Origin of the sequence: Sapientia aquatica (assembly GCF_004358105.1) — a bacterium.
In the GTDB taxonomy this organism is placed as follows: Bacteria; Pseudomonadota; Gammaproteobacteria; order Burkholderiales; family Burkholderiaceae_D; genus Solimicrobium; species Solimicrobium aquaticum.
The window spans coordinates 1-115,343 of record NZ_SMYL01000009.1; the positions used below are offsets into that span (position 1 = coordinate 1).

Here is a 115,343-nt window from a genome sequence, read left to right on the forward strand (position 1 = left end):
TCACTGCCAAGAAAAAAGTCGTCATCAACGGTGGCGGCAGCTTTACCGAATGGAGCAAAGATGGCATCACCCACGGCACCAACGGGTATTGGTTGGAACACGCGGCAGCGCATTTGATGGCGGGGCCGAAAAAACAATCGCAGGTATTTAATGAAAGTCCCGCAACCCGTTACGACGATAAATTCGAATTAACCAATACCGACAAATCAGCACAAGGCAAGGTCCAGTACCAACTTCGCCGCGACGACGATCATACCGAGACTGGTCGCACTGGAACCAATCAACCGATCAACCAACAAAAAAGCGAAGCGCCCGATTCCGTTAAACATTTCATTAAGCCAGTACGCAAGTCAGGAGAACAGCCATGAGCAGTAAATTCGATGAGACCAATGTCGGCGAACGCCTCAGCTTCCCGATGGGCATCACCAAAGACGGTTGGTATTTTTACAGTAACCACTTAACCGAATCCAAATACACCGACCCCGTCAAACTCGTGATGCAGTCGGTCAAAAACATTCCGGTGATTTTTGTGCCGGGGATTATGGGAAGTAATTTGAAAGTTAAAGACGATGAAAAAACCGCTTGGCGGCTGGATGCCACCATAGCGGGGAAACCCGTAACGCTGGCCACTTCTATGATGGGTTTAAATCCAGGGGAGCGTCAAAAGCTACTCGACCCAACAAAGGTGGACGTTGACTACCGTGGCAACGTCCCAGAAAAAATCGTTGGTACCGTCTATCACCAAGACATCTATCGCGAGCGTGGTTGGGGCAGTGTGAGTGAAAGCAGCTATATGTCGTTTTTACTTGATCTTGAAATCGCGCTCAATCCCGAGAATTTTAGAGCCGCGAATAAAACATTTTTAAAAGAATTTAGAACCACAACACCCGCCGACGACCGCGACGACATACTCAGTCGCTATGGTCTGCATAAAGCATTTAAACCGCTTGCAGAAGATCAAATCAAACGCTTTACCAATGCCCGTTATCCAGTGCATGCCTTTGGCTATAACTGGTTAGACGACAACGCAAAAGCCGCCGCCAAACTCAAAGACTATATCGCCCGCACCATCCAATCCTACAACAATGACTTAAGCCGCTGCGAGCAGGTAATTATTATCACCCATTCCATGGGTGGATTGGTCGCACGTTATTGCTCGGAAGTGTTGGGAGCCAAAGAGCAAATTCTGGGCATGATCCACGGCGTCATGCCCGCAAATGGGGCGGCAGTGGCTTACCGCCGTTGCAAAGTCGGTATGCGCGACGAAGACTATTTGGCGGGTCTTGCGATAGGTAATAACGGACCAGAGGTGACTGCCGTATTTGCCCAATCGCCGGGGGCCTTGCAACTACTGCCCAACGCCAATTACGGTCATAGCTGGCTACGATTTAAACCGGACGATAAGCAGACAATCCCATCCCGTCCGCTAGCGCCAGGCCAAGGTAGCGTAGGAGATCCGTATCAAGAAATTTATCTCGAACGTAATCGCTGGTGGGGACTGATACACGAGGAGTGGCTGGCGCCTGTGGATGGCAATAAGTTAGATTGGGAAGATTTTGAAAGAAACCTGAGGGACGCAAAAGACTTCCATATAAATTTAGGCAAGCACTACCACGCCCAAACCTATTCCTTCCATGGTTGTGATGTACCCAGCTTTGATAGTTTGACGTGGGAAATGCGGCAAGGCACCCAACTTGGTAAAACCTACGGCACACCACCCGCCTCAACCGACGTTATGGAAATGAGTTCGGCCACTATCGGCTTTAAGGGCACTAACCCTGAGCTAGTGCGCGGCAACGTCAAGCCCGGTGCTCCTGAGTCTCTGGTTTACTGGCAGCTGCGCGCTGCTCAACAACACGATTTAGGTGATGGCACCGTGCCCGCCCAATCCGCCGCTGCTCCGCGGTTTTATGCGCAGCAAACGTTTGCGTTCCGAGAAATGGCGCACGAACCAGCCTACCAGCATTACTACGCCAAGAAGGCAGTCAATTATGCAGTGGTGCAACTGGCCAACATTGCCAAGATCACCGCATGATGGCTTGGCTGCGGCAGCATAAAACCCTTGTTCTCACTATCGTCATTGCGTCAATCGCACTCTGGTATGCCACGCGCTATCCCACTTACGCCAAATTGGAACCCAAAATGAAATTAAGTCGACAAACCAAACAAACTTGTCTAGGCCGATTGATTTTTACTTTACCAGTCGAATTCAATCAACTCCTCTATCCGGTAAGCAAAGACCGAATTACTAATGCTGGCATCCCTCGTATTGCCTCACTGGATACCACCTTCAAATTCGGCCTGACCAAGGATTGGAAGAAAGCCGAGGTCGGTATCGTGTCACTCAATGCGAATCTCTCCACTTTTACCCAGACAGTACAAGCACAAGTCGCGGCCTTAAAAATGGTAATTAACAATAAAGATCAGACACCTATGCTCATAGAAGTCATCAAAGTTAGCCCTATTAATTACGTCATCAAACGCTATTCGGGAACAGGAAATACTGATTGGTATGCTACGGATCTGCATTTATTGCGAGGTAAAACTCACCTCATCGTAACGGGCGATTCAATGCGTAGCCAAGATCAAAAAGACAGCATTCTATCTAACATCATGGGCAACACCACCACCATCGATTTCACTCGCCCGATCGGCCCTGGCTTTTGTTTAGGGGATGCCTTAATCAACTCCAACCACGATTACGAAATCAGTGATGATGATTATGCGGTTGTGGGGCTTGGAGGTTTAAACCTAACAGTTAGACAAACCAACACCCAAGACCAAGCCACAGGGACATTGTTACAACGGGTCGATAACCAACGTCGTGAATTTGCGCCAGCATTTGAGGGCATTCAATTTAAGGGGCTTCGGCGGGGTACGACTAACATGGCTGGCCTGCCGGCTGAAGAGTTGTTGCAGTATTTGAGCACGGAAAAACAACGCACCATGTTCTATCGGGTAGAAACCACCCCAGGAGAAACGCCGACTCTGCAACGACCAGTATTGATAGTCCATATGTCCGATACCGTCGAATTGCTCGACAGTGCACGCAGGCCAATCAAAGAGCTCGCCCCCAGCCTATCGGAAGAAGATGCACTCTGGGCGTTTGACACCATCAAAAACAGTATGCGTTTGCGTTGAGGTGGCTTATGACTAGATTAATCAATCTCAATAACGCCCAAACCTATTCCTTCCAAGGCTGTGACGTGCCCAGCTTTGATAGCTTGACGTGGAAAATGCGGCAAGGGACCCAACTTGGCAAAAACTACGGCACACCGCCGGCCTCAACCGAGGTTATGGAAATGAGTTCAGCCACCATCGGTTTCAAGGGGAATAATCCTGAGCTAGTGCGCGCCAACGTCAAACCAGACGCTCCGGATGCTCGCGTTTATTGGCAGCTAATCGCTACTCAGCAAAACGGCTGGGGCGCCGGTATCATGCCCATCAAACCCGGCGCTCCGGCTACTCTCGTTTATTGGCAGCTGATCGCTACCAAACAAGACGACTGGGGCGACGGTACCGTGCCCGTCCAATCCGCCGCTGCGCCGCGTTTTTATGCGCAGCAAACGTTTGCGTTCCGAGAAATGTCGCACGAACCGGCCTACCAACATTACTACGCCAAAAAGGCGGTCAATTATGCGGTGGTGCAACTGGCCAACATTGCCCAGATCACCGCATGATGACGTGGCTGCGGCAGCATAAAACCCTTGTTCTCACTATCGTCCTCGCGTCAATCGCACTCTGGTATGCCACGCGCTATCGCACTTACGCCAAATTGGAACCCAAAATGAAATTAAGTCGACAAACCAAACAAACTTGTCTAGGCCGAGTGATTTTTACCTTACCGGTCGAATTTAACTACCGGACACTGCCCCAAGACAAAGGCTATACAACCAATGCAGATATTCCCCAACTCTCTCTACTACCAACGACCTTTAAATTCGGCCTGACCAAGGATTGGAAAAGAGCCGAGGTCGGTATCGTGTCTCTCAATGCCAACCTCGCCAGTTTTACTCAGACAGTGCAAGAACAAATCGCGGCCTTAAAAACGGTGATTAACGGCGAAGATAAGGTACCCATGCTTAAGGAAATCATCAAAGTGACTCCATCCAACTATGTGATCAAGCGCTACTCCAGAACTAGCATCAATGACTATTTCGCTATCGATATACATTTACTCCGCGGTAAAACTCATCTAATTGTGACCACTGGTCCAGATGAAAATATCACCAACTATGACTCGATCACCCAAAACATCATGGGCAACACCACCACCATCGATTTCACTCGCCCGATCGGTCCTGGCTTTTGTTTAGGGGATGCCTTAATCAATTCCAACCACGATTACGAAATCAGTGATGATGATTATGCGGTTGTGGGGCTTGAAGGTTTAAACCTAACAGTTAGACAAACCAACACCCAAGACCAAGCCACAGGAACGTTATTACAACGGGTCGATAGCCAACGTCGGGAATTTGCGCCAGCATTTGAGGGTATTCAATTTAAGGGGCTTCGGCGGGGTGTGACTAACATGGCCGGCCTGCCGGCCGAAGAGTTGTTGCAGTATTTGAGCACGGAAAAAGAACGCACCATGTTCTATCGGGTAGAAACCACCCCAGGAGAAACGCCGACTCTCCAACGACCAGTATTGATAGTCCATATGTCCGATACCGTCGAATTGCTCGACAGTGCCCGCAGGCCAATCAAAGAGCTCGCCCCCAGCCTATCGGAAGAAGATGCACTCTGGGCGTTTGACACCATCAAAAATAGTATGCGTTTGCGTTGAGGTGGCTTATGACTAGATTAATCAATCTCAATAACGCCCAAACCTATTCCTTCCTAGGCTGTGACGTGCCCAGCTTTGATAGCTTGACGTGGGAAATGCGGCAAGGCACTCAACTTGGTAAAAGCTACGGGACACCGCCCGCCTCAACCGACGTTATGGAAATGAGTTCGGCCACCATCGGCTTTAAGGGTACTAACCCTGAGCTAGTGCGTGGCAACGTCAAGCCCGGTGCTCCTGAGTCTCTGGTTTACTGGCAGCTGCGCGCTGCTCAACAACACGATTTAGGTGATGGCACCGTGCCCACCCAATCCGCCGCTGCTCCGCGTTTTTATGCGCAGCAAACGTTTGCGTTCCGAGAAATGTCGCACGAACCGGCCTACCAACATTACTACGCCAAAAAGGCGGTCAATTATGCGGTGGTGCAACTGGCCAACATTGCCCAGATCACCGCATGATGGCTTGGCTGCGGCAGCATAAAACCCTTGTTCTCACTATCGTCATTGCGTCAATCGCACTCTGGTATGCCACGCGCTATCGCACTTACGCCAAATTGGAACCTAAAATGAAATTAAGTCGACAAACCAAACAAACTTGTCTAGGCCGAGTGATTTTTACCTTACCGGTCGAATTTAACTACCGAACACTGTCCCAAAACAAAGGCTATACAACCAATGCAGATATTCCCCAACTCTCTCTACTACCAACGACCTTTAAATTCGGCCTGACCAAGGATTGGAAAAAAGCCGAGGTCGGCATCGTGTCACTCAACGCGAACCTCACCAGTTTTACGCAGACAGTACAAGCACAAGTCGCGGCCTTAAAAATGGTAATTAACAATAAAGATCAGACACCTATGCTCATAGAAGTCATCAAAGTTAGCCCTATTAATTACGTCATCAAACGCTATTCGGGAACAGGAAATACTGATTGGTATGCTACGGATCTGCATTTATTGCGAGGTAAAACTCACCTCATCGTAACGGGCGATTCAATGCGTAGCCAAGATCAAAAAGACAGCATTCTATCTAACATCATGGGCAACACCACCACCATCGATTTCACTCGCCCGATCGGCCCTGGCTTTTGTTTAGGGGATGCCTTAATCAACTCCAACCACGATTACGAAATCAGTGATGATGAGTATGCGGTGATTGGCCTTGGACGTTTAAACCTGAAAGTTAGACAGACCAACACCCAAGATCAAGCCACAGGGACATTGTTACAACGGGTCGATAACCAACGTCGTGAATTTGCGCCAGCATTTGAGGGCATTCAATTTAAGGGGCTTCGGCGGGGTACGACTAACATGGCTGGCTTGCCGGCTGAAGAGTTGTTGCTGTATTTGAGCACGGAAAAAGAACGCACCATGTTCTATCGGGTAGAAACCACCCCAGGAGAAACGCCGACTCTCCAACGACCAGTATTGATAGTCCATATGTCCGATACCGTCGAATTGCTCGACAGTGCCCGCAGGCCAATCAAAGAGCTCGCCCCCAGCCTATCGGAAGAAGATGCGCTATGGGCTTTCGACACCATCAAAAATAGTATGCGTTTGCGTTGAGGTGGCTTATGACTAGATTAATCAATCTCAATAACGCCCAAACCTATTCCTTCCATGGTTGTGATGTTCCCAGCTTTGATAGCTTGACGTGGGAAATGCGGCAAGGCACTCAACTTGGCAAAAGCTACGGCACACCGCCCGCCTCAACCGACGTTATGGAAATGAGTTCGGCCACTATCGGCTTTAAGGGCACTAACCCAGAGCTAGTGCGCGGCAACGTCAAGCCCGGCGCTCCTGACTCTCTGGTTTACTGGCAGCTGCGCGCTGCTCAACAACACGATTTAGGTGATGGCACCGTGCCCACCCAATCCGCCGCTGCTCCGCGTTTTTATGCACAGCAAACCTTTGCTTTCAACGACATGGCGCACGAACCAGCCTACCAGCATTACTACGCCAAGAAGGCGGTCAATTATGCGGTGGTGCAACTGGCCAACATTGCCAAGATCACCGCATGATGGCTTGGCTGCGGCAGCATAAAACCCTTGTTCTCACTATCGTCCTCGCGTCAATCGCACTCTGGTATGCAACGCGCTATCCCACGTACGCCAAATTGGAACCTAAAATGAAATTAAGTCGACAAACCAAACAAACTTGTCTAGGCCGATTGATTTTTACTTTACCAGTCGAATTCAATCAACTCCTCTATCCGGTAAGCAAAGACCGAATTACTAATGCTGGCATCCCTCGGATTGCCTCACTGGATACCACCTTCAAATTCGGCCTGACCAAGGATTGGAAAAAAGCCGAGGTCGGCATCGTGTCACTCAACGCGAACCTCACCAGTTTTACGCAGACAGTACAAGCACAAGTCGCGGCATTAAAAATGGTAATTAACGATGAAGATAAGGTACCTATGCTCATAGAATTCATCAAAGTTACTCCATCCAACTATGTGATCAAACGCTACTCTGGAACCCGAAGCACTGGTTGGTATGCAACTGACCTGCATTTACTGCGAGGTAAGACTCACCTCATCGTAACAAGCGATTCATTGAAGGCGGTGGATGAAAATTTCGATATTCTGCAAAACATCATGGGCAACACCACCACCATCGATTTCAATCGCCCGATCGGCCCTGGCTTTTGTTTAGGGGATGCCTTAATCAACTCCAACCACGATTACGAAATCAGTGATGATGATTATGCGGTTGTGGGCCTTGAAGGTTTAAACCTAACCGTTAGCCAAACCAATACAGAAAGCCAAGCTGAGGGAACTTTATTGGAACGACTCGATAGTCGGCGCCATGAATTTGCTCCACTCTACAAAGGTGTACAAGAGAAAGTCTTGCGACGCGGAAGTACAACAATGGCGGGGATGCAAGCTGAGGAAATATTGGATTACGCAAGTACCGAGAAAGAACGTTACATGTCGTTTACGGTAGAAACATCCCCCGGTAAATCGCCCACTTTCCAGCGCCCAATAATGAGTGTTTCCATCGATCACAGCGTCTATACGCTCGATAGCTCTGGTCGTCGCATTAGCGAAATTGCCCCCAGCCTATCGGAAGAAGATGCACTCTGGGCGTTTGACACCATCAAAAATAGTATGCGTTTGCGTTGAGGTGGCTTATGAATTTATTTGGCAATCGCAGCCATAGCTGGTCTACCGCGGTTGGTGTCGATTAATATTAAATTACTTGGTATTCAAAATCATCCTTCAAAAAAAATCCTCCATTACCAACTGGAGGATTTTTTATTACGCGAAGCTGCGTGGAAAATTCAAGCAGCTTACCAATCACCACCGCCGCTGTCGCCACCGCCACTAGAACCGCTGTCCCATGAGGAGCTATCGTTTAGGCCGAAATCGTTACCTCCCATGTCGTTTGGTGGCACATAATCGTCGCGCGCTACTTGCGGTTGGGGTTCACTGCGACGATCACCGTCGGTGAAGTGGTGCATCAGTTCTTCACCGGCTACCAAACCAGCACCTAGGGCTGCGCCAGTGGCTAGGCTGCCCATTAAACCAGAACCGACACCGCCGCCACCCATAATTGGTGCGCCTGGATAGCCTTGTGGTTGCATCGGCATGCCAGCGCCGTAGCCGCCGCTAACACCGTTTTGCACATAGACGGGTTGCTGATTGCGGTTGCTCATAAACTTGACCGCCAGAACGATAAATCCAACCAACGCCGCTAATACAAAGAACAAGCCCCAAGGAGTTCCGCCCGACGCGGCAGGTGCGTAATTACCTGCCGCTTGGGACTTTACCAAGCTGGGATTTTGTTTGGCTTTGGCGAGTAAGTTGCGTAGGTTTTCAACTGCTTGAGGTTTAGCAAACGGCAAACCGGGTTGCAAGCGATCTGCATTGGCTAATTCGGCTTCAGCGCTGGCGAAGCGGCCTTGCTTGGCTAGCAACTCGGCTTCCACAAAATGCGCTTTTGCGCTGTTTGGATGGTCTTCTAAGACCTTTTGCATCATGTTTTGCGCTTCGTCTAATTTGCCTGCTTTGGCTGTTTCGTAGACTTGGTCGATCGTTGGGTCTTGGGCTGCGTAGGTTGTGACGGAACACAACAAGGCCAAGGACAAGAATGTGGATTGCAACACGGATTTAATTAACATTCCGCTACTCCTTCAAGGATAAAAAACAAACAAGGGACTACAAACAAGGGGCAAAATACATCAAAAGTTGCGCTGACAAAATATTTCTGTGCGTAAACTGGGGACTTTCCGCTTAAATTCAAGGTTTGATGTTTGAATTAAACGCTATGGCTCCCAACCCAAGCCACCCAATCAATTTAAAACGAATGCTGCATTGAAACACAATTAACCGACCAATGCTGCTTCCTAGCGCACCCAATTCAAGCCTAGCTGCCGCGATGTGCTTTCACCAAAGGGCAGTCTTATCATTTTTTTGTGACCGCTGTATTTAATCGCTCTTTCGCTAAACGTTCTTCCAAGCGCTCGCTCGCATTCTCGGCGTAGGCGCGGCAGGCGTTGGGATCAATGAAAGGATTGAGCTTGGCGGTTTTTGTTGCCTGCTTCTCAAATGTATCGACCATGCCAGGATGCGGAGCGAGCAAAATATCGCAAGGTAATCCAGCGACCTTGGCAATACTTTCTTTAAACAGTGGCGCAACATCGGTGTGCTGCGCATCGCCTAAAAAATTAAAGCCGTCCGACGAAATTGGATTCAAGCTGTCGGCGTACACCACATTCAAGCAACGCTCTTTTTCACATGATTTCCATGTCCATGCAGTGCTGCCCGGCGTGTGTCCGGGAGTTGTGTGCGCAGTGATGACCAGATCGCCAACGTGGAGCGATTCGCCGTCTTGCACGATTTGAACTTTATCGACCTTTGGTACATGAAACGGGTTCTTGGGATCGAACTGCGGATCATCCGCGTCAACCGTGCCAGCGATAAGCACTGCCGCACCCGAAGCGCTGGCCGCAACGGTCGCACCGCTGGCCTTCTGCAAGGCGGCGATCCCGCCAGCGTGGTCAAAGTGCGCGTGCGAGTTGACGATCAACTTAATATCTTCAACCCGAAAACCGAGAGCGCGAATGTGCGCTTGAATTAACTTCGCTGACTGGGGCAACGCACCGTCCAACAAGATGTGACCTTGCGGGCTGGTGATGAGAATCGATGACAGTCCTTTGGGGCCGACATACCACGTGTTGCCATACACATTAAACGGCTTTTGTTGCTGATTCCATGACGCGCAGGCACCGCAATTGATGGCCTCGGAATCCGCCAATGCATTAACTGTTATGCCACTGAGTAGGAGAAATAGTCCGAATAGTTTTTTCATGCTTGCTCGCTAAAACGCTTTAGGCGGATTTTAATTTCTTTTGCCAAAAAATCGCTTTACCCATTTCTGGATCAAGTTCGTATCCCGCAAATCCGTTGGCTTTGTAAGCCACCAAAGCGGTATGATTTCCTTCCAATATTTCCATCGTCAGTTTGCAGCAACCAAGGCGCTCGGCGATGGATTCCAGCACTTGCAGCATTTTTCTAAACAAACCTTGGCCGCGATAATTGCTATGTACCACGACGTCGTGCAAATTAAGCAAAGGCTGACAGGCAAAGGTGGAGAAGCCTTCAAAGCTAATAATTAATCCAGCCGGAATCTCGCCATCAAAAGCCAGCACGACGTGTGCAGTTGGTCGCTTGATTAATTCAGCGATCAAATTCGTTTTAACATGTTCCGACAACGGACTAGCGCCACCCATCGGGTCGTTGGCGTAATGATCTAATAAGGTGATTAACGCGTCCGCATGTTTTTGCGCCGACAGATCGGCTTCAATAATAGTCAACATTTATTTTTCTATTCCTAAGTTGTAGGTGTAAAACACGTCGTCGCGTTCATAACCTAAAGATTCATACAAAGCCTGTGCCGTGTAATTGTTTTTAGCCGTGCTTAAATCCAATCGCGCTTTGCCGCTTGATTTAGCATAGTCCTGCGCCGCTAACATCAGCCTTCTGGCAACGCCACGTCCGCGTGCCGAAGGAGCGACGAACAAATCATATAAGACCGCAATTGGCTTGGCTTCAACCGAGCAAAATGTGGGATAGAGTTGGCAAAAACCATCTAATTTATGACCCGGATGGGCTTCTGGATTGTCCGCCACCAAAATGACCGATTCCGCATGTTGCATGCGCTCACGCAAAAAATTTTCCGCCACCGCGCGGTCCGATGGCTGCTCATAAAAAATGCGGTAGGCGTTAAATAAGCTGGCTAATTCAGCCAGGTCATGCTCTTGGGCGAAACGGATAGTAGTATTTGTTGGCATCTTTGCCTCCCCCTTAAATTCATTATTATTGTGCGGGCTGGGCCGCTGGAATTTGCCAACAAGCGGCCATCCATGATAATTGCTTTCTTAAGCTCTGCGCCAATGGTTGATAACGCGCATCTAGCGTGCTCGCTAACCAAAACAACTGGTCGCTCGATTTAGGTTCCCACTGTCCGGTAAAGCCGGGCACACCAGCATCGCGTCGTTGCAAATCAAATTTGACGGTGGTGTTGACGTATTCTTGATGCGTTTTTTCTCCGCTTGCATACGGCACTAACCAGTCAATCGCCACCGTCAAAGTCACGCCATTATCAGCGCGCAAAGTGAGCCAATCTTGCCCCATTGTGTTGGCGGCCATCGCAGCGCGAACTAGCGGTTCTAAGTTATACACCACGTAATGCAGGGCATCGCGCTCTTCAAAATCAATGCTGGTTCCGTCGGGGTGCAGATTTTGATTTAACTGTTTTATAAATTGCCAACGTGCCGCATCCAATAAGCGCTGGTCACCTAACGCTGCTGCCGACATCGTTGCGATTTTGATGCGGTGGCTTTGCCAATTATTGATCCAGGTGTTTTTCCCGGGCTTGGAATAATGCTGCATTTGATCTAAATAGCCGGTGGCAAAACGGTGCAACAAAGCAGCGACTTTGTCGCGCGTGGCTTGCGGTAAATCAGCTTGGATCAACGCGAAAGCGTCAATGATGGTGTCAAAATCGGTTTCATCAATTGGGTTAAAACTCGGTTGATAAATCGTCGCCCAAGCATCCAATATTGGAGCTAATTGGTTCAAGACACGTTGATCTTTGTTAGCGCGCCAAAGCAAGGCCAAATTACGAATTAACGGAAAGTCTTTTTTAGCCTCAATACTTTGGTCCCAAATTCCTTGGTGCGGCAAGGTGCCCTCGGTGTGAAGGCGAGCGATCGCGCGTGGTTGCGATGTTTCTGCCAAACGCTTATCGACGTCGCGCTGCAACGCTTGAATCGCCGCAGTTGGCGCTGGGTCCGCATTACACCACGATGCCGCCTGCGCGCTGTAAATCACACCAATCATAAGCAGAATAAACAAGCTACTTTTGCGTAGAGCAAAACTACCTTGCAGAGAAAAATAGGCTTGCATAATTAGCGCAGCTCCAATTATTCACCCAAATATGCCGCTTGGACTTTGGGGTCAGTTAGCATCGATTGGGCGTCGCCGCTGATAGTGATCAAACCCGATTCCATCACATAACCGCGATTTGCTGCTTGCAATGCTAATTTGGCGTTTTGCTCAACCAATAAAATCGGTACGCCTTGCTTAGACACATCACGAATCACCTCAAAAATCTTTTCCACCATAATCGGTGACAAGCCCATCGAAGGTTCATCCAACAACAATAACTTGGGATGACTCATCAACGCGCGCGCCATGGCCAGCATCTGCTGCTCGCCGCCGGATAAGGTACCTGCCAATTGCGCAGCGCGTTCTTTTAGGCGCGGGAAAACGCTAAACCATTTTTCAATATCGGCCTCTATGTCGGCTTTATCGTTGCGGATAAACGCGCCCATCATTAAGTTTTCATGGATGCTCATGCGGGTAAATACGCCCCGCCCTTCGGGCACCATCGCCAAGCCTTGGTGAATTAATTGATGCGCTGGCACGCCAGCGAGCGTTTTATCGAAGTACTCAATACGACCTTCCATTTTTCCCGAAGGCAGCGTTCCGGTGATCGCTTTTAAAGTCGTGGTTTTACCCGCGCCATTGGCGCCAATCAAGGTGATCAATTCGCCTTGATTAACTTCCAGATCAATTCCTTTGACGGCTTTGATTCCGCCATACGCCACTTTAAGGCCGCTAATTTTTAATACTGACTGACTCATTAATGAGCACCTCCTAAATAGGCCTCAATGACGGCGGGATTTTTTTGTATTTCAGCAGGCAGACCTTCGGCAATTGGTTTGCCGTAATCGAGCACCGTTAAGCGGTCGCACAAACCCATCATTAATTTGACGTCATGTTCGATCAGTAAAATGGTTTTACCTTCGGCTTGGATTTTGACTAGTAATTCACGCAGGGCTAATTTCTCGGTGGCGTTCATTCCGGCAGCCGGTTCATCCAACGCCAATAATTGCGGATCGGTTGCTAAAGCGCGGGCAATTTCCAAGCGCCGCTGATCGCCGTAGGATAAAAATTTAGACGTGCGTCCAGCAAATTGGCCGATGCCGACAAAATCCAATAACTCTTGCGCACGCTGACGAATTTCTTGCTCTTCACGACGCGCAGCCGGATGTCGGAAAATCGCGCCGAATACACCTTGGCGCGTGCGCACATGGCGACCGACCATGACGTTTTCTAGTGCCGTCATTTCGCCAAACAAGCGAATGTTTTGAAAAGTACGCGCAATCCCGACTTTAGCCACTTCATGCGGAGCGGAAGGCGAATAGGCTTTGCCCGCCAATTCAAACTTACCAGAATCAGGTTGATACAAGCCGGTAATGACATTAAACAAGGTGGTCTTGCCCGCACCGTTCGGCCCGATTAAGCCGTAAATATCGCCTTGTTTAATTTGAATACTGACGTTTGATAAGGCTTGCAAACCGCCAAAACTTTTGTTGACGTCTTCGATGTTCAACATAATTTGTGCACTCATGTTGTTGGGCTCCTTAGGCTGTTGCGCTGGTTTGGTCAGACTTAAGCGCTGGCGCTTCCTCAGCATCCATTCGGTCTTCGTGCTTGGGCGCAGGCCACAAACCAGAAGGACGATTGAGCATAATCAACACCATCGCTAAACCGTATAACAACTGACGCAATACCTCGGCTTCGACCAGCACTTTGCCAAATAAAGTCATTTGAATTGGCTCCACCACATGACGCAATACTTCTGGCAGCGCAGCTAAGAGCGCGCCACCTAAAATGACGCCGGGAATATGACCGATCCCGCCTAAAACCACCATCGCCAAGACCGCGATCGATTCTTCTAAAGAAAACGATTCAGGTGACACAAAACCTTGAAACGCGGCGAACATGGCGCCAGCAACTCCGGCAAACGACGCGCCCATGGAGAAAGCCAATAATTTCACATTGCGCGTGTTAATCCCCATCGCCTTGGCCGCCACTTCATCTTCACGAATCGCCACCCAAGCGCGACCCAAGCGCGAATGCTGCAAGCGCGCCGTGACAAAAACAATCACCACGCACAACATCAGGAACAGGAAATAGTAAGCGTTGACCGAAGGCATAGAAAAATTACCGATAAACACCGTCGCTCGGGAGCCTTCTTCACCAGCTAAAGACAAGCCAAAAACGCGGATCGGATCGATCATATTAATGCCTTGTGGACCATTGGTGATATTGACTGGTGCATTCAAATTATTCATAAAAATTCGAATAATTTCACCGAAACCTAAGGTCACAATAGCCAGATAATCGCCGCGCAATTTCAAGGTTGGCGCACCCAATAACGCACCGAACAAACCAGCCAATGCGGCACCGAGCGGCACGATTACCCAAACCGACAAATGAATCCCGTTTTGGACAATTTCTGGCCCGCAAACACGAACCAAAAATTCGCCTACGTCAGGGTAGGTATTGATAAACGATTCCAACACAGCAGCAAATTGAGGCGACGCCAGCAAGGCGGTCATGTATGCACCAACTGCATAGAACGCGATGTAGCCCAAATCCAGCAAGCCGGCAAAACCGACCACAATGTTTAAGCCCAAAGCCAGCATGATGTAGAGCAGCGCCATATCGACAATCCGCACCCACGAATTGCCAAAATTAGCCGCGACAAATGGGAAGACCAACAACGCAACGGCGAACAGCACATAACTGGACAAGGCGCGGGTTGGATTTTTTTTCATATCAAATAGCGACATGCAAGCCTCCTTAAGCGCGGTCCGCAACACGTTCACCCATGATGCCGGAGGGACGCACTGTCAGAACAATAATCAATACCACGAAGGCGAAAATATCTTGGTAATTACTACCCAACATGCCGCCCGTCAGGTCGCCGATATAGCCCGCGCCGAAGCTCTCGATCAATCCCAAGATAATCCCACCGGCCATCGCACCGTAAATGTTACCGATACCGCCTAACACCGCAGCACAAAAGGCTTTTAAGCCAGGCATAAATCCCATCGAGAATTGCGCGGAGGAGTAATTCGCGCCCCACATTACGCCAGCTATTGCCGCCAGCAATGCGCCGATGGCAAACGTCGCGACGATGACTTTATTGGTGTCCACGCCCATCAAGCCAGCAACGCGCGGATTCTCAGCAGTGGCACGCATGGCGCGACCGAGTTTGGTTTTTTCGACCAATAAAACCAAACCAAACATGGCGGCGGTAGCCATGACTAATAGCATTGCTTGGGTAGGAGAAATCACCGCACCACCAATCTCGATTGGGTCAGACGAGAGCACTTGCGGGAATGAAATCGGGCTGCGACCCCAGATCATCATGGCGAACGTTTTTAATAAAATGGACACGCCAATCGCGGTAATCAACGGTGCCAAGCGCGGTGCATTCCGCAGGCGGCGATACGCGACGCGCTCAATAATCACATTGACCAATATACAAACCGGAATCGCACCAACAATGGCAATGAGCAGTTTGACGATACCGGGTAAATCGGGCGCGAAGGTGTTGAGCAAATTAATGATCGTCAGCCCGACCATCGCACCGATCATCAACACATCACCGTGCGCGAAGTTAATCAAATTCAGCACGCCATAAACCATCGTGTAACCGAGCGCGATCAGTGCATAGACGCTGCCCAAGACCAAGCTATTGATGATTTGCTGGATAAAAGTATCCATATTGTCTCTTCTCTCTTCTGGTTAACTAATCAGGTAAAGCCCATATTAAAACGGCACTCATTTTTCAATGGAGTGCCGATTCAGTGGCAATACGTTGTCGTGCTTAATGGAATCTTCAATGGCAAGTTAGTTCGTTATGGTGAGTGATTATACGGTGAATCCGTGCAGCAACAAATGGAATCACGCACCAATTTCGCTCGGCAAAATGCGCTTTGCCTGCGACGTTAGCGAGGTAAGCAAAAATTATTCCCATTGAGCAGAGCTAACACCATCGGACGCGGTTTGAACTTGCTTGCGGTGACTGAATTGAGCTTAGTTGATTGAGCTTAGTTGATTGAATTCGAGCAGAAAGGACGAAGCGAAGCGCGAAGTGATGCGAAGGCCAGAACTACATCCGACCAGAGAGCGGTTTATGCTAAAGAAGCGGCCTGTCAATGGCAGGAATTCGGTTCAAGCGTGGCACGGTGGCCGTTCTGCGTCGAACCACCAAGGCGCCCACGAAGGACGCCCCCAGCGGTAATCAGGCAAACTGGGTTGAGAAAAACTGTTTACAGCCCTTTAGGCAATGGAAAAGCGACGTGTTCTTCCACGCCATCCAACACGCGCACGCTTTTCGCGCCCAAGGTTTTGAGCGCATCAATAACTTCTTGCACCAAGACTTCCGGCGCTGATGCGCCAGCGGTGACACCGATGCGCTGGCAATCTTTAAGCCAATTAGGATCAATTTGTTTGGCGTTATCGACCATGTAGGCCGCCGTACCTTTTTTCTCGGCTACTTCGCGCAAGCGGTTGGAATTGGAACTGTTCGGGCTTCCCACAACAATTACGGCATCGACTTGCGGGGCCATGAATTTGACCGCTTCTTGACGATTGGTGGTGGCGTAGCAAATATCGGTTTTTTTCGGTTCCGCAATCGATGGAAACTTGCGCTTTAACGCGGCGATGATATCGGCGGTATCGTCCACCGACAACGTTGTTTGCGATACGTAGGCCAACATCTCGGGCGATTTAACTGCTAACTTTTCTACGTCTTCCGCGGTTTCGACCAGATACATGCCTTCGTCGGCTTGCCCCATCGTACCTTCGACTTCGGGATGACCTTCGTGCCCAATCATGATAATTTCACGCCCTTCGCGGCGCATTTTGGTGACTTCTACATGGACTTTGGTCACTAACGGGCAGGTCGCATCGAAAATGGTTAAACCACGCTCGGCTGCCTCTTTGCGTACTTCCAAGGACACGCCATGCGCTGAAAAAATCACGGTATTTCCAGCCGGAACGTCGGCCAATTCTTCAATAAACACCGCGCCCTTATTGCGTAAATCACTGACCACATACGCGTTATGCACGATTTCATGGCGCACATAAATTGGCGCACCAAATTGCTTTAAAGCGCGTTCAACGATTTCAATTGCGCGGTCAACGCCGGCGCAAAAACCGCGCGGCTGGGCTAATAAAATTTCTTTATCCATGTTCATTATTGAAGAGTAAAAACGTAAGGAATAACGCAGGGTTACAGTATGCCGATGATGCGCACTTCAAAAATCACGTCTTGTCCGGCCAACGGATGATTGAAATCAAATAAGCCCGATTCGGCATCAATACTGCGCAATACGCCTGCAAATTTACCGCCCGATGGAGCATAAAACTCGACCAAATCACCGACCACATATTCTTCGCCCATGGCGGAATTTTCTTGCAATGTCGCGCGCGAAACGTGTTGGATTAAATCAGGATTGCGTGGGCCATAAGCTTGTTCTGGTGGCAGCTCAAAAGTTTGATGCGCGCCTTCGGCCAAGCCAATTAATTTATCTTCCATCGCCGGAGCCAATTGCCCCATCCCGAGCTGCAACGTGGCGGGATTCTCTTTAAAGGTGCTAATAATTTCCGTGCCATCTTTGGCGGCCAGTCGGTAATGCAAAGTCAAATAAGAATTTGGTTTAACGACGGGAACTGAATTCTGGGTTGATTGTGTTGTCATAAATTATACAAATCGGCGAGCAAATGAAAGTAAGCCGACATTGTACATTGCAGCGCGGATTCGTATTTCCCCAATCTGCGCCTCAAACTCACTTTTTTGATCTAGGATGATTTATGTCCATCACTGACTGGCCCGAAGACCAGCGCCCGCGCGAACGTCTCATCAAACTTGGGGCGGCGGCGCTGTCGGACGCCGAATTGCTAGCCGTTTTTTTGCGCGTTGGGGTAAAAGGCAAAAGCGCCGTTGAATTAGGCCACGAAATGCTCAGCCATTTTGGCTCGCTGCAAGGCTTGTTCTCGGCTCCAATGGGAAGTTTTTCCTTAATTCACGGACTCGGACCAGCCAAATATGCCCAGTTGCAAGCCGTATTAGAACTCGCCAACCGCGCTCTAGCCGAACAGCTTAAAGAAAACTGCACACTCAATTCTCCCCAAGCGGTAAAACACTATTTGCAGCTTTTAATCGGCAATAAGTCGTTTGAAACTTTTGTAGTGTTGTTTTTAGACGTTAAAAATCGCTTAATCCAGAGCGAGGAACTATTTCGCGGCAGCCTAACTCGCGCCAGCGTTTATCCGCGTGAAATTGTAAAACGCGCCCTGCACCACAACTGCGCCGCGGTAATCCTGGCGCACAACCATCCTTCGGGCCACACCGAGCCCAGCAGCTCCGATATTGAACTCACCAACGAGCTTAAGAAGGCGCTGAGCTTGGTCGAGATCAAGGTCTTAGATCACATTGTGGTCGCGGGCAACCGGGCACATTCCTTTGCCGAACATGGCTTGATCTAAGTTATGTTTCTGCAACGACTTATAATTGTTAAATTTACCGAACATAAAAGACACAATTAATTTCAGCAAGTCGTTGATATTTCATCAGATTTTAGATATACTTTCGTTTTTTCCAATTTCGGAAAACTTTTAAGGAGTGTGCCATGGCTCGTGTATGCCAAGTCACTGGGAAAGGGCCGATGGTCGGCAATAACGTTTCTCATGCAAATAACAAAACAAAACGCCGCTTTTTGCCTAACTTGCAAAATCGTCGTTTCTTCGTGGAATCTGAAAATCGTTGGGTTTCTTTACGTTTATCAAACGCTGGCTTACGCATCATCGACAAAATCGGTATCGATGCTGTATTAAGTGATTTACGCGCCCGTGGCGAAAAAGTCTAAGCGAACTATTTTAGGAAAATATCATGGCTAAATCAGGGCGTGACAAAATCAAATTAGAATCGACTGCAGGTACAGGTCATTTCTACACAACATCAAAAAACAAGCGCAGCATGCCTGAAAAAATGGAGATCATGAAGTTTGATCCCAAGGCACGTAAGCATGTTATCTACAAAGAAACCAAAATTAAATAATTGGCTATTTGCTAGTGATGCACAAGAAACCGCTTTTAAGCGGTTTTTTTGTGTCCGCGTAGTTTGCAGCCACCACCAAGCAATACTCAAATCACCCCACCGCGCAACAACATCAGGCGCTAATCACATCTTCCGTCCAATTTTCCAATTCGCAGTCCATTTAAAATACAAAGCTTTCGAGCTAAATTAACATTTTTGCGCACGATTTTTTAACCTAATGTTTACAGAGGGATTCCTGTTGAAATAAGTTAACTACAGAAGGCTAACATCATGAATATGTTACGAAGCTTGCGCCTGTCTCATCGATTAGCCGTTTTAATCGCCCTTTTTTCAGCAGGTTTCATTGTGTACGGAGTCTGGTCTTTCAAAATCCTCAACGACCTCAAAGTCACCGGTCCGGTGTATCAAAAAATCATTGCAGGAAAAGATTTAATTGGCGATGTGCTGCCGCCGCCCGAATACATATTGGAATCCTATTTAGTGAGCTTCCAACTCCTATCGACCGACGATAAGGCCGAACAAGACAAGCTGATTGAACATTTTAAAGCGCTCAAAACCGAGTTTGACACGCGCCACGATTATTGGGCCAAAGCGGGTTTAGATCCCGATATTGCCGAAGCGCTGTTAAAAGCTTCGAGCGAACCAGCAGTGGCTTTTTACAATACGGCGTTGACAGAATTCATTCCCGCTGTCCAACGACAGGACAACGAGGGCAAGTCGGCCGCCATGCTCAAAATGAAAAAAAGTTATGAAACCCATTTAGCGGCGATTAATCGACTGGTCGACATTACCAACAAGCGATCAGAAGAAGTCGAGTCCCAATCCGCAAACCAAGTCATTTCATCCAGTTTTCATTTAGCCATTATTCTCACGATCTCACTTGGTTTAGGAGTCGCCGGCGCCATCATCATCACCAAAAGCATAGTTACACCATTAAACGAGGCAATCCACATTGCCCATGTGGTGGCTTCTGGCGATCTAACCGGCAACATCGTGAGCGAATTCACGGATGAGCCAGGCCAATTGTTGGGCGCCATGCAAAAAATGAGTGACAGCTTGTCCGAAGCAATCGGGCAAGTACAAGTCAGCACGGAGACGATCTCCTTAGCCTCTAAAGAAATCGCGGCTGGCAACATGAATTTATCGGCGCGCACGGAAGCGCAAGCGAGCTCGTTAGAAGAAACGGCCGCATCGATGGAGCAACTCACCTCCACCGTCAAACATAATTCCGATAACGCCATCCAAGCCAACAAACTCGCTCAAGCCGCGTCCGAAGTAGCTGTCCGTGGCGGGGCCGTGGTATCCGAAGTGGTCAGCACCATGGGAACGATTAACGAATCGGCCAGAAAAATTGTCGACATTATCAGCGTCATCGACGGCATCGCCTTTCAGACTAATATTTTGGCCTTAAATGCGGCGGTCGAAGCAGCGCGGGCTGGGGAGCAAGGGCGCGGTTTTGCAGTCGTGGCGGCTGAAGTGCGTAATCTTGCACAACGTTCTGCCGCTGCCGCAAAAGAAATTAAGGAATTAATCGGCAACTCTGTTTCCAACGTGGACGCCGGAAGTAAGCTAGTCAATGAAGCCGGCTCAACCATGACCGAAGTGGTTGAGAGCATACGCCGCGTAACCGAAATCATGGCTGAGATTACGTCAGCCAGCCAAGAGCAATTTCAGGGCATCAGCCAAGTGAATCAAGCGGTGGTCGAAATGGACAACGTCACTCAACAAAATTCCGCCTTGGTAGAAGAAGCGGCAGCCGCTGCCAGCGCACTTGAAGAGCAAACTGTGCAATTACGCGAGGTTGCCAAGACATTTAAATTGCGCATGGCTTAGGCCGAGCCCTACGCCCAAAATTGGGGCATTGTTGTGCTTACTGGGCTTGCCAAATGTAGTGGCTTCAACGCTGCTCCACGAGGTCTAAAAGTCGCCTGATAAGCAATCGGTATTTTTGCTCTGACGTATCGGCCAAGGCTAGTTCACGCGAAGACCGCGTATCGTCATAGGGGATAGGCTGCGCAAATTGGCTAACGGTTAAATCCCATTTCCGACCATCAATCGCATTATAAAAATGCGTTCCGCCAATGGTCTTTGTGGACAAAATTTCCCCGCCAAAATAATCCTGCACCACCAACGACGTGACGCTACAGTGGTTTTGCGCTGGGTTACTGGCCGACCAGCCATTCGATGGGCTGGCCGTATCCGCAGCCCACACTTGGGCGATCAGGCGATACAAGTCAACCGGGGTCGATACATTTGCTAAGGCGCGAGTTGGCGTGATTTGTTGCGACATCTAAATTTACCCTTTCAACATTAATTCTCTAGCCTGTGTAGCGAGCGTGCATAAAAAAAGCACCTAACAAGGTGCTTTTTTTCATTTAGGCTAATTCATCGCTTAAGCGTAACGACGCAATCTAAACGCGAATTCTTCCAAGGCTTGAATTCCCGATGCTTCCGCACGTGAACACCAATCTTGCAGCTTCTGAACTAACTGTTCACGCGTATCGCTGGAACGTTCCCAAATCACATTCAATTCGACGCGCATTTCGTGCATGGTTTTCAATGCTTTGCTGTGTGCGAACAATTCTTTTAACTGCTGCAAATCAACGGCTTGCAATTTAGCTGGGTCGCTGCGCATGAGCTTTTTGCTCGATGCTAAAAAGTCGGCTTCTAATTTGGCTTTATCGCGTAAATGCGCAAGTTCAGCACGCCACATTTTTTTGATCGATTTACTGTACTTCGCCATCACTTCGTAACGGTTAGCGATCACGGATTGCAAAGTAACTTGATCGACTTCCGCTTTAACCGCCACCAATTTTGGCTCTGGAGCGACTTTCTTCACCTTTGCTAAGCCAACCGATTGCATGATTTGGATATAAACCCAACCAATGTCGAATTCGTACCATTTGGTCGAAAACTTGGCTGATGTACCAAATGTATGGTGGTTGTTGTGCAATTCTTCGCCGCCGATCAAGATTCCGATAGGCAAAATGTTGGTCGAAGCATCAGCACAATCGTAATTGCGGTAACCCCAGTAGTGACCAATACCATTGATAATCCCAGCCGCATTGACCGGAATCCACAACATTTGTACTGCCCAAACGGTGATACCGATCGCGCCAAACAATGCGAAGTCGATGATCAACATCAACGCAACACCTTGCCAGCTAAAGCGCGTGTACAAATTGCGTTCGATCCAGTCATCTGGGGTGCCATGACCGTACTTGATCATGGTTTCTTTGTTTTTGGATTCAGCGCGATATAACTCAGCGCCTTGCCAGAATACTTTTTTGATGCCGCGCGTCACTGGGCTATGCGGATCTTCTTCCGTTTCGCATTTAGCGTGATGCTTGCGGTGGATAGAAGCCCATTCTTTGGTGACTTGACCAGTTGTCAGCCACAACCAAAAGCGGAAGAAGTGACTTGGGATTGCATGCAAATCCAATGCGCGATGCGCTTGGCAACGGTGCAAGAAAATCGTCACGCTCACGATCGTGATGTGGGTAACAATCATCGTAAAGATGAATACTTCCCAGCCCGATGCGCGGGTTAAACCGTTGGCTAAAAAATCCAATGTTGCGGCAATAAAATTACTCAAAATATATCAACTCCTGTTAATAAGATGTCTTTGTGGCTTATCGCTGCACAATTAAATGATTTGAAGAAAATTACCTCAGGCCTCATTTAATGCAAATTAATTACTACTCTGCCACTATTTTATTTTTAGCTGGTCGGTATTGTACTCGAAATCACCCCTCTAAAACGGGTTTGGGGCTTGGTTCAGATCAAACATTGGTTAAACAATTCGCGCCGAACTACTTCACAGTTTAGTTCTATGCAGCAATAAATACCACTTAAATTGCTGGGTCAGCGTTCGATTTACTTGCACTAACAGAAACTAATTCAGCGGCATTCAAAATACGTACTTCGGATTGCGGATAAGGAACTTCAATCTTTTGTTCTTGCAACACTTTCCAGATCGCCCGATTTACTTGAGAGAGCACGCCCATTTTGCCGTTTTCGGGATCGTTAATCCAAAAGCCGATGCGCAAATCCAAGCCGCTCGCACCAAAACTAATCAAATTGGCAGATGGCTCAGATTTTGTTGACACCCGCTCAACAGTTTTGGTTGCTGATACCAATTGCGGCAATAACGCTTCAATGTCGGTGTTGTATGCCACCGACACATCGGTGCTCATCCACACCGAACGATCGGTCAGGGACAGATTTTGCACTGGTGACGAGACAAGCATTTCGTTAGGAATTACTGACTCAACGCCATCCAAGCCTTTTAACACGGTGTAGCGCGTGTTGATTTGGCTGACTTTGCCGCTGTATTTATCGACTGTAATCAAATCGTCAATCGACAAACTACGATCCAACAAAATAATGAATCCCGAGACGTAGTTGCTGGCAATTTTTTGCAGCCCAAGCCCCAAACCCACACCTAATGCGCCACTAAATACGGATAAAACCGTTAAATCGATTCCGACTAAAGACAAGCTGATCAATACCGCAAACAAGATTAACAAGCTGCGTCCAAGTCGACTCAACACTGTGCGCAATGAACTGTGAATGGAGCCCATTTTCATTAAACGCTTATCCAACGCCGCGCTCGCCCAAAGGGCCAATAAAACGGTAATCACCACCGATATTAGGCCCTGCAAAATTTCTAAGATAGATAGTTTGCTGCGCCCGATAGCCAGCGTATTGGTGTCTAAGAAGTCAATCACATCCGTTAAAACGTCGGTGTAATACATTATGGCGATAATCCACACGCCGCTGGAAAAGGTCTTTTCCATCCATAAATGCGCGCCAGTGACATCAACGCTTTTGGCAAAAATGCGACGCGACAAATAAATCCCGAACCGTATTAATGCCAGCGAGCCAAAAATCGGAATCAATAACGACAACAAATAAACATGCTGCCACTTCAATAAAATCTGCTTCCCGATAAATAACAGAAACCAAAATATCGCCGGGAACAAAATCCGCGAAAAAGAACGCGCCGCATACACGTCTTCGGGCGAGTTGGATTCATCAATCGGGAAACGACGTTGCAGTATTTTTTTAACAAAATGGGTCAGCAACACGCACAGCACGACAACAGCGATCTGCCACCACACGCGGGTTTCGTGCAGGTCTGACCAAAAATCGGTTAAGAGATTAATTAACATCGCTACTTCCAACAAAATGAAAACGGGAGTTCGGGCTGACGCTGCATCAGCCGTTTGATCATCAACTAGACTTTTTACGCTGGAACGCCGCTGCGAAGAAACCGTCGGTTTGGTGCAGTTCAGGTGACAATTTCAGATATTGATCCATCGCCAGGTCGACCTTTTGTTCCGCCAATACTTCGCTCATTGGCAGTAATTCAAAATCGGCATGGGTGGCTAAAAATTGCTCTGCGATGGCTTCGTTTTCTTCGCGCAAAATACTGCACGTCGCATACACCAAGCGACCGCCCGCTTTCACCAAACGCGCTGCGCTATCTAAAATTGCCGCTTGTTTTTCATTGAGTTCGGCAATTGCGCTTGGCTGAGTGCGCCATTTCACGTCAGGATTGCGACGCAAAGTACCTAAGCCGCTGCAAGGCGCATCGACTAAAACCCGATCCAATTTGCCTGCCAAACGTTTAATCTTAGCGTCACGTTCATGCGCGATTAACACTGGATGCACATTCGATAATCCGCTGCGGGCCAAACGCGGTTTGAGTTTGGCTAAACGCTTTTCAGAAATATCGAATGCGTACAAGCGCCCGGTGTTACGCATTGCGGCACCTAGTGCTAAGGTTTTGCCGCCCGCACCAGCACAGAAATCGACCACCATTTCACCGCGCTTAGCACCGACGATTTGAGCTAACAATTGACTGCCTTCGTCCTGGACTTCGATTGCGCCGCTTTTAAATAAGGGTAAATTTTGCAGTGAAGGCTTTTTCAAAATCCGCAAACCGTCTGGCGCAAACGGTGTTGGTTCGGCTTGAATTGGCGCCAGCGCTAATTCAGCTTGTACCGCGGCGCGGTCGGTTTTCATACTATTGACGCGCAAGTCTAACGGCGCAGGCAAATTGGTCGCTTTTGAGAAAGCTAACATGCCTTCTTCGCCTAATTGCTCCGTGAGTTTTTTCAGCAACCATTCTGGCAAATTGACGCGCAGCTCGAGCGGCAAATGGGTGCGATCAATTTCCATCACACGGGTTAGCCATTCAGTTTCTTGTTCGCTTAAACCGCCTAAGGAATCAACCCCAACTCCGTCGGCCAGCGCCAATAACGCCATACGACGAATCAACGCACCGCTGCCCGATTCCGAAAAACTGGTGTACACCGCTTTGTTACGCAGCAAGCCGTAAATGCTCTCGGCAATCACGCCCCGTTCACGTGCGCCCAACCGAGTGTGGTCACGAAAATAACGTGACAAAGTGTTGTCGGCGGGAGCAGTAAAACGCAAAACTTCGCGTAAAACTTCTTCCGTGTGACCAATGATGGCGGGAGGTAAGCGCATGACATTCTTTCTTTAATGGGTACAAATTGCTACTTGATTGGTAATCGAGTTATATGGGTTTTGCTCAAGGAATGGAGTCATTCGCTCAAAAAACTAAAACCCACACAGGTCGTGAAAATTAAAACTACTGAGATTGAAAAATCGGGATATTGCTGGACATTTAAAGCGCGCTTGAACAGCTTGCCGACAACATTGAGAATAGTAGGCGACGATAGGTTTAATTCAATCGCCAATTAACTATTTTGCGCTCGCCATTTGCCGCAAACCCTACACAGGCGCAACCAACTCAGTGTTGATCGCGCAGATTTATTGTGCCGTCAATAATTTGCTTGATCACGCTTGGGTACAGCACATGTTCTTGCTCTAATACCCGTGCCGCCAAGCTTTCTTCGTTGTCGCCAGCAATAACGGGAATCCTTGCCTGACCCAAAATCGGGCCGTGATCTAACTCAGGTGTGACCACATGCACCGTCGCGCCGTGTTCACTCACGGCGGCCTGTAATGCTTGGCGATGCGTGTGTAATCCGGTGAAATTCGGCAGCAAAGACGGATGAATGTTAATCATTCGGCCAGCATAATGCTGTACAAATTCCGGCGTCAGAATTCGCATGAAGCCAGCAAGCACGACCAAATCAGGCGCGAATTGATCAATCTGTGCCTGCAATGCGGCATCAAATTCGGACCGAGTCGAATACTGTTTATTGGATACAACAGCGGTTGGAATTCCCTGCTGTTCGGCAAAGGCTAAACCTTCTGCTTCTTGCCGGTTACTGATGACGGCGGTGATGCGTGCGTCCCAGTGTTGCGATGTTGCTGCGGCGACTATCGCCTGCATGTTGCTACCACGACCTGAAATCAAAATAACGATATTTTTCATCGCAGTATTGTACAGCATCTGGACTTCGCCAAAATAGCTAAAAGCCAAGAATTAGCCCGAAAGCGGCAAAGTTTACCTAGAAAATTAACGGCATGACATGCATTTATTGCACCAAAAATGCGTTAAAAGCGATTATGAAGCGGCGATCGAAATAACATCCGCTCTGCGTAATGTTTAGGCAAATGAATAAAACACCCGGAACGGAACGTGTTTCTTTTCCCAAAAATCGGCGGCATCCCGAAACACATCCAACAAGGTTTCGCGCGCTTCTTTATCGAACTCCTGCGACATGGCAATCTGCTCCAACACCACCACAAAGCCGGGCTGAGTGCCCGATTTGTGCAGCGAACCAGTTAAGCAATCATAGAGCGCGTCAAAATTTTCACCGAAATAATCCGGAAAATAAAATCCTTTCGCAATGGCGGCTAACACTGCCGCTTTGGTGCCAGCGTGCGCGCAATTCGCAACTAAAAAATGCTGCCCCAAGCGCACTGCTTCAGCCTGCAAATCAGCGCTGCGAAATGCTCGAATCGATTGAACACTGTTAGCGCGCACGGTACTGAATAAACTCACATTGACTCCCATTAGATAAGGCTGCGGTTATTAACATTGATTAACGCTCAATACGTTTAAAGCTGCGGTAATGGTCGCTGGTGTAATACATTTCGTCCGAATATTGCGGCGCGCCACCAACAATGATGCGTTGCGCTCCGCGATTACGTGCCCCTGCAGTTGGCACGGTGTACTCGTGGTAATAACCACGCTTTTGTTTGGGCAAAATTCGCTCGTAATTGCCGAACACGACACCATCTTTTTCATACGGAAAGGGGCCGTTCTGTTTAATCAACCGTACCGTTTCTTGCGCCGACGACGGTAACTCGTTCCAGCGAATTGTCCCGACCGAGTTATCAAATTGAGCCAAACTAATTGGGCTAAACGAAAGCAAACCTAACAAGAGCGACAGCAAAATAGCTTGGGGAATTTTTTTCATTATTGGACCTAATTATTGATTTACAACGGACTTGGCTTGATTAGAAAGCGCAGCAATGTCTTCTTTAAAAAAGGCTAATACTTCGTCTTTTTTTGCCAGCGTATCAGTCATCCCGAGCGTCATTAATTCATTGGTAAAACTGGCTTCAAATAATAGATACGAGGCCAAGGCCGAACCACGCGCCTCAGTCGCGCCGATGCCGCCTAACATCACGCGGATCGGGGCAGGCAAACTTTGAATATGGCGCGAGGCGATTTCATCCACGCGCTCGGAAGGCGCAATGACCAACGTTTCAATCGGACGCAGGCCGCTCTGATTGCGGTATTGCTCGGGCAACAGCGATAAAGTTTTATTGATTCGATCTAGCCGCTCAATGTCCACCGCCAAACTATCTAAAAAAATACTCGACATGGCGTGACCGGCAATTTGCGCGATGCTTGGATAAGCAATCTGCTGCGGTAAAGCGCGTTTCGCTTCCGACATGCGCCCTGCGCCGACAATCAGAATTTTCTTCGCGCCTAAATGAATTGCCGGAGAAATAGGAGCGAGTTGACGCATCGAGCCATCGCCGCAATATTCCAAACCACCCGCCCAATTCAATGGGATCGACGGAAAGATAAATGGAATGGCGGATGACGCTAACAAATGCTGAACCGTAATAAAATCGCGTTGCGCTAGGCGCTGCGAGCGCACCCAAGGTTCAATGTCGGCGAGCGTTTGATAAAACGTTAAATGCATCCCGGTGGTGTATGACGACGCGGTGATAGCCAAAGCGTCGAGCGACCCCGAAGCCAAGCCGGCATCCAAGCCAGAAAAATCCAACATCCGATTCAATAATTCCGCCAAGGGCGAATTATCGAACAAAGAATCAGGCGGCTTCCTAATCCAGCGCCGAAGCATCCAACCAACGGACAAGAGCGTTATCCACTTCGCTCCTGAACGCGCCATCGCCAAGGAATCCGCGCGGTAGATATGATGCGCTTCCATCGACGACCAAACACGTTCCAAGCGGCGCAAACCCAAGCCGAAATTGTCTGCACTACAAGCTAATCCGGTTGCATTAATGGCGCCTGCCGAAGTGCCGCAAATGATGGGGAAAGGATTTTTATCGGCTGGCCAGCCTTGTGATTTAAGAAGATTTGCCACCGCACGCAACACGCCAACTTGATACGCAGCACGCGCGCCGCCGCCGGTTAGGATTAATCCTGTTTTAGTGTTATCCGTCATATCTTCATGTTAGGTGTAGAAGTGAAATGCACAAAAAATAACGCAGCCCATCTTTAGGATAGTCTGCGTTAGTTTAATATCCAACCTAACAATTGTCATGTTGCACAAACTGGCTTGGTTTGGCGCTTAGTCGACGCGATAAGAAATGCACCGAGAATCGCATTGCTACACGACACATCTTGTGCGCCGCACCATCACCAAGCGCGTCCTGCCACCGGCCTGTACACCGATTGATCCGATCGAAGTATTACTTCGGCTGCATACGGATCGCGCCATCCAAACGAATCGATTCACCGTTCAACATCATGTTTTCGATAATCGATTTCGCCAATTGGGCATATTCATCCGGCTTGCCCAAGCGCGACGGGAAAGGAACGCTTTTACCCAATGCGTCTTGCACTTCTTGCGGCATACCCAACAACATAGGCGTTTCAAAAATACCGGGCGCAATCGTCATGACGCGAATAGCATTGCGTGCCAGATCGCGCGCCATTGGCAAGGTCAAACCAACGACCGCCGCTTTGGAAGACGCATACGCTGCCTGGCCCATTTGACCGTCGAATGCCGCGACCGAAGCGGTATTAATCATCACGCCGCGTTCGCCTTGGCTAGTTGCTTCCGTTTTTGCCATCGCGTCAGCAGCCAAGCGACACATATTAAATGTGCCGATTAAATTGATGTTGACCGTGCGTTGAAACGCTTCCAACGAATGCGGGCCTTCTTTACCCACCGTTTTCATGGCTGGCGCAACACCGGCGCAATTAATCAAACCACGCAACGTGCCCAATCCGGTAGCCGCCGCAACGACCGCTTGTCCATCTGCTTCGGAGGTCACATCACAACGCACAAATTGTCCGCCTAATTCAGTTGCTAACTTTTCACCGGCGTCAACTTGCAAATCGGCGATGACTACTTTTCCGCCGTTCGCCGCGATCATTCGAGCGCTGGCTGCGCCCAAGCCAGAAGCGCCGCCGGTCACAATAAATACGTTATCTTGGATTTGCATACAGTTTTCCTTGAAAAGATGAGTTGACTGAATTGACGTTAACGCCAACGTAAAGCGCTATAATATCGCACCCCAACAATGCTGAAAAGAATTAATTGTTACCATCCAGCCAAGCACAAAGTAGCAACAGTTGTGACCAATGCTTCTGTACTACATGGCTTGCTTCCTAGTATTAATAATTACATCCTATACGAGAAAACAGCTATAAAAATTACATAGGTTCGGCTATCATAAAAAAAATTAGAATTTTGCATTTTAGAAACTTCAGCTTTACAGTCGTTTGGATTGGCGCATTAAAAATTTTTAACATTGGTTAGCGACAGCACCGTGTAATATTGAACTGCCCTTGGCACACTAAGCAGCAATCCGAATCACCCGCTATTTTTTAATCAACGACATGACATTTATCTCGATCCAAAACGCCTTCAATCAACTTTTTTCATCCGGCTCGAATGATGACGATCTCGTCAATTTCTTAGATGACGATGAAAGCATTGCCGACTTGGTTAGCATCAAACCTTGGAAAATTTTGGTGACAGATGACGATCAAACTGTGCATGATTCCACTGTTCTGGCGTTGAACGGAGTAAAAATCCACGGTCGTCCAATCCAATTTTTGCACGCATTTTCCGCCAGTGAAGGCCGCGAAATGTTGGTAGAAAACCCAGAGATCGCGTTGATTTTGCTCGACGTCGTAATGGAAACGGTGGATGCTGGATTTCGCTTAGTAGACGTTATTCGGGAAGAATTAAAACTCAAAGACCTGCGCATCGTGATTCGTACCGGCCAACCCGGCGGCGTGCACACCGCGCACGAAGCATATCGCGCCAGCGTCGATGCCTTTACCATCAAATCAAAAATCACACGTTCGGCTTTGATTGAAGTATTGGAAGAAATGTTAAAACCACCAGCGACTTTGCAATAAGACCTTGCTTGGCTTGCCAATAGCAGGCCGTCCAAAAATGAAAAGAGCGTTACCGATGTGCAAACCGGTAACGCTCTTTTTTTGTCCGAATTGCTTATTGCAAGACTATGCGGGCTAAATGTTTCAAAGCTTAATTTGAACTCAGCAAAATCTGCTGAACCCGCTGGCGCTGTTGTTCGTTGAACTGCACCGGCAAGGCACATAGCGCGGTTAAATGATCGTCAAAAGAATCGGCATTTTCGCGATTCTTTAACGCAGATTGCAAACCCTTAACCTGCATCTGCAAACGCTGCTGAGTCAACTCTGTTGGGCTAGGCAAGCCGGCAAGAATTTCTAACTTCAACAACAATTCATCCAACTGCACACCAACTGAAGCACGATCAACTTTAGTCGAATCGCGTCCATTTTTCAGCGCAGCCAACGCATTGCTAAAACGCTTTTGCACAGCTTTATTCAACTGCGCGCTGGAACCAATTAATTTACCGCCAGCTTGGTTTTTTTCTTCCCAATCCGCTTCCCACGCTGCTATTTGCGACTCACTCACTTCAAGTAAATCAATGGCTGATTCGACCTGCTGGCAAATCGCTATTTTGGCGTGCAACAATTCCAATTGGGCTTGCTTGGCGACCTTGTCCAACTCGGATAATTGCTGTTCCAGAGCGCTAACAGCGGCGTCAAAGCGCGTTTCCATACCGCGATTTTGAGCGGATAATTCTCGCCACTCTTGCTTGGCGGTTCGAAGGACAGCATTGATTTGTGCGCTAGAAGCAGATGGATTTTCGATTAACAACTGCTCTAACTTTTCACAACAAGCTTGTTTCTCATTGGCCTGTTGCTGGCGGCGCTGTTTTTGGCTATCCATGTTCGCTTTACGCTGCTCAAAAATAGCATCGCAAGCCGCACGGAATTGCTTCCATAAACGCTGTTCATCTTTACGCTCTAAAGGCAACGCCAACGCTTCTTGCTGCCATCGTTGCTGCGCTTGTTGGACTTTATCTGCGGCGTCTCTGTCACTGGCGACCAAATCAGCGACGCTGGCGATCAATTGTTCACGCACTTGCAGCGCTGCCTGACGCGCTTCGATTAATGGGCGTTCTAGAACTGCGAGTTTTTCGGTGAATTCGGATTCCAAACGGGATTTGTGTTTGCGATCCACCGCGCCAATTTTGCGCCACTCGATCTTGGCTTGCGCGACCAAACTTTGTAACGCTTTCCAATCGGGTGTGGCATTGCTTGTTTGCTCGTTGGCAGCAACGATTGCACCGTCCAAGGCAATTAATTGCGCTTGTGCGATGGCTAAATTCGCTTGCCGAATTTGCGCTTGCTCTTTAAAAAAAGCGTCGGCCACTTCGTATGCGCAGTTGCACGCTTGATCAAAGCGTTCCCAAATCGCGCGCGGTGCCGAGCCGCTGGTGCGGTCCAATTCCTTCCAACGTGCGCGCAGACCGCCGACTTGCTTAGCTAATTCTGGTGCGGCTAATTCTGAGTTAACTAATCCCTCGGCAACCTTGATCAATTCTTCACGCGACACATTGCCGCCCCATTTAGCCCAATCCAGCAACCGCATTAGCTCAGCGCGCAAGCCAACTAAACGGTTAGCCAGTTCGCCTTTGATTGGATTGCTGGCGGCGCGCAAACTTTTATCCAAATCCAGCGCTTGCTGCAAGCTGCCCTCTTCCAAGGCTTGCTCTAATGCAGCGATAGTCGCTTGATGATCAATCGCTGTTTTGAGAATAGTCTCATCGGTATTTTGCTTATCGGCTGGCACAGATTCGGACTTTTTGGCGTGCGACATTTTGGCGTTCGCAATAACATTGGTGGTCGCTAGTTTTGCCACCAAGGTCGCGTAATCGGCTTCCTGTTGTTCAACCAATTGAAGTTGATCTGGACTTAAGTTGGCGGCTGCGATGGTCCATGTTTTCCACTTAGCGCAAACTAGCTCCAAGGCTAATTCAGCGTCAGTTTCCCAAGCCAGCAAGGCTTCATTGCGTTCGTGCAGAACCCGCGCCACGGTGGCTTTGTTTTGTAGATGTGATTTGGCTTGAGTTAAATTTTGCTCCAACTGGACCGAATAATTTTTAGGCAAACTCACCAGCAGCGGATTGGTTTGAATCTGCTGCCATTGCTGCTCCAAATCAATCAACTGAGCTTGTTCAAGTTCAATCGGCTGCACCGACGAATTCGTATCTACCAGCGAACGCAAAGCCGAACTGATTTGCAAAGCCTGACGTTGCAATTCGAGCTGGGCATCCAATCGCGCGTCCAGCTCGGTTTTAATGTTCAACAAAGTCGCGCCGTATTCTCCCAGAGCGAGTCGCTCCTTATCCCATTCGGTTAATTGGTTCACCAGCACGATGGGATGGGCTAGCAATTCCGCGCCGCGTTGAGCGCAGGCGGCTGCTAGTTCAGTCATTTTTTGTGCTTTTTGTATGAGCGCGAGCTTTTCTTGGGCAAATTTACTCACGCGGCGGTCCGAATTACGCATCGCTTGGCTAACTTGCTCTAATGCTGCTTGGCTATGAATATGTTGCACCGCTTGAAACCGCGCATCGGCAAAGTCGGATTGCAAAATAAAAGCGAGCGCGGCGTCTTCTTGACCAGAGAACTGTTTAGCTTGATGTAACTGGGCTTCTTTTTCGGACTGTTTGTGGGCAAATTTAGCCGCGGCAATTGCGGTTTCGGCTTGTTCTTTTTGTTCTAAATGCAGTTGAGTTAATTCAGCAGCTTTGGCGGCGGTGCGTTTTTTAAAGAAGAAATCAAACATGGCGGCATGGTTAAAATAAATAAGAGCCAGCATCATAGCAAGCCTTGGCCCGCATTGGCTTCTGGCTTGGTGAATTAGACGAGTTTATTTAGCAAATTTAAAAGCCTTGTAGAAATCCCAACTCGGTTTTATCGGCAAGTCATATTTCGTAAGTCGATTAATTCACTATTTCAAGCATATTTCGGAGAAATAACTGGACACGGGATATACAGCTCGCATAGAATACCGTCTTTCGCGGCTGTAGCTCAGCTGGATAGAGTACTTGGCTACGAACCAAGGGGTCGTGGGTTCGATTCCTGCCAGCCGCACCAGTAATGTCGAAGGGTTACAAGTTTAGGCTTGTAACCCTTTTTGATTTTTGGCGATCATAGACCTTACCTTACCTCGCCAAGCCATCATTGCCATCCATTTCTAGTTTTATTCTCACGCTAGTCGTACCTCGCTATCTCATCATTGAGTTGGGTTATAAAGCGCCTCGATAGCGCAAGCACAACCAATTCGTGCTCAAACAAAGCGGCCATCAAACAAATCATTCGGTTACTTCGGAATCGACTATCTGAGCGGGATACATTCGATCAATTAAGGTATAGTTTCAAAAAAATGCCAAATTGCAACTTATAGGCCATGCACAGTTGTAATTGAATTAGTTTGATTCGACCAAAAGCCAGCATGCAACACTTCCCCGATTTCTGTATTGGACAGGATAAAAATGAGCTTACGATCAACCATTGATTTCATGTTGTACGACTGGCTGGACAGTGTCAGCCTTACCAACCGAAATCGCTTCATTGAACATAGCCGCGAAACGTTTGATGCCACGCTCGATATGTGCGAGCGCATTGCGCGGGAAAAATACGCGCCGTTTAATCGCTTGGTTGATATCCAAGAACCGCGCATCGAAGGTGATCGGGTTGTGTTACCCGAAGCTACTTATGAGGCGCATAAAGCGTATGCCGAATCCGGCATGCTGAGCGCGGCGCAAGATGCTGATATCGGCGGAATGCAACTTCCGCACAGTATCGAGGCCGCGGCAAATGCATTTTTTGCGTGCGCCTCAATCGGCATTAACAGCAGCATGCTAACCAGCAGCAACGCTAATCTGCTGATGGCGCACGGCTCACCCAAACAACAAGAAGTATTTGCGCGCCAAGAATATGCAGGGCGTTGGAGCGGCACGATGTGTTTGTCTGAACCACAAGCTGGTTCCAGCCTGTCAGACATTGTGACCCGCGCTGTGCCAGATGACGAAGCAAATGGCGTCGCTTGGGAACACGATCCGCTCGGTCCACGTTATCGCTTGCGTGGCAACAAGATGTGGATTTCTGCCGGTGATCATGAACTCACCGAAAACATCGTGCATTTGGTCTTAGCGAAAATACCGGATGCCGAAGGTAAGCTGATTCCCGGCACGCGCGGTATTTCATTATTCATCGTGCCAAAACGTTTGGTGACTGAAAACGGCGAACTCACTGGCGATCGCAACGACGTAGCGTTGGCGGGACTAAATCACAAATTAGGCTGGCGCGGCACGACCAATACACTGCTCAATTTTGGCGAAGGTAAATACAAAGTCGATGGCAAAGCTGGCGCTATTGGCTACCTGGTTGGCGAACCGGGTAAAGGACTGGCCTGCATGTTCCACATGATGAATCAGGCGCGCATTGCAGTTGGAATTGGCGCCACAGCATTGGGTCTAGCTGGCTATTACGCCTCGCTCGATTACGCCCGCAACCGACCACAAGGTCGTCCTATTTTGGGCTCTGGTAAAGATAGCGCCCAAGCACAAATCAGCATCATCCAACATGCCGATGTAAAGCGTATGTTGTTGGCGCAGAAATCCTATGGCGAAGGTGCGTTAGCATTAGCTCTGTATTGCGCGCGTCTAGTTGATGAGCAGCAGACTGGAGACGCAGCCAGCGCCGACGATGCTCGCTTGTTGTTGGACTTACTCACTCCGATTGCCAAAAGTTGGCCTAGCGAATGGTGTTTGGAAGGGAATTCGTTAGCAATTCAAATTCACGGCGGTTATGGCTACACGCGTGATTTTGCGGTCGAACAATATTGGCGCGACAATCGCTTAAATATGATTCACGAAGGCACGCACGGCATTCAAGCGCTTGATTTACTAGGGCGCAAAGTACTCATGGAAAACGGGCGCGGGATGCAGTTATTGGCCGCTCGCGTGCAAGCCACGATTATCAAAGCCAGCGCTCAACCGCGCTTAACAGAATTTGCACAGTCGTTGGGCGCAGCGGTGCAAAAGTTAGGGCTGGCCACGCAATCCGCTTGGTCCACTGGCAACCCGCAAGAAGCCTTAGCTAACGCGGTGCCCTACATGCAAGCGATGGGACACACAGTTTTGGCTTGGATTTGGTTAGATCAAGCGTGCTGCGTTTTGGCCAATGATCCTGACTTGCTAGTACCAAGCAATCAGGGTCGCATCGGCTGCACCCACTATTTTTACCGCTTTGAACTTCCTAAAATTAGCGCTTGGTTAAACGTTGTGTCCGCACGCGATATGACTTGCGCCGATTTTCCTGAAGATGCTTTTTAAGGTTTTTTAAATCATTGCAACACTGCTCCAACGTCCTAACTCAACCTATAACTCAAGACAAAAAATGAACAGCAAAAAACTAAGACAACTATCGTGTTTATCCGCACTCAGCGCTGCGTTGTTTTGCAGTGCTAATCTCAACGCGCAAACTACTGCCGACGTTAAACCTTCAACTGTTGCAATCACGCCAGAAGCGCAAGCGGTGTTAGATCGGATATCGGATGTGTCGATGCGCAGTAATTTGACTTTTCTTGCCTCGGATTTGCTGGAAGGCCGCGGTACGCCTTCGCGCGGCTTGGATATTGCGGCGGAATATATTGCCGCGCAATTCAGTTCCGTCGGATTAGAACCGGCAGGCGATCAAGGATATTTCCAGACCGCCGATTGGGACGAGCTGGCCCAAAAACTTCCCGTGCGCCCTGGCCGCCCCGCTCCGGTACCCAAGCCAGCAGGAGTTCCGCACGACATGGTTAGAAACGTGGTTGGCGTTTTGCGTGGTTCAGATCCCGCGCTCAAGGATACGTATATTCTGGTGACCGCCCATTACGACCACCTTGGCATCAATACGTCCGGCGTTGGCGATCGCTTTTTTAATGGTGCCAACGACGATGGCAGCGGAACTGTTTCCGTGATTGAACTCGCCAAAGCATTCTCCGCGTTAAAAGCGCATCCGAAACGTAGCATCGTTTTTATGACGTTTTTTGGTGAAGAAAAAGGATTGGTCGGCTCACGCTATTACGGCGCGCATCCGATTTTCCCCATTGCCAAAACGGTTGCTGGCATCAACATTGAGCAAGTCGGCCGCACCGATGATTCGGAAGGCCCGCAAGTGGCATCAGTAGGAATTACCGGATTTGATTTTTCTGAGGTCGGCGCGATTATCAAACAATCGGGCGATGCAACGGGCATCCGCGTCTGGAAGCATCCCATCAATAGCGACCGCTACTTTGCCTACAGCGACAATCAAGCTTTGGCCGACCAAGGGATTCCTGCCCATACAATTAGCGTGGCGTATGAATTTCCCGATTATCACAAAGTGAGCGACAAGAGCGATAAAGTTGACTACGCCAATATGGCCAAAGTAGATCGCTCGGTGGCGTTGGCCGTTTATACCATTGCCAACAGTGCGAGCGAGCCCAAATGGAATGCGGACAACGCGAAAGCAGCCAAGTATTTAAAAGCATGGGCCGATCAGCACGCTAATCCGTAAATCAAATCAGCCAGAATTATCGGTGCGCCTAGCCTGCACCGATAATTTTTTCTCGCTATCTGGCAGCACTTTTTATTTCAACAGCACACGCAATTCTTCCTGCATATAGTTCAAAAATGCTGTCACTCTGGGCGCAATAAACGGACTATTCTGATAGACCAAATTAAGCGCTTGCTCGCCCGAAGCCCAATTCGGTAACACAATCCCGAGCTCTTTCCGCGCAATCTCTTCTTTACAAAAAACGGTGGGCAACAGCGCAATCCCTGCTCCTGACGCCGCCATGCTTTTAATCGCGTTGATGCTATTGGCCATGTAACGCCCTTGGACTTTTACCTTAGCCGATTGAGAACCCGATCTCAGCAGCCAAACAGATGGATTGGGCAGCGAAGTAAAGACTAAACAATTGTGCTTAGACAAATCACTTGGTTTGTTAAGCTCAGGAGCTGCTTTTAGATAACTCGGACTGGCAAGCAACTGAAAGCGCGTTGCGCCCACCCGCCGGGCTTTTAAGTTTGAGTCTTTCAATTGCCCAGCGCGAACCGCCACATCGATGTTATCGCGAACAAAATCCAAGGCCTGATTGGTCAAAATAAGGTCCACCGATATGTTGGGATAAGCCGTTAAAAATCCCTGCATGATCTCGCTCAATACCTTGCGCGCAAACTCGGCCGTGGCAGTTACTCGGATATTTCCGGCCGGTTCGCTGCTGGCAGCTTGGGTGAAGGCTTCGGCATCTTTGATGTCTTCAAACGCCTTGGCGCAAGTGTCATAATAACGCTTGCCCGCATCGGTCAATTGAAGGCTTCGAGTCGTGCGCAATAGCAAAGTCGATTGCAAGCTGGATTCCAAATCAGCGATTTTTTTACTGACGGTTGATTTCGGAATCCCCAGCTCCTTAGCCGCCCGCGTAAAGCTCCCCGTTTGCGCCACTTTTAAAAACATCCAAATCGCATTCAAATCCATAAGCCACCTTTATTATCCATAATAGGAAACAATCTTTCCATATTATCCTATCTAGTAGATAGTTAAAAATCCAGATATTCTTCCGCTTCGCGACACCAAAGACTGTTGTTGGAGTGTTAGTTAGACCGACTAACGGTCCGCGCACAACAGCACCAAGTTAATCGTCTAACAGACAAAAATTTGAAAAATAGATAGGGAAGATATGTCAAACTCAACACAACATTCAGCAACACCCAGCCGCACAAAAGTAATCGGATTTTGGGCAATAAAAATTATGGTTAGCGTCATTTTTATTATCGCCGGCAGCGCAAAACTAGCAGGCGTGCCGCAAATGATCCAAGTATTCGATTCGATCGCCCTTGGTCAATGGTTTCGCTACGTAACGGGCGCAATTGAAGTAGGCGGCGGATTGCTAGTACTAGCGCCCAAAACGACTAGCTATGGCGCCGGCTTGTTAAGCTGCACCATGATCGGGGCAGTTCTCACGCACCTATTTATCATCGGCGGCAGTCCCGCTCTGGCAGTGATTCTCCTATTTGCGTCTTTGTTTATTCTGTATGCAACACGAGGACAAATTTTAAAATTGTTCGACAAATAGAAATTGAGTTGAGGCGATAGATTGCGGGCGGTTAGTTCAAATGCAGGTGTCACCTAGCTGGATTCGGGGCACAGAAATTTGCTAGGGAATACTCGATTTTGACTTGCTATAAAGTTGCTATTTCTCAAGTTTTAAATTACTGTTCTCGATCATGACTGTCTGCTGTGTGCGATTGTTCGCCGCTTTTAGTTTTGTGGGGATGTCGGTTTTCGGCACATAGCGGCCTTTTGAACCTAACCTCAACAAAGCTAAATCAGCATCTATAACTTGATTAAGACTGGGCACGAAAAATGAATTTCATATGAAATGTTATCGCGCATTTTCTTCTTTATTTCTATATGGCTTTCTTTTGTTCACATTAAACGGCTGTGATAATTTATTCGTCAAGAAAGGTTCATGTGGATTTAGTTTTGATATGCGGTTCGACAATCAACATGCGACCGTGCTCGATTATAAATTGCAAGGGGCAAATAATTTAATTGCTTTTATATCGAAAGAAAATTTATCAAAAGGCGACAAATTTTACGGTGCGGGAATTGGCCTTCAATATGATAGGCCTACGTCTTTATATGTGAAATGGCAGGATGATGTATCCGGTTCAATTTATGAAAAGACCATAGATTTGAAAAATGTGATGCCGCGCGACTTGGATGGAACGATGTTGTATTTCATCCTACATGAATCGCAAATTTACGTTTATTTGGCATATTTGAATAAGGATAACCGTAATCAACCAAAAATTGGCTCGACAATTTATTCGGGCTACTTAAATATTCAACTTTATCCAAACATTGCAGCCCCCCCCTGAAGTCAAATGAATGTCCGGTACGGGGAACCTCGATTGTCAACTTAGGGCACAGTCCAGCCAATCGCAACAAAATCACTAGCCGCAAAATGCTTCCACCGCCCAAGCCCCTTCCCCACGCACGCAAACCATTTTCCACTAACAGATCACTCATTTAAGCTGAATAACCATATCCCATTTAACGCCAATTTCCACCAACCCCAATCACTCCACCGCAACTCGCCTAAAAAATAAAATTCACCTTCCTCACCAGCATATTTTTTTAAAATTGCACTTTAGATTTTCGTAATTTACATCCCGTTGTTGAGTTGCTCGAAATGGCTAGCATGTCTTCCAATATGGCTTGAATTTGCTTCGTCCTTGGCTACATTGAACTTAGCCCGCTCTTTAAAAACGTTCTCTTCGTGGTGAATTGACCGCAGATATTCTGCTGGATTATTTCGCCTATTCTCGATAAACGTCGCCGCATTAAACAACTGGGTGGCGCGTTTTCATTCTTCCGACATTGCCGATCATTTAGAAGCAAAGCCGCTTTGTTCGGACTGGCTGGCATCAAATAGTCACTGCTTGATCACTCTTGCGTCGCTTCAGCGGCGTTTCTGCGCTGTTTTCCCCAATTCAGTGAACACAACAGTCAAATTGTGAAAATTTGCAAAATAAATTTGCCTTTCCTGAAACAAATATTGCTTAAATGCACATAGAATAGCGTGGCGAATTAACTTAGTGAACGATTCGCTCGAACACAAATGACACCACAACAATTAACGCTGATTGGAAATGTGAAAATGAAATTTGTTTGGTTCTTACTTCTTTCTGTGCTGCGCACCTTGTATGTTTTTTATTCGGCTTGGTGCCTACTCTTTATCCCTGCCGTTATCGCGTTTTTTTATGCCGAACACCACAATCGCCTGCCGCAGTTTTGGCAAGCGTATCAGCTCAATCAAATCGGTTTATTCGTCACCGCTATTTTGCTTATTGCGATTCCGTTAATCGTATTTGCTCGGCGCTCAAAAGACGATCCTGATCCGTTTCAAAGCGGGTTTATGTCGTGGTTTGGCACGCTGCGTTGGTATTGGAATACCAGCGCCAGTCCAAAAGTGCAGCTCGGTTTGCCGTCCGGTTATTTGGTCGAAAATCCGATGGGCTGCCGTCTCAATGGCGACGAGATTCGCAAGATTTTAGATAGCTTGCAGCCGGGCGATATTTTGCTGCGTGCTTACGATGGTTACATGGACGGAGAATTCATTAAACATTCGTCGTTGGTTTCGCCCAAAGGTTATCAAGCGGGATGGTTCACGCATGCGGCGATGTTCGCCGGTGCGCTGACCGATGAGGACAAAGCGCAAGTTCCCGCCAACTTTAGGGATGACCCTAACTATTTCAAAGAAGGTAGCCAAATGGTGTTGCATTCGATGGCGAAAGGCGTGCATTGCGAAGATATTTTGACGTGGTGCCGCTGTGATTATTTAGCGATCTTGCGGGTGAAATCGGACTTGAAATTTGTTCGCAAAGTACAAACGCGCGATAAGAAATTACGCCGCTCCTACCGTTCCGATGCGCCTAGCGAAAAAATTGAACAGCAAGTTACCAAGGGCGAGACGATCGATCGGGCTGAAGTGATCCGCACCGCCAAATTATCGGCCTTAGAAAAGATTGGCGAACCGTATGATTTTGAATGTATTGAGACAAATAAATTTACTAGTTTTAGTTGTGCGGAATTAGTCTATTTTTGCTTCCGCAGCGTGCACGATGCGCTCGGGTTGCAGGCCGAGGCGCACGCCTTATTCCCATTTGGGAAGTTACTGCCGCATGTGAGCATCATGCAGCGTAAAACGATCACGCCAGATGATTATTACAATCTGGCCAAAGCGGGTCATTTAGAGCTTGTTTTTGTCGATGAGGTCACCAAGCTGAAAACATAAACCGAGGTGTAGGATGCAAGTTACTGGCCAGATTCAACGCATCATTCCAGTGTTAGTCGATTTCTTTGGATACGGCAGTGATGAAGAGATCGAGGTTGAAAAGCGGATTTGGCTAGTAACTGTTTTTGCGTTAATCGGTATCGTTTTTGGTCTCATCAATGCGCTGTTCAATTTGAGCATTGGCTCAATGGCATTGCTCGGTGAAATTGAACTTGCTATTGTCGTCTTGGGAGTCATTCCCACCCTCATAATTGGGCGCATGCCGACGTTGATCGGTGTCGCGGAAGCCATGTTGATGATCTCAATGATGATCGCCGCAGCGGTATTAATCGGTTTTGGTGGGCCCGACGGCACAGGTCTATATTGGATTTACTCGGCACCGTTCCTGGGCTTTTTCTTAAAAGGACAGCGCATTGGTTGGTGGTATAGCTTAGGTCTTTTATTAGTTGCATCCATTTATTTTTTGGGCGCAATTACTTTTGTCCCGCATGCGCGCCACTATTCAAACGCGGTGATTTCCCAATTCATGTTGGCACTGTGCTGCTACACCATCGTTGCCGCATCGTTCAATACATCACGCACAAAGTTTGCCGAGCAATTACAACGACAAGTGACATTAAAAACGGCGGACGCTACCCAATTGCTCAAGCAATTACAGTTCGTCGCCACGCACGATATGGTGACTAAATTACCCAATAAAGTGTTACTGCTGGATATTATTGGTCAAAAAATCAGTGCAACTAATACAGAACATCAACTGCTCGTGGTGTGTAACTTGCGCCTAGAACGCCTGTTTGAAATGAGTAACATTTTGGGTGTCGGTGGAGCGGATGATTTGACGTTGAAAATCGCGCGCTACTTGAAAAGCCTAATCAAAGAAAATGATCTCTTGGCGCACACTCGACGCGACGAATTTATCATTAGTTACCACACCAACCGCGCCACGTTCAGCAGCGACGGATTGCGACAATTTATCGCTGAAAGGCAAAATTCGTTTGAGGTGCAAGGTTATTTTTTGTACTGCGAATTCACGCTGGGTTTTGCCATATACCCCGACCATGCCAGCGACCCAACGACCTTGCTTAACAAAGCCGAACAAGCCATGTTGCAAGCACAAAAGAGCGGCTCGCAGTGGTCAATATTCGATCAGCACCAAGAACATGCTTTTGTGCGCCATCATCTGCTATCGGGCAAGCTGCGTGAGGCGCTAATGCAGCAACATTTTCAGGTCTTCTATCAACCTAAAATTGATTTGAGCAGCGGCAATCTGATCGGCGCAGAGGCGCTGCTGCGTTGGCGTGATCCGGTTGAAGGTTTTATTTCGCCGCTCGAATTCATTCCCGTTGCAGAAGAATCTGGCCTCATTCGCCCACTCACGACCTGGTTGGTTGGTCAGTGCATGCATGAATGCGACCATTGGCATCAAGTTGGCATTCCGATTAGCGTATCGATTAATATTTCGGCGATGAATTTGATTGATCCTGATTTGCTGCATGTCTTAATTGAGACGCTGTGCCAATGCAATTTGGCCGCCAGTTCGGTCAACTTGGAAATCACCGAGAGCTGCTTTATGGCCTCGCCAGAACGTGCTTTGGACGTCATTCAGCGCTTGCATATGTCGGGCTTTCGGCTCTCTATTGATGACTTTGGAACTGGCTATTCGTCCCTATCCTATCTCAAAAACCTGCCTATTAACGAGCTCAAGATTGATCAAAGTTTTGTACGAAATTTGCTGCAAAATTGCGGAGATCAAGCTATCGTTTCATCCACCATTGATTTAGCCCATAACTTTGGCTTGGAAGTTGTCGCGGAAGGCATTGAGGACGAACCAACGAGCCAGTGGTTACAAGCCCGCGGATGCGATATCGGACAAGGTTATTTTTTCGCCCGACCAATGGCCGCTGATTTGTTTTTAGACTTTGCATTAATCAATAAAAAATAACGCTAAGGACTTTATGAAAATCATTCATTTAAGCGACACCCATGTCGGTAGAAATAACAATGGAAGTAGTAATGCCGAGTTAGTTGATTTAATCATCGAGGATATTTTAAGTTTAGAAAATCCCAGCGATTATCTCGTGGTGCACACTGGCGACTTGATCGATAAAGGCAATCAACAATATCGCGATTTGGGTAGCAGTTTATTAGCCAAATTGAGTGACCAAGGCGTGCGAGTTTTGCTTTGTCCGGGTAACCACGATTGCGGCGATGCTATGCATGTCGATCCCAATCTCGCCGCGCAATTTAAGGCGCAATTCGCGCCCTATATTTTTGGATCGCAAGCCACGCAATTCCCCGTCCTAAACATCATCGACGATTGCGCCTTCATCGGGCTTGATTCCAATCAAGCTGAAATGAGTTGGCTAGATCGTTGGCTGGCAAAAGGTAACTTGGGCGATGCGCAAATTACGGCGCTTTCGAAGCTGTTAGATTTACCCGAAGTGCGCGACAAAGTTGTGGTGCTATACCTGCATCACCATCCGTTTTTTGACGCATTTGTGGTGTCTGCCGATGTCGGTGACGGTCATTTGTTATCGCATTTATTTAGTTGGAATACGCGCCGTTTCCGCCGACTTAAGGACGCGTACACCCTGATGCAATGCATACGTGATCGGGTGGATATTGTTTTATTTGGCCACCAACATTTTGGCTTGGATTACAGCGCCGAAGCCCAACGCTACGGCATCCCCACCGCGCTCGACGCCAGCTCCAGCACCTGTACTGAAATGGATACCGACCGCATGCGTTATCGCATTATTGATACCGACAGCGGATTCATTACGACGCGGTTTGTGGCGTTTCCGCCCGGGCACGTGCAGGCTTGACAACGCTGGAGAGTAATAATCTGGTTGTTATTTTGATTGGTCGCAAAGGTCGATAAATAGACAGTTTGGCAAAGTTTTGCGGCAGCGAAAAAAGGACATTTTATGAAAATGTCCTTTTTTTATTGTTAAACAATATGTTTGAAAAAAGTTGTCCAAAAGCACGTGCCAGCGCCTAATTTTTGTGCTTAAATCTGTTTCCTCACAAAAACTATTCGTCCTAAATAACCAATTGAAGGGTTTCGAATTATGGTGAAAATGGTTGCCGTACCGGCAAATAGTCAAATTAGTCAGCATTTACCCAATGCCCATTTTTTTGACGCATTTCAATTCACGCTAGCGCCTTGCAAACGCTCAGCGATAGAAATTTATTTAGACGTCATTGCCAAAACACCGAGCTGGATTAGTTTTTTAATGGCGTTACGCAATCGTGCTGCGCCGATGTTTGGATTAAAGAATTTAGGCGCACTCAATAGCGTCAATCCATGCGTAAAATCAGAACAATATCGCGTCGGTGATCGAGTGGGAATTTTTACCATTCACTCGATTAGCGAAAACGAAGTGATCTTGACCGATTCGGACAAACACTTGGATGCCAAAATTTCGGTCTGCAAAACGGCGCAAGGCGTCGGCAATGCGGTAACCGTCTCAACCGTGGTGCATGTACATAATTTGTTAGGGCATGTGTATTTATTTTTTGTCGTGCCATTTCACAAGCAAATCGTTCTTTCTTTATTGCAGCGGTCGGAATTGCAATTCAATAAATTGGCTTAAGCGTCGCTGACTTAGCGGATTTAAGCGGCACTATAAACAAAAAGCCGGATTCACTTTTTACAGAGAATCCGGCTTTTTGCTGATCTACTTCAACGCCCACTTCATCGCGGTAGCCATGCATTACATGGCCAGCCATTCACGCTATTGAATCAACGCTGCGCGACAGCATCGACCACGCACAAGGCCGTCATATTAACGATACGACGCACCGTTGCCGATGGTGTCAAGATGTGCACCGGCTTGGCGCATCCGAGCAAAATCGGGCCGATGGCAATACCGTTACCGGCAGCGACTTTGAGCAAGTTGTACGCGATGTTGGCCGCGTCAATATTGGGCAATACCAATAAATTAGCATCGCTTTTTAAGGTGGAACTTGGCATGCTCTTCTTGCGATAGGCGCTATCCAACGCTGAGTCGCCATGCATTTCACCGTCGATTTCTAGGTCAGGCGCTTTCTTTTGAATAATCGCTAAAGCGGCACGCATTTTTTGAGCCGATTCGCTATTGCTGCTGCCAAAATTGGAATGCGATAACAGGGCAACGTGCGGAGTAATGCCGAAGCGGCGCATTTCTTCCGCCGCCAAAATGGTGATCTCAGCGATCTGTTCGGCGTTGGGATTTTCATTGACGTGCGTATCAACCATGATGACTTGACGATCGGGCAAAATCAGCGCATTCATCGCCGCGTTGACATTAACACCTTCGCGCTTACCCAACACTAAATTGATGTAATGCAGATGCAATGAGGTCGTACCAAACGTGCCGCAAATCATCCCGTCGGCGTGACCTTTTTTAATCATCAACGAACCAATCAAACTGTGGCGACGACGCATTTCTAATTTAGCGTATTGCTGCGTCACACCTTGGCGCGAGGTCATCTCGTAATAGGTTTCCCAGTAATCGCGATAGCGCGGATCGAATTCAGGATTGATGATTTCAAAATCCACATCCGGTTTAATCCGCAAGCCGAATTTTTCAATCCGCTGTGCCAACACGGTTGGACGACCCACCAAAATTGGGCGCGCCAAATGCTCGTCAACGATAATTTGCACAGCGCGCAAAACACGTTCGTCTTCGCCTTCCGCAAAGACGATACGTTTCTTGCTATCCGGTGCATTTTTAGCGATTTGGAACGCGGGCTTCATGAACGTGCCGCTGTGGTAGACAAACTGCTGCAGCTTCTCTTCATACGCTTCCAGATCAGCAATCGGGCGTGTAGCAACGCCGGATTCAAATGCAGCTTTCGCCACCGCTGGCGCGATCTTCATCATCAAGCGCGGATCGAACGGTTTTGGAATCAAATATTCGGGGCCAAAGCTTAAATTGGTAAAGCCATACACGGTCGCAACGACATCGGATTGTTCGGCTTGCGCCAATTCTGCGATTGCATGCACCACCGCGATTTCCATTTCACGCGTAATCGTCGTTGCACCGCAATCGAGCGCGCCACGGAAAATATACGGGAAGCACAAGACGTTATTAACTTGGTTCGGGTAATCAGAACGGCCAGTGGCGATAATGGCGTCGCTGCGAACTTCTTTGACTTCTTCTGGCAAGATTTCTGGTGTTGGGTTGGCTAGCGCCATGACCAAAGGACGATCGGCCATTTGCGCGACCATCTCTTTTTTGAGCACGCCGGCAGCGGATAAACCCAGGAACACGTCGGCACCCGGAATGATTTCAGCCAAAGTACGCGCGCTGGTGTCTTGGGCAAAGCGTTCTTTATCGGGGTCCATCAATTCAGTGCGGCCTTTGTAGACCACGCCAGCCAAATCGGTGACGAAAATATTTTCAATCGGGAAGCCCAGATCAACGATCAAATCCAAACAGGCCAATGCCGCGGCACCCGCACCGGAGACGACCAATTTACATTGTTTGAGGTCTTTTTTAACGACTTTGAGTCCATTCAAAATCGCTGCGCCAACAATAATGGCGGTGCCGTGTTGATCGTCGTGGAAGACCGGAATCTTCATCCGATCACGCAATTTACGCTCGATGTAGAAGCATTCTGGTGCTTTGATATCCTCTAAGTTAATCCCACCAAAAGTAGGCTCTAACGACGCGATGATGTCGCACAACTTGTCTGGGTCAGATTCATTAATTTCAATATCAAAGACATCGATCCCAGCGAATTTTTTAAATAAAACGCCCTTACCTTCCATCACGGGCTTGGAGGCCAGCGGGCCGATATTGCCCAAGCCGAGCACAGCGGTGCCGTTGGTGATCACGCCGACTAAATTGCCGCGTGCAGTATATTTAAAGGCGTTGGCAGGGTCTTTGACGATTTCTTCGCAAGGAGCAGCAACGCCGGGAGAATACGCCAAGGCTAAGTCGCGCTGATTGGTGAGTTGTTTGGTGGCGGTGACGCTGATTTTGCCGGGAGTTGGTAATTCATGATATTCCAGAGCCGCGACGCGGAGTTGCTGGCGAGTCTGTTCTGTTTTGTCTGATTTTGAATCCATGGATTTCAACCTTTCTAGTTTTCGATAATTTAAATCTGTGCGGTGCGGCGCGCGAACGGAACTGGTTTTACCTTACTTGTTTTTGCTTTTAGCCCCGTCTTATTTTTTCGCTAATATAGTAGAGTGACCCATGATTCTATCAGACGCACCGCAGCGCTTCTTAGGAATCACGAAAATTATTCAGCCCAGTGCCAGCAATCTTATCCAGATACCAATACCAATTAAGCGTGTTGTATTTATTGTTGGCATATTGAATGATTTTGGCGAAACCGCTATCTTTGACACACCGCGTTTTTTGTTTTGATCCATTTATTCATGAGGTATTTATGTTTCCCACTTTTAAGCATAAACCCAAAGAAGAATATAAATCGTTCATCTGCACGATCTGCGGATACGTCTACGATGAAGCGCAAGGCTGCAAGGAAAGCAAAATTGCGGCTGGTACACGCTGGGACGATGTGCCTTGGGATTGGGAATGTCCGCATTGCGACGGCGGCAAAGAGGACTTCAATCTGATCGACAAAAAGTCCAGGGAATAAACGCGGCGCTATTTTAATTCCGCTATGTCAATCCCGCTTTTTCAGTTCACAATTCAATCCACCACTCAAGCCTTGGGAATCTGCACCTTAAACACGGTTCCCAATCCACCTTCACCATTATTTAACACAATCGTCGCGTTATGGTCCGTGGCGATATCCCGCACGATGGCCAAACCCAAGCCGCTTCCGGTTACTTTGTCATTCAAGCGATAAAACCGATTAAAAATTAATTCACGCTCGGACGCCGCAATGCCCGGCCCTGAATCTTCTACCGACAATACACCAAACCCATCGCGCTGCACGCAGCTCACGGTCACACGACCGAATTCGGGCGAATAACGAATCGCGTTATCAATTAAATTATCGATCAAATCTCGCATCAAAAAACGATCGCCCATGACCACTGTGTGCGATAAATCAAAGCCCAAATCGATCTGTTTTTTGTCGGACTCTTGGATGAAATGTTGAATCGATTCTTCGACCAATTTATCCAAGCTCAACGGCTCTAAGCGCGTTTTAATAAAATTGCTCGGCTCAGCCCGTGCCAAGGCTAATAATTGATTGGTCTGACGTATCATGCGATTGGTCGATGACAGCATTAAATCGGTGGAATAAGTGGTATCGGCATCGGCTTGATGACGCTGCGCTAGCCATTCAATTTGCAGCTTTAAACCGGCCAAAGGCGTGCGTAATTGATGCGCTACATTGGCTAAAAAATTTTGCTGATTGATCGCCCCTACTTCGGCCTTGTGCAACAAGTTATTCATCGCGCTCACCAGCGGATGCAGTTCTAGCGCGACCTGTTCAATCGGCATCGGTGATAAATCATCGCGTTTGCGCAGACTTAAATCGGTCTGCATTTTTTTCAGCGGGAACAAGCCGCGCGTAATCGCAAACCAAACAATTCCTACCGTTACCGCGGTCAACAAGCCTTCTAGCAGCAGCAAACTCAGCACGATCACCGAGCGAATATTATTGCGCTTGCGCAGGGTCTCAGCCACGCCAATAAAGACATTCTTATTACCAATCGCGTGCGTCAAACCAATAATCCGAATCGGCTCGCCGCGCATGGAAGCGTCATAGGTTTCAGGCGTATCGACTTTAGCGGGAAACGGCAACACCGGAAAATCCGGATCGCCTGCCAAGATTTCTCCGGCTGAATTACGCACCACAAAATAGACAATATTAAAATGATCAATCCGCAGAATTTGTTCTTCTTTTTGCGGCAAATTGATTTTAATCTCGCCATTGACTTCGGATAAACGCGGCACAATCGCCCAACCGGTGTCGGCCAAGCTTTGATCGAATGCAGTTTGCGCTGGCGTCCAAGCTAGCCAATAAGTGAGCGCCGCGCCCAACAGGTTAATGATGAGCAGCGGCGCAATCAGCCATTTAAGTAAATTAACGCGCAGGCTAGTCATTGGCGGCGTGCTCTGCTTTTTTTTGCTCTAACATATAGCCAAAACCGCGTATGGTGCGGATGACGATATTGGCGTCGGCAATTTTTAATCGAATCCGTGAAACGTAAACTTCCACCGCATTTAAGGTCAACTCCTCACCCCACGGCAAAATCGCATCGATAATTTGCTGTTTGGACACCACGCGCGAGGCTTGCTGCATGAGGTATTCCAACACTGTCCATTCGCGCACCGATAATTCAATCGCTTGGTTATTAATCATCGCGCGTTTGGTGTAGGTATCTAACGCTAACCCACCGATCGATAATTCAATCGGATTTGGATTACTGCGCCGAACCAGGGCTTTAATGCGCGCAATCAATTCGGGCGTGGCGAACGGCTTAACCAAATAATCGTCCGCACCCAGTTCTAATCCATGCACCCGATCTTGCAGCGCATCGCGGGCCGTTAGCAACAACACCGGAATAGGATTGCCGCGCGCACGCAAACGGCGCACTACTTCAAATCCATCAATGCCGGGTAAGCCAATGTCCAACACCATTAAGCTAATAGCGCTGTTTTGCAGGCTCCGTTCAACATCGAGTCCGTTATTGAGCACGTCCACGACCATGCCTTCCGAGCGCAGCGCGCGTGAAATTCCGTCCGATAAAATAATGTCGTCTTCGACTAACAGTACGTGCATGGCAAGGCTAATTAATAAAAAAGAAGGCGTATTTTAACGCGCTGGTTACGGCTTAAACCGCAACGCTGCACCAGATAAGCAAATTAGCCCCATACTCGCTGCAAATTCGAAGCCACGCTAAATTCAAATTCAAATCCACTTTGTTGGTTTTTACGGCATTTTTTTGATGTTTTTTTTAAAACTAATACGTTAAATTTGTAACGAAATAGTGTAATTCCGGGTAAATATCTACCCAGCAACAGGGGTTTTGGTTGATAATTTTGACCTGTTTCGATGTGCTAGAAAAATAGCATTTACATCATTTTCTATCACGCCGCTTTAACCTTTGCCACCAATGTTAATCAACCAATTCGAACCAACAACATGCTGGCTTCAATTATTTATCAGCCAACTGTTGGCAGGAGTATTTAGTGTTACCACGCTTTAGTCTCGTAAAACAGCGAACTGAATTAATCGACTCCGTTTTATTGAATTTAAGCTGGGGCACAATCGAGTTCGGTTTTACGATCTCTCGCAAACCGCTTGAAGTTGATTTCGAAGATTCCTTATATCCGCATCAACGCAGCCGCAACCTGTTCGCCATCATTTTTATGGTGTTGGTGCACATCGTTGTGTTGTACTTTTTATTATTTAAAAAAGTCGATGCGCCGTTAAAGCAAGGTGACGAAGCCGGACAAATGGTGTTTTTCGATCTGGCGGCTAAAAAGCAAGGCGAGCAAGCCAAACCAGCCAAGACCCAACCGGAACAAAAACAACAAAAGGCGCAGCCGATTCACTCCACCGCCGTTGCCACTCCCAAACAACAGCAAGTCGTCAGTCCGCCGACAACCTCACCTGTCGCCGCCCCCGTTTATCAAGACACGATGAGCATGTTGGCCGCCAAACGCGCTCAACGCCAAGCTGCCGAAGCATCAGCAGCGCAAGAGAACTTAGAGGCGCAAGCAGCCAGCAGAGGCCCGTCTGAAAACGATATTGCCATGGCGCGTATCAAGGCCAATATTGCCGCTGCCAATTACAGCCGCAAAGGCACCAACGGCGTATTTCAGATCCTTAGCAAAGGCGTGCAAAACGGGCGCTTCTCGTTCCGCGGCTGGACTAACGATCCGCATGAGAGCACGCATCAAACGTTTGAAGTCGATGCCGGCATTGGCGGCGACGTAGAACTGGCGATGATACGAAAAATGATTGAATTAATCCGGCAACACTACACGGGCGACTTCAATTGGGAATCGCAACGTTTGGGGCGCGTGGTGGTGCTCTCGGCGCGACCTGCTGATTCCGCGGGTTTAGAAGCGTTTCTGCGTAAAGAAATGTTTGAGACCAAATAAGACCATCGCTACTAACCACCGCGCCTCTTAAGCATCCTGAGCACCTCGAACACCTTGAGCCGCTTTAAATTAAGCACAGCAGCCCTCAGACCAAGGTTGATTACACGGTAGGTGCAGACAACGGAATGTCTACGATAAACGTACTTCCCTGTCCCAGTTCCGACTCGACTTCAATCCTGCCACCCAAAATGCGGTGCGTAATATTGTCCACCACATTAAGTCCCAATCCATTCCCGCCACGGCCAAATTTGGTGGTGAAAAACGGATCAAAAATGCGTTTTAAATTTTCACTTGCGATGCCATTTCCATCGTCAGAAAAGCTGATCTTGACGCGCTTGGTCTCAACCAAGGCAGCATGGATTTTCATCCTGCCCTGCGCTCTTCCCTCAAATCCATGAATTAAGGAATTATTGATTAAATTGGTAAAAATTTGCGCCAGCGCGCCCGGATAACTATCCAGCACAACGTCAGCAGGAATATCGGTTTCAAGCTCAAAATTGGTGTGTTTAAAGGTGTGCTGCAGCGTTAAAACGGTCTCTTGAATTGTGGTGGCAAGATTAAATTGGCGGCGCCGCTCGGACGACTGATCCACCGCGACTTGTTTAAAACTTTGAATTAATTCGGACGCACGTTGTAACGAAATTTCAATAATGTGACTGCCTTCAACGCATTGCTGGATAAAGTTAGCCAGCGCGCTTTTGGTGATTTTGCCTTTGCTGGCTTTATCGTCGATATCTTTAACGATTTCATTGACCGTGCTAGCGGCAACCAAGGCGTTGCCAATTGGCGTATTAATTTCGTGCGCAATTCCCGCCACGATGGCGCCCAAGCTGGCGAGTTTTTCGGACTTCACTAGACTCTCACGCGTTTGCTGCAATACGTGAATATTGTTTTCCAACTCCAAATTAGCCACATGTAAATCCGAGGTGCGATGCTGCACGCGCAATTCTAGCTCTTGGTTGAGAGCCGATATTTCGCGTATTTTTGCTTCAATTGCTTCCGACATTTGGTTGAAATTGTGCGCCACGTCGCTTAATTCATCGCCCCCGCCTTCGGGAATACGCAATTCAAAATGCCCGGCCGCGATTTCTTGGGTCGCTTGTTTCAGCATCGATAATTTGCGGGTAATGGTAAAACCCAGCATGGTTAATCCGACAAAGCACACCAGAATGACGCTCGACGTTAGTAGCAGCGAATCAAGCTCGCTTTGCTCCATCGCATGCATTAAGTCGCCGGTTGCCACGCCATATTGCAAGAAACCGATTTCGTTATCCGCCAACAGCACCTTATCGCGCACGTGAATTAAGCCGCGCTTGGCCGCCTGTGAATAGTTCTCTAGGTTGTCCGGAATGGGCAGCACTTTTTGCGCGGCACCGGCTTGCATCAAAATGCTGCCATCAGCCCGCCCAACCACGATGTAGATAATGCCGCTGTTGCCGTTCGGGTTGAGCATGACATTAAAATAAGTCTGCAAGGTAGCCAGATCATTGCCGTGGGCATTGTTGGCGGAAGCAACGGTGGTATTAATCAGTTGAGAACTCTGACTAATATTGGTGGCGACGTTATTCAGTACGTTTGATTCCAGCGCTCGGTAACTAATAAGGTAGTCACCAATAGTGAGAATGATGAAGGCGACCAGCGCTGCCGCGGTCAGTTTACTGGTCAAAGAAAGCGTGACACGCCGATTGGAATTTCTTAATGACCCAGGATTAGTTAAGTCTTGGCGCATACACAATAGCGGTATCAGATCGCCTAGCTCGCAATGTGTAACACCAACTCAACGCATTGAACATGGCGATTCCAGCTCGGCACGGTTAGGTTTAATCCACGCTACAGCAACTGACGCACCGGGCTTTCAATCTGCTACAAACAAGCAACTAGTGTGCGCCGACTCAATTACGACAACATGACCGGATTTAATTGCCACATTGCAAAATTCAATCTAGCTGCAAAAGTAACCCAAATCAAGTAAGGAATCAGCAGCGCCGCCGCCAATCGTTGGACACGCCAAAACTGGATTAACGTTGCCAAAATCAAGCTCCACAGCAAGATCACCTCGACAAATGCGATACTTCCCAAATGAAAACGAAAAAACAACCAACTCCACAGGGTATTGACCGCAAGCTGAACCACAAACAAGATCAGCCCCCTGCGTGCCGCTAGTCCAGCAACACACCACACACGCCAAGCGGCGATGGCCATCATTGCGTATAGCAGACTCCAAACCGGCCCAAACAGCCAAGCCGGTGGCGCCCAAGAGGGCTGGGTTAATTGTGCATAAAACGTGCCGGCGTGAACCGATGCGATTGCGCCCAAAGCCGCCGCGCCGAAACAAAGGGCCAACCACGCGATTAAACCGAGAAGTTGGGCAAGTTTTGATTTTTGGCTGGCAGGTGAAGTGGGCATTGGTATGTTTAACATGGCGATGGATTCCAGTGGCGGTGAATTGGACTAATAGCTATTAGGCGCTCGATTTTAAGCCCTAAGCGCTGGTTTGGTTGTGATTTGGTTTCCATTGGCGGCAGCAATCCAACAGCGCCGTCAAGCGCGCTGAGATTATTTTTTGTTTAGCGGTCAATAAGTAGAAATGGCGCATCAGTTTAGGTAACGTAGTCGTCAGCTCCACTAGCAACCCGCCATCCAACATATCTTGCACGACGAGTCGCGATAAACACGCAACGCCTAAACCAGCCAACGCCGCTTGTTTAATGGCTTCGGAATTACCCAATTCCAAACTTACATTTAGATGATGTAATTGCGGCAGCAACACCTGCTCCACCGCCTCGCGCGTGCCAGAACCTTTTTCCCGCATGAGCCATCCCGCTGCACGCAACTCACTAAGCCCGACTTTGGACTTCGCCTTGGCAGGCACTATCGGATGGGTCGGCGCGCACACAATGATTAGCTCGTCTTGCATCCAAGGTTCTACCGACACATCGGCTTGCTCGCACGACCCTTCAATAAATCCCACATCGACGTCGTAGTTAGCTACCGCCTCGGCAATATCAAAGGTGTTGGCGATGGTAATTTGCGTGGTGCTCGCGCTAGCTGGAATGCCAAACTGCGCCAGTATTTTGGGCAGCAAATAAATCCCAATGGTGGTGCTAGCGCCGAGCTTTAAGCCGGCCAAATCAAGGCGCGAATTCGGCCGAAATTGCTGCTCAATCGCCGCCGCAGCATCCAACATTGAGCGCGCCTGCGGAACCAACTGGCGTCCATTATCGTTGAGCACCAACCGTTTTCCGACTCGATCAAACAAATGGCAATCGAGCAAGGATTCCAGCTCACGCAGCGCCGCACTGCTGGCGGATTGGGTCAAACTCACCAACTCTGCGGCGGCGGTTGTGCTACCCGATTGCGCCACCGCCATAAAAATTTGTAACTGTCTCAAAGTGAGATGCATGGTTTTCTCCAACACCAAAACGTTTAAACCCCTAGCGCTACGCCGAGTGAAATCATTAACTACGCAACGTTAACATTCGCAATTAAGTTAAATAATAACTAGATTATACAAAAATAAGTCATTTTATTTATTAATTGCCGCACTTTACACTAGCACCATTCTTTCAATAAAACTGAACACACCATGCTAGCCCACCGATTTTTAAGCCACAGCAAAGCGCTCATTCCCGGCTTATTGTTAAGCGCTTTAATCGCCTTGATTGCTTCTTACTTAGGCGACTTTCACGCGCTGCAAAGCCACGGTTTAAGCGCTCTCACGATTGCCATTATTTTGGGGATGGTGATCGGTAATACGTGGTATCAGCCACGCGAAGCGATCTTTAACGCCGGTGTGACTTTGAGCAAACATAACTTGTTGCGACTAGGGATTATTTTGTATGGCTTTCGCCTGACGTTGCAGGATATTCAAGGCGTGGGCGTGGCGGGGATTACGTCCGACCTATTGGTGCTTTGTACCACGTTTGCGCTCGCCTTATTCATCGGGATCAAGTTGCTCAAACTCAGTCGTGACAGCGTTGTGCTGATCGGCGCGGGTAGCTCGATCTGTGGCGCGGCGGCGATTATGGCGTCCGATGGCGTGGTCGATGCCAAAGCGGAAGATGTTAGCGTGGCTGTTTCTACCGTGGTGGTCTTCGGCAGCATTGCAATCTTTTTGTATCCCTATCTTTATCAATTAAACGATGCGTGGAATCTGCTCGCCAATCACGGCAATTCATTTGGAATTTACGCTGGCTCCACCATTCACGAAGTAGCGCAAGTGGTGGCCGCTGGACGCAGCATCAGCCCGCAAGTGGCCGATACCGCGGTGATTACTAAAATGGTGCGCGTCATGATGTTGGCACCGTTCTTGTTACTGTTGCCGATCTTGCTGGAGCGCTTAACTCCGTCAAAAGCCGCGCTCAATAACGGCGTGACTAAAAAATCAAAAGTAACGATTCCCTGGTTTGCCTTTTTATTCATCGCCACCGCCTTAGTAAATTCGATGCACATCTTGCCCGCCGCTTTAGTTCATGTACTGGTTCAAATCGATACGATCTTGTTAGCAATGGCCATGGCAGCTCTAGGATTAACCACCCATTTATCGGCGGTGCGCAAAGCCGGTACCAAACCCCTGTTGTTAGCCTTGATCTTGTTTGGCTGGTTGATAATTGGCGGGGCTTTGATTAATCAACTGGTATTTTGGCTGTAAAATGCGCGGATGTCCGAATTTGAACTCATCCAACGCTACTTCACCCAACGCCAGTCGCCGCCTTCCTACGTCACACTAGGAATCGGCGACGATTGCGCTTTAATGGCACCTTCGGCTGGCATGCAGCTAGCGATTTCTTCTGATATGTTGGTCGCTGGTCGGCATTTTTTCCCCGATGCCGATGCGCGGATGTTGGGCCACAAAGCGCTGGCGGTAAATTTATCGGATTTAGCCGCGATGGGCGCAACGCCACGCGCTTTTACTTTGGCGCTGGCTTTGCCGCAGGTGGATGAAAGCTGGCTGCGCGAATTCTCGCAAGGCTTGTTTGCTTTAGCTGACCGACATCATTGCCATCTGATCGGCGGAGACACTACCAAAGGGCCGCTCAACATATGCATCACCGTTTTGGGCGACGTGCCACCTCATCAAGCCTTACGCCGCGATAGCGCCAAAGTGGGCGATGATATTTGGGTATCGGGCACGCTGGGTGACGCGCGACTGGCTTTAGCGAGTTATTTGCGGCAGCAAACCATATCGGACGAAGCTCACCGGCAATCCGCGGCGCGCCTACATCAACCGATTCCACGAATTGAATTGGGCTTGGCATTACGCGGGATAGCGCACGCAGGTATTGATATCTCGGATGGTTTAATCGGGGATCTGGGCCATATTTTGCAGCGCTCCGCCGTTGGCGCAACGCTGGATTGCGATGCCCTGCCCTTTGGCTCAATTCTGGCGCAGCAAGCAATTCAAACCCGCTACGAATACGCTTTGGCTGGCGGCGATGATTACGAATTATGTTTTACCGCAGCGCCTAGCGATCACGCTGCAGTGCTAGCCGCCGCGCAACGCGCCCAAACACCGGTGACTTGTATCGGTAAAATCGAAGCCCAATCTGGTTTGCGCTTAGTCGATAAAAACAAGCAAGCGCTGCATCTTTCACTGAATTCTTTCGATCATTTCTCATCATGAACTCTGGCAAAAAAATCAAACCTAGCGCCGCTTTTATGTTGTCCGACCCGAGCCATTTTATTGCCCAAGGCTTTGGCAGCGGCTTGTCACCCATCATGCCCGGCACGGTAGGAACATTGTTCGGCTGGTTTTCATTTATCGTATTGAGCCAACGCTGGCCCGCTTTTTTTACCGAATCGCATTGGGCATTGGTTATCGCCCTCGGCTTCGCCTTAGGCGTCGTGGTTTGCGAAAGAACCGGACGCGCTTTAGGTGCGCCCGATCATGGCAGTATGGTGTGGGATGAAATTATCGCGATGTGGCTGGTTTTGCTGTTCATCATGCCCGCCAGCTTCAGCACCCAATGTTGGGCTTTCTTTTGGTTTCGCGTCTTCGACATGGTCAAACCACCGCCTATCGCCTACTTTGATCAGCACATCAAAGGCGGCTTCGGCGTCATGTGGGATGACATCATTGCAGCGTTTTATACCTTGTTGCTGTTTACGATTTGGCGCTTGATCTAAGCGCCACTAACTATTGCGGACAAGTCCGGACCTGCGTTTTTTGGCCGTTTTGAATTTCATCAATCCCATCGGTTCTACCTACAGCGGGCGAATAGACACAGTACGAACCATCTGGGCCGGTTACTTTAGTTACGCGCTGTGGTGAGCCTGGTGTGCTAATTTCTACTGTCGTGGGAATTACATCGTGCTTCTCAGCTTTTTTAAAAAGCTCGTCCACTTTATTCGGCGCAACTGACAATACTTCGGTTGGCTTATCTATCGGCATTTCTTTACTCATCTCAGCGGCAACGGCGCTTGAATCGAGATTCAAGGGCTTGGCTGGCACAGGAGTGGTCGCCTTATCGTTGGCCGCGGCAGGCGTGGTTTGCGCGAAGGCAGCAGGTGCCGCGACGAAATTCGCTGCGCATAAGGTAATTACTGCCAATAATGATGTCGATACTGAGTTCATAGTGGTGCCTTTTAGGTTTAGTTAGGTGGGCATGGATGGATGGAAGCGCTTGCCGAGCTTTGCGCATTGGTTGACGCTGCAGTTGACGCTGCAGTTGACGCTGCAGTTGACGCTGCAGTTGATATTGGACTGCACTCAGAACGGCCCACTCGTGTTGCAGTGGGACGAATCGATTCTCGACCAACTCCCACACCGACTTCGATCATGCCAGAGAAATGTGGGCCTTGTTCAGCATGATTAAAAACAGTGGCAAATGGACTAGCTTCGAGCGTCAATGTTTGCCGCTTATTCTTGACGGCTTGTTCGGCGCTAATTTCCTTTGAAACGTTAGTGGTATCTAAATTGAGCGGCACGCCTTTTTCAACCTCAGTTTGCTGAGCCGCGCAAAATACAGCATTCGATAACAGCGCAACAGACAATAGCAACTTCACGATTTTTATCATCACACCATCTCTATTTTTGCTTCGTCAAAATTCAGCATAAAACCAATATACCGATTTAAAATTCGCGCAGCCGATTTAATCGCACAACGCCAAAACAACTCCAGCGATTTAATTCAGAGAAGAAGTCACTTTCAAGACTTCATCGCAGCTGGTTAAGCCTTCAATGATTTTGTACGCACCGGCGATACGCAGTGGCTTAGTGCCATCTTTAATGCTTTGTTCGCGCAAGGCGGTTAAATCGGATTCAGGGCGTATCAATTTATTAAACGCTTGGCTGATCGTGATTAATTCGTATAAACCGGTGCGGCCACGATAGCCAGTCTGACGGCATTCTGGGCAACCGACCGGCCGATAAATCGCCTTCGGTTTTGGTATGTCCCATTGCTCCGTTAAGTTCGCCCAAATCAAATCAGGCAGTTCGCCATCGGGCGATTTGCAGGCCGGGCATAAGGTACGCACCAAACGTTGGGCCAAAATTCCCACCAAGGTCGCTTCCAATAAATAATATGGCACGCCCAATTCCAACAAGCGCATCACAGCCGACGGCGCGTCGTTGGTGTGCAAAGTAGAGAACACTAAATGCCCCGTGAGCGCTGCTTGAATAGCCATTTCTGCGGTCGCTAAATCACGAATCTCACCGACCATAATAATGTCCGGATCCTGCCGCATTAAGGCACGCACGCCATCAGCAAACGACAGATCAATGCCATGCTGGACCTGCATTTGATTAAACGACGGCTCGACCATTTCAATCGGATCTTCGACCGAGCAAACGTTGACTTCGGAAGTCGCTAACGCTTTTAACGTGGTGTACAAGGTCGTCGTTTTACCCGAACCAGTTGGACCAGTTACCAAAATAATGCCGTGCGGCTTTTCGGTTAAATGTTTCCAGTTCAGCGCGTCGTCAGGCGGGAAACCAAGCTCGGGCAAGGTCTTGACCACCACATCGGGATCAAAAATACGCATCACCATTTTTTCGCCAAACGCAGTCGGTAAGGTCGATAAACGCAACTCGATTTCTTGACCGGTGTTGGTGCGCGTTTTAATCCGACCATCTTGCGGGCGACGCTTTTCAATCACGTCAATCCGACCGAGTAATTTAATGCGCGCCACCATCGCGATCATGACCGTGACTGGAACTTGATAGACCTGATGCAAAATGCCGTCGATCCGGAACCGAATCGTCGCCATATCGCGTTTAGGCTCTAAATGAATATCCGAGGCACGTTGTTCAAACGCATATTGCCACAGCCAATCGACGATATTAACGATGTGCTGATCGTTGGAATCGAGCTGTTTATTGGAGTTACCAAGTTCGACCAATTGCTCAAAATTATTACGCAGCGCAATGTCTTGACCCTTGCTTTTGCTGGCGCTTTTGATCGACTTGGCCAGGGCAAAAAACTGCGAAATATATTGCGAAATTTCGAGCGGATTGGCTAAGACCAATTTCAATTCACGGCGCGTGACTTTGGCAATTTCATCGTGCCATTCAATGTTAGCCGGATCGCAAGTCGCAATCGTGACATTGGTGGGCGAAATTTCTACCGGCAAAATATTAAAACGCGCTGCGTAGGTGGCAGACATCACGTCCGCAACTTTAGTGAAATCTACCTTGAGCGGATCAATCCGATAAAAAGGTAGTTTCATGCGCTTGGCCATCCATTCGGTCAGCCAATCTAAATTTAAGTGCGTGCCGGGCGAAGTGATCGCAGTCAATTTACATTGCGCCAATGCGGTCAGCGGATGCATGCTCATGGGCGCATTTTTTAGGATCGCCTGCGCTAAGGGATACTGGGCTTTGGCAGTTTCTTTGGTCAGAATCCCATCGTGAATTAACCAACTTAAAATGATTTGCAGGTCGATATGTTTAGGCATGTTTTGGCTCATTATTTAGTTGCCGATTGCATCGCGACTTGAATTCCGTTGACCCAAGTTTTGGCCGGCAATTTGGTGGCGGCATAGATTTGTGCGGCCCGTTCATAGAGCGCGCTGAAGTCGAGTTTTACCCGAGTATTGAAGGCAATTGCGATCACATTACCGTCGTGGATTTCGGGCAGACAAATCACCTGATCAAACACAAATTTCATGGCCTTAATATTTTTAACAAAGCTGGGATGGTCACCAAATAAATTGACCGTCATGATGCCATCAGGTCGCAAGCAATCGGAACACGCTTGATAAAACTCCACGCTATCCAATACCGGACCACGCGCGGTGGCGTCGTACACATCGACTTGCAACACATCCAACGTGCCGTAATTGCTGTGTTCGTTGACGAATTCTTCTCCATCCATTTCGATCACGTTTAAGCGATGATCGTTGGGCGGCAGTTTGAACATCGATTCGCAGATCGCAATGACCGCTGGATTTAACTCAATGGCGGTCACTTGCGCTTCGGGAAATTGGCGGTAGCAAAATTTGGTCAGCGATCCGGTGCCTAAACCGAGTTGAACAATCCTTTGCGGTTTTTCGATAAACAGCATCCACGCCATCATTTGCTGGGCGTAATCGAGTTCGAGCCAATCGGGCTTACGCAGACGCATGGCACCTTGCACCCACTCCGTACCAAAGTGTAAATAGCGGCAACCATCCATTTCAGACAACGTGACGGGGGCGTATTTAATTTTGCGTTTCGGCGAGTTATTGACTCCTGCCTTTGAGTTGGCTTGCGCTTCGATTGATTTTCGTTTTATCAGCATAGTGTTTGCATTGTAGGTTTAGTTACTTGCCAGTTGCTGCAAATAGTTGCAGCAGAACAAAATTAAGTGCAAACTCACCGGCAGAAAAAAACTTATAACTAGAGTTCATAAAATTTAGGAGGATATTATGGAGGAAGTCACCAAAAAGCCAGTAGAAGTTTTACTGGAGCACTATGCCGAAAGCCATCGCCACCCGATTAACGAAGTTATCCACTGCATTTGCGTTCCAGCAATTATGTGGACGATTTTAGGACTTTTTTGGTCTATCCATCCGCTGGTGGCGGTATCGGTATGCGTAGTTTCCCTAATTTACTACTTTCAGCTTTCCCCTAAGCTGTTCGTCGGAATGTTGATTATGAGCACTATTATGCTCGCTTTGCTGTTTATTTTGCCAAGCAGCACTATTTTGCCGTTGTCGGTCAGCATTTTTGTGGTGGCGTGGATAGGTCAATTTATTGGTCATTATCTTGAGGGGAAAAAGCCGTCATTTTTTGAAGATTTACGCTATTTGCTCATTGGCCCGTTATTTGTATTGGGTTTTTTATATCGAAAATACCAAGTCAGCATTTAATTTTGGGATAATTACGGGCTGACGGTGGAAATTCATCCATTTCATCCCTATTTAACTTAGGTTTTAGCAAACAACATTGTTTTGTCGATTTTTTACGGAGATTCAAATGAAAAAAGTTTTAGCAATAGCAGGATTAGCCACCATCATCGCTTTAACAGGTTGCGCTGTAACGCCTAACTCAGCCAACGTCTATCAAGCGCGTCAAACCCAAGGCGAGCAAAGTGTGCGCATGGGCGTGGTGGAATCGGTACGCAATGTATTGATCGATAAAGGCCAATCTGGTGTCGGCACCTTGGGTGGCGCAGCGCTCGGCGGCTTAGCTGGTAGCACAGTCGGCAAAGGCAATGGATCTGTAGCGGCAGCAATTGGCGGCGCAATCGCGGGTGGATTAATTGGTCAACATGTTGAACAAAACATGAACAACAAACCAGGCTTGGAAATCACCGTTAAGCTCGATAACGGCAACTTAGCTGCAATTACCCAAGATGCCGATGAAGCATTCAATGTAGGTGATCGCGTGCGCTTATTGTCTGACGGCCGCACTACCCGCGTTACACACTAATCGTTATTTTTAGCGATAAAAAAACCGCGCATTATTTTAAATGCGCGGTTTTTTATTGGGCTTAAAAAACTTAGCCGGCCATACTCAACAACATTTCATTCATGCGTTTTACATAGGCGCTTGGATCCGTCAAATTCCCACCTTCAGCCAACATCGCTTGGTCAAATAAAATATTCGACCAATCATCAAACTTAGCTGTCTCGTATTTCAAGCGTTGCACCAATGGATGATCTGGATTGATTTCCAAAATCGGTTTAGAGTCCGGCGCTGTTTGTCCCGCCGCTTTCAACATACGGGCTAAGTTGCCGGATAATTCGTGCTCATCGGCGACCAAACATGCTGGTGAATCGGTCAAACGGAACGTAACGCGCACGTCTTTGGCTTTGCCTTCTAAGGCGGTTTTCATCTTTCCGACCAATTCCACGTAGTCAGTTTGCGTTTGTTCATGCTGCTTTTTCTCGGCTTCGTCTTCCAGCGAACCTAAGTCCAAATTACCTTTGGCCACTGAGGTTAATTCTTTGCCTTCAAACTCGGTCAAGAACGACAACATCCACTCATCCACGCGGTCGGTGAGCAACAAGACTTCCACGCCTTTTTTGCGGAAGATTTCTAAATGTGGGCTGTTTTTTGCCGCAACAAAACTCTCAGCGGTCACATAGTAAATCTTGTCTTGGCCTTCTTTGGCGCGCGACAGATAGTCTGCGAATGACACCGTTTGGGTCTCGCTGTCGTTATGCGTCGAGGAGAAGCGCAGTAATTTGGCGATGCGGTCTTTGTTGGTCGCATCTTCGCCGATACCTTCTTTTAAAACTTGGCCAAATTCTTTCCAGAAGGTTTGGTATTTGTCTTTCTTGTCTTGCTCGTCCGAGTTCGCTAACTCTTCCAACATGCTCAACACACGCTTGGTGGAGCCGTCGCGCATGACTTTGATGTCACGCGATTCTTGTAGAATTTCACGCGATACGTTTAACGGCAAATCCGCCGAATCAATGACACCTTTAACGAAGCGCAAATACACTGGCATTAACTGTTCTGCGTCGTCCATGATAAAAACACGCTTCACGTACAGCTTGATACCGCCGCGCTTATTGCGATCCCATAAATCAAATGGGGCACGCGCTGGGATGTAGAGCAACTGAGTGTATTCGCTGCGGCCTTCGACGCGGTTGTGCGTGTGTGTTAGCGGCGCTTGGAAATCGTGCGAAACGTGTTTATAGAATTCATCGTATTGCTCAGCGGTGATGTCGGCTTTGTTACGCGCCCACAATGCGCTGGCTTGGTTGACGGTTTCAAACTTATCTTTTAAGACCTGTTCTTTTTTCTCGTCGTCCCACTCTTCTTTTTGCATCAGAATCGGCAAGGAGATGTGGTCGGAATAAGTGCGGATGATGGATTTCAATTTCCAGGTTGACAGGAATTCATCTTCGCCTTCGCGCAAATGCAAGATGATGTCGGTGCCGCGGCCTGCTTTGTCGATGTCTTCGATGCTGAAGTCGCCTGCACCTGCGGACTCCCAGCGCACGGCTTGGGTAGCGCCTGCGCGGCGGGTTTCTACAGTGATCTTATCGGCCACAATAAAGCCGGAATAAAAACCAACGCCGAACTGACCAATCATGGCGGCGTCTTTTTGTTGATCGCCGGATAATTTTCCGAAGAATTCTTTGGTGCCTGATTTAGCGATCGTCCCCAAATGCGCAATCGCGTCTTCGCGCGTCATCCCGATACCGTTGTCAGAAATCGTGATCGTGCGAGCGGCCTTGTCGAACGTGACTTTAATGCGCAGATCGGAATCCGATTCGTACAAATCGGCATTATTCATCGCTTCAAAACGCAGTTTATCGGCCGCATCGGAGGCATTCGAAATCAATTCCCGTAAAAAAATTTCTTTATTAGAATACAAGGAATGAATCATTAATTGCAGCAATTGGGTTACTTCTGCCTGAAACCCTAGGGTTTGTTTTTCATGGCCAGCCATAGAAATCCTCTTATAAGTTGTTGAAATTGTTGGTTATGTTTGCTTTCCACAAGTATTGATTGCAAGAAAGCAGCCCGCCTGACATGAGGTTATTTATGCCGTTTTCAAGAGCGGGTAAATAGCAACAGAATCGATTAATTGGTGCTGCGCTGGTTGATTTCGTCTTTTAAAAACTGCCAAACCAAGGGATCGGTCATGGCCGCGACATTGATTCGCATGCGCGACGACGGTTGCTGATTGGGTGAAAACATGCTGCCCGGGGAGAGCAATATGCCTTGCTCGAGCGCGGTTTCAGCCAGCGCATTGGTGTCGCAGCCCGCATCAACCCATAAAAACATTCCCGCCGGTGTAAAAATATCCACTTTTATGCCGATATTTTCCAGTCGTTTGGCGGTCGATAACCGCACTGGATCGAGCTTGCTGCGCACCCGTTCAATGTATTTTCGGTAATGGCCTTCGGAGAGGATTTTGTACACCACGCGCTCGCCAATTTCGGTGGTGGTTAAGGTGGATAACATCTTGCGATCCGATAAGCGGCGCGCTAATTCGTGCGAGGTGGCGATAAATCCGACTCGTAAATTGGCGGCCAATAGCTTAGAAAAGCCGCCTAAATAAATCACCCGATTGAGTTGATCTAAGCTAGCCACGCGCGTCGCGGGTTGGACGCTATTGCCCGGATGCAGATCGCTATAAATGTCGTCCTCCACCACAATGAAATCATGTTGCTCGGCTGCTTTTAACACTTGGAATGCTTTGGCTGCCGACATCGAGGTCGAGGTCGGATTGTGCAAAACTGAGTTGGTGATGTAGAGCTTGGGCTTATGCAACGCCGCCATTTCACATAAAGCCGCAATGTCCGGCCCGTCTTGCTGACGCGGGATGCCGATGACTTTCACGCCCAACACCGCGAACGAGCCAAACATCAAAAACCAAGCCGGATCATCGACCAAAATTGTGTCGCCCGGATGGGTAAATTCCCGCGCTACCAAATCCAACGCTTGCGTCACGCCAGAAGTGGTTACTAACTGTTCGGGCGTGGCAGCGATTTCCAACTCAGCTAAACGTAGTTGCAATTGTTGGCGCAAAGGATAAAAGCCTTGCGGCGTGCCGTAATGCAGCAAAAGATTTTGATTTAAGCGGCTAACCGCGCGCAAGCCGTTGGCGACCAATTCGCCTTCCAACCAATCGTGCGGCAATACGCCTGAACCTGGCATTTTGTGGGGCGGCATTTGGCGAAACATATTTCGCACCAACCACACCACATCCAATTGTTGCGGGTTGGTCGGCGCTTGCGGCGTGGTGGTCAGCGGCGCACGTTCACGCACAAAGAAACCCGAACCGCGCCGCGATTCTAAATAACCGCGCGCGACTAACCGATCATAAGCTTCCACGACGGTAAAGCGCGAGACTTCTTGCGCATCGGCATAACTGCGAATTGACGGCATCCGCGCTCCGGTACGCAGCAGTTTGTCGTCGATTTTGTTCTCAATCATGCGCACGATTTGATCGACCAAGGTTTCGTTGGAATCACGGATTAGGGAGGGACTGGGATTATTCATTGCAGCTCACCGTTTTTTTGATGGTAGGTAGCGCTGGTTACGGCATAAATCGACCAAGACTGTATCGCTCAATTGACCATAACAGCATAAAAATTAACTGAATAACTGTATCGGTACTGTACTGCCCGTGTCAATTAGCATGGCGACATATTTTGAATTATTAATGAGAGACCGCCATGGCCGTTTTACTTCCAAGCAAAGAACAACTTATTTCCGCTGGCAAAATTGTGTATGACGCAATGCCTGCCACACCGCAATATTCGTGGCCGCTAATTAACCAAGCGTTAGAAACCGAGGTGTGGATTAAGCATGAAAATCACACGCCAACAGGAGCGTTCAAAATGCGCGGCGGCTTGGTGTATTTGCATGCCTTGGCTGAGCGCGCCCCTGAAATCAAGCACGTAGTCTCAGCAACGCGCGGCAACCACGGCTTATCAGTTGGCTTTGCCGCCCAACGCCACGGCATGATCGCGCACATCGTGGTTCCACGGGGCAATAGCTCGGAAAAGAATGCCGCCATGCGCGCACTTGGTGTCGATGTAATCGAATTCGGCGATGAATTTCAGGATTGTCGCGAACATGCTGCCAATCTAGCCAAAGCCAACGATTGGCACATGATTCCATCGATGCACCGCGATTTGCTGGCCGGGGTGGCGAGTTATTGGATGGAATTGTTCACAGCCCAACCGGATTTGGATGTGGTGTTTGTGCCGATTGGACAAGGTTCCGGCATTTGCGCGGCGGCAGCAGCCAAACAAGCGCTTGGCTTAAAAACCAAAATCATCGGCGTCGTCTCAGCCCACGCATTGGCTTACAAATCGTCATTTGAAGCCGGTTGTAAGCTCGAAGCACCAGTTTCCACTAAATTAGCCGATGGCTTAGCCTGCCGCGTTCCAGACGACGTATCGCTAGAAATTATCATGAGTTCGGTCGAAAAAATCATCGCGGTAACCGATACCGAAGTCGCAGCGGCCATGAAGTTGCTGTTTACGGCAACGCACAACGTAGCCGAAGGTGCGGGAGCCGCCGCTTTGGCAGGTGCATTGCAGCTTAAAGAGGGATTGAAAGGCTTAAAAGTTGGATTGCCTTTGTGCGGCGGCAATGTCGATGCCAAGCAATTTTCTATCATCATTGGCGCGTGGAATTTTGCTTCAGATGCAACGCAGCCCAAAACGCAGCAGTTTAGTTTTGCCGGCCAGCGCTTTGTCTAAAGCGGCGTTGATTTCGTCCATCGGCAAACATTGATTATCGAAAAATTAATAAGCGGGATTGATTTTGCTACTGTGGGCGAACCACGCTAAATTTAATATGGCAAATCGGCGCGACGCGCTGATAAATCCGATTTTCCTCAGGTCTTGGCAAGCAAATTAGGGGTATTAATCGGGCAGTGTGCGCCGTACAATAGTGATCTTTTGCAACGCGCAGCGCAGCATTCATCGTCAATCTTTGGACTTATTGGAAACCACCATGTCAATCTACCAAAAACTCGCCGCTTTAAACATTGAATTACCTACCGTCGCCGCTCCAGTTGCGGCCTACGTCATGTTCGCACAAACGGGCAATACCGTATTTGTTTCTGGTCACATCGCCAAAAAAGACGGCAAGCCTTGGGTCGGTCAAATCGGTAAAAACATGACGACTGAAGAAGGTAAATTGGCAGCGCGTGCCATTGCGATTGATTTGATCGCCACGGTACAAGCAGCGTGCGGTGGTGATTTAACTCGCGTCAAACGGATTGTTAAATTGATGAGCTTAGTTAATTCCACACCTGACTACACCGAACAACATCTGGTCACCAATGGCGCGTCGGAATTACTCGCCGAAGTATTTGGCGATGCTGGTAAGCACGCTCGTTCGGCCTTCGGTGTCGCGCAAATTCCGATGGGCGCGTGCGTTGAAATTGAATTGATCGTCGAAGTCGCTTAAGCCCAGTCACAACCCAACGAGACACTGCCACGCTGCTGTTTGAGTAATGCCAACCAGCAGCGCATCACAACAATAAAATCACCACATCGCGCCCATGAAACTCAACAACCTCCCAAAAATGGAGTGGAAATTTTCCGCCCGTGCCGAGCAATTAAAAAGCTCCATGATTCGTGAAATTTTAAAAATCACGCAGCGCCCCGAAGTCATTTCATTCGCTGGCGGCCTGCCCTCGACCGATACTTTTCCGGTCGAAAGAATGCGCGCCGCGTTTGATTCCGTTCTAGCTAACTCCGGCAAATCCGCTTTGCAATACGGTCCAACTGACGGGTATTTGCCCTTGCGTGAATACATCGCCGCATCGTTATCCAAAGACGGCACCACGATTGAAGCCGATCAAATCCTAATGACCTCCGGTTCGCAACAAGGCTTGGATTTATTGGGCAAAGTATTGTTGGACGAAGGCAGCAAGGCATTAGTTGAGTCGCCCAGCTACTTAGGCGCGCTGCAAGCATTTTCAGTCTATCGGCCCGAATTTGTTGCGGTAGAAATGGACGAAAACGGATTAATCCCCAGCTCGGTTGCCGCCAAAGGTGCTGGGGCGCGTTTGTTGTATTGCTTACCCAATTTCCAAAACCCAACCGGCCTAACTTTGTCACAGCAGCGCCGCACCGAATTGGTTAAAACCTGCGCCAACCTGGGCATTCCATTATTGGAAGACGATCCATACGGCGCGCTATGCTACCGCGGTGAGCCGATGTCCAAGATGCTGAACATGAATCCCGAAGGCGTGATTTACATGGGCTCGTTCTCCAAAGTGCTCACTCCCGGCATTCGACTGGGTTATGTGGTCGCCCCGCGTACACTGACACGCAAGTTAGAGCAAGCCAAGCAAGCTACCGATTTACATACCGCGCAATTAACGCAAATGGCGGTGTATGAAGTCATTAAAGACGGTTTCTTGGAGCAACATATTCCAACCATACGCGCACTTTACTCCAGCCAATGCGACGTGATGCTGGATGCGTTGAACAAGTTCTTCCCGAAGGGCGTGACGTGGACTAAGCCCGACGGCGGCATGTTTATCTGGGTTAAATTACCCCAACACATCGACAGCATGGCGTTGGCGACCGAATCGATTGCACAGAACGTGGCATTTGTGCCGGGCGTGCCGTTTTATGCGGGTGCGCCAGAAACCAATACCATGCGTTTGAGTTTTGTAACGGTGTCACCGGCGAAGATTTACGAAGGGATAGAGCGCTTGGGTAAATTGATTGCTAGCAAAATGTAAAAATAGCTCCGTGTTGGCATCAAAAAAAAGCACCTGTTTATCCAATAAAACAGGTGCTTTTTTTATCGCTGTGTTACATTAATTGCCAAGGAGAAATTTAAAAATACCGCTATTCTCCTGCTCAGCGCAATTCATGTCAGGTAAGATCATCACTTCAACCGAGGAGATCAACATGGACGACCTAACCCTTTTAGCGACCCAAGTCGGCGCCCTGCTCACCGAAAAAAAATTACTCCTAGCCACCGCCGAATCGTGCACTGGCGGCGGAGTTGCGCATGCCGTGACCGAAATCTCTGGATCATCAATTTGGTTTGAATGCGGCTTCATTACCTATTCCAATTCCTCCAAATCGGAGCTACTCAATATTCCACCGGCCTTGATTGCGCAACACGGTTCGGTTAGCGAAGAAATCGCCGCCGCTATGGCTGAAGGCGCGTTGTCGAATTGCGAAGCGCACGTATCCATTGCGACAACTGGAATCGCCGGACCACACGGCGCAGTGCCCGGCAAACCGGTTGGCACTATTTGCTTTGCCTGGAGCAGCGGAGGAAAAACCTACACCGAGCGCAAATTATTCAGCGGCGATCGTCAATCGGTGCGGCAACAAACCGTCATCCACGCCTTGCGCGGGCTGATTCAATTTTTGTCTTAGGATTTTAGCCAAGTTCCATGCGCTAATCTGGTCGCATTACTCAGCCAGATTGGCGATTGAGTTTTCATAAAGTGGGCGACAAGTTGGCCCGATCAACGCGATCTATACCAAACAAACGGCATTCCAAAATCACCCTTTTTTCGTTCTGCCCAACTCACTGACGGTAATTGTCCTTGATCAAATAATGCCGTCCGTACCAAGCGAAAACCAAGGCCGCCAGCAGCGCAAAGCATGCAAAGAAAAACATCTGGAAGGCTGTCACTGACAATCCGGTATTTTGTATTTTTGCGGTTAGCGCTGCATTTTTCACGCTCGCGTTGGCCAACAAGACCCAAAGATTGCCGATGGTGGTGGATAGATTCCAAAAACTCATAATCACGCCTTTCATTGCTAATGGCGCTTGACTGTAAGCAAATTCCAATCCGGTAGTCGAGACCAGCACTTCACCCATGGTCAACAACGCATAGGGTAAAACTTGCCACGTCACGGACAGCGCGCTGCCCCCGTCCATCACCAACTGCATCAACCCAATTACAATCCACGCAACACCGGCAAACGCGATTCCGCACCCCATGCGACGTAGCGCATTGAATTCCAACCCAAGTCGCTCCAGCATGGGATACAAAACGAAATTATTAAACGGGATTAACAGCATCACCAACAGCGGATTTAAGGCTTGCATTTGCGACGACATAAACCAATCCTGCTTAGTCATCTGATCGGCTTGCACAATCCAGGTAGATGCTTTTTGATCGAACAATGACCAAAAAGGCGTGACCAATGCGAACACCACTAACAACCTCAATACTGCCCGCACGCCATCCACCGCCGCATCAGAATGCACAGCACGTGCCCGTTCCAATTGCAACCACGCGCCCAGACCGCCACAACCCAGCACCACAACCAACGCAAGACATAAGGACGCAACAACCCCGATTTGACCGACCAACAATAAACACGCCAAACCAAACAACACGCCCAATTGCGCTAAGCGCAGACCAAGGCGTGACTGACCTTGCTCACCGATGAGCAACGCTGACTTCACCACCTTAGAAAATGAATCGGGATTCTCCGACTGCGGCGCGATCATCACATAGTTTTTTCGCCCCAGCCAAAAAATAATTGTCGCCATTAGCATCAGCACGCCGGGAATACCAAACGCCACGGCAGCGCCGTATTGCCGCAGAAAAATCGGCATCAATAAGGACGCAAAAAATGAACCAAAATTGATGATCCAATAAAAGCTATCAAACACCTTGCGCGCCAAATGTTTATTGGCTTGATTGAATTGATCACCGACAAACGACGCCACCAAAGGTTTAATACCACCCGATCCCAAGGCAATCAAAAATAGCCCAGTAAAAAATCCATTTCGGTTATTTTCAAAAATCGCCAAACAAGCATGTCCAGCGCAGTACACCAAACTAAGCCACAACACGGTGTGATATTTGCCGAGGTAACGATCGGCCAACCAACCACCTAATAGCGGGAAGAAATACACCCCGATCACAAAGGTATGGAACACCTCTTTGGCCATACCAGCCCGCAGCGATTCCGGCATAGACAGAAACAGGCTGGTTATCAAAAATGAAGTCAGGATATTGCGCATTCCATAAAAACTGAAACGCTCACAACCTTCATTGGCAATGATGTACTTGATTTGCTTGGGCATCGCGCTCGCTGGCGCTGTCGAGGGATTAGCGGCTGAATTCGGTTCAAAAGACATCGTGGACGCTCCGATAGTTAGGTTAATTTCAGCGCTCCCAAAACTGGCCGATCGAGAGCGGAACTAAATAATCCAAATAGCTTAGCAATTTAGTATTAAATAGATTTTTCAACAATACTTATCGGAGCAGTGCAAATTACAACAACACTGTTTATTTTTACAGTTACTGGTTGCATGTACAGTATTTTGCGATTAATATTACTTCACAGCACTTAACTTTGACTAAAAACAGGGGAAGAAAACATGGCTTACATTAATTCATCGTTTCAATCACAACCAAGCATGAGCGGCACCTCCAACGCCTTTAGTTTTAATCATGCGCCTATCAATAACTCGTTTTTGGTACGCATTGGGCAGCGCGAAGTCAGTGTTTGCCGCGATTTCCGCAAACGTTTTTATCCAACCAATCCAATTATTGAATGCCGCGCAGGCGTCAGCCCTGGGCATGTTGAAATTTTGTTGATGCGTAGCTGGTTGATCGTGTTTTCTAGAGCGCAGGCATAAAGCCAAGTCGCCGAGTGCGGTTATTGAATGCGGTTATTGAATGCAGTTATTGAATGCAGCCATTGCAACGGCATGTCCAGATCACGCGAACAACTCAGCGCCTTGTGCGCCAGCGCATGAAGAATCTCAGCTGATTGCTTGAAGAATCATGTTGAGTTCTTCTTTGGTGTATGCAATTAATTGTTCGCTTTTTTCTAAATTCAATGACAAGCGCGCCAGCGAACTGGGAAGCTCTTCCCAATTAATTGTTTGTTTTGAGCGCTCATCAAAATGCGCATCCAATAGATCAGCCGCCACGATCAAATCGGTTAAATCGGCGACTCCCGTATGGTTATAGTCAGGATTGCCGAAGTTTTGCACTGCACTACGTATGTCTTCGGGAATATCCCAATTTTCCAAGATTGCCGCGCCAATACTGGAATGCCACGCATCCACCACATTCCACAACGCTTTTTGCGACGTGAATAGCGATTGGTAGTAACTGGCGCGATTCAAAATATAAAACTTACCCACATCGTGTAATAAGCCCGCAAGCATCGCACTATCAGGATTCAATTTGCTGATGTGTTTGGCTAATACGTAGGATGAAGACGCCACCCGCAAGCTGCGATTCCACAATCCTTCCATCAATTGCGATATTTCGCCTTTAGATTGATGTTCACTGAGCTGCTTCATTCCTACGGTAATCGTTAAATTACGCACTTTGGCAAAGCCAAGTCGCATCGTCGCGGTGCGTAAATCGGTGGTCGGTTTGCCAGTCGTATTAAACGCGGCGGAATTACTTAACTTGAGCACTTGGGCGGACAACACAGGCTCGGTTCCGACGATACGCGCCAAGCTGTCGTTAGAAATATTTTCTTGCGAAATAGCGCGCCGGATATTCATGGTGGCGTTGAGCGAGGTAGGAAAAATTAACACAGGCGATGAAAGATCGGCCGTTAAGCCTTCGATAAATTCAAATTCCGTGTTTTTATTGCCTCGTGTCATACTTCCCTGCCCTCAGTTATTTGCCCACAAAACGATTCAACCCGACGCCGCCACAACGATTGCAGCGCCAGTAATTTACCTAGTTTAGGCGATGGAATGAATTGTTAAAGGGACATTGGGACACGGGTTATCTTTTTTATCGTTTCGGAACTTGCATTTAATCTGTTTGCACCAATCTTGTTTCTCTAACGCAATATAACTGTTGTTCGCCTCAAGACCACTAACCAGCAAGGATGAATCATGACCATTTCTATGTACAACGCTTCTGTTCCGGTTTTTAAACAAATGCTCAACAGCATGAGCCATGTGCTGAGCAAAGCCGAAGCACACGCTGCGGAAAAAAAGATCGATCCAGCCGTATTCTTACAAGCTCGCCTGTATCCCGACATGTTTCCTCTGCTGCGCCAAGTGCAAATCGCCGCCGATTTTGCCAAAGGTGTATCAGCGCGCCTAGCCAACGTTGAAGTGCCGGCCTACGACGACAGCGAGACGACCTTCGCCGATTTACACGCACGCATTAAAACGACCTTGGCATTTATCGAATCCATTACGCCCGCACAGTTTGACGATGCAGCGGAGCGCGAAATCATCACCCGCCCTGGAACACCAAAAGAGAAAAAATTCACCGGTTTATCTTATTTACTGACTTATGGATTGCCACAATTCTTTTTCCATGTAACAACAACCTATGCAATTCTGCGTCATAACGGCGTGGAAGTTGGCAAGGGTGATTACATGGGCCTATAACCAGATCCGTTTTTCGCGCCAGTAGCGAAAATTCCACACTGTAAAAAGCGTAACGAGAAAGTTTCTTCTCATTACGCTTTTTTGTTTTTGCGCCTATAGTGATTCAACAAACCCTGATTCGATAACAAATACTTGTTTTATTTTAATTATGGTAAAAACAATGGTCGTTGGCGTTACTACTCGAAGCCCGAAAGTTCACTTGGGTAACTAAGCAAGTATCTGTATCAAATTGACATAAGTATTTAGTTGTCTGAGCGTTACAATTCGCAGCGAAATAGTTCCTGCAGGCAACTTTGCCTTCAATTTGATTTAGAAGCACACAAATTTATGTTTACACCTGTCCGCAACACTTTCCGTTTCATCTTGCTGCTCTTGGCGGCCGTTTCTATTCACTCCCACGCTGAAACCGGCGTTACCAACAATTCCATCACCGTTGGTCAATCGGCCGCCTTGACCGGACCCGCTCAACAACTAGGAATCGGGATGCGCGACGGGGCGCAGGCATATTTTGATTTTGTTAATGCACAAGGCGGCGTCAACGGTCGCCAAATCAAGCTAATCAGCTTGGATGACGGCTACGACCCAGACAAAGCTACCGCCAATACCAAGCAATTGATCGACAAAGAAAATGTGTTTTCCTTGTTCGGTTACGTCGGAACAGCCACCTCGAATGCAGCTTTACCATTGGTAAACCGCGCTAGTATTCCATTCTTTGCACCTTTAACCGGTGCGCAATCCTTGCGTGAACCGTTTAATCGCAACATCTTCACCATTCGCGCTAGCTATTTTGAAGAAACTGAAAAAATCATCCAACACAGCACGACGCTGGCGATTAATCGAGTGGCCGTGTTTTATCAAAACGATGCATACGGCAAAGCTGGTTTAGAAGGCGTGACCAGGGCGCTGAAACAACGCCAGATTGAAGTCTTGGCAGTGGCAACCGTTGAACGCAATAGTACTGACGTGGCTAAAGCCGTTAGTGAAATTCGGAAAAGTAATCCCCAAGCGGTGGTAATGGTGTCGGCCTATAAATCGTGCGCGGCGTTCATTCGCGAAATGAAAAAATATAACGATGTAAATCCCATTTTTTGGAACATTTCCTTTGTCGGCACCCAAGCGCTTTCGTCTGAATTAGGCAATGAAGGACGCGGCGTAATGATTTCTCAAGTTGTGCCAGCGCCTTGGGATGATGTCACTGAAGTGGTGAAAGAATATAAAAAGCTGTATTTAACCAAACCAGATCGGCAAGTTGACTACAACAGCTTGGAAGGATTTATCGCCGCGAAAGTATTTGTGGAAGGCTTAAAACGAGCTGGCAATAATTTAACGCGCGACGGTTTTATCCGCGCGCTCGAAGGCATTAGCAAATACAACGTTGGTGGATTCGAAGTGAAATTCAGCCCAACCAACCACAACGGATCTCATCTGGTCGATTTAACGGTAATCGGTAAAGACGGCAAATTAATGCATTGATTTGCCAAGTCGACTGGCAGCGCACTTGCGCTGTGATCTATTCATCGCGCAAACAAACATGGCATCCAAAACGCGATGCCATTTTTTACCTATTACGAACCGACAATGCCCGCCGCGATATTAATCGACAATCCCAGCACCGCCATATTGAACCAAAAACTCAGTACCGATTGCACCAGCGCGGTTTTTCGAATCACACGTGAAGTCAACGACACATCCGAAGTTTGGGCGGCAACGGCGATTGTGAACGAGAAGTAGAGAAAATCCCAATACGTTGGTTGCAAATGCACATCAGGAAAGCGCAAAGCGCGTTGCGCTGTCGGCGACCGGTAATACAGCTTGGCGTAGTGAAAGGTAAAAATCGTGGCAATGAAAAACCACGATCCAAGCACCGTCGCCACGGTAATTAAGTAGTGCCACAGTTTATGCGCGGGCGTTAGATCCTTCATCGCTCCCAACTCCAACACAATTGCGGCCAAACTCGCCATCGCCGCCACCGACATGATGGCGACGATCGCGACATCTGCGTTATCTTCTTGCTCGGCCAAGCCCGCTATTTTTTCAACAGTGGCATGCGCCATCAACCAAAACATCAAGACTAAATACGACCACGTTGCGACGTTCCAACCAAATAGAACGCGCGACAGCAACGTCCAACCTTGAGGTAATAACAAGGTTAGCAAGGCCGCAAAAGCAAATGCGCCGAAGAGTCTGGGCCGACTTTTAATCACAACACCGATCATTTTTTTCATTTTTATCAAATTAAAGTCAAATTACTGTTAAGCGCCAAATGCAGCATGGCATTTCTAACGCTATTCCATGAATTAATCTTACTTTTTTAACGTAATATTGATTAACCCGATGGGGATATGAAACTTTTACTGCCGAATTGATATGGTTGGGCTTACTTGGTTTTAAGGCATCGTCGAACGTGCTTCGGCAACTCACCATTACTTAGCCGCAGCACACCGCATTTTAACAAGTTGTCTATTGTCAGCAAGTTCTTACAAAGACGATCCTGCACAAATACTCGCAATTTAAAGAGGTTATTGTGGAATTACTTACACTGTTTGGCCGTTCAGACTACAAGGCACGTGATTTACAGCTGTTTAACGATGTTGAGCAACACGACTTAGATATCATCACTAAAACCTTAAGCGCCAGTTGCGTCATGCTGGTCAACGCCGGGCAAGCCGTGATTTCGGCGCATACCACGGATAACCGGCTCTACATCGTGTTAAGTGGCAAACTAGAAGTGGTCTCCAACGAGCATAACGGTTCAACTTCAACCAATTTGCAATACTCGGTGGGCGAATGCGTCGGCGAATTATCGGTGTTAGACGAAGAAGACCAGCCGCATACCGTTATCGCCGTTGAGCGTAGTGAATTATTGGTCATCGAGGCAGATACGCTTTGGAATTTGATCGACAACGTTGATGGCGTGGCGCGCAATTTATTGCGCCTGCTGTCGTTTCGCATTCGTACCACCAACGCGCTACTACGTCGCCGTCATAAAGTCGGTGAATTCTATCGGCAAATGTCGATGATTGATGGCTTAACTGGAATTCAAAATCGGTCTTGGCTCAACAGCCAATTTCCGCAAATGATCGAACATGCCCACGCTACCGGCAATTCTCTATCCATCATCATGGCCGACCTCGATCACTTCAAAGAATTTAACGATAAATACGGCCATATCGTCGGCGACGATGCCATTCAAAGTGCCGCAAAAATTTTAAATTCAACCTTACGCCCGACCGATTTTGCGGTGCGCTTCGGCGGGGAAGAATTGCTGGTCATCTTGCCCGATACCGAGAATCAAGATTGCTTTACCGTCGCCGAACGGCTGTGCAATAAGCTAGAACAAACCAGTATTTTTTCCGATACAAGGCGACCTTTGCCCCACATCACCGCATCCTTTGGTGTTGCGACGTTAGCCGATGGACAGGACTTATCTTCCTTTATCGAAGCTGCCGATGCCGCGCTGTATCGCGCTAAAAATGCCGGGCGCAATCGGGTTTCGTTCTAAAGTCTCCCGCTGCCTCATTCCACATCCTGCAAATAAAAAACCGTTCAGATCGCAAAATCTGAACGGTTTAAAAGTACGACGATGATATTAATCGTGCTTACACCAGTCTCTTAGAACTTATAGCCTAATGAGAACTGCGTCACCATTGGATTCAACTTAGCCGATGCAGACTGACCAGTTGACAAAGTCGTGGTTGTTTTCACGTACGATTTGTTCACCGATGCATCCACATACCACTGTTTGTTAAACCACGCTGTAAAACCCATCTGTGGAGTTGCTCCCCAAGTGTCTTTTACTTGGAAGGTTGTTGGCGCACCGCCAGGATTAGTAATCGCGGTCAAAACAGCCGAACCAGTTTCACCTTGGAAATGCACGTAAGAAACGCCTAAACCAAGATAAGGACGGAACGCTTCATTCGCACCCATGAAGTGATACTGCAAAAACGCTGTTGGCGGCAATTGCTTCACTGTACCAAGAACGCCAGTACCCTGAATCGAACCTGCACCGTAGATGTCATGCTTTAACGGAATACCGCCATAGACTTCCACCGCGATATTATCGGTAAACATATACGTACCAGTGAGCAAGATGGTTCCCGCAGCACCAACGTTAATTTTGGTATTCGGTAAGCTTGGCGCGGATAAATTTCCGCTTGTGACGTTAGGGTCAAAATAAGCATAACCCGCTTTGACCATAATCGAACCCGCTTCTTGCGCCATCACGCCTGCACTCGCGGAAGCCAATAACGCACAGCCTAACAATTTGACGATTTGTTTCATTTTCTTATCTCCAATTCTTTTAATTGAGCTCTGAGTCTATCGACTAGGCGCTTTTTATAACCAACCTTTGATCGCCATTTGTGCAGCGACGTAACGGGCTAACAGAAGGTTGCCGTATGGTGTTGGGTGAACTAAATCGGCAAATAAGTAATGACTAACATCGCCTCCGATGACATTGCTACCGTTACAGACCAAGGATGAACCAAACGAGGTCGGGGTAGCTAGAGGGTTGACGCCATAATTCAAATTACAAGCGGTAGCTGTGGTATTGCTCAAACCGTAAATCGCAGGGTTTTTAATTTGATCAGCGGAGACAGTATTTGCATCCACAATCAATACATTTGGACTAGTTAAATTAGCGGTCAGTTGACCATTAAAGGTTTTCACCATGGCAGCAAACAACGCTTGAGTACCTGGCGCAACCGACTCACCCAAAACGCCTTGCGGAGTCAAATCAATCGCTGGGACATTCACGACAACCACGTACTTAGCACCATTGCCCAGCACGAGATTGTTGATGTAGCCAGACAATTCAGCCGCCGCTTTACCAACTGCTGTCACAGCTTGGGTTGGCGTAAACGAAGCGCTGATTGAAGCTGCATTCATGAAAATATCATTCGCGCCAGCCAATACGAAAACAACTTCGTTGCCGGAGAATTTGCCACCATGCGCTGCCAAATGGTTTTGAATTTGAGTGATCACAGGAACCGTCAACGCGCCAACTGGGCTACCCAGTAATGCATTGCTTGGGCCGACTGGATTAGTAACCCGTGAGCCACCTTGCGCGTAATTGGTGCAAGCAGGATTAGTAACCACTGGGACATTAAAACCTAAGCTAGCTTGACCATTCAAACCTGTTTCGTAAGGACAAGGTGCGGCCAAACCTAGAGTGCCGGCCATTAATTCAGTCCAATTGGTTGGTGCTGGCGCACCGCCAGCGAGGGTTGCATTAACAGTGAAGCGACCGCCGCCGAGGGCTTTAATCGTTCCAACATTGTAAGTACCCAAGTCGCTTAAGCTGTCGCCGAAGGTAACTTCGGAAGAAAATTGAACTTTTGGGTTGGGATTGGCAGCGGTTGAACCGCTAATTCCACCACCGCCGCCGCAGCCAGCTAACGTGACCGCGATTGCAGCCGCCACACCCAAAGCGAATTTATTTTGACGCATGTTTGTCTCCTAATTTTGAATATTCTAAGAAAGGACGTTGAATTCGATTCCACGCCTTTTCTAGCTCTATGGCTTCAACTACTTAATTCTGCGCGCTACCCTTTTTTGTATGAGTATTTGCGCACAGATAGTTATTACAAAACAACAAAGAAAAGTGCTATTGAACGTTTCCTGTTGAGGCGATTATGTCATCAGGGTATTAAGTTGCCTAGAGAGAATAGATATTTAGAGGATATATTCGAAAATTAAACAACAGTCGACTTAATTGCTGAACTGTTATCGGCATTTTTTAGCCCATCTTTAAGCAAAACTGCCGTCGAATCCGACGATGTATTGTGATTTCCTTTAAATATTCGCAGCGCTTTTTTGCCCCAAGTATCCAAATAACTATAGGCCACCGGCACCACAACAAGTGTCAGCAAGGTCGAAGTAATAATCCCACCAATCACCGCCCGTCCCATAGGCGCTTGCAATTCACCGCCCTCACCTACACCAATGGCCATTGGCAACATCCCAAACAGCATCGCTAAAGTGGTCATAATAATCGGCCGCAAACGCACCTGACCGGCCTGCAACAGCGCATCGTGTTGGTTGGCACCTTCGCGTTGGGCGTGATTGGTAAAATCAACCAATAAAATAGCGTTTTTGGTGACCAAGCCCATCAGCATGATGAAACCAATCATCGAGAAAATATTTAACGTGCTGCCGGTAATAAGCAAGGCACTGAACACGCCAATCAAGGACATCGGCAGCGACACCATGATCGCTAGCGGCTGTAAGAAGCTGCCAAACTGTGAAGCCAGAATCAGGTAAATGAAAATCACCGCAATGCCCAGCGCCGACACCGCTGCGGCAAATGAGTCATTCATATCTTTGGTTTGGCCACCGACATCGAAGTTGTACCCGGGCGGCAATTGAATCGTGTCGATCAACTTTTGTACATCGGTTCCCACATCTCCCACCGTGCGCCCTTCGACGTTGGCATAAATACCGACCCGGCGTTGCAGGTTTTGGCGCTTAATAACTTGTGGGCTCGTCGAGGGAACAAATTCCACCACTTGGCGCAACGGAATCATCATGACTTTGCCATCGGCGCTGAGCTTGGTGCTGGCCACCGTCAAATCGGCCAAATCGGCGATTTTTTGACGACCCGATTTAGGCAATTGCACATTCACTTCATAATTTTGCCCATCGGGAGCTAACCAATGATTAGTCGTGTCACCTGCAATAAACGGGCGCAGTGCATCACCGATTTGTTGGATTGTTAATCCCAGATCACTGGCCAATTCATTATTTACCCGGACTGTTACCGCCGGATTAGACGCAGTCATGCTGTTTTCGATTTCCGTAATCCCTTTAATTTCAGCCATTTTCGCCATGACACGTCCAACCACTTCTTTGAGCTTCTCTGGATCCGGCCCCAGAATCGCCACATAAATTGGCTTATCAAAGCCGACCGATAACACCACGCCGGGGATGCGATTTAGTCGTTCGCGGATGGCGCGTTGAATCTCTAGCTTAGGCGGACGTTTAGTCGTTCTGAGATCGACCAACTTCAATCCCACGGTTGATTCATTGCGATTACCGTCGCTACCGACGGTGGTATTAATGGTTTGAATCTCTTTAAAGCTACTTAACGCAGCTTCGACTTGCAGTAATTTGCTGTTGTTGTATTCCAAACTGGAACCGACTGGCGTCTTAAATTTAAGTTGGATAAATCCGTCATCGGTCTCCGGCATCATGTCGGTGCCAATAAAAGGCAACAAGAAAAAGCTGCCAATAAATAAGCCAAACGCGATCGCCAAGGTCGCCTTTCGCCAGTGCAACGCTGTTTCTAAAATGCGGCCGTAGATCAGGTGCAAAGCCTCGATTCCGTTTTCAACCTTATGCATTAAGCGCTCAAGCCATGGCAGATATTTAAAGCGGTTCTCGATCGGGTCTTGCCAAACGGAGGACAACATCGGATCCAGCGTAAAACTGACGAATAAGGAAATCAGCACCGCAACCGCGACCGTGACGCCGAACTGAAAGAAAAAGCGCCCCATAATGCCGTCCATGAAAGCCACTGGCACAAACACCGCCACAATGGCCAACGTGGTGGCGGTGACGGCCAAGCCGATTTCATTGGTGCCGTCGCGCGCTGCGTCGAGGTGGTTTTTACCCATCGCCAAATGCCGCACAATGTTTTCGCGCACCACAATCGCATCGTCAATTAATAACCCGATGCACAGCGACAAAGCCATTAAGGTTAAAAAGTTCAACGTGAAACCAAACACATGCAAGGCGATAAACGTCGCGATGACTGAGATCGGCAAAGTCAGGCCGGTAATAATCGTGCTGCGCCATGAATGCAGAAACAAGAACACAATCAAAATCGTTAGCAATGCGCCTTCGATAATTGTTTCCTTAACGCGATCCAGCGAGCCTTTGACTTCGCTGGCGCTATCAAATACGGTTTGAATTTGCACGTCTTGCGGGAGATTTTTCTTTAACTCTTGGATCGCATCTTTAATCGCATCACCCACTTCGACGATATTGGCATCTTGAACTTTGACGACCTGCAAGTTGATTGCGCGTACCCCGTTAATACGCGAAATCGATTGTTCCTCGCGCGCGCCATCGATGATCTCCGCAACTTGTTCGAGTAAAACTGGATTACCAAAACGACGCGCAACAATAATTTTCCCGAACGAACGCGGGTCTTTTAATTTACCGACTATGCGCACCAACTTATCGTTGCCGCCAGAAGTAATTAATCCCGCAGGCATATCTTGATTATTGGTTTGAATCGCTGCCACGACTTCATCTACGCCAACATTTAATGCCATCATTTGGGCTGGATTCAGTTGCACCAGCACTTGACGCGCCACCGTTCCACCAATATCGACCTTGCCAACGCCGGGCACGCCTTGCAAGCGCTTCACAATAATTTGCTCGGTTAAAGTAGATAAATCACGCAAGCTGCGCGAAGCTGAAGTGATGCCGAACGAAATAATTGGCTGAGCGTTTTCACCATCAAGACGCGAGATAAACGGTTCTTTGGCATTTTTAGGAAAAGCGGGCCGAATCGCGCCGACTTTATCGCGCACATCTTGCACCACGCGATCCATGTTCACATTCAGATTAAATTGGATATAAGTATTGCTGCGGCCTTCGTAGGCGGACGACATGATGCGCTTGACGCCATTGACGGTATTAATCGCTTCTTCGATAGGTTTGGTGAGATCGGTTTCAATCGCTTCGGGCGAGGCACCGGGATATTGGACGGAAATAAATAAGGCGGGAATCTCCACGTTGGGCATTTTTTCGACGCCCAGCTTTTGGTAGGAAAACAAACCCAACACCATCAGGCCGACCATCACCATCGTGGCAAAAACCGGGTGATTAATACTGACTTTAGTCATCCACATGACTTACCCCTTGGTTGCGGCTGATGTTTTTTTGGCGGCGGGCAAAGTCACTTTGCTGCCAGGCTTGACCATATCGAGCTGCGAAACAATGACTTGATCGCCTTCTACCAAGCCTTTTTTCACTTCGGCATAACCTTCGTCTTCATTGCGCAAACCCAACTCGACCGCCTGCGCCACTAAATGATCGTGATCTATTTTATAAACGGTGGGTACGCCACTGACCTGACGCACCGCGATCAGCGGCACCAAGGTTGTTTTGGTGGATTTTTCTAAGGTGATTTGACCTTTAGCAAACATGCCGCCGCGCAGCACCGCATCGTCATTGAGCACTTCGATGTAGACCATGAACGAGCGCGTGCCAGTTTCCGCATTCGGATTGATGCGCACGACTTTGCCCTTAAATTGGCGTGCCGCAAAACCATCGACCGCAAAACTAACCGGCTGGCCTAATTTAATGCGTGGGATTTCACTGGCGGGAACGGGCGCTTCTAAAATTAATTTCGACAAATTAACTAGCGAGAACAAGGGCGTGTCGGGCGAGACTTTTTCGCCCGCTTGCACCAAGCGCTTGCTCACGATGCCCGACATCGGCGCACGAATAATCGTGTCGGCTAGCGCAAGACGAGCGACTTCGCGCTGCGACATGGTCGATTTCAGATTGGCTTGCGCGAGTTGCAGAGCGTTTTCTGAGGTATCGAAGGCATTCTGGGAAATGTATTTTTGCAAAAATAAAGCGTGACTGGATTCGCGGTTTTTCTTGGCTAACTCTAATTTGGTGGTGGATTCTTCCACCGCCGCGTCTTGCGTGGCTAAACGCGCAGCCAAGTCGGCATTATCGAATTTAGCCAACACTTGGCCTTCCGAAACCGCCATACCTTCTTGCACCATAGTTTCGCTGACTACTGCGGTAACTTTGGATTTAACGGTGATGTTGTTTTGTGGGATTAGGCTGCCTGAGACTAATAAATTCACGTTTAGCTCGCGCTTGATGATAGAGGCGATATCGGTGTCGGCTAATTCGAATACCACCTCACTTTTATTACCTTTTGGACTCGCGGCAACGCCCGCCTCAGGCGCACTCTTGTATTTCCATAACGCTGCTGCCCCGCCAACCAGCGCGACGGCAATCACCAGCCACAGCCAGGTTTTACGTTGATTTGGGTAGATGGAAGGAGATTGGGCTTGTTCTGTTCTCATTATTTTGATTTCTAGTTCTAGGTCTATGAAGTGGGCTTAAGACTTGCCTCTTGGAAAAAAGTTCTGCACGGAACTGTTTTTATTCAGCAATCTTTAATCAAATTGGGTCAAAAATAGTCACAAACTACACATTTAACTAGAATCAAAAGTTATAAAAATGTACACTATATTATTTATTAATTAATATTTCTGGGCTTGGTAAGCGATGCACTGTCAACACAATCACCAATTTTCGACAACAAATCACCGAGGCTTTAGTTTGATTGAAGTATTGGTTTCGGTATTGGTCTTAGCGATCGGCATCATCGGCACCATTCGGCTGCAAATTCACTCGCTTCAAACCACCCAGCAATCTAATTTTTATAGTCAGGCGGTGCAATTAGCCAATGAAATGGCGAACAACATTCGTAGCAATCAATCCACTGATCCCAATGCCAATAATCGCTATCTTCAAATCAATTACAGCGCCAACGAAGACGCACCGAAATCCAGCGCCAGTTGCTACCAGCGGCGCTGCAACCCTTCCCAATTAGCCGAGGCGACCGTTCACGAGTGGCTGGCGCATATCCATCAAGCGTTGCCGAACGCGAAAGCCGTTGTTTGCCGCGATGACCAGCCTTGGGATAGCTCAACCCAGCAATTACGATGGGAATGCGCAGGTTCCGCTGACGCGGCCATCGTAATTAAGCTCGGTTGGACCGAGCAAGCCGATCAAAACACCCTCGCTAGCCCTAAATTCGCGTTGGCCATATCGCCTTAAAAGGAAACGCTATGCGCCTCCCAATATTTTTTTACCGATCAAAGCAACAGGGTTTAACGCTGATTGAAGTCATGATTGCGCTAACGTTGGGGCTGGTTTTGATCTTAATCGTCACTGGAATTGTCGTACACAGCAAATCAACCCAAGCAGCACAAACCGACCTAGCTGCCATGCAAGACACCGCTCGATTCGCGCTGGACAATATCAGCCGAAGCGTGAGGCAAGCTGGCTACCTGAACTACGACGAATTGGATACATCGCTGGAATCGAGCGAAGCACGGGACGCCAACGTCATGGGTTTTGATGCAAAAAGCATGAGCGCCAAGACCGCAAACATTAGCCAACCAATCGCTAGCAGCAACAATTCGAGTGACATCCTAGCGCTGCGCTTTGAAGGTTCCGGCCAACCAGCAGATGGCTCCATACTCAATTGCGCTGGGTACGCAGAAGCTGCCGAAAATACCCGCGCATGGAGTATTTATTACGTCGCCAACAGCTCGGGCGAACCGGCCTTATTTTGCAAATACCGCGGAAAAAAAGGCTCGTATGAAAGCATTTCTATCGCGCTAGGCATTGAATCGTTTCAAGTGCTATACGGAATTAACTTTGGTTCCTCCGGCAATGGCCCGACCGAACAATTTTTAAGCGCAACAGACATTGCAGCACTGGACGCGCACATTAGCCCCAGCGAATTAAGTAAGAAAACCCATTGGAAAAAAGTTACCTCAGTAAAGGTTGCCTTGCTAATTAGGGGTAGCAGCAAATCAAGAATGGATGAAGCAACTATCCACACACTTTTTGGACCAACTTATAACAACCAAAACGATGCGGGAACTCAATTGGATGAGGCGAAACTTCCCAAATCCGCTCAAGCTTATTTCCGCAAAATTTATAGCACCACCATCGAGCTCAATAATCCGAATTCAAGCGAGCAATAGGTGCACCGTTTTACCTGAACCGAAAAGGAGTTAATTATGCATAACGCAGTTTGGTACCAACTAGAGTGCTTACAAATCCAACGCGCCGTCGGTAATGTTTATCAAAAATTAGGACGGAATTTAGCCGAGGCCGATTACCAACAGGAACTTAGTGCGGAATTTACTAAGCTAGGCATTCCCTATTCCAACTTTCAGCCATCCGTTTCAGTTGGAAAACAGGCACACAAATTGACTCACTCTTTACCGCATTTCATTTGCCACGGCGTAATCGCGGTGAAAATCAAAGTGTTACCGACAACCCAGCACGAACATGTCGCGCGGGTGAGTAACTTTCTCAAAACGTCTAAAAGTCGTTTGGCGATACTGGCCAATTTTGGTACTCAACCGAATGCGACTATCGAACTAATTACGCGATAACAGGCTGGTCGGCTCATCAAATATTCTGCTTATTTCCCTGTCCACGTTCTTGCTATGGCCACGCTCACAAATCAGTCAAAGTTCCGATCAAGCCGCCAACATGGCGCTGTGCTAATCGTGGCACTTGTCATGTTAGCGGTGCTTCTCCTACTCGGCACATCACTGGCGAGTATGGCGTGGATCAATGAAAAAGCGGCGCGTAACGACAGAGATCGCATCGTCGCATTTCAAGCCGCTCAATCAGCACTGGCGGATGCGGAATTGGATATTGAGAATTCCACCCACAGCAGTTCACGCAGCCAAATTTTTTTACCTAGCTCGCCAGAGGGGTTTGCTGTCGGCTGCAATGCGGGCAATACCAATCGTTACCAAGGCCTCTGCGCGCAGGTTGTCGGTCAGAAACCTGCTTGGCAAACGGTTGAACTTGCAAAAATTGACGAGAACTCAGCTTCCGTCGAATTCGGTCGTTTCACCGGCAAGACGATGCCGCATGGCGAAGGACCATTTTCGATTTACCTGCCGCGCTACGTCATTGAACTAATACCCGACAATACGCCGGGGCAAACCAGCGCGAGAAAATTTATGTACCGCATTACGGCCATTGGATTTGGTAGTGATGCAGAAACACAGGTTGTACTGCAAGCTGTATATAGAAAGATTTAACTATGCTCGACCTCAATAAGAAAGCGGCATTAGCGCTTTGCATCACTTTAGCCGCATCTATTACCTCAGCCGCCTCGCCATTTATCGACTTAGCCAAAGAAGCGCTTGATGGACAAGTGAAAATCACCCCAGCGGGAACGCTCAACACTGGAAAAGCATCCTACGTTTTTCAAACCAGCGATCAAAGTAGCGATTGGTCAGGGAAATTACACAAACGGATGTTGGTCAATAATGCGGATAATTCCTTTAAGCTTGGGGCGAACCCGAGTTGGGAAGCGGGTGAATTGCTGACCGAAGCGTACAATCCACGCACCATCGCAACCTACAATTCGGTGACCAATAAAACCGTTTTATTTAACTTAACTAATTTGCCCCACAAAGATCAGATGGCGCTTAGCGCACTTGCTGGCGGTAGCTTCGATGCTCAATTAGGGGAAAAAAGGATTCGCTATTTGTCCGGTGAGCGCGAACTAGAACAAAGCGCCTCAACCATCACCATCACCAACACCACATTCCGAAAACGTAGCAGCCTGCTCGGCGATATTGTTCATAGCATTCCTGTTTTAGTTGGCAAAGCAGGTAACGCCAACGCGGACAAAAAAGCCCAACGCTTTTTAACCAATCAAAGCAGCCGACCAGATGTCGTCTATGTAGGTGCCAACGACGGAATGCTGCACGCATTTGACGCAGAAAGTGGTTCCGAATTATTCGCCTACATTCCCAGCCCATTAATCGCGAAGTTATCAAAGCTGACTTCCATTAATTATCAACATGATGCGTACATGGATGGCAATATCGGTATTCGAGCAGTCCAAATTGATGGCGTTTGGAAAACCGTATTAAGTGCTGGCATGGGAGCCGGAGCAAAAGGAGTTTTCGCTCTGGATATCAGCATGCCAAACGATTTTATGAATGGACTTGGCGCATTGTTTGAATTTACCGAACAAGACGATGCCGACATTGGGTATATCACCTGCGCACCAAGAATAATAAAACTCACCACCAATCGCGGTCGTGAAGCTTATTTCGTAGCCATTCCCAGCGGCTATAACTCATCCAACCGTAACGGAGATGCTTTCTTATTTCTACTCTCACTCGATAAAAAATCTTCCGAACCTTGGATGTTGAATCGCAATTATTTCAAGATAAAAGCTGCCAATAGCAATCCACACAATGCCAATGCTTTAGCCGCTCCTGCCTTTGCTTTATCCGCACAAGGTGCTGCAAAGTTGGCCTATGCCGGCGATTTGCAGGGCAATCTTTGGCGCTTTGATCTTCAAAAAGACCTCGATAAGCCGAATGTAGCTCGCATTATTTTTACCGCCAAAGACCATCAAGGAAACAGTCAACCGATTAGCGCACAACCACTCATCACGAACGCTCCGCAAGGCGGGTATCTAGTGCTATTCGGAACCAGTAAATACGTTGAAGCGGCGGACAAAGATCCACAAGCATTCAAAACCAATAGCTTTTATGCGGTGCGGGACAGCACCAAAGGAAACGCAGCAATATCGGGGCGGGACGAACTGGCACAGCGGAAGTTGACGCGCACAACAAAGTGGCGCAAAACGGGCAATACGGTTTCTGGTGCCGCTTTTAATTACGGAGAAAATTCCTCGGATAAAAAAGGCTGGTACATCGACTTTGCCAGCTCCAATAAATCCGGCGAACGCAGCATTGAGCCAGCCGTGGCAGAACACGGATACGTATTTTTCAACACCCACACACCCGGAACTAATTTACAAGCGCCGAGCAGCAATTCTTATGCCATAAATGTGTTGACAGGTTTTTCTGCGAGTCAGGATTCTATTACCGGCTACAGCACGACCAATGTCGTTTTGACTCGACCAATCGTTGTCCTGGATTCTGAAAATACTTTCAAAGAAGCCGGCGGCAGAACGGTCAAAAGGACCAATTATTCGGTTATCACCATTGAGCCAAATGCGCGCGGCAATTCAGTTGAAATCATCGAATCAGGATCAGTCAGCGCCAGCCGAGCGGGACGACTGAGTTGGCGAGAAATTCAAAACTGGCGCGAGCTAAATTCAATTCAGAATTCAAAATAAGCATGAAAAAAATAAACAAGCTAACACCGCAAAGCGCAATAACGTTGATCGAGTTAGTGATAGCGCTTGCCTTGCTATCCCTCGTCGCAACGCTTGCCTTTCCGATGTATCACGACGCAATCTTGAAGGTGCGTCGCACCGAAGCCAAGACCGCCCTATATAACGTTATGCAACAACAAGAACGCTTTTATACCCAGAAGAATAGCTATGCCGAGTTCAACAGCGTGAACGATCAGGCGTCGTTTAAAAAATGGTCGGGCGAATCGAAAAGCACGAGTCATTACGAATTATCAGCCCAAGCCTGCCATGGAAAAACATTAAAAGAGTGCGTGCAACTTACCGCCACGCCGATAGACTTTAACGATCCAATTTGCGGTGATTTGGTGCTGGATAGCGCTAACAATAAATCCTATTCCAAAGGCACCTCACCTAACTCAGCTTGTTGGTGATTCATGCCTAAAATCGCATCCATCATTAAGCAGCGCGGTGTTAGCTTAGTAGAAATCATCGTAACGCTCGCCATCGTTAGCATCTTATTGAGCATCGCGACACCGAGTTTCACCGCATTGATGCGCGAGATTCGCGTGTCAATGCTCGCACACGAAGTCCAGCGCGGCTTAATGTTGGCCCGATCGGAAGCGATTAAACGCAACGATTTAGTTCGTATGGAAGCGATCGACGGGGACTGGACAAATGGCTGGATGATTCAAGCGGGCGAAACTATCATCAGCACCCATCGACTTGACGCAACCAAATCCTTAAGCATCACCAGCAAATCGACCGATGGTGGCACCTATTTTGGGTATGCGGGTAGCGGCAGATCGCGCACCAAAGCCAGCGCATATAGCGCGCAAAGTGGACATATTCGGATTGCCATTGAAGACACAAATCGTCATGTGGTCATTAACTTTATTGGCCGCACCCGCATTTGCAAAATAATCAATCCCGACAACGACACCTGCGTTAGTACTGCAAACTAAGCCGGTAACTAACTAGCTAACTAAGCAGCCAACTAGTTCACGATACGGTAAAATTCCGTCCTTTATGACCTAACGTCAAAGCGCAACGTGGAAATTTTATCGGATCAACAAGCAATGCAACTGGCCTTGGATTGGGCAGAAAAAGGGTTAACTACCACCACACCCAATCCGCGCGTAGGCTGCATTCTGGTTAAAAATAATCAAGTCATTGGCGCTGGATTTACCCAACCCGCCGGACAAGCGCACGCCGAAGTGCAAGCACTACGTGACGCACAAAGTCGCGGTAACGATGTGCGCGGCGCAACAGCTTATGTGACGTTGGAGCCGTGCAGCCATTTTGGTCGCACCCCACCTTGTGCCGATGCATTGATCGAAGCGGGTATTGAGCGCGTTGTCGCTGCGATTCTTGATCCCAATCCTCAAGTTGCAGGGCGCGGTTTAGCTAAACTTAAAGCAGCCGGTGTCGCGGTGCAATCGCCATTACTCGAAGCGGCCGCCTATGAAATGAATATTGGTTTCTTCAAACGCATGCGCACAGGATTGCCCTGGGTACGCATGAAAGCCGCCGCCAGCTTGGACGGTAAAACAGCGCTGCACAATAATCAAAGCCAATGGATTACAGGCCCCGAAGCCCGCGCCGACGGCCACCATTGGCGCGCTCGAGCTTGCGCGATTTTGACCGGCATCGGCACCTTGCTGGAAGACGATCCGCAATTAACAGTGCGCGCGTTTCCTGTCACGCGCCAACCAAAGCGCATTATTGTGGACAGCAAACTGCAAACCCCAATCACCGCCAAAGCGTTGCAAGACGGCGGCGCGTTGATCGTTCATGCACAACGCAATCCAGAGCGTGAAGCTGAACTGATTGCCGCCGGCGCCGAATGTGTGTATTTGCCAAACGCGCATGGCAAGGTCGATTTGCCCGAATTAATGCGCGAACTGGGTCGGCGTGAAATCAACGAATTACACATCGAAGCTGGCTCCAAACTCAACGGTTCCTTGATCCGTGAAGGCTGCGTTGATGAGTTATTGGTGTATTTAGCGCCCAGCCTATTGGGCGACGCGCGCGGCATGTTTGAACTACCCGCATTAACCGATTTACGTGACATCCAGCAGCTATCGTTTCATCAAGTCACTCAAATTGGCGCTGATATTCGTTTGCTTGCTCGCTTTAAAAAGCACGCTTAACCCCATTCTATTTTTAACTAAAGGATACTCACTATGTTTACCGGAATCGTCGCCGCTGTCGGCCAGATCACCAAAGCAACGCCGCTGTCCACCGAATCAGACGCAGGATTAAAACTCACCATCAACGCTGGCGCATTGCCGCTGGCCGATGTGGTACTGGGTGACTCCATCGCCATTAACGGCGCGTGTATGACCGTCGTGAGCAAAACTGCGGACGAATTTTGTATCGATATTTCGCGCGAAAGTTTGAATTTAACGTCGGGCTTAGACCAACCCGGTCCGGTCAATTTAGAGAAAGCGCTAACCCTAGCCGACCGCCTCGGTGGACATTTAGTCTCGGGACATGTTGATGGTTTAGGCACCGTCGTCAAATTTCACCAAGTCAATGAATCGTGGGAACTGGTCATTGCCGCTCCAAAAAACCTGGCCAAATATTTGGCTTACAAAGGTTCTATCGTGGTCAATGGTGTGTCGTTGACGGTGAATCGCGTCACCGATTTGGCAGAACAATGTGAATTTTCCATCAACTTAATTCCGCATACGATGCAAGTCACTACCTTGCAGTATTTAAAAGTCGGCTCCAAAGTTAATTTGGAAATTGATTTAATTGCACGGTATGTCGAACGCATGCTCAGCGTCGATAAGGTTTAACTCCACTGTGCGTGCCTGAATCAATCGGGCACGCACCTGCACATTCCGCACAAAACGTTTCAAATATATAACACCCGTCTAAAGTATTTCCTGCTTTCAACGTAAAGCCCGAAAAAAGCGTATACTACCGTCTTACAAAAAGCCGCTTAATCAATGACTTAGCTAAACATCACGGCGTCATTGCATCGATCAGCGCCTTTGCCCATTCATTTCCGTCTCAAATCCCGCCATGACCGCACCTAAAAATCTGTTCTCCTATCCTGCTTATCGTGAAAAAACGGCCAAGCCTGCGCCCTTTTTGCCGATGTCACGCGCCGAAATGGACGCGCTTGGGTGGGATAGCTGCGACGTGATTTTGGTAACCGGTGACGCCTACATTGATCACCCAAGCTTTGGTATGGCCTTGGTTGGGCGTTTGCTTGAATCGCACGGATTTCGGGTCGGTATTATCAGCCAACCCGATTGGCGCTCGGTCGATGACTTTCAAGCTTTAGGCAAACCAAATCTGTATTTCGGCATTACCGCTGGCAACATGGATTCCATGGTCAATCGCTACACTGCTGACCGCAAAATCCGCTCAGACGACGCCTACACACCGAATGGCGAAGCGGGAAAACGGCCTGATCGCGCAGTCATGGTGTATGGTCAAAAAGTGCGCGAAGCCTATCCTGGCGTGGCCGTTGTTGCCGGAAGTATCGAAGCCAGCTTGCGCCGCATCGCGCATTACGATTACTGGTCAGACACCGTGCGCCGCTCGATTTTGCTCGATTGCAAAGCCGATATTTTATTGTTCGGCAATGCCGAACGTGCCCTGTTAGCGCTCACCCATCGCATGGCGGCGGGCGAAAAAATCAGCACGATACGCGATTTGCGCGGCAGCGCTTTTATCGTCCCAAGTGGCTGGAAACCTGCGCCCGATTGGATTGAAACTCACTCGGTCAAAGTCGATACTCCCGGCAAAATCGAAGAACACATCAACCCGTATTTAATGACTGGCGCCGAATCAACTGAGACGTGCGCAACTGCTGCTAGCGACGCGGCAGGCAAAGCGGAGACCGAAGCAGTAACGGTCAAACCGATCAAGATCATGAGCCGAGAAGAACGGTTAGCCAATAGCATTGCGATTCGTGAGCGCACCGTTTTGCGCCTGCCGTCCTATGAAGAAGTCAAAGACGATCCCGTCATGTACGCCCATGCTTCGCGCGTATTTCACTTGGATTCCAATCCGGGCAACGCCCGCGCCTTGGTCCAAGCGCACGGCAATCGAGATGTATGGATGAACCCACCACCGCTGCCCTTAGCCATGGATGAGATGGATGGCGTGTACGACATGGCCTATGCGCGTGCACCGCATCCGAGTTACGGCAATGCCAAAATCCCGGCTTGGGACATGATTCGTTTTTCCGTCAATATCATGCGCGGTTGCTTTGGTGGCTGCACCTTCTGTTCGATCACCGAGCACGAAGGCCGCATTATCCAAAGCCGCTCCGAGCCATCGATTCTGAAAGAAATCGAAGAAATCCGCGACAAGGTCAAAGGCTTTACCGGCGTGATTTCTGATTTGGGCGGCCCAACCGCCAATATGTACCGCTTGGCGTGCAAAGAGAAAAGCATCGAGGAATCTTGCCGCCGCTTGTCCTGCGTGTACCCAACGATTTGCTCTAACTTGGGCACCGATCACAGCAAACTGATTTCGCTGTACCGCAAAGCCCGCGCGATTCCTGGCGTCAAAAAGATTTTAATTAGCTCCGGCCTGCGCTACGACTTGGCGGTGAAATCGCCCGAATACGTGAAAGAATTAGTCACGCATCACGTTGGCGGCTTGTTGAAAATCGCGCCAGAACATTCGGAAACTGGCCCATTATCCAAGATGATGAAACCGGGCATGGGCGCGTACGATGAATTCAAAGCGATGTTCGAAAAGTATTCCAAAGAAGCGGGCAAGCAGCAGTATTTAATCCCCTACTTCATTGCAGCGCATCCCGGCACGACCGACGAAGATATGTTGAATTTGGCGCTGTGGTTGAAGAAAAATAATTTCAAATTGGATCAGGTACAAACCTTTATGCCAACGCCTATGGCGCTGGCCACGGCGATGTATCACAGCCGTAAAAATCCATTGAAGAAGGTCACCGAAGATTCAGAAACGGTGGAAACAGTGCGTACCGGTCGCATTCGTCGTTTGCACAAAGCGCTGCTGCGTTATCACGATCAAGATAACTGGCCTATCATCCGCGAAGCGTTGGTACGTATGGGACGGCGCGATTTGATTGGCAGTGGCGATAAACATTTAGTGCCATCGGAACATTCACCATTAGCGGTCAAACTGGCGGCAGTAAAACGCCATCAAAAACCGTTAGTCGCACAAAATGCGAAAGCCTTCGCTGCTGGAAAAGCGACGGCGCAAACCGTAAAGCACAGCACAACGAGCGTCAAAAATGGAGTCAAAGCAGCAGCCGCGAAACCAACTGCCGCCGCCAAAGGAATCGCTCGTCCAACGACGGCAAAGCGTCCTACAACGGCGACACCGCAAGCAGGCGCGCGACGCACAGGTAACAAAGCTGCGGGCCGATAATCCAACTGGCTAAAAAGTAGAGCAAACAAAAAAAGCACGAATTGATTTCGTGCTTTTTTTGTTTTCCAAATCAAATTAAAACCAGCGCAAATTGGTTCGCCCCAACTCAAATTAGTTGCGTATCGGTGTTCAACAAAACGCAGGGACTGCGGCAACGCAAGTTCCCATCTTCCCCGGAGGATTTGCCTCCCACTCGGTCAAACTGCCCTTTGCACGGGCCACCAATTTATAGGTCGGATAGGCAACGCCCGCGATCGGCGCATAGTGCTCAGCCGTAATCACGCCGTCTTGCACGACATAACCGCTGACACCATTTTTATTTTGCTCGTCGGCGGCAACCATGTCGATTTTCACTGGAATACCATGCAGACCTGAATTGCAGCCCTCATGCGTTCCTAATTGGGCGATACAGCTTTCCACTGCCGCTTTATACGTTTCCATCCCTAACAAAGTTGGACTGAATTGCTCTTTAGCCACATAACTCTGCGCATAAGGCACCGCAATGGCGACCAAAACTCCGATAAAGCCGATCAAACTCAGCATTTGAATTAACGTTAAACCTTGTTGTTTGATCTTCACTTGCAGCTCCTTTAATAAATTCTCCGACCGAATAAATAACATCCTTAATTTATTTTTCCCGTTTAAAGTAAACACAAAAAACTAGTTAAACAAAATTAAGAACGGCGTTAGTTGGTAAAATATTATTAAAGTTCCATTAAATTGAGTAAATTAACTTATTCGTTCGAGTTTTAGTTTTTGCGTGGACTAAACGTTGAACGAAAAAAAACACGGCGCACCGTGTTTTTCAAGACTGCCGCAGTACGAACGATTAATAACCAATCAGCTAAATCGTTCGTACAATACAACAGCCCATGTTGCCCCCGCAATCAACAAAGTCAACAAGACCGCGGCGCTGCCAAAATCCTTAGCGTTTTTCGACAAAGAATGGCGCTCCAACGAGACCCGATCAACCACCGCCTCGATCGCAGAATTAATCAATTCCACGATTAAAATCAGCAGCAAGACAACGATTAGCATCAGTTTTTGGTAAGCAGAAATTGGCAAAAGCAATGCAACAATAATTCCACACACCACCAACACCAATTCTTGCCGGAATGAATGTTCTTGCTTCCACGCGGTTTTAAAGCCATCAATCGAATAGAAGAAAGCGGAAAAAATCCGTTTTACGCCGCTTTTGCTTTTAAACTCACTAACCAGTTGAGGATCTTGTTCCGACATAAGGTGTATTTCCTATTAAATTACGGCCAATACTGGGAATATTGCTGCGATCAGCGGCGCGACATGGCACTGACGCGATCTTACCATTGTTAGAAATGAGTCTCTTAGATCAAGTATCGCGATAATAAAGCTCAAAAGAGACAAGAAAGTGACAAGCATCTTGAGCGAATCTAGAATATTTCCACCACAACACAAATCGCTTACCCTATTTTTCACATTGTGAGATAAAATAAATGCCGCATCGCACCAACCACATCGTGAAAAATGAATACCAGCACTTCCCAAAGCGAGACGAGTAAAACCTCCATCCAAGTCATCGAACGTATGATGTCCTTGCTCGACGCGCTAGCAACCTATCCCGATCCGGTCAGTTTAAAAGAGCTTTCAGCGGTGACCGGTCTGCATCCCTCGACTGCGCATCGCATCTTAAACGACATGGTCCTGACCCGCTTTGTTGATCGCTCTGAACCGGGAACCTATCGATTGGGCATGCGGCTTTTGGAATTAGGCAATATCGTAAAAAGCCGCTTAAACGTGCGTGAAGCCGCCATCGACGCCATGCGTTCACTGCATCGACAAACCCATCAAACAGTTAATTTATCGGTGCGTCAAGGCGACGAAATTGTGTATATCGACCGCGCCTTTTCTGAGCGTTCTGGAATGCAAGTGGTGCGCGCCATTGGTGGTCGTGCACCGCTGCATTTAACTTCCACCGGCAAATTATTTCTGTCGGTCGATGAGCCCAAAGCAATCCGCGCCTATGCCACTCGTACAGGTTTAGCAGGACATAATCGCAATTCCATCACCGACTTAGCCAAGTTAGAAAACGAGCTACAACAAGTACGCCTACTAGGCTATGCACGCGACAATGAAGAATTAGAATTGGGAGTGCGCTGTATGGCCGCAGGCATTATGGACGATAGCGGTAAGTTGATTGCCGGCTTGTCTATTTCCGCTCCAGCGGATCGACTAATGGAAGATTGGCTTGAGCCCTTAGTCGCCACGGCCAATCAAATCTCCGCCACCCTGGGATTTGAGCTAGGACGATAAAAAAAGCGGATTATCAAAATCCGCTTTTTTGTTCACTTAGCTGCGCTGCTGTACTTACTGCACATCCGCTTTCGCGGTCGTATGAATTCCCTCAAGCCACTTGCGAATCCGCCCAGCATCGGCAAAGCGTGAATACTTGCCTTTAGAATCCAAAAACACCATTACAATCGCGCGGCCATCGATCATTGCTTGCATCACTAAGCAGCGACCTGCCTCAGAAATATAACCGGTTTTTTGCAGACCAATTTCCCAATCCGAACTCGACGTTAAGCGGTTGGAACTCGCGTACTCTAAGTTACGTCCGCCGGGCGCTACAACGTACTTGGTATCGGTTGAATACTGACGAATTAAGGGCTGCGAATAAGCTGCTGTAACGAGTTTTGCTAAATCTTGTGCGCTAGCCACGTTTTGACTGTTCAACCCAGTCGGATCGGCATAGCGCGTATCGTTCATTCCCAATTGCTTGGCTTTGGCATTCATCGCAGCGATGCAGGCTTGCAATCCACCTGGATAATTACGCCCCAAGGCCGAAGCAGCGCGATTTTCTGAACTCATTAGCGCGATGTGCATCATGTCGGAACGTTTTAATTTAGCGCCGACTTTTAAGCGCGAGCTGCTGCCTTTTTCCGTATCGATATCCGCATTGGTTACTTCCAATACTTCATCCATGTCCTGATTTGCTTCGAGCACCACTAAGCTTGTCATCAATTTAGTGATCGACGCCATAGGCAAGGAGACGGAGGAATTCTTTTCAAACAAAACTTGTGAGCTGGCTTGATCAACGACCAATGCAGCGTTGGATTTCAACGCTAATGGATCAGACGTACGTTGTAAGCCTTCCAAATCGCCGATGCTAGGCTTGTCGGGCGCCTCAACCGCATTTTTAGTTGATTTTGCTTTAGTCGATTTTTTTGCGACTTTTTTCGTGGTAGTTTTGGATGGCTTGGTCGATTTTTTGGGCGCAGCTTTTGCGCTGGAAGAAGCGGCGGCAGTCGTTGCTGCTGGCGAAGCAGTAGAATTTGAAGGTGCTGTTTGAGATTGCGTTTGAGCGATGGTGGGACTGGTAATCGCTAAAGCCGCGATAAATGCCGTGAAAAATTTCAGCATTTGATTCTCCTGACGATGATTTTACATTAGCCGGAGTGTAGCAAATTTCTGATTTTTTACAAGAGAATTACCAAAAAATTATAAATAAATGAAGGACTTATTGGGTTTTCTTAAAAAGAATCACAACATTGTAAAACGATAATGGGCGGGTAGTTTGCATGATCGCTCACCACTACCGCGCCCATTATTGAACCTAATTTGAACCTAATCGACACTTATAAAAATTTAATCATCGACAAATCACGTTCTGTCACCAGCGAATTTTCAATTTTGCTTGGATCGGCATAACCCAACGACATTCCACAGACCACCATTTCTTGATCTGGCAAATTCAGTGTTTTTTGAATGATTTGGTGATATTGGGTAAACGCTGCCTGGGGACAAGTATCCAAGCCGCGCGCTTTTGCAGCCAACATCACGTTTTGCAAATACATCCCATAATCCAGCCAAGAGCCTTGCTGCATGACGCGATCAATCGTAAAAATCAACCCAACCGGCGCATCAAAAAAAGTGTAGTTGCGTCCATGCTGGGCATGCATCCCGGCCTTATTCTCACGCCCCAAGCCAAGCAAAGAATACAAATCCCAGCCCACTTTGCGACGACGCTCTAAATAAGGGCTTAGCCATTGCACTGGGTAGTAGTTGTATTCCTCTTTGTAGGTATTGTTGGGATTGTTGTGCGCCTGCAGAATCTCATCGCTTAATTGCTGTTTGATTCCGCCTGTGAGCACATACACTTTCCAAGGCTGGGTATTCGTACCCGATGGTGCACGTGCAGCAATTTCCAAAATTTTCTGGATATCTTCCCTCTCAACCGGTTTGCTCAAAAAAGCCCGAATCGAGCGCCTAGCCGCAATAACTTCATCAACTATTTTCTGTTCAGCTGTTTCAATCATAGTGTTCCTCTGCCTCGGTTAAAAAAGAAAATAACGCTAAATCAATTAGTAGCACTTCATCACGTTGTCACATAGTCGGTGGATTATAGACTTAGTTGTTGTTTCTCCGCTTGCACTGAAATTGCTCTAAAGAACATAGAAATCGGGTTTTGACGAAACGCAACACTTTTTGGTGCAGCGCACAAAAAAGTACTTGACACGTTTTTTTATTTCACTAAAATAGCAATTGTTGCGCTGCACAATAATTAAAGCACTTGAATTTAAAACAGAAAACGTAACACAGCAAATATCAAACTTTTTTTCACATTTACCTTAAAAGGGGAATTTTATGTTTACATTACCTGAACAGTTTTCTGCGGCAACTAAAGCTAACTTCGATGCTCAACTCGCTATATTGTCCGCATTCACCAGCAAAGCTATCGAAAGCGTTGAAAAAGTTGTTGAATTAAACTTGACCGTCGCTAAAACATCGTTCGAAGAATCCAACGCTGCAGCCAAGCAATTGTTGGCAGCTAAAGATGCGCAAGAATTCTTGAACCTGACCACAGCGCACGCACAACCAAACGCTGACAAAGCTTTGGCATACGCTCGTCACTTAGCATCTATCTCTGCTGGCGCTCAAGCAGAATTCGCTAAAACAACCGAAGCTCACGTTGCTGAAACTAACCGTAAAGTTGTTGCTTTCGTTGAAGAAATTTCAAAAAACGCACCAGCAGGTTCCGAAAACGCAATTGCAATTTTGAAATCAGCAATCGGCAATGCTAACGCAAGCTACGACCAATTCAGCAAAACAACTAAGCAAGCTGTTGAAACTTTAGAAGCAAATTTGAACACAGCCGTAAATCAAATTTCTCAAGCAGCAACTAAAGCAGCGCCGCGCGCAGCTAAAAAAGCTCAGTAATTTTGTTTAATTGCCCTCACTAAACCGAGGGCAAAACACCAGTTGTCTCCTTGGTGCTTATTAAAGATGAGCCCCAATTTACCCCGATTTATTCGGGGTATTTTTTTGCCTGAGGCATCGGCATTCTTCCTTGCTGATCTCATATCTGCGACGAAAGAACACAAATTTATGCATAACCAAATGCGAATCCATTCGTTCCATGCGCCAATACAAACTCGTATCCTTCGACGTATTGAGTTAAAACGAAGAGGTTTTCATGGCTTTTGCTGCTTTGCAGAAATACATTACGCATCTGTACACGACCAAAAGTGCTAACACTAATATTTGGATAAATGACGCCGGACAAGCGCAGGGGCGGTATTTTCAGAGTACCTTGACTAGCGTGTTCCAGCCGATTCGGTCTAGCTTTGGGCTGCCGGTTGTGGGCTACCAAGGACTGGCTCGTAGTTATTTAAGTAATCAGGAAACGTCTGAGGGCTTGAGTTTGTGGCGTTTGTTGGATCATTCGGCGAATGATGATGAATCAATCGAGCTTGATCGCTTATGCCGCCTCATCCATGCGATTAACTTTTACCGCCAGCCACAGGCTTTCGGGCAGGATTTGTATTTGAATGTGCATTCGCGTTTGCTCGCAGCTATTCAGCAAAATCACGGTGCGTCGTTTCGGCATATTTTGGATACCTTAGAGTTGCCGCATCAGCACATCGTTTTAGAATTGCCTGCCATTACCCCAAATCAGCGTTGGATCATGACGCACGTGGCGGACAATTATCGGCGCAATGGCTTTCGGATTGCGCTTAATTTGACTTCGGCAGAGCAAGGTATTGAATTAGTCAAACAAGGTTATGTGGACGCGGTGAAGATTGATGGCTCAGCAAATATTGATTTGGCGTCAATCGAGAAACTGCTGGCGGTCAGTGAGCGAAATAGAACAAACGTCATCGTTAAGCGCCTTGAGCATGAGCCCCATTACCGCGCTATCGAGCAATTGTCGCAGCGGATAAAACGGGAAGTCTTGCTGCAGGGCTTCCTATTTGATCAACCGTCCTCGTCGTTATTCAGCCAACCGATTAAACATTTGTCGGGTAAAACTTGCTCAAAATGCCACGCTGCATAACTCCCCCCTCGCGAAAATTGACGGTTGAGCGTTTTAAATTTTCTTTATGCAAAAAAGTAGTAAGGAAATAGAAAATCAATCGTTTTATCTATGATACTCATATGCAATGATGCACGCCTAACCAAAATTTGGTAAGCAGCGTGACACTTGGCAATGCAGGTGCGCGTTCATTACTTAACCGGCCTGCTCAAATCTATGAACTTTCAACAATTACGCTCGATCCGCGCGGCCTCGCGCTGCGGATTTAATTTAACTGAAGTTGCCAACACACTTTTCACTTCGCAACCTGGCGTTAGTCGTCAAATCCGCGAAGTTGAGGAGGAATTGGGTGTAGAGATTTTTGAACGCAATGGCAAGCGCTTAACTGGCTTAACCGAGCCTGGCAAAGGGATTTTGGTCATCATAGAGCGGTTGCTCATTGAGGCCGAAAATCTGCAACGCGCTAGCGACGATTATGCTGACCACACCAAAGGTACACTCACGATTGCGACCACGCACACGCAAGCGCGTTATGTGTTGCCGTCAGTGGTGCAAGCTTTCCGTGATTCCTTTCCCGATGTGCGCATCGCTTTGCAGCAAAGTTCGCCAGAACACATTGCGGATTTAGTATTGTCAGGTAAGGCCGATATTGGCATTGCCACCGAAGGGTTAAGCCAGTACAAAGATTTAGCCTCGTTTGCTTGCTATGAATGGAATCACGAATTAGTCGTGCCGGATGGCCATCCCTTGCTAGCCTTCGCCAACAACAATGAATACCTAACTTTGCGCGATTTAGCGACGTGGCCATTGATTACTTACGATGTCGGCTTTACGGGTCGTGGACACATCGACGAAGCATTCAGGTTGGCGGGTGAGCGGCCTGATATTGTTCTAACTGCGATGGATGCTGACGTAATTGCGCAATATGTTACGTTGGGCATGGGCGTGGGAATTGTGGCTTCGATGGCAGGTGATTCATTGCGTGCGCAGGGATTGAAAACCGTGCCGACGCAAAATTTATTTGCGCCTAACGTTACTCGTTTAGCGGTCCGACGAGGAACCTATTTACGTAGTTATGTGATCGATTTTATTCAACAGTTTTCACCGAAGTTGTCGCGCGAGGCGATTCAAAAAGAAGTGGAAGCAAGTTGAAAGGAAACTGTGATTTGACTTACGTTGATATTACCGACGAGGCATTTAAATAAAAAAATAGATTAGTGATGCGCTAATCTATTTTTTATTTACCGGCCGTTTCTTGGCTAGGGATTCGATGCGTTGGACTTCACGGCTTAGCTTGGTATAGTACCAAAGCTGTTACCGTGCGCGCTTGCGGCGATCCATCCGCAGCAAATGTTTCAAATACATTTTTGACTTGGGTTTTCAACTCTGGGCAATACCAAACGGTGTTAACAGTATCGCCTGTGGAAGCTGGCGAATCGGTAGTCCAATTGGATTTATATTCAATCTTAATTGCCTTCACTTTGCCGGAAGCAATCTCAACCGTTTCCCAGCCTTTTACCTCCGCGTTAATATTGGTTGTCATTATTTGCGGCGCGGCGTTAGGTGCTGAAGGAGCCAATTCAGCCCGGAACTGGAAGGACCATTTTTTACCAGGCTGCAGAGGCCATTGGTACCAAAGTTTGGTCATTTTTTCGCCATGGAAAATAACTGTCTCATTCAAATCAGCGCGGCCGGTCATTTCCGACGATTGGGGTTTCATAATTTCGCCGTTATTCGAAATATTGGTTGTTTCAAATGACCGTCGAACAAAATCTCCACTAACGCCTAAAATTTTGACGGTAAAGCGTTGAGAAACCTTATCGGTCCATAAATCTCTTTTCTGATATTCCCATTTTTCTCCTCCAACAAAAGTAGGCGCATCAACACTTTGTGCGTGAGCCAAATTAAGTGTGGCTAAAAATAACACTGCTATACGGAGTATTTTTGAATTTATAAATCGCATTCTGATCTCTTTAAAAGGAGTTTGAATAGGGGCCGAATTGACTAGAGCGAGCAGATAAAAGTTTAAAGCAATTAACACCAACAAACCCAACACTAAGCCAGATTTAACAACTACTTTAACGACATCGCTTTACCGCGCAACAATCATAACTTAATGACCTAAGTTAATGTTAAAAACTACAGTCAATTAAACATAATTCTGCAGCACCAAACTGGGCCAATCCCTATAAGAGGACTTTGCCGCTCAAATAAAGCGGCTCTTTCGGCTGAACTAGGCAAACCTCAGCGCGCCGGTTAGGTCGCCCGGTGGTAGCGCACCGCGTGCTGCAAAGGCTGCATTGCGCGTGGCGATTCCTTCTAAGACCGGCAGATCATGCAAGCGCGTGATAAAACGCAAGATCGACGTGGTGTCATAAAACGTATGATCGACATTACCCTTTTTAGCAAAAGGCGAAACGATGATTGCTGGAACTCGGGTTCCTGGGCCCCAACGATCACCTTTGGGCGGTGCGACGTGATCCCACCAACCGCCGTTTTCATCAAAGGTAATCACGACCAACATATTCTTCCATTGCGGGCTGTGTTTTAAATGCTCTATCACGTTCACCACGTGCTGATCGCCCGATTCAATATCGGAATAACCCGCATGCATATTTAAATTACCTTGCGGCTTGTAGAAAGTCACCGCAGGCAGTTTTCCCGCGACCACATCTGCTAAAAATTTATTCGAAATCGGACTGTCTCCCGTGCCGCCATCGCGCAAATGTTGGGCGCGCGCTGCTGTACCGGGAGCGAATTGCTGAAAATAATTGAACGGCTGGTGATGATATTGAAAATTAGGACGCGGGCCGCCGCCTTTGCTATCCAAGGCTTCTTGCCACGCACCGGCGTACCACGCCCACGAAACGCCTTTTTGGGACAATACATCACCGATCGTTGCGTAATTTTGCGGAGGCAAGGTGCTGGCGTTATTGGGGTCCGCCAAGTGCGGATCGCCATTGTCAGCAGGTTTTATATAGCTGGGCTGAAAAGGCGGCGCCATTGTGTTAATCGCGTAACCATCCGGTGTAATTGCGCCGTCGCGCACGTATTTTGGCTTACCGTCGATTGCCGAAGCGGGGCTATCCTTATCTAGCGCCAATCGGGTGCCGGTTGGGCCATCTTCGGTCACGGCGATTTTATTTTTTGCTGGACTATTTTCTGCGTCAGGATAAAAAGGTGCGCGCGCGGAAATCAAAAACTGGTGATTCAAATACGAGCCGCCAAAGGCACTCATAAAGAAGTGATCGCACATCGTATATTGCTGGGCGACTTGCCATAAACCGAGGTTACGTTGCGTTGCACCGTAATGCCCCATCACCAAGCCGCCTGAATCGGCCCACGCGACAAATTGATCATTCTTGCCACCATTGATCTGCATCTGATTTTGATAAAACAGATGGCATAAATCGCGAGTGATTAAACCTTCCGGAAGTGGCTTGCCTTCACCATCCGTTAACGCAAACGGTGCATTGGGTAAACCACTAATGTTGTTCTCGTCAATGTGGTATTGCTTGCCGCCCAAAGTCTGCGACTGGGGTACCAAGCCACCCCAAATTTTGGGCAACTCGCTCAAAACTTGACCGTTACGATCTTTTTGTTGATATTCCGCCACGCTGAGGTCTGAGAGCGATTTAGATTCGCCGGGGAAATTGGCGAATAAGTTGGTGAAGCTGCGGTTTTCAAGATAAATGACGACCACATTTTTAATATTCGCCTTTAACTTTGCGCTCAACGAAGTACCGATTGTAGCCGCCACTTGGGGCTCAGCCGTGCCCGCTAACGCACCAACGCTACTAAGTGCACTCGCGGCAGCGCCTGCCTGCAACAAGCGGCGGCGTGATGGATTTTGAACGATGTCAGGATTGGTCGCGATAGGCGATTGATCTTTATTTTGCATAGTCATTTCCTTTAAGTAGCAGTTGCGGTAGGGCTTGGTCGTGCTAATTTGCACTAGCTGGTGCAAGTACTACAACGTCAATCAAACAAACAATGGGGTGGATATGAGTACTTCGCCGCAAACTAGTTGCGGACTGCAGCCTAGTTACAATTGAGTTGACTGTGCTAACGCGCGGCGTGAAATAAAAAAATCCGCCGCAGCGGATTTTTAAGCGTTCACTAGTTCAGCTTAGCAGCGTGTTCTCTGGTGGCATGAAACACGACTTGCGGCCAACGTTCTTGCGTCAATTTTAGATTCACGCCCGAGGTAGCGAGATAAGCCAAATTACCTGCCGCGTCGTGAGCTAAGTTATGTCCCGCGCTAGAGTTTTGGAAGTCGGCCATGATTTTTTTATCGTCGCAACTCACCCAACGAGCGCTGCTGATGCTGGTTCCTTCGAACACCGCATCCACTCCGTATTCATTGAGCAAGCGACTGGCAACGACTTCAAACTGCAACACACCGACCGCGCCCAGCACCAAATCGGCGTTATTGGTTGGCTTAAATACTTGCACCGCGCCCTCTTCACCCAATTGCTGCAAACCTTTGTGCAACTGCTTAATTTTGAGCGGATTACGAATGCGCACCGAGCGGAAAAAATCCGGGGCGAAATACGGGATACCGGTGAATTGCAGCAATTCGCCTTCCGAGAAACTGTCACCGATTTGCATGTTGCCATGATTGGGCAAACCGATAATATCGCCGGCAAATGCTTCTTCAACTTGTTCGCGGCTCGACGCCATGAAGGTGACGACTGACGACACTTTGACTTCACGATTCAAACGCAAATGCTTGAGCTTCATGCCGCGCTCGAAGTGACCTGAGCAGACACGCAAAAACGCAATACGATCGCGATGCGCTGGGTCCATGTTGGCTTGAATCTTAAAGACGAAGCCAGAAAACGGTGCCTCAGTTGGCGCAACTGAGCGCACTGTAGCGTCGCGTGGACGTGGCGCTGGAGCCCATTCGATTAATGCATTTAAAATTTCGCGCACACCGAAGTTATTGATGGCCGAACCAAAAAATACGGGCGTCTGCGTACCAGCTAAAAACGCATCCAGATCAAATGGATGCGACGCGCCATGCACTAATTCGACTTCCATTTTGAGCTGTTCAATTTCAAGCGGGAACATCGCGGCTAAGCGCGGATTATCGATTCCTTTAAGCACTTCAAATTCTTGGTCAGCACGATCGTTACCGGCCGTAAACAGCATGATTTCGTCGCGCAAAATATGGTACACACCGCGGAAATTTTTACCCATGCCGATGGGCCAAGTGACGGGCGCGCATTGGATTTTTAAGACCGATTCCAACTCGTCTAATAATTCCAACGGATCACGTGTTTCGCGATCCATTTTATTGACGAAGGTAATAATCGGCGTATTACGCATGCGGCAAACATTGAGCAGTTTAAGCGTTTGTTCTTCCACACCCTTGGCGGCATCAATCACCATCAAAGCGGAATCAACAGCGGTTAAAACGCGGTAGGTATCTTCCGAAAAATCTTGGTGGCCTGGCGTGTCGAGCAAATTGACCACGTGATCTTTGTAGTCGAACTGCATCACCGAACTGGCGACCGAAATCCCACGCTGCTTTTCAATATCCATCCAGTCGGATGTAGCGTGACGTCCGCTTTTACGCCCTTTTACCGTCCCCGCTAATTGAATCGCGCCAGAAAACATCAACAGCTTTTCGGTCAACGTCGTTTTACCCGCATCAGGATGGGAAATAATGCCAAAAGTGCGGCGGCGCGCGACTTCACGCACAACTTCTTTGTGCGCTGAGGTGCTTACTTCGACGGCTTGGGGAGGATTCTGGGGAGTTTGGTCGGACACAATTAACGATCTTGGCAAAAGGTGAGCAGTCTAACGTTTTTAGCTACTAAAGTCGATTGACGAAAAGCTATGCTTACGACTGCTTTAAGGGAGGGGATTACGGCTTTTTAGGTGGTTCGGGGATCAAACAAGCATCGACGATTTGCAAGTCGTTATCTTTGGCAAAATTCACCACAAAATGGTAGGCCAAGGGCTCGATCTCACGCAGCGCGTGATCAACCACCACCGAGCGCACACCGTTTAACAAAATGGGACGCACAAATTCCGAATAATGCAGATGGCTTTGCTGGCGGCCACTGTCGCGCCGAAAGCACGACATGGCGCCGCTTAATCGTTCAGACCAATCACTAGGGCGAAATTGTTTTCCGTCGCTAGTCAGTCCTAGGATAAAGAATTCACTGGTTGGCTTGTTTTGAATACTATCGACCATCAGGGGAATCGCCTTTGCTACGATGACGCACTAATTAGAGCAATGAATACAGCTTTGGATCACAAGGCTGAGAACATAACTGACAACACGGATCAGAATGTAACCCAGTCAGCCAAGTTAGTATTATATCTTATAGTTTTACTTCATAGAAATATCCTTATAAATCAACGACTTACAGCAGCGTCAGCATAATGATTTATTGGATTGTGTAATTTTAATAACTTTATGATATAACCCATTGATTTTATTAGGTTAAATGAGCAACCTTTCATGTTAAAAGTAGTAAAAAGTGCGGGGCAACTGCACAAAAACGTGACAAAATAGTTTCAAAAAAAACATGCTTCCGGTTGTTCTGTAACAGGAAAATCGACATATTGCTTATGTAACACCTAAATAGTAGTCTTACATAAGGAGTATCAAAATGGCACTAATAAAACGAGGCGACATATATCACGTTCGCGCCCAAGTCGCAGGCGTAATGATTGCAAGATCAACCAAAACAAAAAACAAGCGTATTGCAGAACAGTTGGAAGCTAAATGGATTTCAGAAGTGCATTCCGAAGTCGTAGTTGCTAACAGAATGCCAATAACTTTTGAAAAAGCTGTAATTAAATATGCTGAAAGTCGTCGGGGCACAAGAGTACATCACACTATAGCCAGCAAGTTCAAATTATTCAATGTATTTGCCAATCGCACATTGCACGAAATTAAAGCAGCCGAAGTAACTACAGCAGCTTGTGATTTAGTTAGTGTAACGGGTTATGCAATTAACACTGTCAACGTGTCTATTTTGTATTGGAACGCTTTACAAAACTTTTGCATCAAAAATGGCTACACTCCCGGCCCTAAAATTAAGCGATTAGCAGGGGCAAAGGGTCGCATACGCTTTTTAAGTGACGAAGAAGTAACTAAGCTAATGAAAGAATTAGACCCTGCTAATCCGTTTTATCGTAAGAAAGCATATGCACAAGAATCTTATGACTTTACTGTAGCCCTATTACACACCGGAGCACGTGACCAAGAAATATGCACACTTAAATTAAGTCAAATTGATTTAGGTAATAACACTATTACTATTCATCGTAGCAAAGGCGGCACAGATACAACAATAACTATGTCAAATACATTGCGTGAAGTTGTATTACGCAGAATAGCAACAAGCAAAGTTCCAAACATAGGCAAAACATTGCATGGTCGTGCAGATGAAGTTCATTTGTTCCCAGAACGCTGCAAACTAACTAAACATGGTAATGTAATGTTTATAGATGCTTGTGAACGTATAGGCATTACAGATGTGTCGTTGCATACTTTGCGGCACACCTTTGCTTGCAAGCTATTACGCAATGGTTTGTCATTAAATGAAGTTCAACATGCACTTGGACATAAGAACATTGCTTCAACTATGTGTTATGCACACATAGCACCTAACTTAACAGGTAATAGAATAGCTGCTGTATTCAATACTTAAACAAACTAAGTTTCAAAACAAAGCACCTTCGGGTGCTTTTTTAATAGGGATTTTTGGCCTATATAAGCATCTAAAGTGATAAAACAGGTAAATAAAAGTGTAGAAAGAAACTTATAGGAGACTACATCATGGCAATTTTATTTATAGTATTAAGTGGTATGTTGGTATTGTTAGTAATAGCAAAGATTATTAGCGACGCATATTCAGCAGCAGAACTAAGAGAATTAAAAGAACAATGGAACGATATCAAAGTTGGTGGAACTTTTAATAATGTAGGGCTTGATTTTGCCAATAGACAACTTGCAAAATATAATTCAGATCAATTAGCTTCTTGTGATGTTGAAATTGCAAAATATCAAGAATTGAAAGCAAGCCAAGAAAAAGAAAAAGCAGAATTAGAAGTTAAAGCAGAAGAAAAAGCAGTAGCCGACAATGCGGAAATGGACAAATACGAAGCAGCAAGGGCAAAACGCGCATCATTACCCGGCGTTAAATTAGGAATGTCTGAAAAGCAAGTCATCAATAAAACAAGTTGGGGCGCGCCAACAGATGTGAATACTACTATTACAGCGAGTGGAAAACGTGAACAGTGGGTTTATGGAGAACATGGCGGTTACTTATATTTTACTAATGGTATATTAACTGCAATTCAAAACTAATGATAATTCAACCTAATAAAAAAGCAGCCTAAGCTGCTTTTTTTATGAATCCTTTTTCTGTGTAGCTTGTTTTGCCCCTATTACTCCACCACACCCAACTAATACTTGCATAATTCCATTCGCAAAGTTTGTTATATCAGCATTTTTACTTAAATATAATCCATATCCTGCATAACCTAAATATGAAACGAATGCCACTGCTGCCATAAACTTAGCAATGCAGAAAGTTTCATTATCGTCTTCTGTAAAGATATTTTTTAAGAATTTCATTTATTTTGCGACCTAATTACATCTAATATTTCAATTCTTAAATCTTTAATATCTTGCCTAATTTCAGCAAATCCATTTTTTTGATCTGAACGTAATTCAGAAATATCTTTTTCAAAGCGAGCAACCGTCTTATCTAATTCGTCTTTGCTTGCCTTTACATTCATCTGTGTGGTTATGTTATTCATCATTGTCTCTGCACTAATAAATCTATTATCAATAGATTCTTTGTCACCCTTTCTAATCCAGCCAATAACACTACCGATTAGTGTTAAAACAGCCACCACCGCTATTATCGCTGTCCAAATAATCATTTCCATAGTGTTTTAATCCCTTAGCCTATAGCTTAAATTTACCAAGTTATTTATCCAAAATGGAACAAGGATAAATAACAGTGATGAATGCTATGTATATGGAGAATCTTACCAATGGCTAAGAACAGAGAATATAGAGAAGTACAAAAACAGGACGCTGAAACTCAGAAAGTTCCTCTCCTTCAACGACTATACGCAATGGCAGCTAGTGGACTAAGCAAACGAAGCATGGCTGCAAAAATTGGATTTACTTTAGAAGAATTTCAAGACCTACTTAATTACAAAGAGAAAGGTATTCAACGTTACCAAATGGCCTACGACGCTGGACGTGCTGTTTTCGAAGAAGAAAACATAGCAGTACTGGAGCAAGTATTAGAAACCGGCAGCGAAGGCATTAAAGCAAAAATCGCTCGTGACAACTTAAAAACATTAGAAGAATGGGCACCTGCAACTAAATCAGTAAAAGTAATTGTTGAAGATGCTGCGAATGTATTGTTGTTCGAAGCACTATCAGAAGAAGACCAGAACGCTATTAAAGCGTCACATACACCTAATGACGACACCGAAGAAGATCAAACATCAGAAGATTAAGCTTCTTCCCTTTCAAGAAAGTTTTGTAAACGATATCAGCTCTCCGCATATTGCACTTGTCGGTGGACTAGGCACAGGTAAAACGAAAGCAGCAGTATTCAAGACTCTTAAACTGCTACAAGAAAATCGCGGATGCAATGGAATCGGCTGCGAACCAACAGGACCACAGCTAGATATTTTCACTGAAGAAATGAATAAGACGTGTGCTGAGTACGGAATTAAATATTCCTATCGCGGTGCAGGTGCAGGTCATCCAGCATTTTATGAATTTGATTTTGGATATGGAAAGCAATTGCTTCGCCTAGTTTCAGCTAAGAATTACAAGGCAAGTTTAGTTGGATATAACGCTGCATTTGGATTTATTGACGAAGCCGACACAATAGAAAACAAAGAAGAAGGCAAGGCAATTTGGTATGCATTGAATGATCGCTTGCGTGATCCTAAAGCAAGCGTAATTCAATCATTCGTTACAAGCACACCGGAAGGTTATCACACTATCTATGACATTTTCGTCGCAACTGCTGCACCAGACGGAACTGTTCTTACTTCTAGAGAAAATCACAGAGTCATTCAAGTAAGCACTTTCGAAAACATTTATTTGAAACCTGCTTATGTTGAAGGTCAATTAGCACGTTACACACCACAACAAGCCCAAGCAAAAATTTACGGCAAATTCGTAAATTCATTTGGACAGCGAGTCTATGACTGTTTTGATAGAACAAAAAATACTACCACCGATACTTTAGAAAACTATCCACGAAATATTTTGCATGTTGGTATGGACTTTAACATCGGACAAATGAGTGCGACTGTTTCCATCATCAATGATAAGCAACAAGTAATGACACTCGATGAAATTACTGGTGAACAAACTACTGACACGATGATTGCTGCAATCAAGCGCAAATATCCAAACAGAATGATTTTGATTTACCCAGATACAAACGGCAAAAATCGAAGTGCAAATTCCAATGCTGATGAAACTTCAATTAATAAATTAAAGAATGCGTTTGGCCCACAAAGCTGCTTCTACAAGGGCAATAACCCTTCAATTTTCAAAGAGCGAGTTCCTGCTGTAAATGCGATGTTCAAAAATGCAAAAAGTGAACACCGTAGCTTTGTAAACCTTAACAAATGTCCTGTGTTGGTTAAAGGATTGGAACAGCAAGGTTACGTCAACGGAAAGCCAGATAAATCCAACGGACTCGATCACTGCTTAGATGCATTTGGATATTTCATGCATTACAGGTTTCCGATTATCGGTCAGCAAGGATTTATTGCAGTTTGAAAACTGGTAAATACAACATTATTCAAGGATACATATGATGCAAAAAAGTATCACATACAAAGAATTTCAAACTGATAATGCCACTGCTGCGTCAAAACTAATTGATTACTACGAAGGTGATCAAGAACGTTATGTCACTCAAATGCTTAATGGGCAAATGGGCGGTTATGGAAAACGCGAAGACTGGCTCGACCGTGGTTACGTTCCACGTTCACGAAATATTATAAAAAGTATTATCGACAAAAGTGGCTTGCTATTTAATAAGCCGCCAGTACTTTCAATTATTCCATTAGGTAAAACAAACACAGTTACAGATCAAACTTTTGATCGAATTATGCACGACAGTGACTACTTAGAATTCTTTCAAAACGTGGACGTATATACACGCTTAATGAAAAGCACAATCGTCCTTCAACAAAAATATATTCCTACCGAAGTTGCTACTGTAAATGGTCAATATATGTTTGATGCCCAACGTGGCGATGCACTATTGCTTATCCTTTTACATCGCGGTAATTCAGTAGTTCGCATGGATATTACGAATAACAAAATTATTGAACTCGCCTATTTAATTCCAAATACAAATGATGGAGACGATGACGACGGAGAAGACCAAGGTGATGTTTGGTATTACCGTGTAATCACTCCAACTGCAACTGCTGATTACCTTGTTAAAGACGATAAAGAGTTTTTAATTCCGGGCACAGAACAACCTAATCAAGATGGATTTGTTCCAGCAAACTTTTTCTATGACATCAACAAACCAAGAGCAGGTGCTTGGGTTGATAGTCCTGAAGATATTGTTTCATTTCAAGAAATTTATAACTTACATCTTACAGATACCGAATTCGCTGCTGCATGGCAAAAACAAAAAACATTGTTCACTGATAGTGCAATTATCGATACAAGCAGAGTAGGAACAATGGAAGGTATGTATGCAGGACAAGGCCACACAGATGGCGGTACTGTTTATGCACCAAACCAAACAAAGAAAAGTTTAGGTGGATTAGGTCGAATTGTAAGTTTACAACCGGGTCAAGGTGACAAACCACCATTCATCAAATTTGACGGACCCGATACTGACCTTGCAGCATTAGATACAATGATGAGAGCGCTCGTTAAAGACTTAGCTTTTGACTGGGACGTAACTATCAACAGCGGAGCAGAAGTAAGAGCATCAAGTGGCTTCCAAATCGTTGTCGAAGAAATGAATAACCTTAACTTGCGTGAAAAACGCGGCCAAAGTTTTAGAGCTGGCCTACGCCGTTTTTATAACCTGACGCAAAAACTATATCCAGAACTTACTGTGGGCACGCTATGGGCTGATTTCGCTGCTCCAAGCATCCCTGTGAACACAATGGAACAAGAACAAATGTGGCAAATGCGTTTAGACGGAAATCGTTCAAGTTTAGTTGACTATTTTATGGAAACTCAGGAAATGACTGAGCAAGAAGCGAACGACAAAATTCAAGCAATCATTGAAGAGAAAAAAATGCTTGCTAAAGAATTGCCACAACCAATTCCATCCACTGCAACAAAGTTACCTACACCAACAGATACAGCTAACAGAGGAAATACAAGTCCATCGAGCACGACAGGCTAATTTCAAAGTGATAAATAAAACTATAACAAGCACATTGATGGAGTTCAATAAATGACTGAAGAAACAAATAGTGGCGAAAGCCAGCACGTTGAAGGAGTTCAACAACCAAGCATTGAAGATTTACAAGGACAACTCGCTAAGGCAAATGCCGAAGCAGCTAAGGAGCGAAACATTCGCAAGCAATTGCAGAGTGAACGTGATGCAGCTAAAAAAGCCCCTAAAGAAAATTCAAGTGAGGATGATTACAAAGCACTGTGGGCACAAGAGCGTGAAAAGGCTGAGAAGCTTTTGAACAAGACTAAAGCAGCAAGCATTGAAAGCACTGTAAAAGCAAAACTTTCAAAAGCAGGTGTTTTACCTGACGCAATAGATGCAGCAGCAAAACTTCTCGACGCTGGAATGGTCCAGTGGGATGAAGATGATGGAGTTGATGAAGTTAGCGCACAAGCCGCTGTCGCAAAACTAAAAAGCCAGTTCGGTTTTATGTTTGAGAAAAAGGTTTCTGCAACTGACCCAAAACATCCAGCAGACAATAAAAATAATAGTGACAAGACAATGTCGAGGTCACAGTTCGATTCGTTATCACCGCAAGCAAAAGTAGAAAGGATGCAAAACGGCTGGAAATTATTCGAATAATAAAAATAAAAAGGAAATAATATTATGGCAGCTTCAGCTGGTAATAACACATTAACAGGTTTAATCCCTGTAATTTATGAATCAATGGACGTGATCCCACGCGAATTAGTTGGTTCACTCGCAGCAGTAACAATGGACCCTTCAGCAGAAATGGCTGGTCTTAATCAGACTATTCGTTCGCACGTTGTTCCACAAGGTTCTTTAGTTGATATCGTTCCGGGCGTAACAAATGCATCTGCATCCGGTCAAACGATTGGTTACGCAGATTTGACAATTTCTAAAGCAAAAACTTATCAGATTTTATGGTCTGGTGAAGAACAATTGCTTTTGAAAGATCAATATCAAAAAGTTCTTGCAGATCAATTCCGCCAAGCATTCCGTACTTTAGGCAATGCGATGGAAGCAGACGTTGTAAACGGTATCGCTCTTGGTGCTTCACGTGCTACAGGTACTGCTGGTACAACTCCATTCCAAGTTGCAACAAGCATGGGTGACTTTGCTAATGCAATTAAACAATTGGATGATAACGGTGCTCCACAAACAGATCGTTCTATCATACTTGGTACTACAGCAGCAGCTTCAATCCGTGCTAACCAAACTATCCTTTTGAAAGCTAACGAATCGGGTTCAACAGACTTGTTACGTACTGGCGCATTAGGAACTGTAGAAGGTTTTGCAATGCGTACTTCTGGTCAGATTAAAACTGGTCAAGGTCAAAACGGTGTAGCAGTTGGTACAGCATCAGGTTATGTTCTTAACGGCGCACATGCTGTTGGTCAAACATCAATCACAGTTGGTACTGGTACAGGTACAATTTTAGTTGGTGACGTTGTTACTATCGACGGATTCAAATATATCGCTACTTCTTCAATCGCTGCTCCGGGTACATTTACAATCGCTGCTCCAGGATTGCAAGTTGCTGGTGTAAGTTCTGATGTAGTTGCAGACAATGCGACAAGTATCAAAAACTGCTTCTTACAAAAAGCAGGTTTCTTGTTAGCTACTCGTGTTCCTGCAATGCCAGCTGGTGGTGACTCAGGTACAGATATGACAATCGTTACTGATCCAGTTAGCGGCTTGTCGTTCCAAGTTGTTATGTATCGTCAATATCGTCAAATCGTTATCGACGTTGCTATTGCTTGGGGCGTGAAAGTATTGCGTCCAGAATATTGTGGCGTATTGCTTGGCTAATATTTCGATACTTCTCGAAATATAGAAACATTAAAAAGGACATTTCGGTGTCCTTTTTATTTGGATAAATAAACGGTATAGGAGATTTAATAATGGGATTTGAAGTCGAAACAGGAAACGCATCACCAACAGCGAACAGCTATGTAGCCATTGCAGATGCCGATGCTTACCATACCTTATATCAAAATTTAGATTGGGCAACTGATGGATCAATTCCAGATGCAACTAAGCAATTGGCACTAATGCACGCCAGCAAAGCGTGTGATCTTTTATTTGGTCAACAGTATTTGTCAATGCCAGCAACAAGTGCTCAAGCGATGTTATTTCCTCGATTCACTTTCGTAGTAAATCAAAGACAGTTAATTTCAAGCACAACCATTCCTCCACAATTAAAAAATGCAGTCTGTGAACTTGCATTGTTATATCTCGACGGAACAGACATATACCCTACTCCGAACACAACTGCACAAGTTCAAAGTGAAAGCATAAAAGTAGGCGATATAACTAACAATACAACTTTCGCCCACGCTCCAAACGTAGAACAGTTCACTGGATTTTGGCATGTCGAAATGCTTTTAACACCAATTATGAAAGGCCGTGGAATTGCAAATAATTCAAACGCATTTGGTCACTAAGATATGGCATATAACTATTCCAGTTTAGTAGTTTCAACAGCCAATCTAATTCAGAAATTTGGAACTGCTGTAACCATCCAAAGTGCATCCACTGGTAAGACAGTGAAAAC

Annotated in this window: 111 protein-coding genes, 1 tRNA gene and 1 pseudogene (1 of these 113 running past the window's edge); 62 read left to right on the forward strand and 51 right to left on the reverse strand. The window is 47.5% G+C overall.

Annotated features, from left to right (window positions below):
* The 9 genes from E2I14_RS14655 to E2I14_RS14695 form a co-directional block, all read left to right on the forward strand.
* A partial coding sequence (locus E2I14_RS14655; RefSeq protein WP_133329859.1) for a DUF2345 domain-containing protein occupies positions 1-368 on the forward strand: 368 nt, incomplete at its 5' end.
* Complete coding sequence (locus tag E2I14_RS14660; RefSeq protein ID WP_133329861.1) at positions 365-2,035, forward strand: esterase/lipase family protein; 1,671 nt, start codon at positions 365-367, stop codon at positions 2,033-2,035. The genes E2I14_RS14655 and E2I14_RS14660, both read left to right, overlap by 4 nt.
* 107 nt (positions 2,036-2,142) lie before the next feature.
* A complete protein-coding gene (locus tag E2I14_RS14665; protein WP_133329863.1) occupies positions 2,143-3,141 on the forward strand; it encodes a T6SS immunity protein Tli4 family protein in 999 nt (332 codons plus the stop codon).
* An 8-nt stretch (positions 3,142-3,149) separates the two neighbouring features.
* On the forward strand, positions 3,150-3,680 hold the full coding sequence (locus E2I14_RS14670) for a hypothetical protein (protein ID WP_133329865.1): 531 nt from the start codon (positions 3,150-3,152) through the stop codon (positions 3,678-3,680).
* Between the two features lie 107 nt (positions 3,681-3,787).
* Complete coding sequence (locus tag E2I14_RS14675; RefSeq protein ID WP_133329867.1) at positions 3,788-4,786, forward strand: T6SS immunity protein Tli4 family protein; 999 nt, start codon at positions 3,788-3,790, stop codon at positions 4,784-4,786.
* Between the two features lie 8 nt (positions 4,787-4,794).
* Positions 4,795-5,241, forward strand: coding sequence for a hypothetical protein (locus tag E2I14_RS14680; protein ID WP_133329868.1), 447 nt, complete (start codon positions 4,795-4,797; stop codon positions 5,239-5,241).
* A gap of 107 nt (positions 5,242-5,348) precedes the next feature.
* Complete coding sequence (locus E2I14_RS14685; protein ID WP_133329870.1) at positions 5,349-6,347, forward strand: T6SS immunity protein Tli4 family protein; 999 nt, start codon at positions 5,349-5,351, stop codon at positions 6,345-6,347.
* An 8-nt stretch (positions 6,348-6,355) separates the two neighbouring features.
* Entirely contained in the window at positions 6,356-6,802 is a 447-nt protein-coding gene (locus E2I14_RS14690) for a hypothetical protein (RefSeq protein ID WP_133329872.1), read from the forward strand.
* A gap of 107 nt (positions 6,803-6,909) precedes the next feature.
* Positions 6,910-7,908 carry a T6SS immunity protein Tli4 family protein gene (locus E2I14_RS14695; RefSeq protein ID WP_133329874.1) on the forward strand — a complete coding sequence of 333 codons (999 nt, stop codon included), beginning with the start codon at positions 6,910-6,912 and terminating at the stop codon, positions 7,906-7,908.
* 167 nt (positions 7,909-8,075) lie between these two features.
* Here the strand turns inward: E2I14_RS14695 and E2I14_RS14700 are convergent, their stop codons facing one another.
* From E2I14_RS14700 to E2I14_RS14750, 11 genes are all read right to left on the reverse strand, one after another.
* Positions 8,076-8,906 carry a tetratricopeptide repeat protein gene (locus E2I14_RS14700; protein ID WP_133329876.1) on the reverse strand — a complete coding sequence of 277 codons (831 nt, stop codon included), beginning with the start codon at positions 8,904-8,906 and terminating at the stop codon, positions 8,076-8,078.
* 284 nt (positions 8,907-9,190) lie between these two features.
* Positions 9,191-10,096, reverse strand: a complete 906-nt coding sequence (bla, locus tag E2I14_RS14705) for a subclass B3 metallo-beta-lactamase (protein ID WP_133329878.1) — start codon at positions 10,094-10,096, stop codon at positions 9,191-9,193.
* Between the two features lie 19 nt (positions 10,097-10,115).
* Positions 10,116-10,604 (reverse strand): GNAT family N-acetyltransferase, encoded by a 489-nt coding sequence (locus E2I14_RS14710; protein ID WP_133329880.1) that lies wholly within the window; start codon positions 10,602-10,604, stop codon positions 10,116-10,118.
* The gene (locus E2I14_RS14715) at positions 10,605-11,078 is read right to left on the reverse strand and encodes a GNAT family N-acetyltransferase (protein WP_133329882.1); all 474 of its coding nucleotides are present in this window, start codon (positions 11,076-11,078) and stop codon (positions 10,605-10,607) included. It abuts the gene before it with no gap.
* 25 nt (positions 11,079-11,103) lie between these two features.
* Positions 11,104-12,195, reverse strand: coding sequence for an alginate lyase family protein (locus tag E2I14_RS14720; RefSeq protein WP_133329884.1), 1,092 nt, complete (start codon positions 12,193-12,195; stop codon positions 11,104-11,106).
* Between the two features lie 17 nt (positions 12,196-12,212).
* Positions 12,213-12,935, reverse strand: coding sequence for an ABC transporter ATP-binding protein (locus tag E2I14_RS14725; RefSeq protein ID WP_133329886.1), 723 nt, complete (start codon positions 12,933-12,935; stop codon positions 12,213-12,215).
* Positions 12,935-13,705: an ABC transporter ATP-binding protein gene (locus E2I14_RS14730; protein ID WP_133329888.1), complete on the reverse strand. Its 771-nt coding sequence runs from the start codon at positions 13,703-13,705 to the stop codon at positions 12,935-12,937. Before E2I14_RS14730 ends, E2I14_RS14725 begins: the two co-directional genes overlap by 1 nt.
* Before the next feature lie 13 nt (positions 13,706-13,718).
* Entirely contained in the window at positions 13,719-14,933 is a 1,215-nt protein-coding gene (locus tag E2I14_RS14735; RefSeq protein ID WP_133329890.1) for an ABC transporter permease subunit, read from the reverse strand.
* A gap of 10 nt (positions 14,934-14,943) precedes the next feature.
* Positions 14,944-15,873 (reverse strand): branched-chain amino acid ABC transporter permease, encoded by a 930-nt coding sequence (locus E2I14_RS14740; protein WP_133329892.1) that lies wholly within the window; start codon positions 15,871-15,873, stop codon positions 14,944-14,946.
* Between the two features lie 548 nt (positions 15,874-16,421).
* Entirely contained in the window at positions 16,422-17,351 is a 930-nt protein-coding gene (ispH, locus tag E2I14_RS14745) for a 4-hydroxy-3-methylbut-2-enyl diphosphate reductase (protein WP_133329894.1), read from the reverse strand.
* A gap of 35 nt (positions 17,352-17,386) precedes the next feature.
* Positions 17,387-17,854 carry an FKBP-type peptidyl-prolyl cis-trans isomerase gene (locus E2I14_RS14750; protein WP_133329896.1) on the reverse strand — a complete coding sequence of 156 codons (468 nt, stop codon included), beginning with the start codon at positions 17,852-17,854 and terminating at the stop codon, positions 17,387-17,389.
* A 113-nt stretch (positions 17,855-17,967) separates the two neighbouring features.
* Here E2I14_RS14750 and radC point away from each other — a divergent pair, with 113 nt between their 5' ends.
* From radC to E2I14_RS14770, 4 genes are all read left to right on the forward strand, one after another.
* Positions 17,968-18,642 carry a RadC family protein gene (gene radC, locus E2I14_RS14755; RefSeq protein WP_133329898.1) on the forward strand — a complete coding sequence of 225 codons (675 nt, stop codon included), beginning with the start codon at positions 17,968-17,970 and terminating at the stop codon, positions 18,640-18,642.
* Between the two features lie 143 nt (positions 18,643-18,785).
* On the forward strand, positions 18,786-19,022 hold the full coding sequence (gene rpmB / locus E2I14_RS14760; RefSeq protein WP_133329900.1) for a 50S ribosomal protein L28: 237 nt from the start codon (positions 18,786-18,788) through the stop codon (positions 19,020-19,022).
* Between the two features lie 23 nt (positions 19,023-19,045).
* Entirely contained in the window at positions 19,046-19,213 is a 168-nt protein-coding gene (gene rpmG, locus E2I14_RS14765) for a 50S ribosomal protein L33 (RefSeq protein ID WP_105532956.1), read from the forward strand.
* 270 nt (positions 19,214-19,483) lie between these two features.
* On the forward strand, positions 19,484-21,046 hold the full coding sequence (locus E2I14_RS14770) for a methyl-accepting chemotaxis protein (RefSeq protein WP_227544754.1): 1,563 nt from the start codon (positions 19,484-19,486) through the stop codon (positions 21,044-21,046).
* Positions 21,047-21,110: 64 nt separating this feature from the next.
* On the opposite strand, the gene E2I14_RS14775 is transcribed toward E2I14_RS14770, so the two are convergent.
* The 9 genes and pseudogenes from E2I14_RS14775 to E2I14_RS14815 form a co-directional block, all read right to left on the reverse strand.
* Positions 21,111-21,503, reverse strand: coding sequence for a YunG family protein (locus tag E2I14_RS14775; RefSeq protein WP_133329902.1), 393 nt, complete (start codon positions 21,501-21,503; stop codon positions 21,111-21,113).
* A 102-nt stretch (positions 21,504-21,605) separates the two neighbouring features.
* Complete coding sequence (locus E2I14_RS14780; RefSeq protein WP_133329904.1) at positions 21,606-22,808, reverse strand: DesA family fatty acid desaturase; 1,203 nt, start codon at positions 22,806-22,808, stop codon at positions 21,606-21,608.
* 256 nt (positions 22,809-23,064) lie between these two features.
* Positions 23,065-24,387: a mechanosensitive ion channel family protein gene (locus E2I14_RS14785; RefSeq protein WP_227544755.1), complete on the reverse strand. Its 1,323-nt coding sequence runs from the start codon at positions 24,385-24,387 to the stop codon at positions 23,065-23,067.
* A 61-nt stretch (positions 24,388-24,448) separates the two neighbouring features.
* Positions 24,449-25,711 carry an RsmB/NOP family class I SAM-dependent RNA methyltransferase gene (locus E2I14_RS14790; protein ID WP_133329906.1) on the reverse strand — a complete coding sequence of 421 codons (1,263 nt, stop codon included), beginning with the start codon at positions 25,709-25,711 and terminating at the stop codon, positions 24,449-24,451.
* Between the two features lie 286 nt (positions 25,712-25,997).
* On the reverse strand, positions 25,998-26,588 hold the full coding sequence (gene purN, locus E2I14_RS14795; protein WP_133330149.1) for a phosphoribosylglycinamide formyltransferase: 591 nt from the start codon (positions 26,586-26,588) through the stop codon (positions 25,998-26,000).
* 174 nt (positions 26,589-26,762) lie between these two features.
* Positions 26,763-27,161, reverse strand: a pseudogene (locus E2I14_RS14800) (barstar family protein); the annotation flags it as partial.
* Between the two features lie 40 nt (positions 27,162-27,201).
* Entirely contained in the window at positions 27,202-27,579 is a 378-nt protein-coding gene (locus E2I14_RS14805; RefSeq protein ID WP_133329910.1) for a ribonuclease domain-containing protein, read from the reverse strand.
* 12 nt (positions 27,580-27,591) lie between these two features.
* Positions 27,592-28,806, reverse strand: a complete 1,215-nt coding sequence (locus E2I14_RS14810) for a patatin-like phospholipase family protein (protein WP_133329912.1) — start codon at positions 28,804-28,806, stop codon at positions 27,592-27,594.
* A gap of 247 nt (positions 28,807-29,053) precedes the next feature.
* The gene (locus E2I14_RS14815) at positions 29,054-29,812 is read right to left on the reverse strand and encodes a 3-hydroxyacyl-CoA dehydrogenase (protein ID WP_133329914.1); all 759 of its coding nucleotides are present in this window, start codon (positions 29,810-29,812) and stop codon (positions 29,054-29,056) included.
* Positions 29,813-30,209: 397 nt separating this feature from the next.
* On the opposite strand from E2I14_RS14815, the gene E2I14_RS14820 reads away from it, so the two are divergent.
* Positions 30,210-30,737: a response regulator gene (locus tag E2I14_RS14820; RefSeq protein WP_133329916.1), complete on the forward strand. Its 528-nt coding sequence runs from the start codon at positions 30,210-30,212 to the stop codon at positions 30,735-30,737.
* Positions 30,738-30,867: 130 nt separating this feature from the next.
* Here E2I14_RS14820 and E2I14_RS14825 read toward each other — a convergent pair whose 3' ends face one another.
* The gene (locus E2I14_RS14825; protein WP_133329918.1) at positions 30,868-33,537 is read right to left on the reverse strand and encodes a DUF349 domain-containing protein; all 2,670 of its coding nucleotides are present in this window, start codon (positions 33,535-33,537) and stop codon (positions 30,868-30,870) included.
* 198 nt (positions 33,538-33,735) lie between these two features.
* On the opposite strand from E2I14_RS14825, the gene E2I14_RS14830 reads away from it, so the two are divergent.
* From E2I14_RS14830 to E2I14_RS14840, 3 genes are all read left to right on the forward strand, one after another.
* Positions 33,736-33,812: transfer RNA gene (locus tag E2I14_RS14830), tRNA-Arg, on the forward strand.
* 398 nt (positions 33,813-34,210) lie between these two features.
* A complete protein-coding gene (locus tag E2I14_RS14835) occupies positions 34,211-36,055 on the forward strand; it encodes an acyl-CoA dehydrogenase (RefSeq protein WP_133329920.1) in 1,845 nt (614 codons plus the stop codon).
* A 64-nt stretch (positions 36,056-36,119) separates the two neighbouring features.
* A complete protein-coding gene (locus E2I14_RS14840) occupies positions 36,120-37,265 on the forward strand; it encodes a M28 family peptidase (protein WP_133329922.1) in 1,146 nt (381 codons plus the stop codon).
* Positions 37,266-37,337: 72 nt separating this feature from the next.
* On the opposite strand, the gene E2I14_RS14845 is transcribed toward E2I14_RS14840, so the two are convergent.
* The gene (locus E2I14_RS14845) at positions 37,338-38,228 is read right to left on the reverse strand and encodes a LysR family transcriptional regulator (protein WP_133329924.1); all 891 of its coding nucleotides are present in this window, start codon (positions 38,226-38,228) and stop codon (positions 37,338-37,340) included.
* A gap of 202 nt (positions 38,229-38,430) precedes the next feature.
* Between E2I14_RS14845 and E2I14_RS14850 the strand changes: the two genes are divergently transcribed.
* The 6 genes from E2I14_RS14850 to E2I14_RS14875 all read left to right on the forward strand — a co-directional run bounded on the left by E2I14_RS14850 (position 38,431) and on the right by E2I14_RS14875 (position 45,149).
* Positions 38,431-38,826, forward strand: a complete 396-nt coding sequence (locus E2I14_RS14850; protein ID WP_133329926.1) for a DoxX family protein — start codon at positions 38,431-38,433, stop codon at positions 38,824-38,826.
* Positions 38,827-39,127: 301 nt separating this feature from the next.
* Positions 39,128-39,634, forward strand: coding sequence for a hypothetical protein (locus E2I14_RS14855; RefSeq protein ID WP_133329928.1), 507 nt, complete (start codon positions 39,128-39,130; stop codon positions 39,632-39,634).
* A gap of 782 nt (positions 39,635-40,416) precedes the next feature.
* On the forward strand, positions 40,417-41,553 hold the full coding sequence (locus tag E2I14_RS14860) for a hypothetical protein (RefSeq protein WP_165967852.1): 1,137 nt from the start codon (positions 40,417-40,419) through the stop codon (positions 41,551-41,553).
* A gap of 13 nt (positions 41,554-41,566) precedes the next feature.
* Positions 41,567-43,495 (forward strand): putative bifunctional diguanylate cyclase/phosphodiesterase, encoded by a 1,929-nt coding sequence (locus tag E2I14_RS14865; RefSeq protein ID WP_133329934.1) that lies wholly within the window; start codon positions 41,567-41,569, stop codon positions 43,493-43,495.
* A 13-nt stretch (positions 43,496-43,508) separates the two neighbouring features.
* A complete protein-coding gene (locus tag E2I14_RS14870) occupies positions 43,509-44,378 on the forward strand; it encodes a metallophosphoesterase family protein (protein ID WP_133329936.1) in 870 nt (289 codons plus the stop codon).
* Between the two features lie 246 nt (positions 44,379-44,624).
* Complete coding sequence (locus E2I14_RS14875; protein WP_133329938.1) at positions 44,625-45,149, forward strand: DUF2867 domain-containing protein; 525 nt, start codon at positions 44,625-44,627, stop codon at positions 45,147-45,149.
* 149 nt (positions 45,150-45,298) lie between these two features.
* Here the strand turns inward: E2I14_RS14875 and E2I14_RS14880 are convergent, their stop codons facing one another.
* Positions 45,299-47,611: an NADP-dependent malic enzyme gene (locus E2I14_RS14880; RefSeq protein ID WP_133329940.1), complete on the reverse strand. Its 2,313-nt coding sequence runs from the start codon at positions 47,609-47,611 to the stop codon at positions 45,299-45,301.
* A 130-nt stretch (positions 47,612-47,741) separates the two neighbouring features.
* Between E2I14_RS14880 and E2I14_RS19335 the strand changes: the two genes are divergently transcribed.
* The gene (locus tag E2I14_RS19335) at positions 47,742-47,915 is read left to right on the forward strand and encodes a hypothetical protein (protein WP_165967853.1); all 174 of its coding nucleotides are present in this window, start codon (positions 47,742-47,744) and stop codon (positions 47,913-47,915) included.
* A gap of 22 nt (positions 47,916-47,937) precedes the next feature.
* Complete coding sequence (locus E2I14_RS14885) at positions 47,938-48,150, forward strand: rubredoxin (RefSeq protein ID WP_133329942.1); 213 nt, start codon at positions 47,938-47,940, stop codon at positions 48,148-48,150.
* 65 nt (positions 48,151-48,215) lie between these two features.
* On the opposite strand, the gene E2I14_RS14890 is transcribed toward E2I14_RS14885, so the two are convergent.
* Complete coding sequence (locus E2I14_RS14890) at positions 48,216-49,571, reverse strand: sensor histidine kinase (protein WP_133329944.1); 1,356 nt, start codon at positions 49,569-49,571, stop codon at positions 48,216-48,218.
* Positions 49,564-50,250, reverse strand: coding sequence for a response regulator transcription factor (locus E2I14_RS14895; protein WP_133329946.1), 687 nt, complete (start codon positions 50,248-50,250; stop codon positions 49,564-49,566). Before E2I14_RS14895 ends, E2I14_RS14890 begins: the two co-directional genes overlap by 8 nt.
* A 410-nt stretch (positions 50,251-50,660) precedes the next feature.
* Here E2I14_RS14895 and E2I14_RS19730 point away from each other — a divergent pair, with 410 nt between their 5' ends.
* A complete protein-coding gene (locus E2I14_RS19730; protein WP_133329948.1) occupies positions 50,661-51,578 on the forward strand; it encodes a dihydrolipoyllysine-residue succinyltransferase component of 2-oxoglutarate dehydrogenase complex in 918 nt (305 codons plus the stop codon).
* Between the two features lie 100 nt (positions 51,579-51,678).
* On the opposite strand, the gene E2I14_RS14905 is transcribed toward E2I14_RS19730, so the two are convergent.
* The 3 genes from E2I14_RS14905 to E2I14_RS14915 all read right to left on the reverse strand — a co-directional run bounded on the left by E2I14_RS14905 (position 51,679) and on the right by E2I14_RS14915 (position 54,981).
* Positions 51,679-53,244 carry a sensor histidine kinase gene (locus tag E2I14_RS14905; RefSeq protein ID WP_165967854.1) on the reverse strand — a complete coding sequence of 522 codons (1,566 nt, stop codon included), beginning with the start codon at positions 53,242-53,244 and terminating at the stop codon, positions 51,679-51,681.
* A 230-nt stretch (positions 53,245-53,474) separates the two neighbouring features.
* Positions 53,475-53,999, reverse strand: a complete 525-nt coding sequence (locus E2I14_RS14910) for a TspO/MBR family protein (protein WP_206105655.1) — start codon at positions 53,997-53,999, stop codon at positions 53,475-53,477.
* A 61-nt stretch (positions 54,000-54,060) separates the two neighbouring features.
* Positions 54,061-54,981, reverse strand: a complete 921-nt coding sequence (locus tag E2I14_RS14915; protein WP_133329952.1) for a LysR family transcriptional regulator — start codon at positions 54,979-54,981, stop codon at positions 54,061-54,063.
* A 183-nt stretch (positions 54,982-55,164) separates the two neighbouring features.
* Between E2I14_RS14915 and E2I14_RS14920 the strand changes: the two genes are divergently transcribed.
* Genes E2I14_RS14920 through E2I14_RS14930 form a run of 3 tightly spaced genes read left to right on the forward strand, consistent with a single transcriptional unit; the run spans position 55,165 to position 57,704 of the window.
* Positions 55,165-56,229, forward strand: coding sequence for a YeiH family protein (locus tag E2I14_RS14920; RefSeq protein ID WP_133329954.1), 1,065 nt, complete (start codon positions 55,165-55,167; stop codon positions 56,227-56,229).
* 9 nt (positions 56,230-56,238) lie between these two features.
* Positions 56,239-57,201 (forward strand): thiamine-phosphate kinase, encoded by a 963-nt coding sequence (gene thiL, locus E2I14_RS14925; RefSeq protein ID WP_133329956.1) that lies wholly within the window; start codon positions 56,239-56,241, stop codon positions 57,199-57,201.
* Positions 57,198-57,704, forward strand: coding sequence for a phosphatidylglycerophosphatase A family protein (locus E2I14_RS14930; RefSeq protein ID WP_227544756.1), 507 nt, complete (start codon positions 57,198-57,200; stop codon positions 57,702-57,704). Before thiL ends, E2I14_RS14930 begins: the two co-directional genes overlap by 4 nt.
* Before the next feature lie 10 nt (positions 57,705-57,714).
* Here the strand turns inward: E2I14_RS14930 and E2I14_RS14935 are convergent, their stop codons facing one another.
* From E2I14_RS14935 to E2I14_RS14950, 4 genes are all read right to left on the reverse strand, one after another.
* A complete protein-coding gene (locus E2I14_RS14935; protein ID WP_133329958.1) occupies positions 57,715-58,152 on the reverse strand; it encodes a hypothetical protein in 438 nt (145 codons plus the stop codon).
* A gap of 17 nt (positions 58,153-58,169) precedes the next feature.
* On the reverse strand, positions 58,170-58,598 hold the full coding sequence (locus E2I14_RS14940; protein ID WP_133329960.1) for a hypothetical protein: 429 nt from the start codon (positions 58,596-58,598) through the stop codon (positions 58,170-58,172).
* 105 nt (positions 58,599-58,703) lie between these two features.
* Positions 58,704-60,473 carry a GspE/PulE family protein gene (locus tag E2I14_RS19830; protein WP_264757061.1) on the reverse strand — a complete coding sequence of 590 codons (1,770 nt, stop codon included), beginning with the start codon at positions 60,471-60,473 and terminating at the stop codon, positions 58,704-58,706.
* 11 nt (positions 60,474-60,484) lie between these two features.
* On the reverse strand, positions 60,485-61,297 hold the full coding sequence (locus tag E2I14_RS14950; protein WP_133329964.1) for a spermine/spermidine synthase domain-containing protein: 813 nt from the start codon (positions 61,295-61,297) through the stop codon (positions 60,485-60,487).
* A 127-nt stretch (positions 61,298-61,424) separates the two neighbouring features.
* Here E2I14_RS14950 and E2I14_RS14955 point away from each other — a divergent pair, with 127 nt between their 5' ends.
* A complete protein-coding gene (locus E2I14_RS14955; protein WP_133329966.1) occupies positions 61,425-61,868 on the forward strand; it encodes an Mpo1 family 2-hydroxy fatty acid dioxygenase in 444 nt (147 codons plus the stop codon).
* A 106-nt stretch (positions 61,869-61,974) separates the two neighbouring features.
* A complete protein-coding gene (locus E2I14_RS14960) occupies positions 61,975-62,430 on the forward strand; it encodes an outer membrane lipoprotein (RefSeq protein WP_133329968.1) in 456 nt (151 codons plus the stop codon).
* Positions 62,431-62,500: 70 nt separating this feature from the next.
* Here the strand turns inward: E2I14_RS14960 and htpG are convergent, their stop codons facing one another.
* Positions 62,501-64,405 carry a molecular chaperone HtpG gene (htpG, locus tag E2I14_RS14965; protein ID WP_133329970.1) on the reverse strand — a complete coding sequence of 635 codons (1,905 nt, stop codon included), beginning with the start codon at positions 64,403-64,405 and terminating at the stop codon, positions 62,501-62,503.
* A 134-nt stretch (positions 64,406-64,539) separates the two neighbouring features.
* The gene (locus tag E2I14_RS14970; RefSeq protein ID WP_133329972.1) at positions 64,540-65,964 is read right to left on the reverse strand and encodes an aminotransferase-like domain-containing protein; all 1,425 of its coding nucleotides are present in this window, start codon (positions 65,962-65,964) and stop codon (positions 64,540-64,542) included.
* Between the two features lie 176 nt (positions 65,965-66,140).
* Between E2I14_RS14970 and E2I14_RS14975 the strand changes: the two genes are divergently transcribed.
* The 4 genes from E2I14_RS14975 (at position 66,141) to E2I14_RS14990 (ending at position 69,830) form a co-directional block, all read left to right on the forward strand.
* Positions 66,141-67,175 carry a threonine dehydratase gene (locus E2I14_RS14975; protein WP_133329974.1) on the forward strand — a complete coding sequence of 345 codons (1,035 nt, stop codon included), beginning with the start codon at positions 66,141-66,143 and terminating at the stop codon, positions 67,173-67,175.
* A 256-nt stretch (positions 67,176-67,431) separates the two neighbouring features.
* Positions 67,432-67,890 carry a RidA family protein gene (locus E2I14_RS14980; RefSeq protein ID WP_133329976.1) on the forward strand — a complete coding sequence of 153 codons (459 nt, stop codon included), beginning with the start codon at positions 67,432-67,434 and terminating at the stop codon, positions 67,888-67,890.
* A gap of 94 nt (positions 67,891-67,984) precedes the next feature.
* Positions 67,985-69,178 (forward strand): aminotransferase-like domain-containing protein, encoded by a 1,194-nt coding sequence (locus tag E2I14_RS14985; protein WP_133329978.1) that lies wholly within the window; start codon positions 67,985-67,987, stop codon positions 69,176-69,178.
* A 172-nt stretch (positions 69,179-69,350) separates the two neighbouring features.
* Positions 69,351-69,830, forward strand: a complete 480-nt coding sequence (locus E2I14_RS14990; protein WP_133329980.1) for a CinA family protein — start codon at positions 69,351-69,353, stop codon at positions 69,828-69,830.
* Between the two features lie 154 nt (positions 69,831-69,984).
* Here the strand turns inward: E2I14_RS14990 and E2I14_RS14995 are convergent, their stop codons facing one another.
* Positions 69,985-71,556 carry a POT-type proton-dependent oligopeptide transporter gene (locus tag E2I14_RS14995; RefSeq protein ID WP_227544757.1) on the reverse strand — a complete coding sequence of 524 codons (1,572 nt, stop codon included), beginning with the start codon at positions 71,554-71,556 and terminating at the stop codon, positions 69,985-69,987.
* Positions 71,557-71,799: 243 nt separating this feature from the next.
* Here E2I14_RS14995 and E2I14_RS15000 point away from each other — a divergent pair, with 243 nt between their 5' ends.
* Positions 71,800-72,060 carry a hypothetical protein gene (locus E2I14_RS15000; protein ID WP_227544758.1) on the forward strand — a complete coding sequence of 87 codons (261 nt, stop codon included), beginning with the start codon at positions 71,800-71,802 and terminating at the stop codon, positions 72,058-72,060.
* Between the two features lie 126 nt (positions 72,061-72,186).
* Here E2I14_RS15000 and E2I14_RS15005 read toward each other — a convergent pair whose 3' ends face one another.
* On the reverse strand, positions 72,187-73,047 hold the full coding sequence (locus E2I14_RS15005; protein WP_133329982.1) for an HDOD domain-containing protein: 861 nt from the start codon (positions 73,045-73,047) through the stop codon (positions 72,187-72,189).
* 240 nt (positions 73,048-73,287) lie between these two features.
* Between E2I14_RS15005 and E2I14_RS15010 the strand changes: the two genes are divergently transcribed.
* Positions 73,288-73,794 (forward strand): DUF1993 domain-containing protein, encoded by a 507-nt coding sequence (locus E2I14_RS15010; RefSeq protein WP_133329984.1) that lies wholly within the window; start codon positions 73,288-73,290, stop codon positions 73,792-73,794.
* Positions 73,795-74,121: 327 nt separating this feature from the next.
* Positions 74,122-75,267: an ABC transporter substrate-binding protein gene (locus E2I14_RS15015; RefSeq protein WP_133329986.1), complete on the forward strand. Its 1,146-nt coding sequence runs from the start codon at positions 74,122-74,124 to the stop codon at positions 75,265-75,267.
* A 92-nt stretch (positions 75,268-75,359) separates the two neighbouring features.
* Here the strand turns inward: E2I14_RS15015 and E2I14_RS15020 are convergent, their stop codons facing one another.
* Entirely contained in the window at positions 75,360-76,019 is a 660-nt protein-coding gene (locus E2I14_RS15020; RefSeq protein WP_133329989.1) for a DUF1345 domain-containing protein, read from the reverse strand.
* A 299-nt stretch (positions 76,020-76,318) separates the two neighbouring features.
* Between E2I14_RS15020 and E2I14_RS15025 the strand changes: the two genes are divergently transcribed.
* A complete protein-coding gene (locus tag E2I14_RS15025; RefSeq protein ID WP_133329991.1) occupies positions 76,319-77,296 on the forward strand; it encodes a GGDEF domain-containing protein in 978 nt (325 codons plus the stop codon).
* Positions 77,297-77,406: 110 nt separating this feature from the next.
* Here the strand turns inward: E2I14_RS15025 and E2I14_RS15030 are convergent, their stop codons facing one another.
* The 4 genes from E2I14_RS15030 to E2I14_RS15045 all read right to left on the reverse strand — a co-directional run bounded on the left by E2I14_RS15030 (position 77,407) and on the right by E2I14_RS15045 (position 83,849).
* Positions 77,407-78,075, reverse strand: coding sequence for an OmpW/AlkL family protein (locus tag E2I14_RS15030; RefSeq protein WP_133329993.1), 669 nt, complete (start codon positions 78,073-78,075; stop codon positions 77,407-77,409).
* 54 nt (positions 78,076-78,129) lie between these two features.
* The gene (locus E2I14_RS15035) at positions 78,130-79,242 is read right to left on the reverse strand and encodes an SGNH/GDSL hydrolase family protein (RefSeq protein WP_133329995.1); all 1,113 of its coding nucleotides are present in this window, start codon (positions 79,240-79,242) and stop codon (positions 78,130-78,132) included.
* A gap of 245 nt (positions 79,243-79,487) precedes the next feature.
* Positions 79,488-82,652, reverse strand: coding sequence for an efflux RND transporter permease subunit (locus E2I14_RS15040; RefSeq protein WP_133329997.1), 3,165 nt, complete (start codon positions 82,650-82,652; stop codon positions 79,488-79,490).
* Between the two features lie 3 nt (positions 82,653-82,655).
* Entirely contained in the window at positions 82,656-83,849 is a 1,194-nt protein-coding gene (locus E2I14_RS15045) for an efflux RND transporter periplasmic adaptor subunit (protein ID WP_133329999.1), read from the reverse strand.
* A gap of 205 nt (positions 83,850-84,054) precedes the next feature.
* Between E2I14_RS15045 and pilV the strand changes: the two genes are divergently transcribed.
* The 10 genes from pilV (at position 84,055) to E2I14_RS15095 (ending at position 94,087) form a co-directional block, all read left to right on the forward strand.
* The gene (pilV, locus tag E2I14_RS15050) at positions 84,055-84,609 is read left to right on the forward strand and encodes a type IV pilus modification protein PilV (protein WP_133330001.1); all 555 of its coding nucleotides are present in this window, start codon (positions 84,055-84,057) and stop codon (positions 84,607-84,609) included.
* Between the two features lie 11 nt (positions 84,610-84,620).
* The gene (locus E2I14_RS15055; RefSeq protein WP_133330159.1) at positions 84,621-85,547 is read left to right on the forward strand and encodes a PilW family protein; all 927 of its coding nucleotides are present in this window, start codon (positions 84,621-84,623) and stop codon (positions 85,545-85,547) included.
* A gap of 36 nt (positions 85,548-85,583) precedes the next feature.
* Positions 85,584-85,964: a GxxExxY protein gene (locus tag E2I14_RS15060; RefSeq protein ID WP_133330003.1), complete on the forward strand. Its 381-nt coding sequence runs from the start codon at positions 85,584-85,586 to the stop codon at positions 85,962-85,964.
* Positions 85,965-86,018: 54 nt separating this feature from the next.
* A complete protein-coding gene (locus E2I14_RS15065; RefSeq protein WP_133330005.1) occupies positions 86,019-86,627 on the forward strand; it encodes a pilus assembly PilX family protein in 609 nt (202 codons plus the stop codon).
* Between the two features lie 2 nt (positions 86,628-86,629).
* Positions 86,630-88,693 carry a pilus assembly protein gene (locus E2I14_RS15070; RefSeq protein WP_133330007.1) on the forward strand — a complete coding sequence of 688 codons (2,064 nt, stop codon included), beginning with the start codon at positions 86,630-86,632 and terminating at the stop codon, positions 88,691-88,693.
* Positions 88,694-88,695: 2 nt separating this feature from the next.
* Positions 88,696-89,142 (forward strand): type IV pilin protein, encoded by a 447-nt coding sequence (locus E2I14_RS15075; protein ID WP_133330161.1) that lies wholly within the window; start codon positions 88,696-88,698, stop codon positions 89,140-89,142.
* A 3-nt stretch (positions 89,143-89,145) separates the two neighbouring features.
* Positions 89,146-89,673, forward strand: coding sequence for a GspH/FimT family pseudopilin (locus tag E2I14_RS15080; protein ID WP_133330163.1), 528 nt, complete (start codon positions 89,146-89,148; stop codon positions 89,671-89,673).
* An 87-nt stretch (positions 89,674-89,760) separates the two neighbouring features.
* The gene (ribD, locus tag E2I14_RS15085) at positions 89,761-90,861 is read left to right on the forward strand and encodes a bifunctional diaminohydroxyphosphoribosylaminopyrimidine deaminase/5-amino-6-(5-phosphoribosylamino)uracil reductase RibD (protein WP_133330009.1); all 1,101 of its coding nucleotides are present in this window, start codon (positions 89,761-89,763) and stop codon (positions 90,859-90,861) included.
* 33 nt (positions 90,862-90,894) lie between these two features.
* Positions 90,895-91,512 carry a riboflavin synthase gene (locus E2I14_RS15090; RefSeq protein ID WP_133330011.1) on the forward strand — a complete coding sequence of 206 codons (618 nt, stop codon included), beginning with the start codon at positions 90,895-90,897 and terminating at the stop codon, positions 91,510-91,512.
* Between the two features lie 229 nt (positions 91,513-91,741).
* Entirely contained in the window at positions 91,742-94,087 is a 2,346-nt protein-coding gene (locus E2I14_RS15095) for a YgiQ family radical SAM protein (protein ID WP_133330013.1), read from the forward strand.
* Positions 94,088-94,216: 129 nt separating this feature from the next.
* Here the strand turns inward: E2I14_RS15095 and E2I14_RS15100 are convergent, their stop codons facing one another.
* Positions 94,217-94,666, reverse strand: a complete 450-nt coding sequence (locus tag E2I14_RS15100) for a pilin (protein ID WP_133330015.1) — start codon at positions 94,664-94,666, stop codon at positions 94,217-94,219.
* A 261-nt stretch (positions 94,667-94,927) separates the two neighbouring features.
* Positions 94,928-95,326 carry a diacylglycerol kinase gene (locus E2I14_RS15105; protein ID WP_133330017.1) on the reverse strand — a complete coding sequence of 133 codons (399 nt, stop codon included), beginning with the start codon at positions 95,324-95,326 and terminating at the stop codon, positions 94,928-94,930.
* 264 nt (positions 95,327-95,590) lie between these two features.
* Here E2I14_RS15105 and E2I14_RS15110 point away from each other — a divergent pair, with 264 nt between their 5' ends.
* Positions 95,591-96,376: an IclR family transcriptional regulator gene (locus E2I14_RS15110; RefSeq protein WP_133330019.1), complete on the forward strand. Its 786-nt coding sequence runs from the start codon at positions 95,591-95,593 to the stop codon at positions 96,374-96,376.
* 54 nt (positions 96,377-96,430) lie between these two features.
* Here E2I14_RS15110 and pbpG read toward each other — a convergent pair whose 3' ends face one another.
* A complete protein-coding gene (gene pbpG, locus E2I14_RS15115) occupies positions 96,431-97,483 on the reverse strand; it encodes a D-alanyl-D-alanine endopeptidase (RefSeq protein ID WP_133330021.1) in 1,053 nt (350 codons plus the stop codon).
* Between the two features lie 215 nt (positions 97,484-97,698).
* Positions 97,699-98,379, reverse strand: a complete 681-nt coding sequence (locus E2I14_RS15120) for a nitroreductase (RefSeq protein WP_133330023.1) — start codon at positions 98,377-98,379, stop codon at positions 97,699-97,701.
* A 328-nt stretch (positions 98,380-98,707) separates the two neighbouring features.
* Here E2I14_RS15120 and phaP point away from each other — a divergent pair, with 328 nt between their 5' ends.
* The 3 genes from phaP to E2I14_RS15135 all read left to right on the forward strand — a co-directional run bounded on the left by phaP (position 98,708) and on the right by E2I14_RS15135 (position 101,528).
* Positions 98,708-99,280 (forward strand): TIGR01841 family phasin, encoded by a 573-nt coding sequence (gene phaP, locus E2I14_RS15125; RefSeq protein ID WP_133330025.1) that lies wholly within the window; start codon positions 98,708-98,710, stop codon positions 99,278-99,280.
* A gap of 256 nt (positions 99,281-99,536) precedes the next feature.
* Positions 99,537-100,397, forward strand: a complete 861-nt coding sequence (locus E2I14_RS15130) for an EAL domain-containing protein (RefSeq protein WP_133330026.1) — start codon at positions 99,537-99,539, stop codon at positions 100,395-100,397.
* A 195-nt stretch (positions 100,398-100,592) separates the two neighbouring features.
* Positions 100,593-101,528, forward strand: coding sequence for a CysB family HTH-type transcriptional regulator (locus E2I14_RS15135; RefSeq protein ID WP_133330028.1), 936 nt, complete (start codon positions 100,593-100,595; stop codon positions 101,526-101,528).
* A gap of 130 nt (positions 101,529-101,658) precedes the next feature.
* Here the strand turns inward: E2I14_RS15135 and E2I14_RS15140 are convergent, their stop codons facing one another.
* The 4 genes from E2I14_RS15140 to E2I14_RS15155 all read right to left on the reverse strand — a co-directional run bounded on the left by E2I14_RS15140 (position 101,659) and on the right by E2I14_RS15155 (position 106,581).
* Positions 101,659-102,339, reverse strand: coding sequence for a hypothetical protein (locus E2I14_RS15140; protein WP_133330030.1), 681 nt, complete (start codon positions 102,337-102,339; stop codon positions 101,659-101,661).
* A 270-nt stretch (positions 102,340-102,609) separates the two neighbouring features.
* Positions 102,610-104,277: an acid phosphatase gene (locus E2I14_RS15145; RefSeq protein ID WP_133330032.1), complete on the reverse strand. Its 1,668-nt coding sequence runs from the start codon at positions 104,275-104,277 to the stop codon at positions 102,610-102,612.
* Between the two features lie 218 nt (positions 104,278-104,495).
* On the reverse strand, positions 104,496-106,082 hold the full coding sequence (locus tag E2I14_RS15150) for a peptide chain release factor 3 (RefSeq protein WP_133330165.1): 1,587 nt from the start codon (positions 106,080-106,082) through the stop codon (positions 104,496-104,498).
* Between the two features lie 166 nt (positions 106,083-106,248).
* A complete protein-coding gene (locus E2I14_RS15155; protein WP_133330034.1) occupies positions 106,249-106,581 on the reverse strand; it encodes a DUF3579 domain-containing protein in 333 nt (110 codons plus the stop codon).
* Positions 106,582-107,002: 421 nt separating this feature from the next.
* Between E2I14_RS15155 and E2I14_RS15160 the strand changes: the two genes are divergently transcribed.
* Positions 107,003-108,049 (forward strand): tyrosine-type recombinase/integrase, encoded by a 1,047-nt coding sequence (locus E2I14_RS15160; RefSeq protein WP_133330036.1) that lies wholly within the window; start codon positions 107,003-107,005, stop codon positions 108,047-108,049.
* A gap of 128 nt (positions 108,050-108,177) precedes the next feature.
* Positions 108,178-108,708 carry a hypothetical protein gene (locus tag E2I14_RS15165; protein ID WP_133330038.1) on the forward strand — a complete coding sequence of 177 codons (531 nt, stop codon included), beginning with the start codon at positions 108,178-108,180 and terminating at the stop codon, positions 108,706-108,708.
* Positions 108,709-108,750: 42 nt separating this feature from the next.
* On the opposite strand, the gene E2I14_RS15170 is transcribed toward E2I14_RS15165, so the two are convergent.
* The gene (locus tag E2I14_RS15170) at positions 108,751-108,978 is read right to left on the reverse strand and encodes a hypothetical protein (RefSeq protein WP_133330040.1); all 228 of its coding nucleotides are present in this window, start codon (positions 108,976-108,978) and stop codon (positions 108,751-108,753) included.
* Positions 108,975-109,295 carry a CCDC90 family protein gene (locus E2I14_RS15175; protein WP_133330042.1) on the reverse strand — a complete coding sequence of 107 codons (321 nt, stop codon included), beginning with the start codon at positions 109,293-109,295 and terminating at the stop codon, positions 108,975-108,977. The genes E2I14_RS15170 and E2I14_RS15175 overlap by 4 nt, the downstream gene beginning before the upstream one ends.
* A gap of 108 nt (positions 109,296-109,403) precedes the next feature.
* Between E2I14_RS15175 and E2I14_RS15180 the strand changes: the two genes are divergently transcribed.
* From E2I14_RS15180 to E2I14_RS19340, 7 genes are all read left to right on the forward strand, one after another.
* Entirely contained in the window at positions 109,404-109,880 is a 477-nt protein-coding gene (locus E2I14_RS15180; protein WP_133330044.1) for a hypothetical protein, read from the forward strand.
* Complete coding sequence (locus tag E2I14_RS15185) at positions 109,843-111,168, forward strand: phage terminase large subunit family protein (RefSeq protein WP_165967856.1); 1,326 nt, start codon at positions 109,843-109,845, stop codon at positions 111,166-111,168. The genes E2I14_RS15180 and E2I14_RS15185 overlap by 38 nt, the downstream gene beginning before the upstream one ends.
* Before the next feature lie 34 nt (positions 111,169-111,202).
* A complete protein-coding gene (locus E2I14_RS15190) occupies positions 111,203-112,771 on the forward strand; it encodes a hypothetical protein (RefSeq protein WP_133330048.1) in 1,569 nt (522 codons plus the stop codon).
* 51 nt (positions 112,772-112,822) lie between these two features.
* Positions 112,823-113,407, forward strand: coding sequence for a hypothetical protein (locus E2I14_RS15195; RefSeq protein ID WP_133330050.1), 585 nt, complete (start codon positions 112,823-112,825; stop codon positions 113,405-113,407).
* A gap of 24 nt (positions 113,408-113,431) precedes the next feature.
* Complete coding sequence (locus E2I14_RS15200) at positions 113,432-114,598, forward strand: P22 phage major capsid protein family protein (protein WP_133330052.1); 1,167 nt, start codon at positions 113,432-113,434, stop codon at positions 114,596-114,598.
* A gap of 92 nt (positions 114,599-114,690) precedes the next feature.
* A complete protein-coding gene (locus tag E2I14_RS15205) occupies positions 114,691-115,233 on the forward strand; it encodes a DnaT-like ssDNA-binding protein (RefSeq protein WP_133330054.1) in 543 nt (180 codons plus the stop codon).
* Between the two features lie 3 nt (positions 115,234-115,236).
* A protein-coding gene (locus E2I14_RS19340) for a hypothetical protein (RefSeq protein WP_165967857.1) crosses the window boundary here: on the forward strand, positions 115,237-115,343 show its 5' end (the start). The gene runs 226 nt beyond the window's last position; the window shows 107 of its 333 coding nt (coding positions 1-107); its start codon is at positions 115,237-115,239; its stop codon lies beyond the right edge, outside the window.

What these genes read in the sequence shown, in the direction of transcription:
- E2I14_RS14660 (WP_133329861.1), top strand. Translation starts at nt 365, where the DNA reads ATGAGCAGTAAATTCGATGAGACCAATGTCGGCGAACGCCTCAGCTTC.
- E2I14_RS14665 (WP_133329863.1), top strand. Translation starts at nt 2,143, where the DNA reads ATGAAATTAAGTCGACAAACCAAACAAACTTGTCTAGGCCGATTGATT.
- E2I14_RS14670 (WP_133329865.1), top strand. Translation starts at nt 3,150, where the DNA reads ATGACTAGATTAATCAATCTCAATAACGCCCAAACCTATTCCTTCCAA.
- E2I14_RS14675 (WP_133329867.1), top strand. Translation starts at nt 3,788, where the DNA reads ATGAAATTAAGTCGACAAACCAAACAAACTTGTCTAGGCCGAGTGATT.
- E2I14_RS14680 (WP_133329868.1), top strand. Translation starts at nt 4,795, where the DNA reads ATGACTAGATTAATCAATCTCAATAACGCCCAAACCTATTCCTTCCTA.
- E2I14_RS14685 (WP_133329870.1), top strand. Translation starts at nt 5,349, where the DNA reads ATGAAATTAAGTCGACAAACCAAACAAACTTGTCTAGGCCGAGTGATT.
- E2I14_RS14690 (WP_133329872.1), top strand. Translation starts at nt 6,356, where the DNA reads ATGACTAGATTAATCAATCTCAATAACGCCCAAACCTATTCCTTCCAT.
- E2I14_RS14695 (WP_133329874.1), top strand. Translation starts at nt 6,910, where the DNA reads ATGAAATTAAGTCGACAAACCAAACAAACTTGTCTAGGCCGATTGATT.
- E2I14_RS14700 (WP_133329876.1), bottom strand. Translation starts at nt 8,906, where the DNA reads ATGTTAATTAAATCCGTGTTGCAATCCACATTCTTGTCCTTGGCCTTG.
- bla (WP_133329878.1), bottom strand. Translation starts at nt 10,096, where the DNA reads ATGAAAAAACTATTCGGACTATTTCTCCTACTCAGTGGCATAACAGTT.
- E2I14_RS14710 (WP_133329880.1), bottom strand. Translation starts at nt 10,604, where the DNA reads ATGTTGACTATTATTGAAGCCGATCTGTCGGCGCAAAAACATGCGGAC.
- E2I14_RS14715 (WP_133329882.1), bottom strand. Translation starts at nt 11,078, where the DNA reads ATGCCAACAAATACTACTATCCGTTTCGCCCAAGAGCATGACCTGGCT.
- E2I14_RS14720 (WP_133329884.1), bottom strand. Translation starts at nt 12,195, where the DNA reads ATGCAAGCCTATTTTTCTCTGCAAGGTAGTTTTGCTCTACGCAAAAGT.
- E2I14_RS14725 (WP_133329886.1), bottom strand. Translation starts at nt 12,935, where the DNA reads ATGAGTCAGTCAGTATTAAAAATTAGCGGCCTTAAAGTGGCGTATGGC.
- E2I14_RS14730 (WP_133329888.1), bottom strand. Translation starts at nt 13,705, where the DNA reads ATGAGTGCACAAATTATGTTGAACATCGAAGACGTCAACAAAAGTTTT.
- E2I14_RS14735 (WP_133329890.1), bottom strand. Translation starts at nt 14,933, where the DNA reads ATGTCGCTATTTGATATGAAAAAAAATCCAACCCGCGCCTTGTCCAGT.
- E2I14_RS14740 (WP_133329892.1), bottom strand. Translation starts at nt 15,873, where the DNA reads ATGGATACTTTTATCCAGCAAATCATCAATAGCTTGGTCTTGGGCAGC.
- ispH (WP_133329894.1), bottom strand. Translation starts at nt 17,351, where the DNA reads ATGAACATGGATAAAGAAATTTTATTAGCCCAGCCGCGCGGTTTTTGC.
- E2I14_RS14750 (WP_133329896.1), bottom strand. Translation starts at nt 17,854, where the DNA reads ATGACAACACAATCAACCCAGAATTCAGTTCCCGTCGTTAAACCAAAT.
- radC (WP_133329898.1), top strand. Translation starts at nt 17,968, where the DNA reads ATGTCCATCACTGACTGGCCCGAAGACCAGCGCCCGCGCGAACGTCTC.
- rpmB (WP_133329900.1), top strand. Translation starts at nt 18,786, where the DNA reads ATGGCTCGTGTATGCCAAGTCACTGGGAAAGGGCCGATGGTCGGCAAT.
- rpmG (WP_105532956.1), top strand. Translation starts at nt 19,046, where the DNA reads ATGGCTAAATCAGGGCGTGACAAAATCAAATTAGAATCGACTGCAGGT.
- E2I14_RS14770 (WP_227544754.1), top strand. Translation starts at nt 19,484, where the DNA reads ATGAATATGTTACGAAGCTTGCGCCTGTCTCATCGATTAGCCGTTTTA.
- E2I14_RS14775 (WP_133329902.1), bottom strand. Translation starts at nt 21,503, where the DNA reads ATGTCGCAACAAATCACGCCAACTCGCGCCTTAGCAAATGTATCGACC.
- E2I14_RS14785 (WP_227544755.1), bottom strand. Translation starts at nt 24,387, where the DNA reads ATGTTAATTAATCTCTTAACCGATTTTTGGTCAGACCTGCACGAAACC.
- E2I14_RS14790 (WP_133329906.1), bottom strand. Translation starts at nt 25,711, where the DNA reads ATGCGCTTACCTCCCGCCATCATTGGTCACACGGAAGAAGTTTTACGC.
- purN (WP_133330149.1), bottom strand. Translation starts at nt 26,588, where the DNA reads ATGAAAAATATCGTTATTTTGATTTCAGGTCGTGGTAGCAACATGCAG.
- E2I14_RS14805 (WP_133329910.1), bottom strand. Translation starts at nt 27,579, where the DNA reads ATGAAAAAAATTCCCCAAGCTATTTTGCTGTCGCTCTTGTTAGGTTTG.
- E2I14_RS14810 (WP_133329912.1), bottom strand. Translation starts at nt 28,806, where the DNA reads ATGACGGATAACACTAAAACAGGATTAATCCTAACCGGCGGCGGCGCG.
- E2I14_RS14815 (WP_133329914.1), bottom strand. Translation starts at nt 29,812, where the DNA reads ATGCAAATCCAAGATAACGTATTTATTGTGACCGGCGGCGCTTCTGGC.
- E2I14_RS14820 (WP_133329916.1), top strand. Translation starts at nt 30,210, where the DNA reads ATGACATTTATCTCGATCCAAAACGCCTTCAATCAACTTTTTTCATCC.
- E2I14_RS14825 (WP_133329918.1), bottom strand. Translation starts at nt 33,537, where the DNA reads ATGATGCTGGCTCTTATTTATTTTAACCATGCCGCCATGTTTGATTTC.
- E2I14_RS14835 (WP_133329920.1), top strand. Translation starts at nt 34,211, where the DNA reads ATGAGCTTACGATCAACCATTGATTTCATGTTGTACGACTGGCTGGAC.
- E2I14_RS14840 (WP_133329922.1), top strand. Translation starts at nt 36,120, where the DNA reads ATGAACAGCAAAAAACTAAGACAACTATCGTGTTTATCCGCACTCAGC.
- E2I14_RS14845 (WP_133329924.1), bottom strand. Translation starts at nt 38,228, where the DNA reads ATGGATTTGAATGCGATTTGGATGTTTTTAAAAGTGGCGCAAACGGGG.
- E2I14_RS14850 (WP_133329926.1), top strand. Translation starts at nt 38,431, where the DNA reads ATGTCAAACTCAACACAACATTCAGCAACACCCAGCCGCACAAAAGTA.
- E2I14_RS14855 (WP_133329928.1), top strand. Translation starts at nt 39,128, where the DNA reads ATGAAATGTTATCGCGCATTTTCTTCTTTATTTCTATATGGCTTTCTT.
- E2I14_RS14860 (WP_165967852.1), top strand. Translation starts at nt 40,417, where the DNA reads ATGAAATTTGTTTGGTTCTTACTTCTTTCTGTGCTGCGCACCTTGTAT.
- E2I14_RS14865 (WP_133329934.1), top strand. Translation starts at nt 41,567, where the DNA reads ATGCAAGTTACTGGCCAGATTCAACGCATCATTCCAGTGTTAGTCGAT.
- E2I14_RS14870 (WP_133329936.1), top strand. Translation starts at nt 43,509, where the DNA reads ATGAAAATCATTCATTTAAGCGACACCCATGTCGGTAGAAATAACAAT.
- E2I14_RS14875 (WP_133329938.1), top strand. Translation starts at nt 44,625, where the DNA reads ATGGTGAAAATGGTTGCCGTACCGGCAAATAGTCAAATTAGTCAGCAT.
- E2I14_RS14880 (WP_133329940.1), bottom strand. Translation starts at nt 47,611, where the DNA reads ATGGATTCAAAATCAGACAAAACAGAACAGACTCGCCAGCAACTCCGC.
- E2I14_RS19335 (WP_165967853.1), top strand. Translation starts at nt 47,742, where the DNA reads ATGATTCTATCAGACGCACCGCAGCGCTTCTTAGGAATCACGAAAATT.
- E2I14_RS14885 (WP_133329942.1), top strand. Translation starts at nt 47,938, where the DNA reads ATGTTTCCCACTTTTAAGCATAAACCCAAAGAAGAATATAAATCGTTC.
- E2I14_RS14890 (WP_133329944.1), bottom strand. Translation starts at nt 49,571, where the DNA reads ATGACTAGCCTGCGCGTTAATTTACTTAAATGGCTGATTGCGCCGCTG.
- E2I14_RS14895 (WP_133329946.1), bottom strand. Translation starts at nt 50,250, where the DNA reads ATGCACGTACTGTTAGTCGAAGACGACATTATTTTATCGGACGGAATT.
- E2I14_RS14910 (WP_206105655.1), bottom strand. Translation starts at nt 53,999, where the DNA reads ATGTTAAACATACCAATGCCCACTTCACCTGCCAGCCAAAAATCAAAA.
- E2I14_RS14915 (WP_133329952.1), bottom strand. Translation starts at nt 54,981, where the DNA reads ATGCATCTCACTTTGAGACAGTTACAAATTTTTATGGCGGTGGCGCAA.
- E2I14_RS14920 (WP_133329954.1), top strand. Translation starts at nt 55,165, where the DNA reads ATGCTAGCCCACCGATTTTTAAGCCACAGCAAAGCGCTCATTCCCGGC.
- thiL (WP_133329956.1), top strand. Translation starts at nt 56,239, where the DNA reads ATGTCCGAATTTGAACTCATCCAACGCTACTTCACCCAACGCCAGTCG.
- E2I14_RS14930 (WP_227544756.1), top strand. Translation starts at nt 57,198, where the DNA reads ATGAACTCTGGCAAAAAAATCAAACCTAGCGCCGCTTTTATGTTGTCC.
- E2I14_RS14935 (WP_133329958.1), bottom strand. Translation starts at nt 58,152, where the DNA reads ATGAACTCAGTATCGACATCATTATTGGCAGTAATTACCTTATGCGCA.
- E2I14_RS19830 (WP_264757061.1), bottom strand. Translation starts at nt 60,473, where the DNA reads ATGCCTAAACATATCGACCTGCAAATCATTTTAAGTTGGTTAATTCAC.
- E2I14_RS14950 (WP_133329964.1), bottom strand. Translation starts at nt 61,297, where the DNA reads ATGCTGATAAAACGAAAATCAATCGAAGCGCAAGCCAACTCAAAGGCA.
- E2I14_RS14955 (WP_133329966.1), top strand. Translation starts at nt 61,425, where the DNA reads ATGGAGGAAGTCACCAAAAAGCCAGTAGAAGTTTTACTGGAGCACTAT.
- E2I14_RS14960 (WP_133329968.1), top strand. Translation starts at nt 61,975, where the DNA reads ATGAAAAAAGTTTTAGCAATAGCAGGATTAGCCACCATCATCGCTTTA.
- htpG (WP_133329970.1), bottom strand. Translation starts at nt 64,405, where the DNA reads ATGGCTGGCCATGAAAAACAAACCCTAGGGTTTCAGGCAGAAGTAACC.
- E2I14_RS14970 (WP_133329972.1), bottom strand. Translation starts at nt 65,964, where the DNA reads ATGAATAATCCCAGTCCCTCCCTAATCCGTGATTCCAACGAAACCTTG.
- E2I14_RS14975 (WP_133329974.1), top strand. Translation starts at nt 66,141, where the DNA reads ATGGCCGTTTTACTTCCAAGCAAAGAACAACTTATTTCCGCTGGCAAA.
- E2I14_RS14980 (WP_133329976.1), top strand. Translation starts at nt 67,432, where the DNA reads ATGTCAATCTACCAAAAACTCGCCGCTTTAAACATTGAATTACCTACC.
- E2I14_RS14985 (WP_133329978.1), top strand. Translation starts at nt 67,985, where the DNA reads ATGAAACTCAACAACCTCCCAAAAATGGAGTGGAAATTTTCCGCCCGT.
- E2I14_RS14990 (WP_133329980.1), top strand. Translation starts at nt 69,351, where the DNA reads ATGGACGACCTAACCCTTTTAGCGACCCAAGTCGGCGCCCTGCTCACC.
- E2I14_RS14995 (WP_227544757.1), bottom strand. Translation starts at nt 71,556, where the DNA reads ATGTCTTTTGAACCGAATTCAGCCGCTAATCCCTCGACAGCGCCAGCG.
- E2I14_RS15000 (WP_227544758.1), top strand. Translation starts at nt 71,800, where the DNA reads ATGGCTTACATTAATTCATCGTTTCAATCACAACCAAGCATGAGCGGC.
- E2I14_RS15005 (WP_133329982.1), bottom strand. Translation starts at nt 73,047, where the DNA reads ATGACACGAGGCAATAAAAACACGGAATTTGAATTTATCGAAGGCTTA.
- E2I14_RS15010 (WP_133329984.1), top strand. Translation starts at nt 73,288, where the DNA reads ATGACCATTTCTATGTACAACGCTTCTGTTCCGGTTTTTAAACAAATG.
- E2I14_RS15015 (WP_133329986.1), top strand. Translation starts at nt 74,122, where the DNA reads ATGTTTACACCTGTCCGCAACACTTTCCGTTTCATCTTGCTGCTCTTG.
- E2I14_RS15020 (WP_133329989.1), bottom strand. Translation starts at nt 76,019, where the DNA reads ATGAAAAAAATGATCGGTGTTGTGATTAAAAGTCGGCCCAGACTCTTC.
- E2I14_RS15030 (WP_133329993.1), bottom strand. Translation starts at nt 78,075, where the DNA reads ATGAAACAAATCGTCAAATTGTTAGGCTGTGCGTTATTGGCTTCCGCG.
- E2I14_RS15035 (WP_133329995.1), bottom strand. Translation starts at nt 79,242, where the DNA reads ATGCGTCAAAATAAATTCGCTTTGGGTGTGGCGGCTGCAATCGCGGTC.
- E2I14_RS15040 (WP_133329997.1), bottom strand. Translation starts at nt 82,652, where the DNA reads ATGTGGATGACTAAAGTCAGTATTAATCACCCGGTTTTTGCCACGATG.
- E2I14_RS15045 (WP_133329999.1), bottom strand. Translation starts at nt 83,849, where the DNA reads ATGAGAACAGAACAAGCCCAATCTCCTTCCATCTACCCAAATCAACGT.
- pilV (WP_133330001.1), top strand. Translation starts at nt 84,055, where the DNA reads ATGCACTGTCAACACAATCACCAATTTTCGACAACAAATCACCGAGGC.
- E2I14_RS15055 (WP_133330159.1), top strand. Translation starts at nt 84,621, where the DNA reads ATGCGCCTCCCAATATTTTTTTACCGATCAAAGCAACAGGGTTTAACG.
- E2I14_RS15060 (WP_133330003.1), top strand. Translation starts at nt 85,584, where the DNA reads ATGCATAACGCAGTTTGGTACCAACTAGAGTGCTTACAAATCCAACGC.
- E2I14_RS15065 (WP_133330005.1), top strand. Translation starts at nt 86,019, where the DNA reads ATGGCCACGCTCACAAATCAGTCAAAGTTCCGATCAAGCCGCCAACAT.
- E2I14_RS15070 (WP_133330007.1), top strand. Translation starts at nt 86,630, where the DNA reads ATGCTCGACCTCAATAAGAAAGCGGCATTAGCGCTTTGCATCACTTTA.
- E2I14_RS15075 (WP_133330161.1), top strand. Translation starts at nt 88,696, where the DNA reads ATGAAAAAAATAAACAAGCTAACACCGCAAAGCGCAATAACGTTGATC.
- E2I14_RS15080 (WP_133330163.1), top strand. Translation starts at nt 89,146, where the DNA reads ATGCCTAAAATCGCATCCATCATTAAGCAGCGCGGTGTTAGCTTAGTA.
- E2I14_RS15090 (WP_133330011.1), top strand. Translation starts at nt 90,895, where the DNA reads ATGTTTACCGGAATCGTCGCCGCTGTCGGCCAGATCACCAAAGCAACG.
- E2I14_RS15095 (WP_133330013.1), top strand. Translation starts at nt 91,742, where the DNA reads ATGACCGCACCTAAAAATCTGTTCTCCTATCCTGCTTATCGTGAAAAA.
- E2I14_RS15105 (WP_133330017.1), bottom strand. Translation starts at nt 95,326, where the DNA reads ATGTCGGAACAAGATCCTCAACTGGTTAGTGAGTTTAAAAGCAAAAGC.
- E2I14_RS15110 (WP_133330019.1), top strand. Translation starts at nt 95,591, where the DNA reads ATGAATACCAGCACTTCCCAAAGCGAGACGAGTAAAACCTCCATCCAA.
- pbpG (WP_133330021.1), bottom strand. Translation starts at nt 97,483, where the DNA reads ATGCTGAAATTTTTCACGGCATTTATCGCGGCTTTAGCGATTACCAGT.
- E2I14_RS15120 (WP_133330023.1), bottom strand. Translation starts at nt 98,379, where the DNA reads ATGATTGAAACAGCTGAACAGAAAATAGTTGATGAAGTTATTGCGGCT.
- phaP (WP_133330025.1), top strand. Translation starts at nt 98,708, where the DNA reads ATGTTTACATTACCTGAACAGTTTTCTGCGGCAACTAAAGCTAACTTC.
- E2I14_RS15130 (WP_133330026.1), top strand. Translation starts at nt 99,537, where the DNA reads ATGGCTTTTGCTGCTTTGCAGAAATACATTACGCATCTGTACACGACC.
- E2I14_RS15135 (WP_133330028.1), top strand. Translation starts at nt 100,593, where the DNA reads ATGAACTTTCAACAATTACGCTCGATCCGCGCGGCCTCGCGCTGCGGA.
- E2I14_RS15140 (WP_133330030.1), bottom strand. Translation starts at nt 102,339, where the DNA reads ATGCGATTTATAAATTCAAAAATACTCCGTATAGCAGTGTTATTTTTA.
- E2I14_RS15145 (WP_133330032.1), bottom strand. Translation starts at nt 104,277, where the DNA reads ATGCAAAATAAAGATCAATCGCCTATCGCGACCAATCCTGACATCGTT.
- E2I14_RS15155 (WP_133330034.1), bottom strand. Translation starts at nt 106,581, where the DNA reads ATGGTCGATAGTATTCAAAACAAGCCAACCAGTGAATTCTTTATCCTA.
- E2I14_RS15160 (WP_133330036.1), top strand. Translation starts at nt 107,003, where the DNA reads ATGGCACTAATAAAACGAGGCGACATATATCACGTTCGCGCCCAAGTC.
- E2I14_RS15165 (WP_133330038.1), top strand. Translation starts at nt 108,178, where the DNA reads ATGGCAATTTTATTTATAGTATTAAGTGGTATGTTGGTATTGTTAGTA.
- E2I14_RS15170 (WP_133330040.1), bottom strand. Translation starts at nt 108,978, where the DNA reads ATGAAATTCTTAAAAAATATCTTTACAGAAGACGATAATGAAACTTTC.
- E2I14_RS15175 (WP_133330042.1), bottom strand. Translation starts at nt 109,295, where the DNA reads ATGGAAATGATTATTTGGACAGCGATAATAGCGGTGGTGGCTGTTTTA.
- E2I14_RS15180 (WP_133330044.1), top strand. Translation starts at nt 109,404, where the DNA reads ATGGCTAAGAACAGAGAATATAGAGAAGTACAAAAACAGGACGCTGAA.
- E2I14_RS15185 (WP_165967856.1), top strand. Translation starts at nt 109,843, where the DNA reads ATGACGACACCGAAGAAGATCAAACATCAGAAGATTAAGCTTCTTCCC.
- E2I14_RS15190 (WP_133330048.1), top strand. Translation starts at nt 111,203, where the DNA reads ATGATGCAAAAAAGTATCACATACAAAGAATTTCAAACTGATAATGCC.
- E2I14_RS15195 (WP_133330050.1), top strand. Translation starts at nt 112,823, where the DNA reads ATGACTGAAGAAACAAATAGTGGCGAAAGCCAGCACGTTGAAGGAGTT.
- E2I14_RS15200 (WP_133330052.1), top strand. Translation starts at nt 113,432, where the DNA reads ATGGCAGCTTCAGCTGGTAATAACACATTAACAGGTTTAATCCCTGTA.
- E2I14_RS15205 (WP_133330054.1), top strand. Translation starts at nt 114,691, where the DNA reads ATGGGATTTGAAGTCGAAACAGGAAACGCATCACCAACAGCGAACAGC.